Source organism: Pseudomonas sp. KU26590 (genome assembly GCF_026153515.1).
Classification (GTDB): domain Bacteria; phylum Pseudomonadota; class Gammaproteobacteria; order Pseudomonadales; family Pseudomonadaceae; genus Aquipseudomonas.
Genome location: NZ_CP110644.1, coordinates 2,185,329 through 2,300,671, shown reverse-complemented (window position 1 = coordinate 2,300,671; position 115,343 = coordinate 2,185,329). Strand labels below are relative to the sequence as shown.

The window sequence follows — 115,343 nt, the reverse complement described above, 5'->3', positions numbered from 1 at the left end:
TTTCGGCACGCTGATCACGTAGTCGTCCAGCTCGTAAATGCGCCGGGCGTTGGAGTACGCCTTGAGGCTGGCGACCTGATCAATGGAATTCTGACTGTAGCGGCACTGCACGATAATCACGTCCGGCGACTGACGCTCCAGATCAATGATCGATGGCAGGTCGTAGCTCATCCTCCCTCCGATCCGGCCGTCGGCCTCCAGCTCCAGAAACGGCTGGGACACGCGGTAGTGACCCACCGCCGTGCTGTTGACCGGGATTGCCAGCACATTCGGCAGACGCCGCGATGAATAGGGATTCCAGCCTTTTTTAAGGCCCGGTTCCAGGCTGTAGAACGAACCGGTCAGGCGCAGATTGGGGTTGTAGGCCGGGTCACGGGCGAGGATCGGCAGCCAGCGTTTGTAGAAGGCGTGCTGATCGTCAACCTGGGATTGTTTATCGCGCACCTGTTCCGCCGGTGTCGAGGCGCCGATTGCCAGCACGGCACGCGGTGCCCAGACCACCAAATGGCCGGACTCCCTCACCCGCAGGCAAAAATCCACTTCGCTCAGGCTGCCGCTGAACTCGGTGCTGTTCAGGCCGCCGAGCTGCTCGAACAAGGCGCGGCGCACCAACAGGCAGTGACCGCCTACCGCGCTCAGGTCCTGGGCCGCCTGCAACCGCAACAGATGACCGGAGGCGTGCAGTGGCTCGCCAAAAAACGCAGGGCCGGCCGGGCCGTGGTAACCGAGAATCAGCCCGGCCTGGAGGATGTAGCCTTCGGGGGTGAACAGCTTCGCGCCGACCACGCCCACTTCGTCCCGCCGCGCGTGATTGACCAGTTCGCCCAGCCACGTGGAGTCGGCAACAACTGCATAAATACTGAGCATCAGCAGGTGCTCGCCCCGCGCGTGGGCAGCGGCGAAATTGCGCACGTCGGCGCCGTTGCCCTGCCCTTCGTAATGCAGCACGCGCAGCTTGTCGCCGCCGATCTGCTGCATGTCCGCCAGCCAGGACCGAGCTTCCGGATGTTGACTGGCGCAGTCGACGATCAGCACTTCGAAGTGATCGTAAGTGGTTTTAGACAGCAGCGACTCGACGCAGCGCTGCAACGCCGCCAACTGGTCCTGATGGACGACGATGATCGACACCAGCGGACGCTCGTCACTCAGGTAATCCACGTGATTGAGCCACTGCCCTTGCACCTCGTGCAGCTGATGAGCGATGCCCATGCGCTGCAGATGCGCGCCGAGCACCGGGGCGTTTTGCGCCATGACCTCTGGCAGCGCCAGCCACGCCTGAAACGGGAACTGCGACTCGACGAGGATTTCCGAAACGTGCTGAACCACCACGCCGTGGGTTTCGGTCAGGCGCCAGATCGCGTCGTGGGGCGCGAGTTCGCCGTAAGCGGAATCGAAACCACCGACCCTGACCAGCGCGTCGATCTGAAACGCCAGCACCCGGCCGACGTAGGGATAACTGCGCAGCAGGTCGAGGTTGAAGTCGGGGCGAAACACCGGCTCGGCGGATTCGCCTTCATGCAGCGCGCCTTCGTCGCCGTAAAGGCACAGCACGTCCGGCGAGTGGGCCGCGCGTTCGGCGAGGATCAGCAACGCACAATCGGTGAGCCGGTCCCCCGCCCGCAGCAGGTAGCACCAATCGCCGCGATCAAGCTGGGGCAACAGGTCATTGAGTTGCGCCAGCCAGTCGGGCTGCAGCGGCAAGGTGAACACGCGGCCATCCAGCACGGGCGCTTCGCAGGCACTGGACAGCACCAGGGTCAATTCAGCGGCATACAACTGCGCGTCGAGACTGGCCAGGGTCAGCGCCACCCCGGCGGTGCTGGCGTGTTCGTCGAGCACCACCGCGACCATCTTCGGCTGCGACGGCCAAGTGGCGACGTTATCCGCTACGCGCAGCCGATCGGCGCCAAACAGGGTGCGGAAGCTCAACCACTGCTGGTACAGCTCGGCAAAGCTTTCGCTGTCGGTGCCGACCCGCCACGGCAATGAGGCTTGACGATCACCGAGCATCCGGCTGAGCGGCAGCTCTTGCCAGACGCGAGGCTGCTCCAGCGCCTCGGTCAGCGGCACGAAGCGAACCCAGCCGTATTCGGGAGCGTTTTCGCCGGTCCGCGCCTTGAGCATCTTGCCCAGCCATTGACGCTCGTCGGTGATCAGGTCCTTGACCCACTGCTGGCGGCTCAAGCGGTCCGGGTGCAGGCGCTCGGCGCTGAGCACGTCGTTGAGCATGACCATGTTGCCGCGCTTGAGCAGGCAAACGTAGAGCACGAAATCCATCAGCGCGGTGAAGCCGTCGCCGACTTCGCGGAGCGCCGGCAGAATCACCTGCACGTCGCTGCGACGCATCAATGAGCTGCTGAGCCCGCCGAGAAAGTTGGTCGGTGAAATATCGAATACCGAGAGCAGGTCCGCGCCGTAGAACACCGAGCTGGATTCAGCCAGCGGCGCATTCTCGATGCGCACCGGCAACTGAATGTCCTGGGGATCGCAGAAATAACGCTGCGCCAGCACCAGGCTGACGTCTTCATGTTCGATGAGCACGCTGGCCTGACGCGCGACGGCCGCCGGAAACAGGCGATCGTCATCGCAGAAAAACTTGATGTATTCGCCCTGCGCCTCGTCCAGGCACACCAGCAGGTTGCCGACGAATCCCTGACGCTTGGGGTTGCGCACGTAACGCAGGGTAACCGCGCTTGAGTCGAGGTATGTTTCGACGATGCGCTGGATTTCGTCGGTCTGGCTGTCGTCGCAGACCACCACTTCAAGGGGCCGATAGGTCTGGGCCAGTGCGTCCAGCAGGGCTCGCTGGAAAAAGCGCGGGTTGTAGGCGGGAATGACGAGGCTGACGAGGGGAGCTGAATTCACGGGCGGGACTCACGAGCGGCGCCGGTCCCCTGGGAAAGGATCGGCATAACCGCTGACAATACGGTTGACGCTCAACGGTGGCGACACCTGCTGGTCAGGCGCCGCCCTCCGCTGGGCCGATTACAACTTGCTGAAGAGGTTCAGCGCGGACAGCTGGGTGAACACCAGCTGCGAGGCTTGCAGCATGGTTTTCTGCAGGGTCAGACGGGCGATGGCATCGACCGGGTCGGACGCGGTAATCGTGCCCGATTCGGTGGTGCCGTTGTCGATCATGGTCTGGTTGGTCACGCCCTGTTCGGTCGCCGTCTTGGCCCGTGCACCGCCTTCGCTGGTTGCACCGATGATCTGCTCCGCCGCACTTTTCAGGTTACCGATGGTGGACGTCATGGTGGCCTGCAGTTTCTGCTGGGCAACCGGGTCGCCATCGACCTTGCCATTGAGCGCGGTGATGACCTTGGACAAGGTGTTCAGCACGTTCTGGCTTTGCTGGGTCGAAGACTGCGCGGTGAACTGATCACCTGCCGCCATTGCCGGTGGCGAGCCGCTGAACGTGAACGTCACGCCGGAGGCCGTCGCCGTGTTGCCGCTCAGCGTGCCGGTGGACACCGGCTTGCTGGTCGCTGCGTCATAAGGCGCCGCGTACAGATTGAAGGTGGTGGCATCGGTAAAGCGCACGACAGCGCCGCCCGACGGGAAGGTTTTGTCGAACGCGGCCTGGTCGGTGACCACCGAGCTGGTGATCACGTCGGTCGAGGTGTTGGCCGGCAGCCGCGAGGTGCTCACGGTACTCGGGGAGACGCCCAGTTCGAAGGTGTGGCCCTTCACTGCCGCGTCTGCAGCCGTGGCGTCTGCGTACTGATCCTTGGTCAGGTTGATGTTCAGGTTCAGTTCCAGACCACGGAAGGTGATGGGCTGGTTCGCCGAGCTGGTGGACGCAAACTTGCCGGTAGACGTCGCCTCGCCCGTCACATCCTGGTTGTTCTTGTCGAGGATCGTGTACGCCGTGCTGCTGGTGAAGGAGATCTTGTACGGCTGGCCGGCGGTGAAACTGGTGTCGTAGGTGGCGGCATTGCTGACGCTGCCGCCGGACAACGAAATCACGCCGTCATCAGCGCCCGCGACCAGGGTCGTCGAGGTGCGCGTGGTGTTGGTCGCTGTTTCGAACGCATCCCAGCCGGTGGTGTTGCTGGCCATGGAAATGCCGCTGCTGACGGCCAGCAGGTTGCGCGTCTGGTCGCCCTGGTAGCTGTAGGTGCCGTCGGAACTGACAGCGTATGGCGCGGTGGTGCCCTTGGACCCGGAGAACAGATAGGTGCCGTCGGCGTCCTGGCTGTTCATCAGTCCGAGAATTTGCCCCTGCAACTCCTTGAGCTCGGAGGCGTTGGCCTGGCGGTCCTTGTCGGTGAACGAGGTGTTCGCCGCCCCCAGTACCAATTCCTGGGCGCGCTGAATTGCCGAGGTGATGGAGGTCAAGGCGGTCTCGGTCTGCACGACGCCGGTATTGATCGTATCGATGTTGGATTTGAACTGATTGAGCATCGTGCCTTGCTGCTGCAACTGCAGCACGCGGCCAGCGCCGACCGGGTCGTCGCCGGCGGTGTTGAGCTTGACCTGGCTGGCCACTTCATCACCGGTCTTGGTGACGTTGGCGTAGCTGCGCGAGTAGTTCGAGGCGCTGGTTTCGTAAAACTGGGTCGTTGAGATGCGCATGGATTACGATTCCTTACAGGCTGTTGATCAGCGTGCTGAAGATGGCTTGAGCCGCTTTGATGATCTGCGAAGAAGCGGTGTAGTACTGCTGATACTTGACCAGGTTAGCGGCTTCTTCGTCCAGCGACACACCGGAAACGCTGTCGCGCGCGCTCTTCGCCTGGGTCAGCACGGCGCTGGTCGCCGTGGTGTCATTCTTGGCCTGGGCCGCCTTGCTGCCGACCGTGGTGATCATGTTGGCGTTGGCACCGCTCAGGCTCATGCCCGTGCCATTGCCGGCTGCGCTGTCGAGGGTCTGTTTGGTCTGCAGGGTACCGACCGAGGTCGCGTTGCGGTTGTCCAGGGACCCGGCGCCGGTCATGGCAATGCTGTAGGTATCGCCGCTGTTGGCCTTTCCGGCGAGGGTCATGCCGAACTTGAACGACTGCGCAGCACCCGAAGAATCGGTGTAACCCACTTCCAGACTGATGTCGTTGGACTGGCCTTGAACAATTGAACCCTTGATCGCATTACCGGATTTGTCTTTGACCTCCGCGCCCTGTGCATCGACCAGCGAATAGGCCTGAGCACCATTGGTGACATCGCCCATGAGCAAACGCATCGGCGTCGAAGCCGTGAGCGCGTTACGCAGATCGGCCGTCGCGGTCGGGTTGTAGATGTCGGCCTGGGTCGACAACACGGGCTGGGTGAACGTCCCCGAGCCTTTACTTACGAGAGCGCTGCCGGTCAGCGGACTGGCCGAGGCGATGTCTTTCGGGTCGGTCATCACGACCTTGATGCCGTCGGCACCGGTCTTGGTCGGGCTGATCTTGAAGCTGTCACCCTCGGTGGAGGTGCCGTTGAATTTCAGCGAGAACCCGTCGATGACCGGCGCGGTGGTGGCGCTGGTGTTGTACGAACCCATGTCCTTGCCGTCCGGCAGACGCTTGACGCTGTACTGGCCGCTGGCATCGGTGAAGGTCACCTGATAGTCGTTGGTCTGCAGCGCGCCGCTGTTGGCAATGGACACCGCGAAGTTGCCCGAAGACTGATCGTTGGTCGTGTTGGCAAGGCTGCGCTGGCTGGTCAGGCTCGGGTCATTGACGCTGGTGAACAGGTTGGTGCCGAAGTCGCCGTTGGCGTCCACGCCCTGGTTGAGCTGAGTGTTGATCTGATCGGAAGCGACCACCGCCAGACGGCCCAGTTCGCTGGCGGCTGGCTGCAGCACGTCGCTGCGATAACGCAGCAGCCCGCCCAGCGAGCCGCCGGTCACCACGCTTGAAACATCGACGACGCTGTTCTGATATTTCAGTTTCAGCGCATACACGCTGGGGTCGCTGTCACTGGGCGCTGCGCTCAGTGTGTTGGCGGTGGTGCCGGTGACCAGCGGCTGGCCGGTACCGATATAGACGTCATAGCTGCCGTTGGTTTCAACGACCTTGGCGCCGACCAGTTCGTTGAGCTGGCGTACCGCCTCGGTGCGCGAATCGAGCAGCGTATTGGGCTGACCGCCGGAAGACTGCGCCTCGGTGATCTGCTTGTTGAGGGTGGCAATGGACGACGCCAGTGCATTCACCTGCCCTGCTGCCGTGGTCAGCTGGGTATTGATGCTGGCGTTCTGGTCCTTCATCTGCGCCGAGATGGTATTGAACTGACCGGCCAGCGCCGATGCACTGGTCAGAAACGTCGTACGGGCAGCCGTGTCGGTCGGCCCGGCGGCCAGGGCGCTCAGGTCAGTGAAAAACTTCGCCAGCACAGTGCTCACGCCGGTCGAGCTGTCAGACAGCATCGAGTCGAGCTTGCTGGCCTGGCTCAGGTACGCGGTGGCGTCGGCGTTGAGCGATGTGCTGGTCTGCAATTGGTTATCGAGGTAGCCGTTGTAGATGCGGCGCACGTCGGACAACGTCGTACCGGTGCCGATGAAACCGACACCGATGTTCTGCTGAGCCCCGGCGGTGGTCATCACTTGCTGACGCGAGTAGCCCTGCGTGTCGACGTTGGCAGTGTTGTTGCCGATCGTCGTCAATGCTGCGCTGCTGGCGGTGAGTCCCGAAAGCCCGATTGAGATCAGTGACATGGTTCAAACCTTATAAAGTCGTGGAAGAGCCCGAGGCGGATGCGTAGGTCTGGTAACTCTTCATCTGTTTCGCTATCTGAGAAATCTTGCTGGCATAGGACGGGTCAGTTGCGTATCCGGCCTTCTGCAGCTCTTTCACAAACTGTTCCGGGTTATCGGCGGATTTCAGGGTTTCTTGATAGCGATTGTTGTTCTGCAGGAAGCTCACCAAGTCGTGGAAGCTGCTGGCGTACGAGTCGTAGGCACGGAAATCCGCGGTTTCCTTGACCATCTTGCCGTCGCGGAACTCGCTGGTGATGGCGCGGGCTTCCGGCCCTTTCCAGCCACCCTGGGCCTTGATGCCGAACAGGTTGTGGCTGCTGCCGCCATCGGACTGACGCATGATCGATTTGCCCCAGCCAGTTTCCAGCGCGGCCTGTGCGACGAGCACGCTGGGGTCGACGCCAATGCGCGCGGCAGCATCCTTGGCCAGTGGCATCATCGTGGCGACAAAATCGTCACGGTTGGCGAATGCGCTCTTGCCCGGCGCCAGCGGCGTCTGCACGCGGCTGCGCACATAAGCGTCGGCGTCGGCGGCGTACTGCGGCCCGACGGTCCAGTCGCCATTGTCCTGCTGACCGGCGCTTTTCGCGGCGGCCACGGCACTGGAGACGGCAATGCGGTTCTTCAGTGTGGTTGCGCTGGCGCTCGCGTCCTGGCCTGCAGCGGGGGTTGTGGCAGTGTTCGGCACGATGCCGGCCAGGATGCGGTCGCTGAGCTTGCTCGGCAGCGACAGGCGACGGGAATTCAGCGCGGCGACGTCGTTGTGTGGCGTGCCGTCGGTTGCGGCGGGCGCAGTCACCGAACGGGTGGCCCACAGCGGACGCTGAGCGATGCGCGTGGCCAGGCCGGTCTGCGCGGGGGCATCCGCCTTGGCGTCGGTCTTGAGATCCGCTTTGCCGCCGGACACAAGCCCGGTGCTGGCCGGCGCGACTTCAGTGCCCTTGTTTTTCGACAGCTGACGCATGAGCACGTCCTGCAGACCAATACCGCCGCCTTCGCGGGACATGCTCACCGACAATTGCTGGTCATACATGTCCTGATACTGCCGCGTCGCCGCGGTGTTCATCGGGTTGTCCTTGGCCAGCACTTCGTTGGCCGAACGCATGGCCTTGAGCATCTGGCTGACGAACAGCGACTCGAATTCCTGCGCGACTTTCTTGAGGTTGCCCTCGCTGTCGCGATCACCGGTCTTCATGGCCGTCAGACGATTGAGGTCGGTGTACGCCCCTGAATCGCCCGATGATACGCCGCCGCTTGGAATGCTCATGAGTCTGCCTCTTAAATCACGATCAGGTCGGCTTGCAACGCGCCAGCCTGTTTCAGTGCTTCGAGAATCGCCATCAAGTCGCCTGGCGCTGCGCCCACCTGGTTAACCGCGCGGACAATTTCATCCAGCGTGGTGCCCGGACCGAACTTGAACATCGGGTGCATTTCCTGCTGCGCGTTGATCTTCGAACGCGGGACCACAGCGGTCTGGCCGTTGGAGAACGCGCCAGGCTGGCTGACGATCGGGTCTTCGGTGATGGTCACGGTCAGGCTGCCGTGGGTGACCGCTGCCGGCGAAACCTTGACGTTCTGGCCGATGACAATGGTGCCGGTCCGCGAGTTGATGATGACTTTGGCGGACGTCTGGCCCGGATCGATCTCCAGGTTTTCCAGCACCGACAGGTAATCAACACGCTGGTTGGGGTCCAGCGGCGCAGTGACCCGCACAGAGCCGCCGTCCAGCGCCTGAGCGACGCCAGGGCCGAGCATGTCGTTGATCTTGTCGACGATGCGCTTGGCGGTGGTGAAATCGTTGCGATTGAGGTTAAGGGTCAGCGAGTTGCCCTGGTTGAAGCCACTCGGCACGGCCCGTTCAACCGATGCGCCACCCGGGATACGCCCGGAAGACGGAACGTTGACGGTGATCTTCGAGCCGTCGCGGCCCTCGGCGTCGAAGCCGCCAACCACGAGGTTACCCTGGCCCACGGCGTAGACATTGCCGTCGATACCCTTCATCGGGGTCATCAACAGGGCACCGCCGCGCAGGCTTTTCGAGTTGCCGATGGACGACACGGTGATGTCGATCTGCTGACCCGGTTTGGCGAACGGCGGCAGGTCGGCGTACACGGCCACGGCCGCGACGTTTTTCAACTGCACGGTGCCGGAACCCGACGGGACCTTGATGCCGAACTGCGAGAGCATGTTGTTAAAGGTCTGCAGGGTGAACGGCGTCTGGGTGGTCTGGTCACCCGTGCCGTTGAGCCCCACCACCAGACCGTAACCGATCAACTGGTTGGTCCGTACGCCGGAAATGCTGGCGATGTCCTTCAGGCGCTCGGCGTGGGCGCCGAGTGCGGTGGTGAACAGCAGCGCTGCCGCTATCAGTTGCTTGAACGTGATCATGGCTATCCCGCTATCAGAAAGGGAACAACGGGCTGAGGAAGAATCGGTCGAACCAGCCTGGCTGACTGGAATCGGCAAACGCGCCTGTACCGGAATAAGTAATGCGTGCATCGGCGATGCGAGTCGACGACACGGTGTTGTCAGTGGCGATGTCATCGGCGCGGATCAGGCCGGCGATGCGCACCAGTTCGTCACCGGTGTTCAGGGTCATCCACTTCTCGCCGCGCACCAGCAGAATGCCGTTGGGCATCACGTCAGCGACGGTCACGGTGATCGAGCCGGTCAGGCTGTTGCTCTGTGCCGCCTTGCCGTCGCCCTTGGTGGCGCGGTCGCCGGTGTAACCCGCATCCAGGCTGAGGTTGCCGCCACCGACCGGGTTGTTGGTGCTGACGCCAGCGCCAAACAGCGAGGTCAGGCCGAGGCTGGTTTTGCTGGTCTTGCTGATCCCGGAGCTGGCGGCTTTGCTGGCGGCCATCTTCTCGGAGAGCGTAATGGTGATGATGTCGCCAACCCGGTAGGCCTTGCGGTCGCCGTACAGGTTTTGCTCGAAACCGGCCTGATAGATCGAACCGTTGCTGGCCGCTGAAGGCAGCGGCGTGCGCGGCAACACCGGCGCGTAATAAGGGTCATTGGGTTTGGCCGCAGGCGCAACGCAGCCGGTCAGCAGCGCGATACCGCACAACGGTGCTGCCAACAGGGAAAGCCGCAATACAGAGAGCCGTTTCATGACACTTAAAACCTCGCGGTGTAGCAGGCGTTTTTCAGGCGCCCCTTGTAATTGATCAGGTGTTTCACAGCAGGACATCAGGTATTTCAAGACCGGTTTACAGGTTCTGGGTGACGTACTGGAGCATCGAGTCAGCGGTCGAGATCACTTTGGAGTTCATCTCGTAGGCGCGCTGGGTGGTGATCATGTTCACCAACTCTTCAACGGTGCTGACGTTGGAGTTTTCCAGGGTGTTCTGCTTGACCACGCCCAGCCCCGTCAGGCCCGGAGTACCCACTTGCGGCGCGCCGCTGGAAGCGGTTTCCAGGTACAGGTTGCCGCCCTGGGATTGCAGGCCGGCCGGGTTGATGAAATCGGCGGTCTGGATATTCCCGATGACCTGTGGCGTCGCGGCGTTTGCCGACGTGGTGATCGACACGGTGCCGTCTTCGCCGACGGTGAAGGTCTGCGAATCCTGCGGAACGACGATCGCAGGCTCCAGCGCGTAGCCGTTGGCGGTCACGATCTGGCCGTTGCTGTCCAGGTGAAACGTGCCGTCGCGGGTGTAGGCCACGGTGCCGTCAGGCTGACGGATCTGGAAGAAACCGCGGCCGTTGACCGCCATGTCCAGCGGCTGGTTGGTGGTCTGCAGGCTGCCGGCGGTGAAGTTTTTCTGGGTGCCGACGATGCGCACACCGGTACCCAGTTGCAGGCCGGATGGCAGCTGGCTGTCCTGAGTGGACTGGGCGCCTGGCTGACGCTTGATCTGGTAGAGCAAATCCTGGAATTCCGCACGGTCGCTTTTGAAACCGGTGGTCGAAACGTTGGCCAGGTTGTTGGAAATGGTCGTCAGGTTGGTGTCCTGGGCGGCCAGACCGGTTTTAGCAACATAGAGTGCCGGAAGCATGTTTGAATCTCCTCGAGCGCCTGTTTATCGGCGCAAGCTGTCAGTCATTAGCCCATTTGCAAGACGCGAGCCATCGACTCGTCATCCTGCTCGGCGGTCTTCATCATCTTGATGTGCAGTTCGAATTGGCGGGACAGCGCCAGCACCGACGTCATCTCGTCGACGGCGTTGACGTTGCTGGCCTGAAGAAAGCCGGATTCGACCTGCACGTCGGCATCGGCCTGGGCCGGCTTGCCGCTTTTGGTGTGCATCAGACCGTCGGGGCCTTTTTCCATGGTCGTCTGGTCGCCCTTGACCAGCTTGATGCGGTCGATCTGGGCCATGACCTGCGGGCTCTCGCCCAGCGAGCGGACGCTGATGGTGCCGTCGGCGCCGATCTCGATCTGCTGCTGCGGAGGCACGGCAATCGGCCCGCTGTTGCCCATGACCGGCAAACCATTGCCATCACGCAACACGCCGAGGGCGTCGATGTTCATGCTGGAGGTGCGGGTGTAGGCTTCACCGCCGTCGGCGGTCTGCACCGCCATCCAGCCGTTGCCTTTGACGGCGACGTCCAGATCGCGACCGGTGTCGACCATCGCGCCCTGGCTAAAGTCAGTGCCGGGACGTTCGCTCATGGCGTACGCCCGGGACGGGTTAACCTCGCCGAACACCGGCATCGAGCGCGCTTGTTCGAGGTCGCGTTGAAACCCGTTGGTCGAAACGTTCGCCAGGTTGTTGGCATGGGCCTTTTGGGCGATGGCGTTTTCCGACGCTCCGCTCATGGCCACGTATAGCAACTTGTCCACAGTCTTCCTCCTCCGACAGACGCTTGCCGCCTGTAGCTGTACTGAACAGGTCATAGCAATAATCGAACCAGTTTTTCAGCGGTGATACAAAGCGTTGATTCTTCAATGATTCCGGCCGCTTTCCGTGGACGTGAGTCCGGTTTGCGTCGCCCCGCGACAGCAGACTGCCGGTTTCCTGCAAGTCGACGGCAGCGAGCGCCAGAAAACTCACCATGGGGTGCGAAACTTGCAGCGTTTTGTGAATTCGCTTCAGTCGCCACGGAAAACTGTCATGGGTCTGCGCACCGCCCTGCTCCTTACACTGATTGCCTGCTCGTTTGCCGCATGGGCGGCGCCGGCGCCCTATTTCCTCTGGCAAGGCGCCCACCGCACGGTCTGCGCCCAGCTCAGTCCGGGCAAAGGCTGGACACGGATCAGCGCGGCGTATGTGAAGTCGGATTGTTCGATTTAAGTTGTTTCGATCTGCTGTAGCTTGATCGCATGACACCCCGCATTCGTCAGCAAGCTGACTCCCACAGGTTCTGTGTATCACCCTGAAATCCCGGCCCACGCCGATCCACTGTAGGAGCGTGGCTTGCCCCGCGATCTGGCGCGCAGCGGCAGTAGACCCGATGAATGCGGTGTGTCAGCAAGCACGGCGCCGCGAGGTTTAACGACTGCTTCGCAGCCGATCGCGGGACAAGCCACGCTCCTACAGATTTTGCGTGTGCCTATGCCTTTGCGTTCGCCACATACCGATTGGTGTACCACCGCGATTTCCCGATCCAACGCCGACCCACTGTAGGAGCGCGCTTGCCCGCGAAGGCGGTGTGCCTGTGACGAGACAGTCGCCTGACACGCCGCCTTCGCCAGCAAGCTGACGCCTACAGGTTCTGTGCATGATGGTGAGATCCCGGCCCACGCCGATCCACTGTAGGAGCGTGGCTTGTCCCGCGATCTGGCGCGCAGCGGCAGTAGACCCGATGAATGCGGTGTGTCAGCAAGCACGGCGCCGCGAGGTTTAACGACTGCTTCGCAGCCGATCGCGGGACAAGCCACGCTCCTACAGGTTTTGCGTGTGCCTATGCCTTTGCGTTCGCCACAAACCGATTGGTGTGCCACCGCGATTTCCCGATCCAACGCCCACCCACTGTAGGAGCGCGCTTGCCCGCGAAGGCGGTGTGCCTGTGACGAGACAGTCGCCTGACACGCCGCCTTCCCGGCTGAAGCCGGTTCCACACTGGCGCTCACGCCAGTTGCGCATCAAGTCGCGCGTATCAACGTCTGCATCAGTTCCGCCTCCGTCGACAAGGTTTTAGAGTTGGCCTGATAGGCCGTCTGCGCCTGGATCAGCTCCACCAGTTCATTGGTCAGCTTGACATTGGAGCCCTCCAGCGAGTGCCCGATGACGCTGCCCAAGGTGCCGACACCCGGCGTGTCGTAATTGGCGACGCCCGAGGCCAGGGTTTCGACCCAGCGCGTGTCGCTGACCGGCCGCAGCCCTTGATTGTTGGCGAAGCTGGCGAGCATGACCTGGCCGACGTTACGATGCTCGCCATTGCTGAACCCGATCATCAGCATGCCGCTTTTGTCGATGGTCAACTGAGTGGCCTGCCCTGCCGCGTGCCCGTCGATGACAACGTTGCTGCTGCCGGTGGCGGCGTTGTGCTGACTGATCTTGTTAAAGTCCATGACAATGCCGTTAGCATTTCCCACGGCGCCATTCGCACCCCAGCGCCCGCCCGGTTTGTTGCCGTCCAGCGGTTTGGCGGGCACCCAGCCGCTCAGGGTCAGGGTTTTGTTGGCGGCGGTCAGCCATTGGCTACCAATCAGTGATTGCAACGAGCCGCTGGAGTCAAACAGCATGCTGGCCGTCGACGGCGCCGTGCTGGTCGGGTCCTGCGGGTTGCGCCCGTCAATCAGCGTGTGCATCTTCCAGCTGTTGCTGCCGTCCTTGAGGAAGTACTGGGTCATCTCGTGGCGCATGCCGAGGCTGTCGAACACCCCAAAGGTGGACGCCTTGGTGAAGGTGGTGAGGTCCGACGGATTGAAAGTCGGCACCGGCCGCGGCAAGAGCGGATCGGTCGGATCGAGCGCTGGCAGGCCACCGTCCAGCAGCGGCAGTGAGATCGGTCCCGGGGCGGGCACGGGGCTTGCTGTCCAGTTGCCGTTAACCTTGACCGCCGGGCGCCAGTTCTGCAACGCCAACTCGGTGTCGGAAATCATCTTCACCGCTGCTGCCGAGCCGGTGAGCGAAAGCCTGCCGGCAGCAGACACCTGCAAGCCGATCTCCAGTGGCGCGGTGCTGGTCGGGTCCAACGGATTCACACCGTCGATGAGTATGTAAGACGTCCAGTTATTGTCGTCGGTCTTGACGAAATACTGCTTGAGCTCATGATCCTGCGGCGGAGTGCCAGCGTCCTGAATCACCCTCCCCGTCACCCGGGTGTAGGTGGTCGGGTCGCCAGGGTCGAAGCGCGGAAGAGCGCCGAGTGACGTCGACCCCGCATTCAGGTTGAGGGTCTGCTCCATCTTGCCGGTGGCTTTGGGCGACATGCCGGCGGAGTCAATCTTCAAATCCGTGCGAACGCCGCTGATCACTTTCCCGTCGTCGGTAATCCCATAACCCTGCAAGCGACTGCCGTGGGCGTCGACGACGAAATTCTGTGCATCTTTGATGAAGGCCCCTGACCGGCCGTAACTGATGGAACCGGCGTCACTCATGACAAAAAATCCATTGCCCTGAATGCGCATGTCGAGCGCCCTGCCCTCGCTGGTGATGACCCCGCCGGGCGCGAAATTCTGCGAGACGTTGGCCACTTGCACCCCATCACCTGCGGCCGTGCGGCTGCCGCCGAGCATGGAGGACGAATAGAGCGCCGAGAACTCGGCGCGAGAGGATTTGAAACCGGACGTGTGGACGTTGGCGATGTTGTTGCCGGCCACTTCCATGCGCTTGTGCGCCGCGTGCAAACCTGAAACCGCTGTGTTGAATGACATGAACACTCCCTGAGTCGTTGTTCAACGACAAGCTCGTCAATGCATCGAGATCGCGGGCAAAGGAATGCGATCGAACGGACGTCATGAACGACGCCGCTCAATGGCATTTATTTGTCAGCGAACTTGATTCTCGCAAAGACGAAAGTAGGAAGTTTCCAGTTGTAGAGTGGGACGGCTCTCGATATTTCATCCCGAAAAAAAGGCAAAAAAAAGCCCCTCCGAGAGGGGCTTGATCAAGCGTACCCATCGACCGTGATCAGGTCATCTGAATGATGGTCTGCATGATGGTGCTCTGCGTCGAAATGGTCTTGGCGTTCGCCTGGTAGTTACTCTGCGCCTTGATCAGGTTGACCAGCTCGCCGGTCAGGTCGACGTTGGATTCTTCCAGCGCCTGCCCGGTCAAGTAACCCAGCGTACCCGACTGCGGAGCGCCCGTAACCGGGATGCCCGACGAAGCCGATTCACGCCAGTTGGTGCCGCCCGCCGGGGACAGGCCCTGAACGTTGGCGAAGTTGGTCAGCGACACCTGACCGATGACCTTGGACTGACCGTTGGTGTAGGTCGCGAACATGTTGCCAGTGGCGTCGATGTTCATCGCTGTGATCTGGCCGGTGGCGTAACCGTCCTGGGTCTTGGTGATTGCACCCGACACCGCGTTAGTCTGGGTGGTCGCCAGCATGTTGAGCTTGATCCCGCCCGCATTCGCGGCCGCGCCGTTGCTCGCCCAGGTAGTGGTGCTGCCAACGGTAGTCTTGGCGGCGGGCACCCAGTTGTTGATGGAGAAGATACCGTCCGTACCCACGCTCACGTTTGGCGAATTGGTGGTATCAGGGGAGCCGGTGCCGCTGGTGATCAAGCCACCCGACGAATCGAAGGTCACTGCGGTCGCGTCAGCGGTAGTGGACGTTGGATCGCTGATGCTGCGGCCATCGACCAGGCTGTACATCGTCCAGGTATTGGTGCCCGTCTTCGAAAAATACTGGTCGAGGGTGTGTTCGTTACCCTGACTGTCGTACAGCGGCGTGCTGTAGGTCGTGGTGTAGCTGCTGGTGTCCGACGGCGAGAAGGTCGACACCGTCGGCACGGTGGACGAAGAGTTCAGGTTGGAGGCGACGGTGATCAAACTGGTGCTTTTCGGCGCCAGGTTCGACGAATCGACACGCAGGTTGCTCAGCACGCCCGTGGCGACATTGCCCTGACCGTCAACGCTGTAGCCCTGCAGATTGTTGCCCGCTTCGTTGACGATGTAACCCGCGGAGTCGGTGTGAAATGCACCGGCGCGGGTGTAGAGCTTCTCGCCGTTGTTGCTCATCATGAAGAAGCCGTTGCCGTTGATCGCCAGGTCCAGGCTGCGACCGGTGCCGGTGTTCAGCGTGCCCTGTGTGAACTGCTGAGAAACGGCGGCGGTGGTGACGCCACTGCCGGTGTTGGTGCTACCGGACGTGCCGCGAATCGATTGGGCGTACTGGTCAGCAAACTCCGCACGGGAAGATTTGAAACCGGTGGTCGCGACGTTGGCAATGTTGTTGCCGGTGACGTCGAGACTTTTGTTTGCAGCGTAGAGCCCACTAAGACCAACATTGAAAGACATGATTAACTCCTGCGCCGTCTAGTCGGCTCTAAATTCCGATTTGCTTGATTTTTGCCAGTGCAACCTGGGTACCGCCGGCCAGGTTCAACGTCATGTCAGAGCCCGTTGTGCCCATGGTCACGCTGTTCACTGTCGCCGGCAGGTAGGTGCTCAACGTAGTGGAGGTGCCGCTAAGGCTGCCGTTGGCGACGAAGCTGTAATTGCCCGCTGCCACCGCTGCGCCGCTGTCATCCGTGCCATCCCAGCTAAAGGATGTGGTGCCCGCCGCCTGAGTACCCAGGTCGATGGTGCGCACGACGTTGGTGCCGGTGCTGTCGTAGATCTTCACCGTGGTGTCGGTACTGGACGATGGCAGCACCACCGAACCGGTCATGGCCTTGCTGGTGTCGACGTAGGTGGAACCGGCGTCCACGGTCACCGAGCGGCCGACCAGGGACGAGGCCTGCAACGCCTGCGACGACTGATACATGGTGCTGATCGAGTCCACCGAGGTGCTCAGGTTCTGCATGGTTTCCAGGCTGCTGAACTGAGCCAGCTGCGCCACGAACTCGCTGTTGTCCTGAGGATCGAGCGGGTTCTGGTTCTGCATTTGCGTCACGAGCAATTGCAGGAATGAATCCTTGCCCAGCGAACTGGAGCCGGTGAGGCTGCTGGTGTCGGTGGCGGATTTGGTGCTAGTGCCTGTGGTCCCGGTGGTCGTGCTTTGCAGCCCTTTGAGGAACGTCGAGGTAGCGTCTGTGCTTGATACCGTCATGGATTTCGCCCTTTATCACTGACCGAGGGTCAGGACCTTCTGCATCATTGTTTTCGCGGTGTTCATGATTTCCGCGTTGGTCTGGAACGAACGGCTGGCCGAGATCATGTCGGCCATCTCGTTGACGACGTTGACGTTCGGGTAATACACGTAGCCGTTTTTGTCGGCTGACGGGTGATTTGGCTCGTAACGTGCTTCCAGGTTGGAGGCGTCTTCGACGATGCCGGAAACCTGTACGCCGGTGCCGGCCTGACCCTGGTCTTCGAACAGCGATGCACTGCCGCCGGATTCCTGACCCTGGAAGACTGTGGCGAACACCGGATGGCGGGCGCGGTAGGTCTTGTCCATGCTGGAGGACACGGTTTCGGCGTTGGCGATGTTGCTGGCCACGGTGTTGAGGCGGGTGTTCTGCGCACTCATACCGCTACCGGCAATACTGAAAACACTGGCTAGGGACATGGATTACTCTCCGCGCAGGGCTGCAACCAGCCCTTTGAATTTGCTGTTGAGCAAGGTGAAGCTGGCCTGAAAACCGATGGCGTTTTCGGCGTAGTTGGCATTTTCGACCTGGGAGTCGACAGTGTTCTGGTCCAGCGACGGCTGCGACGGCGTGCGGTAGAGCAGGCTGGCTTCGCCATCGCTCATGCCTTCGGCTTCAATGTGACGGTTGTTGGTCATGTCGAGGGCGAATTGGCCGTTTTTGCTTTTGTCGCTTTCGGCGGCCAGGACTTTCGAGAAGTCGAGGTCACGCGCCTTGTAGTTGGGGGTGTCGGCGTTGGTGATGTTGTTGGCCAGCACTTCGGCACGCTGGGCGCGGAAGTTGAGCGCTTTTTCGTGGATGCCGAGGGCGTTTTCAAAACTGATGCTCATGTCGGGACCTTTGAGGGCTGACCAGATGTACGTACAGGAGATATAGCAAGGTGCGTGCCACTTGCTGAAAGTGCAGTTTTACGGGGGCTGTAGGGGTGTTGGTGGGGAGGGATGACAGAAAAGCGGCAAGGGATTTCCGCTTGATGGGACGAAAGCGGCAAGACGGGTGCCGTTTTTTTGCCGTTACCAACGCTGCCGCTTTCAGAAGCCGGAGTCGGCGCCTGCATTGTGTACGTCCCTCAGTACTCGGCGGCGCTGATGTTTTAGGCTCGGCCTAACGGCCTCGGTTTCGCCTTCGGCGAGTTACTTGGAAAAGCACCCCAAGTAACCAAGGGTGCCTGCTCCTGGTTAGGCCCGACTTCGTCGGGTTCCCTCACTCCGACGACGCTCCGTGGGCCCGCGCCGAACGGACATCCATGTCCTAGCGGCGCTCTCGCGGCATCCATGCCGCTCGGCCCACTCCGCGTCGTCTGCGTTCGGCCTGCACCCAAGTCGCGATAGGTGTCGTCTGAACTAGCTTTGTATGAAGATCAAGATCAACAGCTTCCCGGCTCAAGCCGGTCCTACTGGACACCGCGTGCTTTTAGTGGGATCGGCTTTAGCCGGGAAGATGTCAGTGCGCAAGCCACGGAATTTATGGTGACCAAACGGGCCCCTTTCCGGCTAAAGCCGGTCCCACTGACCGTGCGCGAATACCTGTAGGACTGGCTTTAGCCGGGAAGCCCTTGATCTGTTCTTGATCTGCTTTAGATGTGCTTTAGATGTGCTTTTGATCTTCATGCGCAAAAAGCACAAACACCGCCAATCGCGACCTGGGTGCAGGCTGAACGGAGGTCTCGCGCAGTGGGCCGAGCCGCATGGATGCGGCGAGAGCGCCGTCAGGACATGGATGTCCGTTCGGCGCGGGCCCACGGAGCGGGACCGGAGTGAAGGTATTCCGACGGAGGAGGAACCCAACCAGGAGCAAGCACCCTTGGTTACTTGAGATGCTTTTCCAAGTAACTCGCCGAAGGCGAAACGTCTGCCCCTAGGCAGACGCTCTTGATCCTGGGGATTTTCACAAACTCGCCGAAGGCGAAACAATCTGCCCTTAGGCAGATGCCCTACCAGCGCCAGCACAAAACAAAAAACCCGCCTAAGCGGGTTCTAATAAATCAAAAGCGCAGCCAATCACTTGGCCTGATAAATAATCCCGGGACTGCACTGCACCATCTGATAATGATCGGGCAACCCGTTCAGCGCCTCCGACGCCCCAAGGAACAAATACCCCCCCGGCTTCAACGTCGAATGAATACGCAACAAAATATCCTTCTTCACCTCCGCCGAGAAATAAATCAGCACGTTGCGACAGAACACGATATCGAACTTGCCCAACGCCGCATAACTGTCCAACAGATTGAACGAACGAAACTCCACACGGCTCTTGATCGGCATCTTCACCGTCCAGCGCCCCGGCGTCTTCTGATCGAAGAAACGCTGCAGACGGTCTGGCGACAAACCCCGGCCAATGGCCAGACTGTCGTACTCACCCGTCTTGCAATTGTTCAACATCAAACCCGACAAATCCGTCGCCACAATCTGCACGCCCGACTTCAACTGCCCCGCGTTACTGCGCTCGAACTCATCAATCGACATCGACAGCGAATACGGTTCCTGCCCCGACGAACACGCTGCCGACCAGATGCGCAGACGCTGGTTAGGGCTGGCCTTGATCGCCTCCGGCAACACCTTGTTCTTCAGCACCTCGAAGGGGTACGTATCGCGAAACCACAACGTCTCGTTGGTGGTCATCGCATCGACCACCTGCTCGCGCAAACCACTGCGCGGCTGGGTCTGGATACGCTGGATCAGCTCACTCAACGACTTGATGGACTGCTGCTCCATCAACTTGTTGAGACGGCTGGAGACCAGGTACTGTTTATTTTCACCCAGCAAAATGCCACAGGCTTTTTCCAGGAACACCCGGAACTGATCAAAATCCAAATTACCTGTAGACATGCCGCCCCTCAAATCATGTGAACAGCAAGGAGGAAAACCCCTCCTCAGCTGATATCTGCCGCCTTGATGCGATCGACTACCCTCGCCGCCAGATCGTCCGGCCGGAACTTGGCCAGGAAATCATCAGCGCCGACCTTCTTGACCATCGCCTGGTTGAACACGCCGGACAACGACGTGTGCAACACGATGTGCAACTTCTGCATGCGCGGGTCGCTGCGAATCTCCGCAGTGAGGGTATAGCCATCCATCTCCGGCATTTCAATGTCGGAAATCATCATCAGGAATTCTTCTTCCGGCTTCTTGCCTTCTTCCACCAGTTTGCGCAGGAATTCGAGTGCCTGACGACCGTCATTCAACGCCGTGACTTCCACGCCGACGGTTTGCAGGCAGCGCGTCACCTGTTTGCGCGCCACTGAGGAATCATCGACCGTCAACACGCGCAACGAGAGCGCCTTGTGCTGGACCTCCGCCGTCACCACACCGACCGAGATGTTCTCGGAGACCGGCGCCACTTCGGCGAGGATCTTCTCGACGTCGATGATTTCCACCAGCTGGTTGTCCAGACGCGTCACTGCCGTGAGGTAGTGGTCGCGACCGGTGCCCTTGGGTGGCGGATGAATGTCTTCCCAGTTCATGTTGACGATGCGTTCCACCGCATGCACCAGGAAGCCCTGAATCTTGGTGTTGTACTCCGTGATAATCACGAAGGAATTGGCAATGTCAGCCAACGGCTTGCCGCCGGTCGCCAATGCCAGATCGAGGATCGGGATGGTCCCGCCACGAATACTTGCCACGCCGCGCACAATCGGACTGGATTTGGGCATGTGGGTAAGTTTCGGGCACTGAAGCACCTCTTTTACCTTGAACACGTTGATCCCATATAACTGCTTGCCGTCCAACCGGAACAACAACAGTTCAAGGCGGTTCTGCCCTACCAGTTGAGTGCGCTGGTTTACTGAATCCATCACACCAGCCATGCACCACTCCTCCCAAAACGACCAATTGCGCTACCGGAACGGTAAGCGGCACGGGCCTTGCTATTTACTCATCATGAACACACAAACGACAGTATCCCGACGCCTGGCCCCCGCAACCCGCAGCTTTCTCTGCGTGCTGGTCGCGCTGTGTCTATTGTGTGCCGCCAGCCTGAGCCGCGCAGACAACATGACCCTGCCTGAAACACTTATCGGCGTGACCCAGGGCTTTCTTGAATTCACAGTTGAAGACTACATGGCGACCAACCAAACCGCCGGCCGCTACGAAATCGAAGTCAAGCAGCTGGACCCGCGTCTGCGCATGCCGCTGTGCGACAAGGATTTGACAGCCTCACTGGAAAGCCCGGCCCAGCCCATCGGCCGTGTCACGGTGAAGGTGCGCTGCGAAGGCACCTCCCCGTGGACGGTGTTCGTGCCGGCCCAAGTACACCTTTACCGCAATGTGGTCACGGCCGTGCGGCCAATGAAGCGCGACGCAATCGTGACTGAAAACGATGTCGCACTGCGCGAACGTGACGTGAGCCTGCTGGGGCAAGGCTTCCTGGATTCGTTGGATCAGGCAGTCGGGCAGAAAGTTGTCCGACCAACGGTCATCGACCAGATCCTGACTCCGGTCCACCTCGATCAGCCGCAAATGGTCCACAAGGGCGATCAGGTGGTAATCAGCGCGCGCAGCGGTTCGATGAGCGTACGGATGCCGGGCGAAGCCCTGTCCGACGGCGGTTTCAATGAGCAAATACGGGTCAAGAACCTCAATTCCCAACGAGTGATCAAGGCCAACATTGTGGCGCCCGGTCAAGTTGAGGTCGCTATGTAACTGAAATGTGAAGGTAAGACCTCTGGCGCTGCGCTTGCGCTTTTCCTACACTCGGAACCTCAGAGCTCCGTGCGACGTCCATTCGAGACTGTTTTCGCACGAGCCCTAAAGTTATTCCGGGTATGGCCGAAACCAAGGCAAGCGTCCTAGAACCCAGAGGTTTTTCAATCATGGTCATCGACTTCAATCGTTTGAACAGCTCCACTCCCGTTGGCGGTACAACACGTACCGCCAGCACCAAGGAAGCCAGCAAAACCGAAGCTACGGCAGCGGTCAGCGGCGCCTCGAGCGTGCCCGGTAGTGGTGAGGCAGTACATTTGAGCAGCGAAGCTCAACAGTTGCAGAAGATCAGTGATTCGTTGCGTGATCAGCCTGTCGTCAACAGCGCCCGTGTGGCTGAGTTGAAGCAGGCGGTCGCCGACGGCAGCTATAAGGTCGACAGCAATCGTGTTGCTAGCAAACTGCTTAACTTCGAAGCCCAGCGCTAGCCCCCGGTCTGCGCAGGGGCTTCTGGACGCTTAAACACCAGGGCATGCGATGCAAGACACTACATTGCTTCAACTGATCACGGACGACATTGCGCCGACCCGGCATTTGCTGGACATCCTGAAGGCCGAGTCAGTGGCGCTTCACGGGCGCAATATGGTCGAGATGGAACACATCCTGGCGCAGAAACAGGCGCTGGTGATCGTGCTCGAGCAGCATGGACGCCGACGTACCCAGCTGATGACCAGCCTGGGTCTGCCCGCCAATCGTGCGGGACTCGAAGAAGTGGCGAAACATTCGTCAGTGGGTGAAGCCTTGTTGACCGCAGGCGATGAACTCAGCGCACTGATGAGTGAATGCCAGGCGGCCAATGAACAGAACGGCAGCCTTATCCAGCTCCAGCAACTCACCACGGCACAGCAGTTGAGGATTCTCAACGGCGGCGACACCCCCACGCTGTATGACAGCCGCGGTTCGACGTCGGGCAAGGCCAGGCCGCGTCCGCTCAGCCAGGCGTAAGTTCTTGTATCAAGGCGCGCACCGTGGTGGCAATATGCCGCACGCTGAACGCTGCCGTTATTTGCCTGGAGATGGATAGACCGTGAATGCCTCAAGCGCGGATGATGTTCCGCAGCCCCCGATGGTACTGACTACCCCGTTGGAAATCGCCGCCAATCTGCGGCTGCTGATGGAAAGTCATGACCCGCTGATCATCACGTTTCACGAACGCACCCAGCGTTTTCAGAGCTACGTGATCGACGTCAACCGCGACACCAACGAGGTCATCTTCGACGAGATGATTCCCCGCGACGGCGAGCGTTTTCTTGCCAGCGGTGAACCCTTCCGGGTCGAAGGCTTTCACGACGGCGTGCGCATCGCCTGGGAAAGCAAAGCCCAGCTGACGGTGATCGAAGAGCCGCGCAGCTATCGCGGCCCGCTGCCTGAAGAAGTCGTCTATCACCAGCGCCGCAACGCGTTTCGCGCGGCCCTGAAGCTGGCTTCGCTGATTGATGTCGAAATCGGTGGCGACAGGCTCAAATTTCCGTTGCGCGGCAAACTGCTGGACGTCTCCGCGACCGGTTGCAAGCTACGCTTCGAAGGTGATATCTCCGAGCGCATGCAGCTGGGTCAGGTCTATGAGCGCTTCATCGCCTCCCTGCCCTTCGGCAACATGACTACGCCGGTGGAACTGCGCTATCTGCACTTCGAAGAAAGGATCAACACCACGTTCGCCGGTGTGCGCTTCCACAACATGAGTGGACTGGTGCAGCGCCAGGTCGAGCGTTTCGTGTATCAGCTGCAGCGCGAAGCGCGACGCTTCGACAAAGACGACGATTTCTGATTGTTGGTGGTGACTGGCTGGCGCGTTTTATGGCGCGCTGGCTGGTTGTCGAAATCAGCTGCTATCGCTCCCCAGAGTACGCACGTCAAATAGCGCGCCCTGATCCAGTCCCACAACGCCTCCCGCCCCGCTCCAACCCCCTCCAAATTACGCTTATTCGATCAAAATGTGCGCCTCATCACGTTCGCGTGTAGGACTCTTCACCGCGCTAGCGTGGGACGCGTCTTGAAATAACCTGTGCCACTTTCAAGCCCCTGACCCTGTGTTAATTTCGCCGCTCAAACGCACCGGAGCATGGACGCTCACCGCGGCCACACCTCAGGGAAGTTTCGTCATGCGCCCCATCATCGTTCTCAACGACCCCACCCTCAAAGGCGGTCGAGTCATCCAAGGCTCGCCCTCCACGTTCCTGCACGGTCTCGAAGTCGCCCGCCACGGCGACGGCGTGCTCTGCTTTCACGGCCCCTGTGCCATCGCCGAAGGGGATGAAACCTGCCTCGTCGATGACCGGCCCATTGCCCGCGAGGGGGACCGCCTTCTGTGCGGCGACACCCTGGTGGCGACCCACGATGACTGCTGCATTCTGTAGGGGTCGTCATGAACAATTCATTTTTGAACCGGCTGCTCGGCAAACCTGCGCAGCTGCCACCCCCTGCCGTCCCGCAGCAGTACGTGGCGCCACCGCGTTGCATGTACGACCGGATTTCAGAAAAGCGCCTGGCACAAGAAGCCGCCCAGCGCCTGCTGGACCGGGCCAAACCCCGAGGTAATTTCTGCCCGCAAAGCGTCAGCGTCGAGGACGTCTGGCTCCGATTGCCCGGGCATTCCCTGGATCAGCGGTTACCTGTCCAGGACATCCTCAGGCACGCAAACGCGCTGAGCCACGATTCAAGGCTGATGGCAGCCGATGGCTCGCGCCGACTGTTGCGGCGGATCGAGATCGACGCGATCCCCCTGCCATCGATCGAGCCACTCACCCGCGCCATCGAACTGCTGCGGGCGACGCTGACCCAGTGCCCGCTGCTCGACCGAGTCGCGGACTGGACGCAGGTTGAAGTGCATCTGTTCCCGCCGTCCCATGTCGATCCGCTGGTCTGGTTCGAGACCGTGGTGAGTGTGTGGCCCCAGGCGTGGCTGCCCGGCGGCGGTTTCCGTATCGCCGGCCAGGCACCGGGGCCGTGGCTTGCCGAATTGCTGTCCAGCAACCTGAGCATGCCCGACCATCTGTGCCTGAGCATCGACAGCTGGGCCACTCTGCCGGCCAACGCACACGCTGCGGATCCGGCGCCCTTGGGTGAGGTGGCATCCCTCGTTTCACTCAAGCGGGACGCGCGAACCGATACCCCGAATACCGCCCCCGAGCAGCCCCTCAATCAGCAGGTTCAGGCCCCGTCGCTGTGCGGCCAGGTCGGGACCGTTGCTGCCGAATGGACGCGGATAGCCCTCGGCTGCCTGGCGGCCCGCGCCGCCTCCGGCCACGCCCGATGGGTGCTGGAACTCACCGACAGCGGCTCAAGCAGCGGATCGATCATCGCTGCCCCCCACACCGTGCCCACTGCCCCGACAGGAAGTCCGACATGACCTTTGCCTCCCCCTCCCCCTTCAACTTCGCCGGTATCCGCCAGGAAGGACGCGTGCTCGAACTCAAGACGCCACTGACCGAGCCGCTGCTGGCCGTGCGCGTCCATGGCGTCGAACGGCTCGGCCGAATCCCGCGTTACTGCGTGGATGTCGTCAGCGAGTCGACACGCATCGATCCCCAACAATTGATCGGCGAGCCGGTTCGCCTCGCCATCAAGCGGGCCGACGGCAGCCGCAGCTACAAGCACGGTCTGGTGAGCAGCGCGCGCTACCTCGGCAGCGACGGCAGTCTGCAGGACTGGCAGCTTGAATTCGCGCCGTGGTTCAGCCTGCTGGAATACCGTCAGGACTGCCGCATCTGGCAAGACATGACGTTGATCGACATCTTCAGCGAGGTATTCCGGGGGCATCCCCAGGCGCAGGGCCGTTACGAATTCAATTTGCGCCGCGCGGATGCGCCGCTGTCCTACGTCACCCAGTTCAACGAGAGCGACGCCCACTTCGTGCAGCGCTGGTGCGAGCACGCGGGCATTTATTGGTACGTCGTTCATGAGGCTGACCAGCACAGGATCGTCTTCGTCGACAGCGTCCTTGACCTACCGGCGCTGGAGCCGCAAGCGCTGCCTTTTCACACCCAGACGGCCGCGCTGGATCACGACAGCATCGTGGAGTGGAGTCAGGCCGACACGCTGCTCAATGGCCACGTTCTGTGGAGCAGCAACAATTACCGGGCTCACCGCCAGCCGCTGTCTGTCCGCTCCATGGGCCTTAATCCACCTGGGGCGGCGAAGACGCTGGAACGCTACGAATACCGAGGCCAATACGCGTGGCACAGCGAGGACGACGGCAACTGGCAGACACGGGTGCAGATCGAGCAGGTGGAGTCCGCAGCGCGGCGCATCACCGGCCATGGCGGCGTCCGGCATATGCTGCCGGGCCACACATTCGAGCTGCGCGGGCATCCGTTGTACGACGATGGCCCGCGCGACCGCCGGGCGTTCATGCTGATCGCTGTCGAGTTCTTTGCGCAAAGCAACCTGCCCGTTGCACTCACCCGTCGCGAGCGGCCCGGCAGCCTGCAATCGCAGCTCAAAGGTCTCGGCGCCGACAAACCGTCCGAGGAAGGCGAAGGCTTCTATTGCAACTCGTTCGAGGCTCAACGGCAGGAAGTCCCTTACCGCAGCGCCTTCGAACACCAAAAGCCTGCCAATCCCGGGCCGCAGACCGCCGTGGTCGTGGCGCCCAACGGCGGGCCTGTGCAGACCGACGCGCTGAATCGGGTGTGCGTGCGCTTTCACTGGGACCGCCTCAGATCGCCGGAAAAAGCGCCCAGTTGCTGGCTGCGCATGCTGCAAAACAGCAGCGGCGCCGGTTGGGGCAGTGTCTACGTGCCACGCGCGGGCGAAGAAGTGGTGGTCACCTTTCTCGACAACGACATCGACCGCCCGCTGATCCTCGGCCAGGTCTACGGCGGCGACAAACCGGCGTGGCACTCCACAGGCCGGATGAGCGGCTACAAAAGCCAGGAAATCGACGGGCTCGGTTACAACCAGTGGGTCATGGACGACACCACGGCGCAATTGCGCACGCAAATCCACAGCAGCCACGGCCACAGCCAACTGAACCTCGGCTGTTTGGTGGATCAACAGGGCAATGACCGCGGCGCGTGGCGCGGTGACGGTTTTGAACTGCGCACCGAAGCCTCCGGCGCCATTCGCGCACCACAGGGCCTTTACCTCAGCACGTGGCGCCGGACCAAGGCACAAAGCGGGCATCTGGACAGCAGCGAAGCCGGCCAGCAGTTGAGCGACGCCTTGCAGCGCATGACGGCGCTGTCCGATCAGGCCGGTCAGCACAATGCCCTGTCGCTGGAGGAAGGGGTCGACAACCTGAACCGCCTGCATCAGGTCGCCACGCATTCCCACCGCCAGGGCAATGCGACGTCGCAGGGCTATGACGCACCGCTGATCGTCGCCTCGGCCCCCGCCGACATCGTCGCTGTCACGCCGGAGAACATCCAGTTGCACAGCGGCCGCCACACCAGCCTCTCCAGCGGTGAAGACATCAACCTCGCCAGTGCACGCTCGCTGCTGGTCAGTGTGGGTCGCAGCATCAGCCTGTTTGCCCGCGACGCCGGGGCGAAGCTGTTCGCCGCGAAGGGCAAGGTGGAGATTCAGGCCCAGGACGACGCCATCGAGCTGACCGCCAAAGACAGCGTACGCATCACTTCCACCGCGCGAACCATCGAGATCGCTGCACAGGAAGAAATTCTGCTGACCTGCGGCGGCGCCTACATCCGCCTAAAGAGCGGCGATATCCAGATTCACGCGCCCGGCACCATCGACATCAAGGCGGCGAAGAAAAACATCGGCGGCGCCAGCCGGATGGACCGCAAACAGACGCCGTGGCCGCAAAGCACGGCCGGCCAGACGCTGACCCTGCTGGCCGGACAAAGCAGCGCCGCCAGTCATCAGCCCTGGACCGGCATGCCTTACACGGTGTTCGCCGACGGGGTTGAGATTGAAAAGGGTGTGATGTCGAGCGACGGGAAAATCAGCGTCGAGCACCGCGTATCGCGCTCGCGCTACCGCGTCGAACTGGCCAACGGCGCCAGCTACGACATCCCGGTCAGCGGCGACTACCTCGGCGATCAGGACAACGGCGCACGCGCCAACCGTGGCCTGCACCGCCATCAACACAGCCTGACGCCCGGTTCGGGCGAAGCACCCAGTCAGTACCGCGAAGACTACGACCGCCTCAACGATCCAGACACGGAAGCCTGAAGATGAACACACCCAGCATCACCTGTCCCATCGCCACCCGCCAGACCTCATCGGCCGTGATGAACCAGCGCTGGATGGTCCAGTGCAGCGAGTATTCGCCCAAGCCTGCGACCTTCGAGCCGCTGGTCAATGGCGAGCGCGCGTTTGGCGCGGTTCACGACGCGATCATGGCCGCAAAACATTCGGTCGAGATCATCTGCTGGGGGTTTCAGCCTTCGATGCATTTCAAGCGCGGCGGTGGTCAGGCGCAGTGCATCGGCGAATTGCTGGTCAATAAAGCCTCCCTTGGCGTGAAGGTGCGCGTGCTGTGCTGGTCCGACAGCGCGCACCTCACTGCGATGTTCGCGGAGAACATGACACCGGGCCGCAATGTGGCCTCTTACGTATCGCACGCCAAAGACTGGCGCTCCACTTGGCAGCAAGCGTATGACTGGGAATGGTACCGCCGCGCCTCAACCCCTGACACCGGCGCCAGTTCGCTGGTGGAGAGGGTGTTCCCCGGACTGAAGGGCTTCCGATGGATCACGTTGCAGGCACAAGAACTGTTCAAGGCGGGCGCGCGGCCATTCGAAAACATCGAGTTTGCGGTCCGCGACCCGGGGCTGGCCGACCGAGCCGAGATTGCCTATCAAATATGGACGCGCTCCCGGGAGCAAGGCGCGGCAGAACTTGAGGCCGCCGGCAAGGCGGCGGCGATGTCGGTGATCCCCACTCATCACCAGAAAATGGTGCTGGTGGACTACGAACACGCTGACCGGGCAGTCGGCTTCGTCATGGGCCACAACATGCTTGACCCCTATTGGGACCGCGACGACCACGCCCATGCTCGTGCCGATGACGTGTACGGGCGCAACGGTTTTACGCCGAGGCAGGACATATCCAGCCGCGTCACCGGCCCGGTGCTCCAGGACCTGAATGCCAACTTCACCCAGGCCTGGCTGAAGGCGACCGGCATTGACCTGCAGACCGCCCGCGAGCCCCTCGCCGCCCACCTGAAACCGCGCAAAGGCTTCGGGCCGCCGATGATGGCGCAAGTGCTGCGCACCCAGACCGAGGCTGGGAAACGCGACATCCGGACGATGTACCTGCAAGCGGTCAAGAACGCGACCCAGTTCATCTACATCGAGAACCAGTATTTCCGTTGGAAGCCGTTCGCCGACGCCGTTGTCGACATCGCGCGGCGCCATGCCGAAGGCGGCCGCGACCCCGGCGAACACGGCTACCTGCATTTGTTCGTCGTCACCAACTCCTCCGACGAAGGCATGGCTGATGGCGCACTTGGCACCTTCCGCATGCTTCGGCAACTGGGTCGCAGTGAAGTCATGCCCTCTGTGGCGCGTCTCGAACACGATGATTACTGGCAGGCGAAGCTCGATGCGCTGCGCGAGGAGTACATTGCCGCGCAAGTCAAACTGGCCGCCTACTACAACCGTGTAGACGCGATGGGCAGGCTTGATGGACCCATCGAACGGTTGGAAATCGAACGCGATGAACTGGCCAGACAGTACGCAGAACTAAAAAGGCAGCTCAAGAGCGAGAAAAGCGCCCCCATCACCCCGATTGATGTGCCTGGTTTAAAAGTCCACATCTGCACACTTGTTGCACCGGACTCTCCGCCCGATAACTGGTTGGAAGTTTATATTCATAGCAAGTTAATGATCATTGACGACGTGTTTACCACGTTGGGCTCGGCGAATATTAATGAGCGGAGTATGAGTTCTGATAGTGAGTTGAATATATGTGTGGAGGATCCGGCGGTGGCAAAGCCGTTGAGGAGGCAGTTGTGGGGGTTGCATACAGGGGAGGAATGTACGGAAAGTATTTCGAAGGCTTTCAACGGATGGCGTAGGCTATTGAATGCTAATAATGCACGGCGAGTTGCACTGCATAATAAGCCCGTAGAGAGACCCATATGCTCTCTTGTCGAATTCCTACGAATGAGTCCAAGCCGCAAAGATTTCGACTAACATTATGAAAAGCACAAACACTATCTTAATACTAACCATATTGATTGCAGGATGTGATTCCGGAGAGAAGCCTTTGACCAACTTTATTCCTGAAAAAGCGGATTACGATGCAGCATTTAAAAGATTGGAATTTGAGTGCATACACGAAATCGATAAACTTCCGCAACTGAATAGCGATGCGCAAACCTTATACGATTATGGGGTGTATCTAAACCAGAAAAAAGGACCAAAACAATTCGATCAGGTCGCAAGACACTATCGAATAGCGGCCGCATTCGGTCATTACCGAGCAGCGACAAGCGGCGTTTTTCAAGGTAGTTGTCGCGTCACCGTCTAACTATGCTGCTCTTTTCTCGACCTGTTGCTCTCGATCCGGATTCAGCAGCACGGTGCCGATCGGTTCCCAGTTACGCGTCCGGCCTGACCACCGTTCCGGTCTTTTTTCCTTGGCTCGTTCGTACAGCTCATGTCGCTGGGCCAAGACTTTATGATCCAGTCCTCGATGCCGCTCAGCCGGTGTGACGAACCGGATACGGCTATGTCGGTGCTCGTTGTTGTACCACCGTATGAAGTCCCTCACCCAGCTGCGTGCGGCGTCCAAACTGGCAAAACCATCCTGCGGCCATTGCGGGCAGTATTTCAGTGTTCTAAACAACGACTCCGAGTACGGATTGTCGTTGCTGACACGCGGTCGGCCACGTGACGGGGTGATACCCAGGTCGTACATTTTGCTCAGCAGTGTCACCGATTTCATCGGCGCGCCGTTATCCGAGTGCAGCACCAGCGGGTCTTGTAAACACTGCTCACCGATCACGCTGCGTTGCAGCAGCGCAGCGGCTTTCTCGCCACTTTCCGCCTCATAGACTTCCCAGCCCACGGCCTTGCGGCTGTAAATATCCTCGATCAGATAGAGGTAATAAAACTGGCCGCGTATCGGCGACGGCAGGTACGTGATGTCCCACGACCACACTTGGTTCGGCGCTTTGGCCGCATGCGTCGTTGGTGCGGCGTACCGTCTGGGGCGCTGACTACGGCCTCGATGTTGCTGTTGCCCCGTCGCTCGCAAGACACGATAGATCGTCGCCTCCGACGCCAGATAGCGCCCTTGATCGGCCAGGCGCGGCACGATCTGGCTTGGCGGCAAGTGGGCATACTGCGGGCTGTTACACAGCGTCACAATGGCCTGTCGCTCTGCCTCGGTCAGCGCATTTCGTGGCGTTGGCCGTGTGACCGTCGTACGGGCGTCGGTCTGGATAGCGTCTGTTTGAGTCCACCGTTGCAAGGTGCGCAGCGACAGACCAACTTCCCGACAGGCCCTGATTTTTCTGGCTCCCGCCGCGACCGCTTCGCCCAGCCAGGCCACGAGTAACTGCCGCTCTGGCAGAGACGTTAGTTGGCCTCGTCGTCGGTCGTTCCCCAGTAGTCGTTGAGCTTTTTTCGCAGCACCAATAACGCGGCTGTTTCAGCGAGCGCCTTGTCTTTGCGGCGCAGTTCGCGCTCAAGTTCCTGGATGCGTTTCTTGTCTTTGCGCGCCTGGTCTCGTTCTTCTTTTTGCAGGGCCTTTTCCGATTTCTGGCCGGTGATGAAGGCTTGTCGCCAGGCCGTGATTTGCTCGGGGTAAAGGCCTTTGCGGCGGCAGTATTCACCCAGGTCGATCTCGGACAAACCGGCGGCTTCAAGCACGACAGCAAACTTGGTTTCGGCTGACCAGTTCTCGGTCAGCGGCTTGTTTTCGGACACTGCACTTCCTTCAGAACTGAGCTGTTTGCGCCAGTTGGACAAAGACATTTCGCTGACCCCTTCGCGCCGGGAAACCTCGGCCATCGACAGGTTCAGCGGGGGAAGCAGCATTTTGAGTAATGCGGCTCTGCGTTCAGGTGAATAGTACGGCACGACCAGTCTCTTTCCGCCCCCGATATACTTTTTTAGGAAAAACCGGAGAGGCGACAACTATCCTGACACCGGGGGCAAGACTGCAAGGCCTTCTATCTCAAGGACTGACAAGTTCGCCACGACCGGCAAGGGAAACAATCAATCTTGTAGAGGATCTTATGGCCAGAAATATCCCGGGCGCATTTTACGACATGGGCCACTATCTGGAATTGGGATATGGGGTGCGGCAAGACGTTGAGGCTGCTAGGTATTATTTCCGACGTGCCGCAGACCTCGGCAATCCGGAAGGATTGTATTACGTCGGCGAATTATTAGCACCGATCAAGGGCGCTGGTGGAATCGCATTTTTAATGATTCGTTGCGCTATGGAACAAGGGCATAAAGCAGCCGCAATTCGCTACGCTAATGACAGACAAGTTCAACGTGATTTTGGCGAAGCAGTTCGAGGCTTTCAAGCAGCAGTAAGAGCCGGAGACTCGTCGGCCGCTATGGGCCTGAGACTTTCTTTCTTGAGTTCGAGCAAGAAAGGTTTGCTCGACAATTTGGGGCTAGACGAGGATAAGGAAAGATCTCGGCGCTATGGACTCATTGAAGATTTCCTGCAGAGATACGAACACCTCGGCGCCAAAGTCCCCGACATCGACCAAATCGTCCCCCTCCCCCCCGCCAAACTCCCCGAGTGGGACGAAACATTCGAATGGAAGCGCAAGCGCGACGCCGCCGTGCCTCCTTCTCCCCCCAGCGAAGAGTTGATCGCGCGGATGTGTGAGGAGAAGCAACTCGATCCAGCCACAGGCTGGCCGTTGAGCGGGTTGAGGTAATACACCTCGCTGCATGAGCAATCAAAGCAAATAGTAAACACAAGGACTGATATGAACTACCTCGGATCAGCAGGGTTGCTAATAGCGCTATTTCTGAGCGGCTGCGACACCAAAGTTGAAGAACCAAAAAGCTTCGTCCCTGAATTCACCGATTACAATGCCGTGTCCAGAAACCCGAAGTTTGAGTGCGTGCAGGAGCCGGACAGGCTACAAAATATCAGTCCACACGAGGATGCCTTTTATAAATATGGACGGCACCTCTCCCAAGTGAGAGGTCCGAAGGATTTCGATCAAATTGCACGTTACTACCGAATTGCCGCTGCCTATGGTGATTATCGTGCAGCGAGGAGCTTGCAAGCTTTGCTAATACAGGACAAAACCACTACCGAGAGGCCAGCCGAAGAAGCTATAGGTCTGGTGAAACACCTATTAGCCCATGGCAATCCCAGGGGGTATTACGATATGGGGCTTTATCTTGAGTCCGGTTATGGAGTGCAAAAGGACACCTCTGCTGCGCGCTACTACATCAGACGCGCGGCTGACTTGGGCAATCCGGAAGCGCAATTCCTGATAGCAAAATCACTACTTCAATCGTCTAAAAACAGCTTTATTGCATTGTCTATGCTGCGCTGCGCTATGGGACAGGGCAGCGTTGACGCCGCAAATCTTTACTTTGAAATCAGCGCACACAAAGATAACCATGAACAAGCGCTGCTTGCCCTTCGTACCGCTACTAAATTTGGAGACGTCGAAAGCGCATCTGCTTTGGCGAGCACTGATTATGGCAGCGCACTTGAGAGGGATTCCAGGATGTTTAATCCGGACGAACGTATTGAGGGAGATCGCCGATACAAACTGATTGCACGTTTTCTAACCAGGTACAAAAATCTTGATCCTCAGGTGCTGGACATCGACGAAATCGTTCCCCTTCCACCGACAAAACTTCCCGTCTGGGACGAGACGTTTCAATGGAAACGTGCTCGCGATGCAGCCACTACGCCGTTAGCACCAAGTAAGTTGACGGTTAATGAAATGAGCAGACGAAAAGATCTCAATCCAACAACCGGATTGCGGTTGAGCCCGTTGAGACTAAAGCTCAAGGCGATCAGAAAGAAATTGCAATGGCGTAGCTGGGATTAAAATTTATGAATAGACGATCGAACAAACTCGTGGGCTGCGTGCTTGCGTCAATCTTAGTGATTAGCTTTCTTGCGATAAGCCAATTCGGTAACCACCCATTTATTAGTAAATCACCCAGCGCTCCTTCTTACGTCTTTAACTGGGATCCGCGTCTCGATCTAGACTATGCAAGCGCGGAGTGGGTTTTCGAATCTATCAGCGAGCAAGCGGTGTCGGACGTGATTAGGGACGCCATCCGGGATCAAGAAATCTGGATGAGTACACCTGACGCCACGGTTGACGATAAATACTTCTCCTGTACCCCTATCAGCCTGAAGAAACCAAGCAAATTCGCACTGGCCGCGTTCAACGAAGCGGATAAACCCGATTCCGGGCCTACGGCCAAATTCTACTATGTTGAGGCGGCTCGAGAAGGTTATTGGCGAGCCGCTGCGCGCTTGGTGACTTTGAATCTTGACGAAGGCTACCCTCTCTACGCAGTCCCGCTGGTGGCCTGGCTCCTACAAAACAAGGTTCCAGCGGGACACAACCTACTGGCGGATATTTTAGTCACGCATTCTGAGGGACCGGAGTTTGATCCGGCGGGTCTTGGAACTTCACTCAGATGGCGGGCCGCTCTCAGTGGCGATCCAGATGCTTTATCGAAAATGGCAGACCTGCTGACGCGTGAAGGCGAGCCGCAGTTTGCCAAAACGCTGCGTGACTGTGCTGAACGTAACAGGCAAACATTCGGGGAATACGAGGATAGCCCTTGGGACTCTTTCCTGCAGTGGCTGCTGGAGGCTGGATCTACCCCGTAGAGTTTTGCCGGATGAAACACCCCATTCGCCAGCAAGCTCACCGCAGTTTCAGCGGCGCGCGGCAGATCGGCGGTTGAATGGAGATCAACTGTAGGAGCGCGCTTGCCCGCGAATACGGTGAGTCAGCCGAAATCCATTTCACAGACGCACCGCCTTCGCGGGCAAGCGCGCTCCTACAGGTTTTGCCTCAGCAAAAATTTCGGAGTCAGGCACTGAATCTGTGGGAGGCAGCTTGCCCGCGATCGCGGTGGGCCAGCCGACATCCATTTCACAGACACACCGCCTTCGCGGGCAAGCGCGCTCCTACAGGATTTCGCGGTGCTCGGGCTGTCTGCGTGAGACAACCCACCTGTGGGAGCCCGGACAGCCAAGCCGCGATCACAAAGGCCGATCCACCCCAACATCCCGACGCACCTCAACCGCTTCCTCCGACCCAGCCGCATCAGGTTCAGCAGCCACTTCCTCATCCATTATCGCCACCGGCCGCACAACGCCTTCGCCTGACGCCACAACCCGCTCCACCGTCTCCGGCTGCACGTCAGTCTCAGCCGCCACATCCGGCGCGACATCAAACGAAACCTCAGGCTCAACGTCCTGCATCTGATCCTGCACCACCTGCTCATCAACCCGAGGGTCAAGGGCGACCACCAGCGGCGAGCTGGACATGCTGTCGGGCATGGCGATGTGGTGCAGCGGGGCGTCTTCTACCTGGTGCAGGTTGGTGACGGCTTTCGGACGAATACGCAGCACCAGGACCAGCGCCACGAAGCAGACGAAGGCATAAAGCATGTTGCTGCCGAACATCTTCATCAGCACGCCGGACACCAACGGTCCGATACTCGCGCCGACGCCGTAGGTCATCAGCAGCATGGCCGTCAGGGAGACGCGGCGTTCGCCTTCGACGTGGTCGTTGGAGAATGCCACGGCCAGCGGATACAGCGAGAACTGCAGCAGAGAGGCCAGGAAGCCCACCGCCAGCAGCAGCTCCATGGGCACGTTGGGGAGAATCGCCAGCGGCAGCGAAGCCAGCACCAGCAACACCGCTACACCGCGGATCAGCCAGGCGCGGTCGTAGCGGTCCGACAGTTTGCCCAGCGGGCCTTGGACGATAAGGCCCGCGCCGATGCAGCTGGCCATGAACAGACCGACGTGCTCGGTGGACAGCCCCTGTTGCGCGGCATAGAGCGGCGCCAGACCGTAGAAAGAGCCGATGATCATGCCGGCGCTCAACACCGTGGTCAGGGATTGCGGCACCCGGCGCATGAAGAACAGCGGCTCCAGCGGGGCCGGGTGCATCGGCGCCGGGTGAATGCTGCGGGTCATGGCGACAGGCACAAGGCAGAGCGCGAAGCACATCGCCACGAGCATCAGCAGTTCAGGGCCGAGCTGCGGGTGGATGACCAGAATCAGCTGGCCGAGCACCAGCCCCAGGTACGACGCGATCATATAGAGGCTGAACACCGTGCCGCGCTGCTTGGGCGAGGCCTGCTCGTTGAGCCAGCTCTCGATGACCATGTACTGGCACATCATGCCCAGGCCGACAATCATCCGCAGGAAGATCCACGCCGGCAGGTAGTCGAACAGCCCGTGGCCCAGCACCGCGGCGCCGACGATACCGGCGCAGGTTGCATACGCACGGATGTGCCCGATCCGGCCGATCAACCGGTGGCCGATCTTGCCGCCCAGGGCCAGACCGACGTAGTTCGCCGCCATCAACGCACCGACCCACAGGCCATCGACCTGATCGGCGGCCAGACGCAAGGCAAGGTAGGTGCTGAGCAGGCCCGAGCCGATCAACATCATCAGCGAGGCAAAATACAGCGCTCGAAAGGACTTCCAGATTTGGCGCATAACGTTCCAAAAGACGGAAACCCTCGGTTTCAGAGGATTTCCGAACAGCGATTCTTAAGCCTGAGCGGCCAGAACGCGGCGCTCCCAGGGGGTGATTTCGTTGAAGAAGCTGGTCAGTTCCAGGGTCTTCGACGCGACGTAGCCTTCGATGAATTCGGCACCAAACAGTTCCTTGGCCAACGTGCTGCGAGTCAGACGTTCCAGAGCAGCGTGCAGGGTACATGGCAACGACAGATTATCGGGCACAACGAACTCGCCCTGGATCGGCGGCGACGGTTCCAGCCTGTGCTCGATGCCATAGAGCCCCGCAGCCAGACTGGCCGCAATGGCCAGATACGGGTTGGCGTCGGCGCCAGGCAGACGGTTCTCGACCCGACGGGCGACCGGTGCGCTGGCCGGAATGCGCAGGCCCGCCGCGCGGTTGTCGTGGGACCAGCAGGCGTTGTTCGGCGAAGCAAACGGATGGCACAGGCGCTGGTAGGAATTGACGTTAGGCGCGAACAACGCGGTGAAGTCGGCCATCGCCGCCTGCTGCCCGCCGATGAAGTGCTGGAACAGGTCCGTGGCCTCGCCTTCGTCATCGCTGAAGATATTTGCGCCGGTGACGGTGTCGACCACGCTCTGATGAATGTGCATCGAGCTGCCGGGCGTGTGGGCCAGCGGTTTGGCCATGCACACCACGATCAGGCCGTGCTTGAGCGCGACTTCCTTGAGCATGTGTTTGAACAGAAAGGTCTGGTCGGCCAGCAGCAGCGGATCGCCGTGCAGCAGGTTGATCTCGAACTGGCTGACGCCCATCTCGTGCATGACGGTGTCGCGGGGCAGGCCCAGCGCTGCCATACAGGCGTAGACTTCTTTGAAGAACGGTCGCAGGCCGTTGTTGGAACTGATGCTGAACGCCGACTGGCCGTCTTCGCGCCGACCGTCCAGACCGACCGGCGGCTGGAAGGGCTGGCTCGGATCGGGGTTGGCCGCGAAGACAAAGAACTCAAGCTCGGTGGCCACCACCGGTGACCAGCCATGCCGGGCATAGCGGGCAATTACGGACTTGAGCTGGCCGCGGGTGGACAGCGGCGACGGCTGGCCGTCGAGCTCGTCGGCGTCGCAGATCGCCAGAGCGCGGGGCTCCTCGCTCCACGGCAGAATGTGGGTTTGCTGCGGATCGGCGATCAGGGCCAGGTCGCCATCGTCGCTGCCGTAGAATTTCGACGGCGGGTAGCCGCCCATGATGCATTGCAGCAGCACGCCCCGCGCCAGTTGCAACCGACGGCCCTCCAAAAAGCCCTCGCCGGTCATCACCTTCCCTCGTGGCACGCCATTCAGATCCGGCGTGACGCATTCAATTTCATCAATGCCCATCAGTCGCTGCGCGAGTGATTGGTGGTCATCGCTACTCATGACTCAAATCCTTTTTCGTTGGGCAGGCCGCCGTGCGGCAAGGCGTACAAAATAAGCATCAGGCGTTCGGAATATCAAGCGCATCTTTGCCGCAACGCGGGTTGGCCGGCTTCTTGCTTTTTTCGGTGCCATAGCGCCGCAAACGCCATTTCGATGACGTCGAGCGTTCGACTACGCCAGCCATTACAGCGCGGGCGTTCCGCCGTGCGTCAACGCGCACAGCCCGCAGCGCGTAAGAGAGCACAGGAAGCTTATGAGTAAAACGATCCCGGTCACCCAGCCTCTGCTGCCTCCGCTGGAAGAGTTCATGCCTTATCTGCAGCAGATATGGGACAGCAAGCGCCTGACCAACGCCGGGCCTTTCCATGAAAAGCTGGAGAAAGACCTGGCCGAGTACCTGGGCGTCGAGCACTTGTGCCTGTTTTCCAACGGCACGCTGGCGCTGCTCACGGCGTTGCAGGCGTTGCGTGTGACCGGCGAAGTCATCACCACCCCCTACTCGTTCGTCGCCACCGCCCATTCGTTGCTGTGGAATGGGCTGAAACCGGTGTTCGTCGACATCGCGCCGGGCACCTTCAACCTCGACCCCGACCGCATCGAAGAGGCCATCACCCCGGCGACCACCGCGATCATGCCGGTGCATTGCTATGGCATGCCGTGTGACGTCGACCGCATCCAGCAAATCGCCGACCGTTATGGCCTGAAAGTGATTTACGACGCCGCCCACGCCTTCGGTGTGCAGCATCAGGGGCAAAGCCTGCTGCGCAATGGCGATCTGTCGGTGCTCAGCTTCCACGCCACCAAAGTCTTCAACACCTTTGAAGGCGGCGCGATCGTCTGCCCGGACGCGAAGACCAAAAAACGCATCGATTACCTGAAGAACTTCGGTTTCGCCGATGAAGTGACCGTCGTCGCCCCCGGCATCAACGGCAAGATGAGTGAGATCAACGCCGCGTTCGGTCTGCTGCAACTCAACTACATCGACGGTGCACTGGACCGACGCAAGCAGATCGACACGATGTACCGTGAAGCCCTGACGCAAATACCCGGGATCGATTTGCTCTGGAGCCCCGGCGAGCACCACAACTATTCCTATTTCCCGGTGCTGGTGGGCGATGCGTTCCCGATCAGCCGCGACGCCTTGTTCGAGCGTTTTCGCGAGCAGGACATTCTGGTCCGGCGCTATTTCTACCCGTTGATTTCGTCGTTCCCGATGTACCGCAGCCTGGAATCCGCCAGACCGGGCCGCCTGCAAGTAGCGAGCGACGTGTCGAATCGGGTTCTGTGCCTGCCGATCTTCGATAGCCTCACCCCGGAGGAATTCGCCAGGGTCATCGCCATCATGCAGACGGCGCTGGCCGAACACCGCTGAGCAGCGCCCACCTTCAAATCGCCGGTCCGCGCCCATGAGCGCAGACCGGCGCCCGTAATCAGCCGCAAGGTAACCCGATGAGCGCTTCACGCCTGGTCAGCATCGTCATTCCCGCCTACAAACCCACCTACTTCGAGTTGGCGCTGCGCAGCGCATTTGCACAGGACTACGATCAGCTGGAGATCGTGATCTGCGACGACTGCCGTGACGGCGGCATTCGTGCGCTGGTGGATCAACTGACCCCGGAAAGCCCGTTCCCCATTCGTTATTTCTACAACGAACAGTCGCTGGGCGAGGCGCTGAATGTCGCGCGAGGCATCAAAGAAGCGCGCGGCGAGTACATCAAGTTTCTCTACGATGACGACCTGCTGGAACCCGAGTGCGTCAGTGCACTGGTCGAATTGCTGCATGACCAGCCGGACATCACCCTCGCGGCGGCAACCCGTCGCCTGATCAATGAAGACGGCGATTTCCTGCGGGAGAACATGCTGACGGTGTTCCCGTTCAAGGAAGACGTGGTCATCCACGGGCCGGAGCTGGTGGCCCTGCTGTCGGAACTGCCGTTGACGTTCATGGGCGAACCGAGTTCGGTCATGTGCCGGCGTGACAGCGTGCTGGCCTATGGTGAGGACATCATGTCGCTCAAGGGCCTGCCGATCTACTGGCTGGGCGATATCAGCGTGTACGTCAAACTGCTGCGTGAAGGCAATCTGGCATTCATCGGCCGCCCGCTGTCGCGCTTTCGCATGACCGACACCCAGACCAGCAGCATTGTCAGGTCAACGCCGCAGATCGCCAAAGAAGGCCACGCCAACTTTTACCGCATCACCAAAGAGCTTGAATGGCTCCGCCCGCTGGCCGACAACGGCGACGTCAAGGTCGCGCCGCTGCATGACCGGGAAAACTTCGTCCCCTTCAACCTGCGTGCCTGGTTCTTGCAGAAGTCGGCAACCGAGGTCCGCCACGACCAGATCCAGGAGTGGGCCTGGCAGCGTCGCCCCGCCGGGCCGCAGAAGCCGCACATCGTGCAGTACTTCCAGCAGCACCACGGCGCGCCGACTTTCGCGATCATCGTGTCCGATCCGCATAACCGCCCGCAGGCACTGGTCAAGACGTTGGTCAGTGTCGAGGCGGCCACCCGCGGGTGGATGCCGCCACGGGTGTTTGTGCTCTACGACGGCAGTCGTGAGGCCCCGCAGCAAGTGGCTGACAACCCGGCCGTTTATGTGCCTGTCATCGGCCAGAACCGCGCAGCGCCGCTCAACCGGCTGATGGACGAGCAGGGTTTCGACTGGTTCCTGATGCTGGATGCCGGCGCGACGGTGAATGTCGCCGGGCTGTTCAAAGCGGCGGTCAAGATCAGCGAAGGACCTAGCACGCGGGCACTGTTCGGCGACGAAGTCGCTCAGCCCCAGGACGACACGTCGGAAGTCATGCTGCGGCCGGACTTCAGTCTCGACTACCTGCTTAGCTGCCCATCCGTCACCAGCAAACACTGGATCTTCAACCGCTACTCGGTAATCGAAGCCGGGCGCTTCGACCCACACCACCCTGACGCCCTCGAGCTGGACCTGATCCTTCGTTTGATCGAGCACGAAGGCATGGGTGGTCTTGAACACATCGCCGAGCCCCTCGTCACCTATCGACCGGAAGCGCGGGAGTCGAACCTCGATGAAGCGAGAACGCTGCAGCGCCACTTGCTCGCCCGAGGCTATGAACACGGCCATGTGATCGAGAAAAGCCCCCGGCAGTACCAGATCAAGTACGGCCATGCGGGTCAGCCCAAGGTCTCGATCATCATCGCCACCCGGGATCAGATCCTGCTCCTGCAGCGCTGCGTCGAGAGCATTCTGGAAAAGACCACGTACCCGAATTACGAGATCCTCATCGTCGACAACGACAGCCAGACCCCGGAGGCCGTTGACTGGCTGAACGGCGTCGAGGCCATGGGCCTGGCTCAGGTGCGGGTGCTGCGCCATCCCGGCGAATTCGACCGTTCGGCCCTCTACAACGGCGCCGCACGGCAGGCGACCGGCGAGTACCTGTTGCTGCTCGATAACAGCACCGCCGTGTTGCACGGGGACTGGCTCGACAACCTGCTCAATCATGCGCAACGGCCCGAAGTCGGCATCGTCGGCGCAAAACTGCTGACGCCGGACAACACGATCCGCCACGCGGGCCTGATCCTCGGCTTGCACGAGCCTGTCACCCCGATCTTCAGGGGCCAGAGCGGCGCCAGCGAAGGCTACATGCAGCGGCTGGCAGTGGACCAGAATTACAGCGCGGTCAGCGACGCCTGCCTGATGATCAGCCGGGCGCTGTTCGAAGCGGCGGACGGGCTGGACGAGGGTGAGCTGAACAACACTTATCGCGGCGTCGACCTGTGCCTGCGCGTTAAGGAGTCCGGGCGGCTGATTGTCTGGACGCCCCACGTGGTGCTGCTTCACGAAGCCCGAGCTGACGACAGTGCCCGGATCAAAGCACCAGACGAACAGGCAAACCCGGCGCTGTACCGCAAATGGCTGAAGTACATCGCCCATGACCCGGCGTACAACGACAACTTTTCGGCCCGCGCCCAGGGCTTGCAGCTCGAAATCAATACCGCGTTGACCTGGCGGCCGCTGTCATGGCGGCCCGTGCCGATCGTGCTCTCGCACCTGAACGACCGCTGCCCGGCGAGCCAACGCCTGAACGATGCCCTTGATACCCTCGCGGATGCGCTGCTGATCGAACATGTGTCCATACCGGAAGTCCTGACCCTCGGCGAGTTCGCTCGCCTGCGCCCGGAAACCCTGATCCTTGGAAGCCCCTTGAGCGAGACCTCCCTCCCCGACATCCGCACGATCAAGGCTCACAGCCAGGCGCTGCGAATCTGCGACATGGATCAATACCCAGCGTCAGCCGACCGCTTGCCCGGCGCGCCCTCAGTGCAACAGGTGCGTGCCGGTCTCGAGGCCAGTCTGGCGCTGATGGACAAGGTGGTGGTGTCCAGCGAAGGATTGGCCAATGAACTGAGCGCGCTGCATCCGTATATTCAGGTCATCGAGACGCGCCTGAGCGAACGCTGGCAGCGGCTGCAGTGCCATTCTCTGCCCCATGACAAGCCACGGATCGGCTGGGTCGGCACTGCTTCGGAGGTGAACGATCTGGCGCTGATTGCCGACGTGATCAAAGCCTTCGCCGACCGCGTCGAGTGGATCATCATGGGCCCGTGCCCGCAGGCCCTGCGCCCTTATGTTCATGAATGGCGCAGCCCGGTGGAAGGCGTCCTGTACCCCGGCGTGCTGGCGTGTCTGGACCTGGACGTTGCGCTGATTCCCGCCGGTCACGATGTATTTGGCGAACACCGAAGCTGCCGCCTGGCGCTGGAATTCGGCGCTTGTGGTTATCCGGTCATCGCCAGCGACGTGCAGGGCCTGCGCAATAATCTGCCGCTGACACGGGTGCAGAACACATCGGCCGCCTGGACCGATGCCATCGCTCGGCACCTCAACGATCTGGACGAATCAAAACGACTTGGGCAGGCGTTGAAACAGCGCGTAATGAGTGACTGGATTATGGATGAGGCGTATCGGCAGCGCTGGCGTCAGGTGTTGCTGGACCGCTGAATAAAAAGGGCTCCTTCATGGAGCCCTTTTCGGTGTGGGTTGATCTGCCTTGACGATGTCCCCTTCACTCACCAGCGAATAACGCACCCACCCCACGAATACCCGACGCCGAAACCTACCGCTGTGATCACGCTGCCGGGCTGAACCTGCCCCTTCTTCAGGGACTCTTTCAGCGCGATCGGAATGCTGCACGACACCGTGTTGCCGCAGTGTTTGAATTCGGTGATGAATTTCTCCGGCGCCAGTTTCAGTCGGCGCCGCAGGGCTTCGAGCATGAACTGGTTGGCCTGATGGAACACGAACAGGTCGGATTGCTCGACCGTGAAGTGCTCGTCGAACAGTGAGGCGAACAAGGCCGGCACGCGGGTCATGGAGAATTCGAAGATCGCCGGGCCGTTCATGTACAGGTCCGCGTCCGAACGGACATTGCCGCTGTCGTCTTCGTACTCGACGGGCATGTGTTCCGCGTCGAACGGCCGGCGGGCAGCGCCCATGGGCACGATCAGGTTGTTCGCGCCGGCGCCGTCGCTGCCGTAACGGAAGCGATCGAGGCAAGGCCCCTCCTCGTCCGACGCTTTGATCAACGTAGCAGCCGCCGCATCGCCGAACAGCGTACGCACGCTCTTGTCCCGGGGGTTGATGTAGCGGCTGTAGGTTTCGGCGGTGATCAGCAGCACGTTCTTGCACTGGCCCGATTCGATGAAGCCTTTGGCAATGCCCAGCCCGTAGATAAACCCCGAACAGCCCTGATTGAAATCGAACGCGGCGCAGTGCTGCGACAATTGCAGGCGATGCTGCAGGATGCAGGCGGTGGCCGGCAACATGTGATCGGGGCTTTGCGTGCAGTAGATCAGGCAGTCGATCTGTTCTCGCGGCGTGGCGCTGTTGGCGAAGAGTTTTTCGCAGGCGCGAAACGCAAGGTCCGACGCGGTCTCGTCGTCGGCAACGATGTGCCGCTGGCTGATCCCGGTCTTCTGGAAAATCTTGTCGACGTCCCACTCCGGAAACGCCTCGGCCAGCATCTGGTTGTCGAGCACTTGCTCGGGCAATTCGTATTCTATTTCGGCGATTCGAGCGTAGGTAGGCATGTCATTCTTATCCTGAGATGCGCTTGGCCGGCACACCGAAAACCACACTGCCGGGTTTGACCGCTCGCAGCACAACGCTGCCGGCGCCGACCACAGCCCCTTTGCCGACGCGCACTTTAGGCAGTACTGACGCGCGCGAGCCCATGAACACTTCATCTTCCAGCACAGCGCCACCGGTGACATCGCACTGACAGCTCAATGTGGAGAAGTCGCCGATCTGCGCGTCGTGCCCGACCGTGCAGGCGGAGTTGATGGTGACGAAATCACCAATCACCAAATCAACCGACAGCACCACGCGAGGACAGATCAACACGCCGCGGCCCAGTTTGACATTGTCGCCAACCACGGCTGTGGGGTGGACCAGGCTGAAAAACGCTGTGCCCTTGGCCAGCAGTTTATCCACCACGTATTTTTTATCGGACGGTTTGCCGATTGCACAAATGACCAGTTCATCTGCAGCCGGCTGGTAGCCGTCGATGGTGCCCAGAATATCGGCGTAATGGTGAAAGCCATTGAGCGACAAACCGCCGTCATCAATGAAGCCGGCGATGATGTAGCCGGGGTTGTGCTCGACCCAATCTTTCATCCAGGCATGGACCTCGCGGCCCAAGCCACCCGCGCCTGCGATGATGAGTTTTGTTATGTGCATCAGGCCAGATACCCCCCATCAACAACCATTGACGTGCCTGTCACCCAACGCGCAGCGGGTGACAATAGATAGTTGACGGCATATGCGACATCACGGGGCTCGCCAAGGCCCAGCGGATGCTGGCCCTCAATGGTTGCCATCGAATCTTCGCCTACAAGCCCTTCGAGCTTCTGTGCCATCTCGGTCCTGACCACGCCGGGCGCAACGGCGTTGACACGAATCCCCTCGCGGGCCAGCTCAAGTGCGGCGGCGCGGACCATCGACTCAACCGCACCCTTGCTCGCGCAGTAACCCATCAACGCGGGCTGGGCCACCTGAGCCATGACCGACGACAGCAGGACAATGCTCGACGGATTGCGGCACACGCCCTTTTGCCTGAACGCCTTGATCAGCGAAAAGCCCGAGGTAACGTTGGTGGCGAAAATGGTTTCCCAATGATCCAGGCCCATGGCCCGAATCGGCAGCGGCAATTGCACACCGGCGGCATGTACAAGACCGTCGAAAGGCGAGCTGTTGCGCGCCAGTGCTTTCATCCAGGCCGAGATATCGCCCCCCCTCAGGAGGTCGAACGCCTCGATCGAATGCCCTTCGCCGTGCAACTGGCTCAGGGTTTCTTCCAGCCGCTGGATGTCACGTCCAACGCCGACGATCCTGGCGCCCTGCTGGCTTAGCCAGACCGCGACTTCTCGACCGATACCGGAGGACGCCCCGGTCACGAGGATGGACATGTCCTCCAGCGAAAAAGGATTGTGGTGCACGGAAATCCTCAATCGGCGACCAGGGTAATGACGTCCCTGACGGTGACGCACTTGTTCAGGCGCGAGGCCGAAATGGTTTTCTCCAGGCGTTCATCAACCAGGGCCATGAAGGTCACTAAAGCAATCGAATCCCAGTCAAGCGGCTGGTCGATCTTGACGGTGCCCTCATCGGCTTCCATCGCTTCTTCGATCAGCGCGACGACTTGCTCTTCCAACGCCACTGCTTGGTCTTCCATCACTCGCCACTCCACAGAACATGACCGGACGCCTTCGCCGATACGTGTTCATGCAGAAGCAAGTTCCGAACCAAAGACTGAAAAGCAGGCGCCAGGCCACGGATCTTATGGGCCACAGCGATTTCGGAGAGCGTTGGCAGAATCGGCAGGAGACAAAAAAACGGCGCGGGCGTGATGCGGTTGTGGCCACGTTACCGGCATCCGACGCCGAAAGTGAGGCATTTGCACGATCCGTGTAGGAGCGCGCTTGCCCGCGAAGAGGCCGGTACATCCGACACATTTCTATCGACTGTACTCACGCGTTCGCCGGCAAGCGCGCCTACCGGGGACACGCGTCGAGGGCGCATTTTGGGCTGGCATAGAATGCCTCATCCTGCCTTTCCGGAACGCAAGCCGGACGACCCTTGGCCGGGATATTGCTTCAACAGCCCGGCATGCCGTGGGCGTCATTTTCATGGCAGATTTTTTCAATTACCGGATACCCCCATGGATTCTCAACGACTGGTCAGTGTCGTCATCGCTGTCTGCCGCACCGAGTTTTTTGAAACCGCGTTGCGCAGCGTGATCGGGCAGACCCACGATGCGATCGAAATCGTGATCTGCGACGACGCCACCGACGGTCTGGCAGAAACCGTGACCGACCTGTACCGGGCGTCGTGCCGGTGGCCGATTCGCTACCTGCGCAACGAGTCTCCACTGGGCGCCGACGCCTGTTTTAACCGCGCCGTTGCCGAAGCGTCCGGGCGGTACATCAAGTTTATGGCGGGTGACGCTGTTCTCGCGCCGGACTGCATTCAGCAGATGGTCGCAGCGCTAGAGGTGAATCCGCAGGCCGCACTGGTGGCTGCGCACCGCCAGTGGTTGAACGCCGAGGGCGCGGCGCTGCAAGAGAATCTGGCAACCCGTTTTCGTGTCAGTGAGCCGACGGTATTCAACGGGCCTGACATCGTCGGGCTGCTGGGGGAATTCACCTGCAATTTCATTGGCGAATTGAGCAGCGTGCTGTGTCGCCGTGACGACCTGCTGGCGTTGGGCGCCGATCCGTTTTCCCTCAACGGTGAATCCGTCGGCCCGTTGGGCAATCTGGCGCTGTACGCCAGATTGCTGCACGACGCCGAGCTGATCATGCTGCCGGCAACGTTGACGGGCACGCGCATCGCGCCGCAACAGATGACCGAACAGGGCATCGAAATCGTCGGCACGGACAGTGATCATCTGCCTGCGTTTCACCGGCTGATCCGTGAAACCGGCTGGGCCAGCACCTCGCTGGACAACGGCTGGGTCGGCGCACGGCCGTTGTCGGCGTCCCGGGGGTTTACCGATTTCAACCTGCTCGCGCAGTTGTCCGCGCCGTTGCCGCAGCGGTTGAACCCGCAGCAGGTCGAGGCCTGGCTCGGTCATCGGGTACTGACGGCCAATCAGCAGACGCAGATCGACCGGCACCTGGCCGAGGTCGACGCGCCTTCGCTGCTGGTGGTGATCAAGGATTTTGCCAGCGCCCCGGAAAAGATTCAGCGCAGCCTCGACAGCCTCGCTTCCCACGGCGCCCTGCACGCCGCGATGAACGTGGTGGTGTTGACGGACGCGACCAAGCTGCCGGCCACCTTAGTCGGCCCTCGGCTGACCACCCTCGCCATCGGCGCTATGAACACCGCCGCTCTGTTGAATCAGGTGGTTGAAAGCAATCGTTTCGAATGGCTGATCGTGATCGACGCCGGTACCCAATTCACACCGTTCGGCCTGACTGCCAGCGCGCTGACGCTCCTCGACTCACCTGACGCCCACGCCGCGTTCGCCGATGAAATGCACCGGCGGCCAAGGGGCGGCCTGAGTTCGGCCATGCGCCCGGACTTTAACCTCGACTACCTGCTGAGCTACCCGCTGCTGACGGCGGGCCACTGGCTGTTCCGACGGCATACGGTTCTGGACATCGGCGGCTTCGATGAGCGCTTCGCCGATGCCGCCGAGTTCGACCTGATCTTGCGTTTATATGAGCGTGAAGGCGCCGGGCGGATCATCCATATCAGCGAGCCCCTGCTGGTCTGTGACCTGCCGGAAGCAGTGGATAATCCCCGCGAAATCGAAACACTGCAGCGCCATCTGAAGGTGCGCGGCTACCCACGGGCGACCATCGAACACACCCTGCCCCGCCGCTACCACGTGCAGTACGGCCACACCGATCAGCCGTTGGTGTCGATCATCGTCCCGACCAAGGATCAGCTGCCGTTTCTGCAGCGCTGCGTCGAAACCCTGCTGCACAGCACCCGCTACCTGAATTACGAACTGCTGATCGTCGACAACAACAGCGAAACCCCCGAAGCCCTCGAATGGCTGGCGCGCATCGACGCTCTGGGCTCGGCGCAGGTGCGCGTGCTGCGCTACCCGCACCCGTTCAACTATTCGCGCATCAATAACGTCGCCGCGGCCCAGGCCAGGGGCGAGTACCTGGTGCTGCTGAACAACGACACGGCCATTGTCCACAGCCGTTGGCTGGACGAATTGCTCAATCATGCGCTGCGCCCTGAAGTCGGCGTGGTCGGCGCCAAGCTGCTGTTCCCCAACGGGCGGATGCAGCATGCCGGCGTGCGCCTGGGCATGGACGGCCCGGCCGGTCATCAACACATCGGTGAGCCCGCGCACATTCAGGGTTACATGCAGCGCGTGCAGGTGGATCAGGATTTGAGCGCGGTGACGGCGGCGTGCCTGATGGTCCGCCGCTCGATCTACGAGGCCGTCGGCGGGCTGGATGAAGAGGCCTTCGTCGTGTCCTACAACGACGTCGATCTGTGCATGAAAGTTGGCGCACTCGGCTACCTGAATGTCTGGACGCCCCATTCGGTATTGATCCACGAAGGCAGCGTCAGCCAGACCCACGTCGACACCGCCACCCAGCAGGCCAAGCGCAAGCGCTTCGTCGGCGAGCAACTGGCGATGTACCGCAAATGGCTACCGACGCTGGCGAACGATCCCGCCTTCAACAGCAATCTTTCGTTCGACCTGCAATCGGTCGAGCTCGAACTCAACATGCCGCTGGTCTGGCGGCCGATGGCCTGGCGCCGCAACCCGGTGGTGCTGGCCTACCCCGCCGGCCTGTGGGCCTCGCCCCATGAACGGGTGATTGCGCCGTTCGAGACGCTGCAAGCCGCCGGTTGGATGGACGGCATGCTCAGCAGCCAGCCGCTGTCGATTCCCCAGGAGGGACGCTTCAAGCCCAACGTCGTGGTGTTTCAGGCACGGCTCGACGCCGATCACCTGCAAACCATCGCACGCGCCCGGCTGTTGCCGGGTGCCTTCGTCGTGCTCGACATCAATGACCTGCAACTGGGCTCCCGGACGCCGGGCGAAGACGCGTTCGCCTTCGATGCCGAGTGCGTTGACCTGCTGCAGAAGAGCCTGCATCAGGCCCAACGTGTGATCGCTTCGACTCAAGTGCTCGCCGACATCGCCGGGGAATTCCACGCGGACGTGCGGCTGCTGCCTTCGCGCCTGTCGCCGCAGGTCTGGGGCAACCTCGTCTCGCGCCGTGGGGTGGGTGGCAAGCCAAGGGTCGGGCTGATCAGTGACCGCTGGCAGCCCCAGGACTTGCATTTGATTCTGGCCGTGGTCGAGGCCTTGGCAGAAGAGGTGGAGTGGATCGTCATGGGCGATGACCAAGGCGTGCTGCGCAGTCATGCCCATGAATTCCACGATCGCCCGCCCGCCGAGCACTACGCCACAGCCGTCGCCGACCTGAACCTCGACCTGGCGCTGCTGCCTGCGGTGGATAACCTGTTCGGCGCTTGCAAGAACAACATCACCCTGCTGCAACTCGGCGCCTGCGGTGTGCCGGTGATCTGCAGCGACGTCCGCGCATACGCCGGGGATTTGCCGGTGACCCGGGTACCGAACACGCTGGACGCCTGGGTCAACCTGATTCGCGCCCACACGACGGATCTGTCCAGCGCGGCGCTGCTGGGCGACGGCTTGCGCGAGCAGGTGCTGCGCGACTGGATGTTCGACGACGCGGCGGTTCAGGCCTGGCGCGGGGCGTGGCTGCCCTGAGGCCGGTGGCGGATCATCAGTCCGTCGTCATGGGTCGCTGGCGGTTTGCTTCTTGCGATAGCCGCCCGGACTTTCCCCCGTCCATTTCTTGAAGGCCCGGTGAAACGCGCTGGGCTCCTGAAATCCCACCAAGGACGCGATCTCCACCACGCTCAGTTCGGTGTCGCGCAGCTTCTGCTGGGCGATGCCGCGCCGTACGTCGTCCTTGATCCCTTGAAACGCGCAGCCCTCGCGCTCCAGCCGGCGGCGAAAGGTGGTGGCGCTGAGTTTCAGTTCATCGGCCATCTCCAGCAGCGTCGGCCAGTGGCCGTAATGGCTGTTGCGCAAGCGCTGATAGACCTGCGCCGCGAGGCCGCGCTGGTTGCGGTAGCGAATGACCAGCCAGTGCGGCGCGGTGCGTAAAAATGATTTGAGCGACGGCAACGACTGCACCACCGGCAGACGCAGGTAGTGGCTGGAAAACTCGATCTCGGTGCGCGGCTCGCCAAAACTCAGGTTGTAACCCCACAACAGCGAATCGTCGCTGAGCCGCTGACGGCGCTGGCGAAACTGCGCGCGGTCGATGCTGATGCGGCGCCCGCCAAGCCAGCACAGCAGGCTGATCATCAGCAGCAGAAACGTCTCTTCACCGAAGCGCTGGCGGACCGGGTCGTCTGTCGTGGTGTCCACCGCGAGCACAGCCCGGGCGCCGCGAACGATGAGGCTGCCGCGAAAGTCGCGCAGGAACAGGCCGAAATTGCTCAGGCACTGGCGCAGGGCCTTCTCCAGATTGGGTTCCTGAATCAGCCCCCGGCAGATCAGGGCGAAGCTGCCCAGGGGCATGCCGTGGGAATCGAGGCCGAAAAATTCATCGCCCAGTTCCTTGATCTGAATCAGCCACAAGGCCGCAAACGCGCTGGCCGAGACCCGTGCCGTGGGATCGTCGAGCAGCGCCATGTCGATTTCCGCCGCCTGCAAAACCGACTGCAAACGCAGTGGCTGGTCGCGCAGCCCGTGGACGATCAACTGGACGAAGCAGATCGACACTGAATCCTTTTCCCGCATGACCGCCTTTCCCTTTTTGAATGGTGCACCACGGATCAGGCGCTGATGGTAAAGAACGCCAGCCCATCTGGACAGTTTCGGCATAGGCCCGTCCCGAACGCCGATCTAGACTTGCCCGCAGTCAGCACCGGCCGAAACGCCGTTCCGCGGTGCCGCCCCCATAATTCCAATACGTGTCAGGAGCCCCCATGAGCACACCCGAAGTTTTCGTCGTCAGCGCACTGCGTACCGCCATCGGTGGATTCGGCGGTTCCCTCAAGGACGTCTCACCCATCGAACTGGGCACCCAGGTCAGCCGCGCCGCACTGGCCAAATCGGGGATCGCACCGGAACACATCGGCCATGTGGTCATGGGCCACGTGATCCCCACCGAAGTCCGCGACGCTTATCTTTCCCGCGTCATCGCCCTGGAAGCCGGCCTGACCCAAGAAACCCCCGCCATGAACGTCAACCGCCTGTGCGGCTCTGGCTTGCAGGCCATCGTGTCGGCGGCACAATCGCTGATGCTCGGTGACGCCCAGGCCGTGCTGGCCGGTGGCGCTGAATCCATGAGCCGTGGCGCGTACATCATGCCCCAGGCCCGCTGGGGTGCGCGCATGGGTAATGTGCAGGCGTACGACTACATGCTCGGCGCGCTGCACGATCCGTTCGCCAACATTCATATGGGCATCACTGCGGAAAACATCGCCGAGCAGTACGGCATCACCCGCGCCGATCAGGACGCCCTGGCGCTGACCAGCCAGCAGCGCGCCACCCACGCCATCGCCGAGGGCCGTTTCGAGGGCCAGATCGTGCCGATCGAAATCGCCACGCGCAAAGGCACCGTAACCTTCGCCCAGGATGAACATGTGCGCGGCGACGTGACCGCTGAACAGCTGGAGAAGATGAAAACCGCGTTCAAGAAGGACGGCACCGTCACGGCCGGCAACGCGTCTGGCCTCAACGACGGTGCAGCGGCGCTGGTCATGGCCAATGGCGACATGGTTCGCGCGCACGGCCTCAAGCCGATGGCCCGTCTGGTGGCCTATGCCCACGCCGGGGTTGATCCGGCGATGATGGGGTTGGGGCCGATCCCGGCCAGCCGTAAAGTGCTAGAACGTGCCGGTTTGACCGTGGCGGATCTGGACGTCATCGAATCCAACGAAGCCTTCGCCGCACAGGCCTGCGCCGTTGCCCGTGAGCTAGGCTTTGATCCTGCGAAGGTCAACCCGAATGGCTCGGGCATTTCCCTCGGCCACCCGGTGGGCGCGACGGGCGCGATCATCGCCACCAAGGCGATTCACGAGCTGCACCGGATTCAGGGCCGCTACGCGCTGGTGACCATGTGCATCGGTGGCGGTCAGGGCATCGCTGTCATCTTCGAACGCGTGTAAGGGGGATTGTCGATGAGCATGCAACACATCGCCGTGATCGGCGCCGGCACCATGGGCAACGGCATCGCGCAGGTCTGCGCGGTGGCGGGGTTCGACGTGACCCTGCTGGACATTTCCGACACGGCACTGGAGCGCGGCATGGCGACCGTGCGCAAGAACCTTGAACGGCAGGTGACCAAACAGACAGTGACTGCCGAGGTCGCCGAAGCGGCCCTGCGGCGCATCAGCGTCACCACTGACTACGACCAGTTGAATGGCGCGCAACTGGTGATCGAAGCGGCCACCGAGAACCTGGAACTGAAGCTGCGCCTGCTCAAACAGATCGCCAGCCATGTCGACCGCGAGTGCGTGATTGCGTCGAACACCTCGTCGCTGTCTATCACCCAACTGGCGGCCAGCGTCGAGCATCCGGATCGATTCATCGGTCTGCACTTCTTCAACCCGGTGCCGATGATGAGCCTGATCGAGGTCATTCGCGGTTTGCAGACGGCGGACACCACCCACATCGCGGCGATCAAGCTGGCCGAGCGGTTGAACAAAACGGCGATCACCGCCGGCAACCGCCCGGGCTTTGTGGTCAACCGGATTCTGGTGCCGATGATCAACGAAGCGATTCTGGTGTTGCAGGAAGGTCTGGCCACCGCTCAGGACATCGACGACGGCATGCGCCTGGGCTGCAACCAGCCCATCGGCCCGCTGGCGCTGGCTGACCTGATCGGGCTGGATACTTTGCTGGCGATCGTCGAAGCGTTCAACGAAGGCTTCAACGACAGCAAATACCGCCCTGCACCGCTGCTCAAGGAAATGGTCGCGGCGGGGTATCTGGGGCGCAAGACAGGGCGTGGGTTTTTTGTTTATAACTGAATGAATCCGGATGTGGGACGGCGTGTTTCTTGTAGGACTGGCTTTAGCCGGGAAGGCGTCGGTCATCACACCGCCAAATTGATGGCGGTCAAACCGGCCTCTTCCCGGCTGAAGCCGGTCCCACCGGGGTATTGCATGCATCCAGTGAACTTCCGGCGTACTCGAATGTGGGACCGGCTTTAGCCGGGAAAGCGTCGGTGCTCACACTGCAAAATTTTGGGTTGACCATGCCGGCCTCTTCCCGGCTGAAGCCGGTCCTACGAGGGCTCCGCGTGTGGTCAATTAGATTGGGGCCACTAGCGGACCACGTGCGGTCAATGGGATTGGGTGTGAACCCGGATGTAGGACCGGCTTTAGCCGGGAAAGCGTCGGTCCCCACACCGCAAATTTTGCGGTGACAACACCGGCCTCTTCCCGGCTGAAGCCGGTCCCACTGGGCACCGCGTGCGGTCAATTAGATTGGGGCCACTAGCGGACCGCGTGCGGTAAGGGATTGGGTGTGAACCCGGATGTAGGACTGGCTTTAGCCGGGAACGCGTCGGTGGTCACACTGCAAAATTTTGGGTTGACCATACCGGCCTCTTCCCGGCTGAAGCCGGTCCTACGACGACACCGCGTGTGGTTAATGGGAAAACAGCGAATTCCCGACCTTGCCCGCCATCTTCTCCGGTTTGATCAGGAACCGCGCCAGCGCCGGCAACAGCCACAGGGCGCCGAACATGTTCCACAGCAGCATGAAGGTCAGCATCAGGCCCATGTCGGCCTGGAATTTAATGGCCGAGAAGATCCAGGTGCACACCCCGATCGCCAGGCACAGGCCGGTGAACAGCACCGCTTTGCCCGTGGATTTCAGCGTCTGGTAATACGCTTCCTGCAACGGCAGCCCCGCCCGCAGGAAACTCTCCAGCCGGCTGTAAATGTAAATCCCGTAATCGACCCCGATCCCCACCCCGAGCGCCACCACCGGCAGCGTTGCGACTTTCACACCGATGCCCATGAACGCCATCAGCGCGTTACCCAGCACCGACGTCAGCACCAGCGGCAGCACGATGCACAGCGTCGCCGCCCATGAACGGAAGGTAATCATGCACATCACCGCCACGCACACGTACACCAGAATCAGAATGGTCAGCTCGGCCTGTTTGATGACCTCGTTGGTGGCCGCCTCGATCCCGGCGTTACCCGCTGCGAGCAGAAACTCCAGGCCATCCTTGTTGTTCTGCTGAGCGAACTCCTGCACCGCATGCACGGCCCGATCCAGGGTTTCGGCCTTGTGGTCGTTGAGGAAAATCAGCAACGGCGCCAGCGAGCAGGTGTTGTTGTACAAACCGTCAGCGCGGGAAATGGAGCTGTTGAGCACGTCCTTGTTGCGCGACAGCGACTCCCATTTCAGGTTGCCCTCGTTCATTCCCTTGATGACCTGCTTGGACACGGTCACCAGCGAAATCGCCGATTGAACCCCCGGCGTGTTTTCCATCTTCCACGACAGCTCGTTCATTGCCGACAGCGTCTGGTACGCCGAACACCCTTCTGGCGGCGTCTTGACCATCACCACCAGCACGTCGGAACTGGTCGAGTAATTGTTAATGATAAAACTGTTGTCCTGGTTGTAGCGTGAGTCTGGCCGCAGTTCCGGCGCGCCCTGGTCGAGGTCGCCGATCTTCAGGTTATGGCCGTACCAGAGGCCGCCGACCAGCGCGACAAGGGCCAACGTCACTGACACGCGAGCGACTTTCGGCGCGGCGAAGTTCGACAGCAGACGCCAGAACGGGTGCTCGCGCACGGCATCCTCTTTACTGCGCACCACCGCTTTTTTGCTGATGCCAGCGTAAGAAATCGCCACCGGCAGGAGGATCAGGTTGGTGAAGACGATCACCGCCACGCCGATGGAGGCGCCGATGGCCAGCTCGCGGATCACGCCAATGTCGATGATCAGCAGCGTGATGAAGCCGACGGCGTCCGCCAGAATCGCGATCATCCCCGGCAGGAACAACTGGCGGAAGGTACGGCGTGCTGCCGTAAGCGCGCTGTCGGCGTCACTGGATTGCAGGGCGATGCCGTTGATCTTCTGCACGCCGTGGGAAATGCCAATGGCGAAGATCAGAAACGGCACCAGCATCGAGTAGGGATCAAGCCCGAAACCCACCACATGCATCAGGCCCAGCTGCCAGATCACGGCGATCAACGTGGTGCTCAACACCGCGATGGTGCTGCGGGCGCAGCGGGTGAACCACATCAGCAGGACCAGGGTGATCAGGAAGGCGATGCCAAAGAACATCACCACCATGATCAGGCCGTCGATCAGGTCGCCGACCTTCTTGGCGAAACCGACGATGTGAATCTCGACGTTGGGGTTCTGCGCCTCGTACTTGTCGCGAATCTTCTCTTCAAGCTGGTGGGAGAACTGACGGTAATCCAGCGGCCGCAGTTTGCTCTGGTCGCTGGGGTCCGGGTAGAACTCCTGCAGCGGCACATCGACGATGCTCGACTTGAAGTTGTTGGACACCAGACGCCCGACCTGCCCGGACTTGAGGACGTTGTTGCGCAGTTTGTCGAGGCTTTCCTGCGAGCCATCGTAGCTCTGCGGAATCACCTCGCCGCCGGCGAAGCCCTCCTCCGTGACCTCGGTCCAGCGCACGCTGGGGCTCCACAACGACTTGAGCCCGGAGCGATCGACACCGGAAATGTAGAACACCTCATCGTTGATCTGCCGCAGGGTCTCCATGTACTCCTTGGAGAAGATATCGCCCTGCTTGGCCTCCACCGAGATACGCACGGTGTTGCCCAGGTTCGCGAGGTCGTTGCGGTGCTCCATCATGTTCTGAACGAACGGATGACCCAGCGGGATCATTTTTTCGAAGCTGGTGGACGGGCGCACCAGCGTCGCTTGCCAGAACAGAAAGATACTGACCAGCAGGCAGATGCCGATCACCGTCTTGCGGTTATTGAAAATCAACTGCTCCAGACGCGTCGGCTTGTCGTGATGGTGTTGAAGGTTGCTCATGGAAACGTGTCCTCGCCTGCTTGTTCTTATTGTTGAGCGCTGTCAGCGCCCGTCGGCGAGGTGACGCGAACGCCGCCCTGTCCCACCAGAACCAGATTGCCTTTATCGTCTTCAGCAACGCCGGACAACGAAAGCCGGTCGGGGCGATTTGCGACCGTGAAGCTTTGGCCATCGTCTGTACTGCGCATGACGCTGCCGCCGTTGCCCACCAGCACGATGGCGTTGTCCGGCATCAGCGAGGCGTTGGCGATGCTGAATTCCAGGGGGCCGCGCTCACCCTGCAGCGGGACGGGCTCCCAGGTGGTGCCGAAATCGGTTGAACGAAACAAGTTGCCGCGCAGGCCGTAAACCAGCAGCGTGTTGGACTCCGCAGTGCCGAGCGCACCGAAGAGCGAGCCCTGGTAAGGGCCTTCGAGTTTCTCCCAGGTCTGGCCATCGTCCGGGGAGCGGAACATGCTGCCCTGCTCGCCGACCACAAGAAGGCCCGCGTCCTTCACGTACGCAATGCCGTTGAGGTGGAACTGGTCTTCGTTGTCCAGACGGTCGCCGATGTCTTCCCAGTGCTGGCCGCCGTCGGTGGTTTCCAGCACAGCGCCATAGGCACCCACGGCAATCCCGGTGGTCAGGTCCTTGAACCAGACATCCAGCAGCGGTGCTTCACGTTTGAGGTCTTCGAACTGCTTGGTCCAGGTGGCGCCGGCATCGCTGCTGGCAAGGATCTGCGCATCGTGCCCTACGGCCCAGCCGTGTTGCTCATCGACGAAATACACCGCCGTGAGCATCTGGCGCGTCGGCACTTTGGCCTGGGTCCAGGTTTTGCCCTGGTCGTCGGAATAGAGAATGTGGCCGCGATCCCCCACCGCCACCATGCGCTTGCCGGCATGGGTCACGTCCAGCAGCAGGCTGCGGGAGGCTTTGGCGGATTCGAGGGCGTAGACGGCGGAATCGCCAGCGTTGGCAGGTTTGTCGACGGGTGCCACGGCGGACGTGGTGTCAGCGGCCAGGGCGGCGCCGCAGAAGATCGGGGAGATAAACAGAGACAGAGCAGCGTGGAGAGGCAGGCTCTTGAAAAGCGTCCGGGCACTGAAATGGCCCCGAATGACCGCAAACCGAGTGCGCCGAATGACGGGCTCACGCATGGAGCTACCCCTTCCTTTATTTTTATTAGGTTCTTCAGGAGGCCATTTTGACAGCGCAGGCGCTCTAGCCTGCACACGCGGTGGCCTCACCGAAGCGACCCCATCCTAGTCAGCTTTGGAAACGTATGACAATCGACATGACGTTATCTTTTGTTAAGCAACGGGGCGCTGATTGGCGCGTTATCACTGGGAGTTATCGAGCGCATCCACGGCGTGTAGCGTAGCTGGGCCGTGGACTGTCAATTCAGTCGCAAACCGTGCCGGGCAGTTCGGCGCCAGCACGGTTCGCAGCACGGCTCAGAAGGCGTACGTAAGCGCCAAAGTGGACATCGTCGTCCTGGCGGACTGGCTGCTGGCGTTGCCCTCCACACGGAAACGATCACCGCTTTGGGTATCGTTTATCAAGGTGCTGCCCTTGGTCTCCGCGTACACCTGATGATCCACCCCGGCCTTCAGTGAAAATTGCGGGTTGACCTGATACGTCAGCGCTACACCCAGGCTCTGCATACGCCCGTTGTTACCGTTTTCGCCTTCATAGTTCACGCCGGTCAAATGATGGCGATCATGATCTCGCGCCCGGACCCACTGGCTGTATTTGAACTTGCCCTCCAGCGTCCAGTTGCGGAAATGGTAGAGGCCCACCAGACCCAGGTAAGGCGTGTCGTAGGTCTGCTGATAGGAAATGCCCTTCTCGCCCGCCGGGAATTCTCCAGACTCATCGCGGAAGCCTTCGTCCGATGAATAGATGTATCGACCTCCTCTCGCGTGCCAGCCAAACTGGTTTCGCTGATAACCGAGCATCACGCCCAAGGCCAGATGATCACGCTTTAGCGCCCAGGCCGTCGCCGCGATATCCGCCTGCCAGGCTTTGGTGACTTGCGTGTCCGGGTGATCGGAGTAGTCACTCCAGTCCGCATGCTCACCGTCCAGCCAATCGTAATCCTTCATATGAGCGTCGCCCTTCGCCACCCGCGTCCAGCCGGTCAGATCAAGGGACAGCCAGTTCACCGGCTGGTAGCTCAAACCCAGGTGCAGCGTCGGCACCTGCTTCATGCGCCAGTTCAGTTGGCTGATCTTCTGTCCACTGTACGGGTCATACACCCTCTCCTGCGCCTGCCCGTTGAGTAAGCCGACACCCACGCTTGCCCTGACCGCCCCCAGTTGAAACTGCTCCTCGCGGGTCGTCTGCGCCTCGGCCAATGCTTCGGTGCCAAGCGCAGCCAAGCCCAGCCACAACAGCGTTTTCCTACCCTTCATCACCCACTCCGCACTCTTCTTATTGAGATTTTTGCCCAGCGCCGCACGCAGCTGAACAAGGAGCGAAAGGATGAAGCGCCGCGAAGGAAATCTCTGCCGGGCGGTTCTGAAGGAATTGCGTGAAAGCTAAACGTTGGTGCTGGGAAATTGCCTACAAAGGAGCTGGGGTGGCGGCAGTTTGGGTTCCTTTCGGACGTCACTCATCAGAACTTGCCGCTTACCCACACTATTAAAGATTCAGGTCCTTCACTATGGCTTCATCAACGATTTTCGAGATGCCATCCAGAGCAGTGCGCAAGAGCTCAGGCTCCGTGCGGTAACGTTTAGGCTCATAGCCAAACGTGTTGCCGCCATTGAATGCTGAGATGTATTCAGTTCGCTGCCAGATCAACTGGTCGCCACGCCTCATGCTGCCGGTGACAGTGATTGTCGGATAAACGACGCTGCTAAACCCCTGGGTCAACGCAAAGCCCCAGTTGTTGACGGTCAGAAGAACCTCCGCGTCCGCCGGGTCATGCTCGCCAACCATCTTGAACCGCCCGGTCTGGGACAACTGCTCTTCGAATCGCTGCTTAACCATGCTGCCAAGGTCGATGTTGGCGGTGTTGAGGTTGTAGATGATCGCGTCAACCGTCGACATCGACGCCAAGTCGCCAGCTTTATACCCCGCCGCAAAACCTGCGCCGCTCATTGCGGCAGTTGCCAGGTGAGAGGCGTTCGTCGCCGCCCCCACCGCCACGCCCGCCCCTGCGCCCAGCGCCGCACCCCATGCCTGCTCTCGGCCCATGTAGGTGATGTCCTTGGTGGACCAGACGACTGGGAGGATTTTGACGGTGTGGATTTGGGAGCGGTATTCAGGTTTGAATTTCTGATTGGTGCAGCCGGTGATGATGAGTGTGAAGAGAGCCAGGGTTACTAGTTTGTGGAGCAGACGCATTGGTTGACATCCTGTTGGTTTAGTTGACATCTCATCTGAGATCGCGGCGAGGGGTTTGGTTTTTGAGCTCGCTGCCCTAAGGAAGGTCTGAAGTAGGCACGCGTTTTTAACAGCCCCGTTGCTTGAGGCTCAAAAAATGTCGACTCAATCGAAAATTAGACCTTTTGCTCTCTCAATCCCCGCTTTTTTCTGCGTACAAGCGCTTTTCAGCACTCATTTTCCGCATTAAAGGCGTACCTCTCCTGCATTGAGTAATCGTTTTCGCATCATCCACAGGTTCGACAGAGCAAACAGCGTGGTCTGCTGCGCAGTGTTTTTCAGCAGGCCTCGGAAGCGTACTTTCGTATAACCAAACTGGCGCTTGATTACTCGAAACGGATGCTCAACCTTGGCGCGCAGTTGAGCTTTCGCGTATTCGATTTTGCGACGCATGCGCCCGATCAGACTCTTCTTTGCATGCTTTTTATAGCTGCTGGGCCGCGCAGCAATCGACCAGATCATTTGGCGATCTTGATGCTCGGGGCGCTTTTCGACGCCGGTGTAACCGGCATCGCCAGAGACGTAAGTTTCTTCTCCGTGCAGTAACTGATCGACCTGGGTTACGTCCGCCACATTCGCCGCAGTGCCCACTACGCTATGCACCAAACCGGATTCGGCATCGACACCGATGTGCGATTTCATCCCGAAATAGTATTGATTTCCCTTCTTGGTTTGATGCATTTCAGGGTCGCGTTTGCCGTCCTTGTTCTTGGTCGAACTCGGCGCATGAATGATCGTCGCATCGACCACGGTGCCTTGGCGCAACAACAAACCACGGTCGCCCAAATAGCCATTGATGACCTGCAAAATCCCACCGGCCAGCTCATGTTTTTCGAGCAATCTGCGGAAGTTGAGGATCGTGGTTTCGTCTGGAATCCGATCCAGATGCAGCCCGGCAAACTGGCGCAGAATCGTAGTTTCGTACAGCGATTCTTCCATAGCTGGGTCGCTATAACCGAACCAGTTCTGCATCAGATGAACCCGCAACATCGCCATCAACGGGTATGCCGGACGACCACCTTCTCCCGTTGGATAGTGCGGCTCGATCAGTTTGACCAAGCCATTCCAGGGCACGACCTGATCCATCTCGATCAGGAAGCGTTCACGGCGGGTTTGTTTGCGTTTGCCAGCGTATTCGGCGTCAGCGAAGGACATCTGCTTCATCGGGACTCAACCGTTCAGTGCTTGGGACTGGCGTATTTCACCAGATTTGGAAGTCTTTTTCAGAGTTTCCCTAAGGGTTTGATTGCCCACGTAACAAATCGGCCGGCCTTCCTAATCCTAAAGGCTGAGGGCTTGGTAATTTATCTACCTTGTCGCTGCCCCGCTTAGAGAGTTCACGCGAGCTGATATCGACTCTGTTACTTCGCGTGCAGCAGCGACATGCCTGTCTGTTAGACCGGCACGTGCATTCTTTGTACAGTTATAGAAAATGAATTTTTATCACAGACTCGTGACAAGCCTATCGCAGGGCGCAACTATTTTTCGAAGTGTCGTAGATATAAGGGGTCCATCCCCATTTATCGCAATCGGAGGGGATCGCCGCAGCTCCATCGCCTGAATAACCGCTAGCACCGGGACGGGGAGATTAAGGGGTCCGTCCCCTTTTTTCTTTTTTAGGGCTGCACTTATTACTTATATAGCAAAGTTCATCAATCTCGTCTTTTTTCGCCCACTCGGACTTCCAAGAGCCATAACGAACCAAGCCGATCATGGGATGAATTGTGTTAACTTTCATTATGAAATCTCGTCAGATTTAGCCGGCCTTGGTGCTAATTTTGTCGAGGGCGATTGAACTCTAATCGTCCCGTCCGGCAATTTATTTCTACCGTACTCAATTACATGCGGTGTTTGCACATTCGCATGCGCGGCTCCAGTAACCTCAACTCTCTTAACAATCATTCCCGCCGAATCATACACAGCATAGCTGGTAATGTTCCCTTGGTTATCCGCTCTATTCACCGTTTCATTGACTGGCCCACCATCAAGTTTGAAACGTCCGCTTATCTGGGCAAAAAGGGTCCGTCCCCTTTTATCCATTAAGCCTCTGGCAGTGGCTTTAATGCGCGAACACATCCTGTGCGATGTTTAAACTACGACTGCCAAAATGTCAGGCAGACGCCATATTCATCTAGAAGATCGTCAGCAATTTCAAACTGAAACACCTTCTCTGGAAAGGCGTCGGATAATGCGCGTTTCCAATATCTGGTAATCTGCTCAGCAAATAAATGACAAAGACGATAATCTTCTTCCGACAGGCCCACTTTAAATATGGGTCGACCCGGTGCATCCTCCCACTTTGAAAAAAACTGATTTATTGAAAAAATATTCCTGTATCGTTCAACGTTTCTACGCGATGTACTTGGCTCCAACACACTAGATTCGTCCTCAACCAGCCCGCTCAAATGAAATCTTTGCGGATCGTATTGCTGAGCGTTAGGCAGCCAGAAAATGTGACCATTGACCTCAATAAAATCAGGAGAGAGCAAACCCAGAACAGAAATTGCTTGTTCTAATGAAACCAAATTCCCTGCATATGAAAAAAACTCTCCAGAGCCAATATCCGAAACAAACAGACTCAACGACTCTTTAGAAATATTACCCTGAAAAACTTTCATCATTTCAACCCCAAACTTTCAAGAACCGACTGCAGAACATTTCCCTCAAAAACTTTCGTATCACTTCCCTTCTTTGGGAAATATGTTCCATTCGGAGCTTGGTTCCATTCGACCACCTTAATCCGAGAGCTAGATACATCGTATAGTGCGCGCCCCTCAGGACCGTAGACAACAACATGCCCATTTCCAAGATTCGCATAAGAATCGGAAGGCTTAAGGGGTCCGTCCCCTTTTATGCATCATTAAATCTCACACTAAAAGCTTCCACAGTATCGCGTAAGGCAACTCATCATAAATAATGTCATGCAAGCGAAAATGATAAACAGCCAAAGAGCTTTCTAAGCTCTTATCAATAAATACACCATGAGACACAACACGATAAAAAACGCACTCCACAAATTTGTCAGAACCAAGAAAGCTAATGTGCTGTTTTCGAAAAAACCAGCTATTGACTGACAGAAAAATAAATCTTATCAATAGCTTAGCTTTCAGGTCATGGGTAACTTATTTCGCGAACAGTACACTAAGAGCATTTTTTATCTGACTGTAGGTCACCCCCGACCTAGCTGAAAGTAATTCAGGCGGCGGCCGGCATAGAGCCCATGTCATCATTTTCAACATCTTATCGTCCCCTTTTATCCGAAAAAAACGCAAAACATTGTCTGAAGCTTTAACGCATACCGCTATATGGATCCGACACCGAGCCACCTAACTCCGAAAGAGCAAGTGAAATCTCATTAAAAACTTCTGACGGCACATCTTTCTCCTCGAAAGACCTTAGAAAAATATTGATTCGCTCGAGCCCCAACCTAACCATGATACCAATGAAATTTTCAACCATCTCTAAATCATTACCATCCCAGACAGATAGCAGATAGTCTTCAATCCGCGCCCTGACACAGAAACTTAAGACACTATAGGTATGCCACTGTCTTTCACTTAGTTCCATTATTGGCTTAACAAAACAAGCACTATTAACTGTTTGGCTTTCCAGCCCACTCAACAGTTCTTTGAATTCAGCCTCAACCTCATCGACCGTCATCGAGTCTGGCAGTGAAGCGTAATAAGTAAAGCTTTTCATATTCAAAATATCTACCGGTATGTGCGTCGCATTAGAGGGTTTTCTATACAACACGCCATCCTGACCTAGCAGTTTACTTCCTATTTTTATTTGAGCAGTCCAGCCCGACCCAGCATTAGAACCAGGAAACTTCGTAGCTGCGTTCGCATCCGGAGCATGCCATTTTATCTCCACGTTTTGACCATTCCATTCGTACTGAAATTTACTGCCATCAGTAATGGTAGCTGACGACTTGAAAGTATTCGGTGTTCCCGGCGGCACTAATCTCTCTAAATCAGCGGCGCTTATCCTACCATTGTTAATAAACCCTTTAGCAGAGGTCTGAGCATCCACAAAAGCAGCTGGTTTGCTTGGGCCTGGCTGGTTTAAATAACCAAAGTCTCCATCTGCTTGCGATGCCGGCTTGGCCGCTTGTTTGTCCCCGAACCCTTTTGCCCCACCTGCATCAGCGCCTGCGTCAAGGGCCCCCTTTCCAGCCGTTTTTCCCGCTGCGGCCCTCTCTGCGGCAGCGACACCCACGCGTCCCCCAAGCACAACATCAGCGATTCCGGACTCACCCCAGAATGCCTGCAACCACGCATGATCAGCCAGTCTCTCGTCGTTATGGTTGATGTCTTGGAAGTGAGCGAGTACTTCCTTTTCGTCGGCATTCAACGCGAAAGAGTCAATCAGCGAATCTAGTTTCGCAGAACCGTCTTTCGCCGCACTGTATTGAGCGTTACATGCGCTTTCTCCTTCCCCTTTGCAGTCATACAACCGAGCACCTGTTTTGCTATCGGTCAGGACTTGGTATTTATCCTGCACTTGGCCACGACACGCTCCGGGGTCGGGGTTGGCACGGCAACCCACCAGCTCCTTGGAAAGGGCATCAACCTCGTCGTGCGCCAGATAGTTGTAAGCAGTTGCCTGCTGTGTCACCCAGCCAGCTTTCTCCTGATCCTTGGCACTTCCACCTGCCGCTGCCGCTACGGTCATCCCGACCAACTGTGACGTCATCGTGAGCAAACGCTCGTGAGCATCTCCTGGGAAGATCTCGCTACCGAACTTTTCAACCAGCGCCTCATTGGCGCCGGCCGCCAACGCCGAGGTGCGGAAATCGCCGCCAGCAGCTTCGCCTATCAGCCCGCCGACGATGGCATGTACCGCGACCTTTGTCGCCAAACCGCTGCCATTCAGGGCATCGCCGACGTTCTGGTAGATATAGCCACTGAGCACGTTAGCGGCCATCATCACAGCCGCTTCAGCCAAGTTGTCCTTGAACTTGCCGCCCTGAAGAACGGTTTTCAGCGCTGAGTTCACAGCCAGCTGCAAACCGATACTGGCATTGCCGATCCCACCGCTTACACCCGCGATGACATAACCTTTGAGGCTATCGCTGGAAGTGACATCTTTAGCAACAGCCCCCAAATCGCCACGATTGTTGACAGTACTGGTGGCTGCCTTGGTAGCTACTGCTGCGACTACCGAGTTGGCCGCTGCTCCGGCAGCTGAATTCGCAGCGGCTCCGACCAAGGTACTGCCCGCTCCCCAAGTCAGGTAGGTGACCAAGATTGCGATAGCCAGTTGCGCCCCAGCACCTAGGCCCGAATTGTTGTACTTGAAGGACTCATGCGCCTCTTTAACCAAGTTCCAGTCAACATCCCCCCGCTTTTCCGCATCCTTCAACCAAGCCAGATCAGGATCAGCCTTGACCATCGCATCAATCGCCTGGCTCACCGTCTGCTGGTTCACCTGTTTAACGTCGATGTGCAGACCATCAACAGCATTTACAACTAGATTGCCTTTGGCGATCAGCTCACTCTGGCGCAACGTCTCGTCGGTCTTGCCCTTACCGGACATGGAGTTCCACGCAAGGCTGGTATTGCTCTTCTCATGACTCTCCTGATGCAGGTCTTTAACGCCCTCAAAGTTGATCGCCCCGCCGCTGTTGATCGTCAGGTCTTTACCGCTGTTGAGCTTCGCGACCTGATACTGCTGATCGCCGCCACTCACCAACACCAGGTTGCCGCCAGCGGTGATTTCGCTGCCGATGTTTTTCACATCGGTCACTTCGTCTTGCTTGGTTTTCTTGGCGCCGAAGGAGCCTTTTTTCTTCATGTCGTACAGCGAGTAATCGTTGTCCTGCGCAGCGAGGACTTCGAGTTTGTTGCCTGCGGCCAGATAGGCTTCGTCGTTGGCGGCGATGCGGCTGGAGGTCACGGCCAGGTTTTGCCCGGCGCTGACGGCAACACTCCCGCCAGCGGTAATCTCGGTCCGGACCTGGCTGACTTGATCTTCCTGCGTCGTAACCTTTTTGCTCTTGCTATACGAGTGCTCTTCGTCCGCCGCCGAGCTGATGGTGACGTCTTCGGTCGCGGCCATCGCGATATCGCGTTTGGCGTCGATCTGGCTGGCGATGGCGTTAGGAAGATTAAGGGGTCCGTCCCTTTTTTATCGCTGATCTTCGCGGCCTGGTAATGCTGGTTGCCCCCGTTCACCAAAACCATGTCACCGCCAGAAGTTAGCTCGCTACTGACGTTCAATGAAAAGGGGCTGCCCCCTTTTATCGCTAGATTTTACATACTAAACATGCATCCACCGTAGCTAGAGCAAAATCGTTTTGCTCGGGAATAAAAAACTCAACTTCATAGGCCGAAGGCTGGTCAGCACTACCATGCACAATAACAACTGTGCCCTCTTCCCCTTCGGGTATAAAGATATCATCTCCAGTAATTATTCTGGCTTCTACTCCTTCCCGGAGAAGAACTACATCGTTCTCGCGAAATATATTCATTTTTTGGCCGGAATTCCTGTTACAAGGCGAACAATACCTGAGCCATCTTTCAAAAATACGAAAGGTACGTCAATAGTTCTCCCATTAGTCCCGACAATAGGGATTTTCTGCTCAAACGTCTGACCATATTGAGTTACTTTTGTCACCACGGCCTTCGCTTCATTAAATTGAATCTGCGACGCCAATCCCTCCCAATTATTTTGGTCAAAACCAAGAGCCTGCTGAAACCAAGTGGCTTTGGTTTGGTTCTGAGGGTGCCCTGCATCAAGGAGATACCCCTGCAATTTACTCTGCAGGTTAGCAGTATCAAAGCCAGCGTCAATTGCACCTCCAGAGCCTTTTGCACCCAAAGCACCGCCAAGGTCACCAACGCCATCTACAACTTGCCCGCTAACGGTAGCAGTTGGTGAAGGATAATTCCCAGTTAGCTGTCCACTATAAGGACCTTCGGAGGTGGTCCACACAGGAGTGCCGGTCGAAACCTTGGAGCTCGCCGCCACGCTGGCCGCACGTTTCTCCGCGAGGAGGGCCAGCATGCCTTTCGCACCGACGCCGCCCAGCATCCCCAGCACAAGATCGCCATCTATCAGAGGGACTATGCCCCCTCCCAACAGGGTACTCAGTTGCTGGTATTGCCCTTGCGCCCCAATGTTCACGCCGCTCAAAGAGCCGATTTCATTCTGATACTGGAGTGCGGTGCCAGGCCCGAATTGTTTCACCCAGTCGGTGGGAATCGCCGCAGCACCATCGCCTGAATAACCGCTAGCGCTCGGACTGAACAGTGCCGAATCTGCATATTGCTTTGAGGTCGACGAGAACGCGTAGACCTTGTCCCCGTCGGCGATAATCGGCGTTCCATCGGCCCATGTAAGCGCTATTTTTTCACTTTGAAGACGGGATATCGACGCGCCGACAGTCTTCAAATCGTCCAGCAGATTGAGCTTCTCTGGATTAGTGTCGCTAGCTGTGCCGAGAATGGCTTTCAAACGCGCGGCGTCGGTCGCATCGACTTCCGCACTCGCGTAGAAGTTAAGCAAGGTTTGCCAGGGCATCCCTGAGTTGCTTTTGCCCTGCTGATCTAGCTTCTGAGCTTCTGCGACCAGTGCCTTTTGCTCAAACGTGTGCAGTTGACGGTTATAGGTCGTCGCGTACTGTGCAATCTCAGCGCCTTTGGCGACGTCGCCACCCACTGCCGCTGCAGCCACGAGCCCTGTCAGCTTCGAGGCCATCACTTCGAGTTGTTTGTCACCTCCCACCATGCTGCTCAGTACATTGATCAGTGCCTCATTAGCACCAGCAGCAGCGGCTCCTGTTTTGAAGTCCCCGCCGGTGGCTTCGGCGAGCAACCCGCCCACCAGCGCGTGCGCCATTACTTTTTGAGGGCTGCCTTCGTCGTACTTGCCCAACGCCCAGTCGCCGACCATCTTGAAGCCGATGGCCATACCAATATTGCTAGCCTGACCTACCAGCGCATTACCGAGATTGTCTGAGTAGCTGCCCCCATTGATCACGGTATTAACGAACGCATCAGACGCTGACTTCATCAAGACGATTTGAGCGCTGCTGAGGTTGAAGCCCAGCGAAGCAGGGTCATAGCCAGGCATAACGCCGGCCATTGCCGCAGAGGTGAGATATCCCTTTATTGACTGGGAGGACGTAATGTCTTTTACCGTCGCCCCGAGGTTGCCTTTGTTGTTAATGACGCTCACGGCTGCGCTGCTAGCCATCGACGTCAAAGCCGCAGTGGCTATCATGTTCCCCAGGCCTGCAGTAGTTGCGCTCGCAGTTGCCGTCGCCGCAGTGGCTGCGGCCATTGTCGTACCGGCCTGAGCGCTCGCCATTGCGCCTACTGCACCACTTGCAACGCCAGCGGTCAGGGCAGTCACGATAATGATGATCGCCAGCATCGCGCCCTGGCCCAGGCTCGAGTTGCTGTATTTGTAGGCGTCGTGGGTTTCCTTGATCAGCTTCCAGTCAACGTCCCCGCGCTTTTCCGCATCCTTCAACCAAGCCAGATCAGGATCAGCCTTAACCATCGCATCAATCGCTTGGCTAACCGTCTGCTGATTAACCTGCTTGACCTCAATATGCAGGCCATCCACCGCGTTGATTGCCACAGCGCCTTTAGCGATCAGCTCACTCTGGCGCAGCGTCTCATCGGTCTTGCCCTTACCGGACATGGAGTTCCACGCAAGGCTGGTGTTGCTCTTCTCGTGGCTCTCCTGATGCAGGTCTTTAACGCCCTCAAAGTTGATCGCCCCGCCGCTGTTAATCGTCAGGTCTTTACCGCTGTTGAGCTTCGCGACCTGATACTGCTGATCGCCGCCACTCACCAACACCAGGTTGCCGCCAGCGGTGATTTCGCTGCCGATGTTTTTCACATCGGTCACTTCGTCGTGCTTGGTTTTCTTGGCGCCGAAGGAGCCTTTTTTCTTCATGTCGTACAGCGAGTAGTCGTTGTCCTGTGCAGCGAGGACTTCGAGTTTGTTGCCTGCTGCCAGGTACGCTTCGTCGTTGGCGGCGATGCGGCTGGAGGTCACGGCCAGGTTTTGCCCGGCGCTGACGGCAACACTCCCACCCGCCGTGATTTCGGTCTGAACCTGGCTGACGTGGTCTTCCTGCTTTTTGACCTTTTTGCTCTTGCTGTACGAATGCTCTTCGTCCGCCGCCGAGCTGATGGTGACGTCTTCGGTCGCGGCCATGGCGATGTCGCGTTTGGCGTCGATCTGGCTGGCGATGGCGTTGATGTCTCGCCCGGCCTGAACCGACAGGTCGCGGCCTGCCGTGACGGTCGAGCCGATCTGGGTGATGTCGCTGCTGGTGTGTTTGCTGTTCAGCACGAGGCTGTCAGTCAGTTGGGTTGCGGCGGTGTTGACGTCTCGCCCGGCGTTCAACGTCATGTCGCGACCGGCTTGCAAGGTGCTGCCGATGTTGTTGATGTCGCGGCCAGCCGAAACGCTCAGGTCGTTGGCAGCTTCGATGCGGGCGGCGTTGTCGGCGTATTCCTTATGCAGTTGGCCCCGCACGTCGCTGTCGAGCGAGGTCACGCTGCGCTCGTTGGTGACATCGCCGCCGATGGCGGTCACGGTGACGTCGCGACCGGCGATGATGCCGCCCGCTTTGTTGATGACGTCGTTGCCCGCGAGCAGGTCCAGGCGGTTGCCGGCTGAGATCAGGCCGCTGTTGACCAGGTCATTGCCAGCGGTGGCGGACAGGTTGTTGGTGGCTTTAAGCGTGCCGACATTGTCGAGGTTCTGGCCGGCAATGAGGGTCACGTCCTTACCGGCGATCAGTGCGCCGTTCGGGGCAAGACGTCCATCGGCTTGGGCCAGATACAGCACAGGCACCAGCACGTTTTCGCCATTCACTTCGCGCTCTTCGAGCCAGACGATGTCGTGGGTCAGTGCGGCCACTTGCTGGGACGTCAGCGACACACCGACGGACAGGTTGAGTTGGTCCTTACTGGCGATGGCGTTGTTCATCAGGTACTTGAACTGATCCTCGTTGGAGGTCTGTCCATCAATGAATGCCTGGCCGGTGCGCGAGGTGACGGCTTGTTGCACCAGACGCTGTTCGTAGAGGCCGTCGCCCAGACGTTTGGCGCTTTCGTCGGGGTTGTAGCCGAGGCCGGCGAGCAGGTAATCCGAGCTCATGAACTGCTTGAGGTCGGTGAGCACCGGGTTGGTTTCGATCAGGTATTTGCCGGTGCGGGCCGTGGCTGCGGTGGAGGGCAGGCCCTGAACTCGGGCGACGGTTTGCGCGCTTGCGGGCTGGCCCGGGCTGATGCCGGTGGGGTTTGCGCCACTGATGAGGCTGATGCCGGGAATGGGGTTAACGCCTGGGGAGCCTGGATTTCCGGAGACTCCTGTGACGCTTGCTGCGCCTGTGACACCGTTAACGCCGCGGACACCTGCTACGCCCCCAACACCCTTGACGCTTGCGACACCCGCGACCTGGTCGACGGCGGCAATGCTGCCAGCGCCGGCCTGGTGGCTCGAAACCGAGAACCCGCCGCTGCCGGAATCGCCCGGTGTGGAGAGGTTGAAGAGTTAAAGGAGTACCTCCCCTTTAACTTTGCCCTTTAACTTTGCGCAGACTTTCCTTGGTTCCCACATTTGAAAATGGATCCGCTCCCTTATATCCATGCATATGGAAAACACTCACCTCGCAACAGGTGCGTGTTGAATATTGAGATTTTTCTCCTGTTAAGAAACGAAAAATCGTTCTCAATAAGGGCGTATTGACCAAATAGGCCTAAGGTCGTGAGGGCGGGTGCAAAAGGGATGCAACTTGACTGCAGAAAGAATGCAAAAACACCGGCGCAAGGCCGGTGTCGAAAGAGTCAGATCAAGTTGAAAATTCTACAATTCACCAAACCTCATGGGTCTCCGCTCTGTAATTCTTTTCAATACGCTCAACAAGCAATGGCGCACTGATAATTCCTCTTGTGGAATGCTTCAGCTCTTCCGAGCTAATCTCTCTCTCCAGCCGAAGTGCTTCGCTTCCATTCCACAGCCAAATAGAGCCTCCCGGCCCGCCATTCCTGGAACGGAACGTAGGAAACACTTGCAACCTTTCGGGAACCGGAACATTTGCCACAACGGTTAGAAGGCCTTGATTCACCGCACTTTGAACAACAAAAAATGCGGAAAATTGTGGTTCACCATCAACAACAACCGAAAGATCTTTTGGCTGTTCATTATGAAATCCGGGGAAAACACGTATTAAAAAACCAAACTCCGGATGCTTATGAGTAACTTGCGCATATGCGACACCCTGCGAGGTTAACACCTGCAAAATGTCGCCCAGCTTTACCTTCTTAACCATTTAAAATCCTTCATATCCAGCTTTTTTCAGCAGCTCGGCGCCGCGAATTAAACCCTGCTCATACTTAGTCGGGTTTTTGACAGACGATATAGAGTTGATTTTATTGATTAATGTTCCGCCATCTTTACCAAGGCCGTGGTAATCGATCAGTGTTTGCTCGACTGCCCGTGCGTCAGCACGTGAAAGGTTCTGTAAACCCTCTATTCTGTCAATCGTGATGCCTTTTTCTCTAAGGTGAGCTTGACCGCGCTTAACTATGTCGTCGGTTATCCCGACATAACGAGTCACGCCATCAACAACACAGCTATAAACACAAGTCTTTCCGCCTATAGAGGCAACCTCACCTGCGCCTTTTGCACCATCAACTATCCTGCGTCAATATCTTTATAAACCTATCAAACTCCTGAGAAACAGATTCTCCCTCTTCTGGAGAGAGCAACACATTCATAACCTGATCATCAAGGGCACAGTCATATATATCTATACCCACCCAACCTTTAGACCAGAATTCAACAGTACCTAGCTTGTTAAAACCTTCCAACTCTATCCTTTCAAGGTCACCAAAATCCCCATCAGCAAATGATGAGTACTCTAGAGAAAACCCCTTCAAAAGTGGCTTTACACTTTCATCAAACCAAGATCCATCCATAAGACTTCTCACTTCTTATCTAGAATTTCAATGTTCTTGATCGCCGGAAGATGCTCGCCGCCCTGCTTATTAAGCAAGAACTGCTGAGACTTACCTGCATCAGGGCCAATCATTTTAAACCAGCCATCTTTTCCGCCTTGCAGCAAGCTGTTAGCTGGAACATCAAACTCAACATAGACAGAGCCTTTGGGTGCAGCCCCTTTAAAGTCAGCGATGCCATTAGTCGAAATAAAGGTTTGTCCTCCACCGCCTTGCACCACTTTATTTGTATTTTGCATCTGCGCCAGCTCATCAGGAGACATCCACCTTCCTACACGAGTCATGCTGACATCGTCGATTGCCTTGGTTTCGCCAAGTTTTAGCGGAGAGCTGACTGTTGCTTTTGCACCACTCGCAGCAGCTTCTCCTGCATCAGCGCCTGCGTCAAGTGCCCCCTTTCCAGCGGTTTTTCCCGCTGCTGCCCTCTCTGCGGCAGCGACACCCACGCGTCCTCCAAGCACGACATCAGCGATTCCGGACTCACCCCAAAATGCCTGCAACCACGCATGATCAGCCAGTCTCTCGTCGTTGTGGTTGACGTCTTGGAAGTGAGCGAGTACTTCCTTTTCGTCGGCATTCAACGCGAAAGAATCAATCAGCGAATCTAGTTTCGCAGAACCTTCTTTCGCCGCACTGTATTGAGCGTTACAGGCGCTTTCTCCTTCCCCCTTGCAATCATACAACCGAGCACCTGTTTTGCTATCGGTCAGGACTTGGTATTTATCCTGCACTTGGCCACGACACGCTCCTGGATCGGGGTTGGCACGGCAACCTACCAGCTCCTTGGAAAGGGCATCAACCTCGTCGTGCGCCAGATAGTTGTAAGCAGTTGCCTGCTGTGTCACCCAGCCAGCTTTCTCCTGATCCTTGGCACTTCCACCTGCCGCTGCCGCCACGGTCATCCCGACCAACTGTGACGTCATCGTGAGCAAACGCTCGTGAGCATCTCCTGGAAAGATATCGCTACCGAACTTTTCAACCAGCGCCTCATTGGCGCCCGCCGCCAACGCCGAGGTGCGGAAATCGCCGCCAGCAGCTTCGCCTATCAGCCCGCCGACGATGGCATGTACCGCGACCTTTGTCGCCAAACCGCTGCCATTCAGGGCATCGCCGACGTTCTGGTAGATGTAGCCACTGAGCACGTTAGCGGCCATCATCACAGCCGCTTCAGCCAAGTTATCCTTGAACTTGCCGCCCTGAAGAACGGTTTTCAGCGCTGAGTTCACAGCCAGTTGCAAACCGATACTGGCGTTGCCGATCCCACCGCTTACACCCGCGATCACATAACCTTTGAGGCTATCGCTGGAAGTGACATCTTTGGCAACAGCCCCCAGATCGCCACGATTGTTGACAGTACTGGTGGCTGCCTTGGTAGCTACGGCTGCGACCACCGAGTTGGCAGCTGCTCCGGCAGCCGAATTCGCAGCGGCTCCGACCAAGGTACTGCCCGCTCCCCAAGTCAGGTAGGTGACCAAGATTGCGATAGCCAGTTGCGCCCCAGCACCTAGGCCTGAATTGTTGTACTTGAAGGACTCATGCGCCTCTTTAACCAATGTCCAGTCAACATCCCCCCGCTTTTCCGCATCCTTCAGCCAAGCCAGATCGGGATCAGCCTTGACCATCGCATCAATCGCCTGGCTAACCGTCTGCTGATTAACCTGCTTGACCTCGATATGCAGGCCATCCACCGCATTGATTGCCACAGCGCCTTTGGCAATCAGCTCACTCTGGCGCAAGGTTTCATCGGTCTTGCCCTTACCGGACATGGAGTTCCACGCAAGGCTGGTATTGCTCTTCTCATGACTCTCCTGATGCAGGTCTTTAACGCCCTCAAAGTTGATCGCCCCGCCGCTGTTGATCGTCAGGTCTTTACCGCTGTTGAGCTTCGCGACCTGATACTGCTGATCGCCGCCACTCACCAACACCAGGTTGCCGCCAGCGGTGATTTCGCTGCCGATGTTTTTCACATCGGTCACTTCGTCGTGCTTGGTTTTCTTGGCACCGAAGGCGCCTTTTTTCTTCATGTCGTACAGCGAGTAATCGTTGTCCTGCGCAGCGAGGACTTCGAGTTTGTTGCCTGCTGCCAGATAGGCTTCGTCGTTGGCGGCGATGCGGCTGGAGGTGACGGCCAGGTTTTGCCCGGCACTCACAGCAACACTGCCACCCGCCGTGATTTCGGTCTGAACCTGGCTGACGTGGTCTTCCTGGCGCTTGACCTTCTTGCTCTTGCTGTACGAGTGCTCTTCATCCGCCGCCGAGCTGATCGTCACGTCTTCGGTCGCGGCCATGGCGATGTCGCGTTTGGCGTCGATCTGGCTGGCGATGGCGTTGATGTCGCGCCCGGCTTGTACTGAGAGGTCGCGGCCTGCGCTCACGGTCGAGCCGATCTGGGTGATGTCGCTGCTGGTGTGTTTGCTGTTCAGCACGAGGCTGTCAGTCAGTTGGGTTGCGGCGGTGTTGACGTCTCGGCCGGCGTTCAGCGTGATGTCGCGACCGGCTTGCAAGGTGCTGCCGATGTTGTTGATGTCGCGGCCTGCCGAAACGCTCAGGTCATTGGCGGCTTCGATGCGGGCGGCGTTGTCGGCGTATTCCTTATGCAGTTGGCCCCGCACGTCGCTGTCCAGCGAAGTGACGCTGCGCTCGTTGGTGACATCGCCGCCGATGGCGGTCACGGTGACGTCGCGACCGGCGATGATGCCGCCCGCTTTGTTGGTGACGTCGTTGCCCGCGAGCAGGTCCAGGCGGTTGCCGGCGGAGATCAGGCCGCTGTTGACGAGGTCATTGCCGGCGGTGGCGGACAGGTTGTTGGTGGCCTTGAGGGTGCCGACGTTGTCCAGGTTCTGGCCGGCAATGAGGGTCACGTCCTTACCGGCGATCAGTGCGCCGTTCGGGGCGAGACGGCCGTCGGCCTGCGCCAGATACAGCACGGGCACCAGCACGTTTTCGCCATTCACTTCGCGCTCTTCGAGCCAGACGATGTCGTGGGTCAGTGCAGCCACTTGCTCGGAGGTCAGCGAGACGCCCACGGTCAGGTTGAGCTGGGTTTTGCTGGCGATGGCGTTGTTCATCAGGTACTTGAACTGATCCTCGTTGGAGGTCTGTCCATCGATGAATGCCTGCCCGGTGCGGGAGGTGACGGCTTGTTGCACCAGACGCTGTTCGTAGAGGCCGTCGCCGAGGCGCTTGGCGCTTTCGTCGGGGTTGTAGCCGAGGCCGGCGAGCAGGTAATCCGAGCTCATGAATTGCTTGAGGTCGGTGAGCACCGGGTTGGTTTCGATCAGGTATTTGCCGGTGCGGGCCGTGGCTGCGGTGGAGGGCAGGCCCTGAACTCGGGCGACGGTTTGCGCGGTCGCCGACTGGCCTGGGCTGTTACCGGTGGGGCTTGCGCCACTGATGCCGCTGGTCCCGGGAATGCGGGCAACGCCTGTCGAGCCCGAAATTCCGGAAAGGCCGGTAACGCTTGCTGCGCCTGTGACACCGTTGATACCGCGGACACCTGCTACGCCCCCAACACCCGTGACGCTTGCGACACCTGCGACCTGGTCGACGGCGGCAATGCCGCCAGCGCCTGCCTGGTGGCTGGGAACCGAGAACCCGCCGCTGCCGGAATCGCCCGGTGTGGAGAGGTTGAACGCCGATGCATCGGCGTTGATGCCTGACGGGTTTCGAGTTGAATCGCCGAGCTGCCGACCAGTGCTGAGTGCCTGACTTGCGGAGGCGATTTGCAGGTTGCTGCCCTGTCCAACAGGGAGAGCCTGATCGCGTTGAGCGGTAGAAACACTGGCGCCTGTCATGGTCCAGCTTTGTGGTGCGGTGGTGGCTACAGTGACAGCGGCGTTACTGCCGCCCTGCCCGCTCAGGCGGAACAGGCCGTTCTGCCCGGTGGGCAGGCTGAATCCGGGGAGTGCGGTGGGGTCGACTTGCTTTTGCGCGAGGTCGGGGGGCAGTTGTGCGTTCAGGCGAACAACGACGGTCTGACCGGTGCCGTTGGCGTGGGTGTCGGCGACTTTGTTGGTGCCGCCGGCCGAGGCGTAGTCTTCGTGAATGACGCTGTTTTGCAAGTCTTTGGTGGCGGTGATCGCCACGTTTCCGCCTGCCTGGATGACGGCGCTGCGGCCGGCATTACCGGTGCCGTCTTTGGCGACTTCGACGTCGCTGACCAGCGTCATGGCGGTGACTGCGGTTGGCACTTGCATGAGGTTTGCCGGATTGTACTGCGAAGCCGGCGTGGTTCCCCATGCGTAACCTACAAGGGTAGCGGGATAGCGATAGCTGCCAATGACCTCACCCGTCGCGGCATCCTTGACTCCGATATATTTGTAATCCGTCCGCTCGCCTTTCCCCCCTCTCTCGGTATAGATCGCGGCGTACGGGACGCCAAGTTTTAAATCCCCGTTCGCGTTGACGTAATAAACGTTTGGAAAGTCTGGATTGTTTCGCTGGTTGTACTCATCGATCGTCGGCAAAAACCGCTTCACCGTCCCGTCCGTAGACCCTCCATGGAAGAACGTCCGCGTGCGCTCAACCGTCCCGCTCACCGCGCCGATGTTCTTAACGTTATCCGCCTGAATCGAAATATTACCGACCGCGCTAACCGTGCTCTTGCTGTTGATAAAGCTGCCGCCGGTGAAGTTGAAATCACCACCGGAAGTCATCAATGCCGAGGCGCTGGTATCGTTGTCCTGGCCTGCGTCGAAGGTTTCGCGGGCGATGTAATTAACCGAGTAATGGTCACCGCTGCAGTCAACGCATTGCACCGCAATAAACCCGCTCACCAACGTGCGGCCAACCGCAAAATTCTGCGCGCCGCCCGAACCCTCAGTACGGTTCTCGAACGCCGTGGCATTGATGGTGAAGGTGCCACCGCTCTCCATCGAGCCGGAGACGTTGGAGACTTGATCAGCACGGGCAGTCCCGTAACCGCCAATGGTGAGATCACGCAGGCTGTAGAAATCGCCTTTGGTGTTGGTCAGGGTCCCGGTGTTCAGCTGCAAGTTCGCGCCGCTGAAGATAAGCCCCTGATTGTTGGTCAGCGAAGGCGTCGTAATGGTGAGGGATTGGCCCGCGCCCAACGTGCCGTAGTTGGTGACGCTGCCCGCATTGACGAACAGGTCCGCACTTGAAGTCAGGCGACCGGAGTTGGTCACAGCCCCCGCCACATTGATATCCGTCCGCCCACCCCCTGCAATGGAGGTCGGCGAATTCAGATCCAGTCGATTCGCGCTCAGCCCCAGCGTCCCCAGGCTGGTCAGTCGACCATTGCCCGAATACCCGCCCGACAACGAGACATTCATCGCGCCGTCACTGGCAATCAACCCATCGTTGATCCAGTTCCCGCCGGTCCCGACAAAGGCCGTCGACGCCAGCAACTGACCCGCCGCGGTCTGGGTGAAGTTGTTGACGTTGACGTTCAACGTGCCGGCCTGAAGGACGCTGCTGTTGGTCCAGGTGTCGGCGTTAAGGGTCAGCACGCCGCGGGTGACCAAACTGCCGCCGGCGTTCATGACGTTGTCGGTGGACACGCCGAAGTTGCCGCTGCCGACGTGCAGAATGCTGCCGCCACCGTTGAGCAGGCTGCCGACACCCACCGCGAGGTCGGTGTTGGCGGTTTCCAGGGCGCCGTTGCGGTTGTCGAACAGGCCGCTGATGTGCAGGTTGGTCAGGCCGCTGGTGCCGAGTGCGCGCAGTTTGCCGGTCTGGTTGTCGAGACTGGCGGCGCTGATGCTGAGGGTGCTGTCACTCTCGATGATGCCCAGTCGGTTGTTCAGCGCGCCGGCGAGGCTGAGGTCGATTTGCTGGCCGGCGATCTGGCCGTCGTTGTCGCCGCTGTTGTCGAAATTGTTGCCGGTGACGTTGATCCGCTGTCTGGCGTACAGGCCGCCGTTGCGGTTGTCGATGTTGCCGCTGCCGGTGTTGATCAGCGCGTCGCCGCCCTGGGCCGACACCCGGCCGCCGTAGTTGTCGATGCCGGCCAGCGCGCGGATGTCGAGGCTTTGCGCCTGGGTGATACCGCCCTGACGATTGACGTCGTAGCCGTTTTTCAGCACGCCGGTGATGCGCGCGACGAAGGCACTCTGCAGGCTCGACAGCACGCCGCCACGGTTGTCGACGTTGTTGGCGGTCAGGTTGAGGTTGCCGGCCTGGGCGATGATCCGGCCGTTCTGGCCGTCGATGTCGCCGTTGACGGTCAGGTCCAGCGCGCCCTGGCTTTGCAGGGTGCCGCTACCGTTGGCAAGGCTCGCGGCTTGCAGCCTGAGGTTGGCGTTTTTGCTGTAGATCAGGCCGTCGTTGCCGTTCTGCACTGCGCCGCCGGCGTTGACCTGAAGCTGGTCGTTGGCGGCCACGGTGCCGCGATTGCTGTTGTCCAGGCCACCGGTGGTGAGGGTCAGCGCCCGCTGGCTGGCCAGTTGACCGCCCTGGTTGTTGATCTGGGCGGCGCGCTGGATCAGCAGATCCCCCGCGCTGGCGAGCTTGCCATGGGTGTTGGTCAGGGTGCCGAGCAGATCAAGGGTGACGGCGGCGTTGCCCGCGACGGTGCCCGCGCTGTTGTCCAGGTCGGTGCCGGTGAAGCTGATGTTCTGTTGCGCGTTGACCGTGCCTGCCGCGTTGCCGAGGCCGGCGGCATTGATGGTCAGGGCGGCGCCACTGTCGATCAGGCCGCTCTGGCTGTTGTCCAGCACGCCGCTGACGTTGAAGGTCTGGCCGCCGCCGCTGGACAGAATCCCGCCACGGTTATCGACGCTGGCGGCACGAACACTGAGGGCTTTCTGGCTGACCAGCGCCCCGGCGGCCCCATTGAGCAGCGCGCCCGTCAGGTTGACGCCGACGTCGCCGCTACGGCTGGAGAGTGTGCCGCTGTTGCGGTTGTCCAGGGTCCCGCCGCTGACGCTCAACCCTGCCCAACCGGAGATGAGCCCGGCCTGGTTGACCAGCGTAGTGGCGTTGAGCACCAGGTTCTGGTTGCTGATCAGTCGGCCGTTGCTATTGTCCAGGGTGCGCCCGGTCAACGTGAAACTCTGGGCGCTGGACATCTCGCCAGCCTGGTTGTTGAAGTCGCGCATCCGGTTGACGGTCAAGGCGCCTTTCGCGGTGATAAGCCCGCGCTGGTTGTTCAGGTCGGCACCGTTGAGGTCCAGCGTCACGGCGCTGTCACCCAGCAGCCGTCCGCCGTTCTGGGTCAGGCTGTTGAGCGTAAGGGTCATGTCGCCCTTGGCCGAGACTTCACCGCCGTCGCTGGAATCCAGCGCCTGAGCGTTCAGGTGCAGCGTGCCCTTGCTGTTGATCAGCCCGGTGGTGCGGTTGTCCAGCGAACCGGTGCGCAGGGTCAGGTCAGTCCCGGCCAGCACAAGGCCGCCACGGTTGTCGAGATCGACGGCGGTGGCGTCGAGCGCACCGGTCGCGTTGATGAGGCCGTTGCTCTGATTGGTCAGCAGGCCGCGAACGTTCAGGCCGAAGTCGCTGCGGCTGGTCAGCGTGCCGGCGCTGTTGTTCAGCGATCCCGCATCAATGTTCAGGTTGGCGGCGGCGATCATGCCCTTGACGTTGGTCAACGCCTGGGCGACGCGGACGATCAGCGGCTGGTTGCTGAGCAGTTTGCCGTTGCTGTTGTCGAGGCTGTCGGCGCTGAAGGTGAAGCCCTGAGCGCTGGAGATTTCACCGCTCTGGTTGTTCACGCTGGCCAGGTTTTTGAGCAGCAGAATGCCGGGGGCGTTGATCAGGCCGTTCTGGTTATTCAGCTGGCCGTGATTCACATCGAGGGTCAGGTCGGTGTTGCTGAAGAGCATGCCGCCTTGTTGATCCAGCCCGGCGACGCTGGCGGAGAGCGCGCCGTTACTGCCGATGCTGCCGCCGTCGAGGTTGCTGACCTGAGCCGCCACCATCTCCAGCGTCGAGGCGCTGCTGACGCGGCCGTTCTGGCTGTTGTTGAAGTCGCCGGTGTGCAACGACAGCGCGCCTTTGCCGCTGATGCTGCCGCTCTGGCTGTTGTCGAGGGTGCTGCTGTTGAGGGTCAACCCGCCGTCGGTAACCAGCTTGCCGCCCTGATTGCTGATCGCGCCGCTGCTGTTGACGGTCAACGCGCCGGCACTGGACAGACTGCCGCCGTTGTTGGCCAACGAAGCGCTGCGCACGTTCAGGGTGCCTTCGCTGTCGATCAGGCCCTGGCTGTTGAGCAACGCGCCGCTGAGGCCCAGGTCGATTTTCTGCTGGCTGACCAGATTGCCGCCGCTGTTGTCCAGCTGCGTGCCCGTGACCGTCAGCAATGACTTGCCCGACAACACGCCGTTGGTGCGGTTGAGCAGTTGATCGACGGTGAGGGTCAGGGACTTCTGGCCGATGACGCGACCTGCATCGCTGTTGTCCAGACGCTGGCCGGTGACGCTGATGTCGTCCTGGCTGGACAGCTCGCCGCCGCGGTTGTCGATGTTGCCGACGTTCAAGCTCATGACGCCGTTGGCGCTGACCAGACCGTCCTGGCGGTTGTCGAGGCTTGCGCCGGTGAGGTTCAGCGCGCCCAGGGCGATCAACTGGCCGCCCTGCTGTTGCAGCCCGCCGATGTTGGCGATCAGGTCCTGTTTGCTGGCGATCTGGCCCAGGCCGTTGTCGACGCTGGCGGCATTCAGGGTCAGCTTGCCGTCGGCCACCAACGTGGCGTTGTGGTTGTTCAGGGCGTTGCTGACGTTGAGGTCGAACGAACCTCGGCTGCTGAGCAGGCCTTCGGTGTTGTCGAGGCTGTCGCTGCGGGCTTCAAGGGATGCGGCGGAAATCACGCCTTTGACGTTATTGAGCGCCTGGGCCACGCGCACGATCAGGGCTTGATCGCTGAGCAATTTACCGCTGCCGTTATCGAGGCTGTTCGCGACGAAGGTGAAGCCTTGGGTGCTGGAGATTTCGCCGTTCTGGTTGTTCACGCCGACCAGATTTTTCAACAGCAGCGCGCCGGAGGCATTGATCAGGCCATTCTGGTTGTTGAGCTGGCCGTGGTTGAGGTCGAGGGTCAAGGCGCCGTTGCTGAACAGTTCACCGCCCTGTTGATCGAGGCCGGTCACGCTCGCGTTGACCGCTTTGGTCGCGGCGATGCGTGCGCCGTCCTGATTGGTGACCTGGCCTGCGGTGAGGGTCAAGGTGTCGGCGCTGGTGAGCTGGCCGCCATGGCTGTTATCGAAGGCGCCGGTGTTGATTGCCGCGCTGGTTTTGCCGGAGATCACGCCCTGATTGCGGTTGTCGAGGCTGGCACTGGCGAGGGTGAGGCCGCCATCGGTGGTGATCGAGCCGTGCTGGTTATTGACCGCGCCGAGGGTGGCGATCGTCAGCGCGCCCGCGCTGGACACACTGCCTGCGGCGTTCGACAGCGATGCTGCCTTGAGGCTCAGCGCCGCTTCGCTGCTGAGCAAACCGGCGTCGTTGAGCAAGGCGCCGCCAAGGTCGACGGCCAGACCGTTCTGGCTCGCCAGGGTACCGGCGCTGTTGTCCAGCGTTGAGCCGGTCAGTTGCAGGGTGTCGCCAAACAGCATGCCTTTGGTGCGGTTGATCAGACGATCGACGTTGAGCTGCAACGCCGTACCAGCGATGACTTTGCCGGCATCGCTGTTGTCCAGTTGCTGCGCGGTGATCGTCACGTCCTGCTGGCTGGACAGCTCGCCGCCACGGTTATTCACGTTGCCTACGGTGAGTTTCAGCGCTTTTGTCGCGCCGACCAATCCTGCGCCGCTGTTATCGAGGGTGTTGCCGGTCAGCGTCAGATTGCCCTGAGCAACAAACTCGCCGCCCTGCTGCGCGAGGTCGCCGACGTTGGCGACGAGATCGGACTGACTGGCGATGCGGCCAGCGGCGTTACGCACGCTGTCAGCCTGGATCTGCAGCAAACCAGCGGCACTGAGCAGCCCGCTCTGGTTGTTCAATTGCTGGCCGAAAAACGCAATCCCGCCCTTACCGCTGATCAAACCCTTTTGACTGTTATCCAGCGCATCGATAAACAGCTGCATGTCCCGGCTGGCACGCACCGAGCCGCCGCGGTTGTCGACGGTGGCGCTGCGCAGGGTCAACGCGTTCTGCGTCGACACAACGCCGCCGCGGTTGTCCAGGAACAGGCTTTGCAGCGCCAGCGCACCTTTGGACTGAATGCTGCCGCCCGCCTGATTGTTCAGCGCGCCGGTCAGGGTGAGGGTGACATCGCCATCGGACACCACCGTGCCCGACTGACTGTTGTCCAGACTGCTTGCGGTGACGGTCAGGCCATCGGCGGCACCCAGTGTGCCGCCCTGACTATTGATCGCGCCGCTGACGCCCAGGGTCAGGCGTTCATCGGCCGTGATCTGCCCGCCCGCGTTGTTCAGACTGGCCGCCGTCACGGTGCCGATCTGCGCCGCCGACAGCTCGCCGTTCTGGTTCGACAGCGCAGCGCCGACCACGACATTCAACGCTGCATCGCTGCTGACGCTGCCATCGTCGTTGAGCAGTGTGCCGGTTTGCAGGTCGATGCCCTTGCCGGAGATCAGCCCGCGGACGTTGCTTAGCTGCTCATTAACCCGAACGCTCAACGCCTGTTTGCTGATCAGCGAGCCGTCGTCGTTTTGCAGGTCGTCGGCTGCGAGGGCGAACGCGTTGAGGCTGGAAATTTCGCCCGAGCGGTTGTCGACGCGGGCGAGGTTCTTCAACAGCAACTGCCCCGGCGCCGTGATCACGCCGCCCTGGTTGTTGAGCAGTCCACCGTGGAGGTCCAGGCTGACATCGCCGTTGCTGTAGAGATGGCCGCCGTTGTGCTGGTCCAGCCCGGTGACAGACGCCGTCAGCGCGTTCGCACTGGCAATGCGCCCCGCGTCGCTGTTATCGACGTGCTCTGCCGTGAGTATCAGTGCGCCGGTGCTGGTGAGTGTCCCGTTGCGGTTGTTGAACGCGGCGGTGGTGAGGGTGACGCCCGCCCCTGCGATACGACCGCCGGTGCTGTTGTCCGCCTCGCCGGTTTGCAGGTTCAGGTCACTGACGCTGGTCAGCTCGCCCCCGCGGTTATCCAGGCTGGCTGCGTTGATGCGGGTGCTGCCGTTGGCGCTGACCGTTCCGGAGCCGTTGAGCAGTTGCCCGGCAATGTCCGCCGACAGGGCGCCAACACTGGTTACCTTGCCCTTCTGGCTGTTGTCGAAGGTTTGCGCAGTGATTGCCAGGTTGCCGTTGCTGGTGATCAGGCCGCCGCTGGCATTCAACAGCTGGCTCGCGGCTATGGACAGATCGCCCTGGCTCAACACTTGACCGCCCTGGCGGTTATCAAGGCTGGCTGCCTTGAGCTGCACACCGTTGGCGGTGATCACCCCGGCTTGATTGAGCAACTGCCCGGAAATGTCCGCAGACAAGCCGGCCACACTCGATACTTTGCCCTGTTGACTGTTGTCGAGATCCTGCGCGGTGATCGAGAGATTGCCGTTGCTCGTAATGAGACCGCCGCTGGCGTTCCATACCTGAGGGGCTGTAATGGTCAGACTGCCCAGACTCGCCACCTGACCGGACTGGCGGTTATCCAGAGTGGTCGTGTTGATCTGCACACCGCTGGCGGTGATCAAGCCGCCGCCGTTATTCAGCAGTGGACCGGAGATGTCCGCGAACAAGGCCGCAAGACTCGACACCTTGCCCTGTTGGCTGTTGTCGAGGTTTTGAGCGGTGATCAACAGGTTACCGTTGCTGGTGATCACACCCGCGCTGGCGTTGCGCAGCTGACTGGCGACTATCGAGAGAATGCCCTGGCTCAACACCTGACCGCCCTCGTGGTTATCCAGGGTCGTCGTGTTGATCCGCACACCGTTGGCGGTGATCGACCCGCTGCCGTTATTGAGCAGCTGTCCGGAGATATCCGCAGACAATGCCGCCACACTCGAGATCTTGCCCTGTGTGTTGTTGTCGAGATCCTGCGCAGTGATCGCCAGATTGCCGTTGCTGGCGATCACGCCATTGTTGGCGTTCAAAAGCTGACCTGAGGCGATGGTCAGAGCGCCCTGACTTAGCACCTGACCGCCCTGGCGGTTATCCAGCGTCGACGCTTTGATCTGTGCGCCATTGGCGGTGATCAAACCAGCGCTGTTGAGCAGCTGTCCGGCAATGTCCGCAGACAGGGCTCCAACACTCGAGATCTTGCCCTGAGTGCTGTTATCGAGATTTTGCGCAGTGATTGCCAGATTGCCGTTACTGGTGATCAACCCGCCGCTGGCGTTCCACAGTTGGCCAGCGTTGAGGGTCAGACCGCCCAGGCTCACCACCTGACCGGCCTGGCGGTTGTCCAGGGTCGCCGCGTTGATCCGTGCACCGTTGGCGGTGATCACCCCGGCGCTGTTAAGCAGTTGTCCGGAAATGTCCGCGGTCAACGCGGCCGCACTTGAGATCTTGCCCTGCTGGCTGTTGTCGAGGTTCTGCGCGGTGATCGCCAGACTGGCGTCGCTGGCAATCTGGCCGCCGTTGGCGTTCAGCAACTGGCCAGCGGTGACAGTCAGATCGCCCTGACTCACCACCTGCCCGGCCTGGCGGTTGTCCAGCGTCGCCGCGTTGATCCGCGCACCGCTGGCGGTGATCACCCCGGCGCTGTTAAGCAGTTGTCCGGAAATGTCCGCTGACAACGCCGCCACACTCGAGATTTTGCCCTGCTGGCTGTTGTCAAGGTTTTGCGCGGTGATCGACAGGTTGCCATTGCTCGCGATAAGCCCGCCGCTGGCGTTCCATACCTGAGTGGCCACAAGGGTCAGGCCGCCCTGACTCAGCACACGACCGGCCTGGCGGTTATCCAGGCTGGCGGCGGTCAGTTGCGTAACGGCCTGGCCGCTCAACGTGCCGCCCTGGTTATTGATGGATTGCCCGGCGCTGACCTGCAGTGTTCGACTGGCAACGACGTTGCCGGCGTTGCGCAGGTCCTGGGCGCTGATCGTGACATCGCCGGCGCCGTTGCGGCTGTTGTCGGCATTTACGCCAGCTTCAACGATGGCCGTGTTGGTCAACTGCCCACTGGTGGACAGCCTGATCTGATCGCGGGCGGCGACGTTCTGCTGGATGCTCAATCCATCGCGACCCTGCACGTCGACACTGCTGCCGTACACCGGGCCCTGAACCTGGGCGTTGAGGGCCTTGACGTTGACGGCGCCGGTCGCGGCGGCCTGGGCCATGTTGAGCTGGCCATTGGCGTCGATCTGGATGTCGCCGGCGCTGGCGGCCAGATTGCCGGCCACTTTCACGCCGACCCCGGCTTCGGTGCCCACCAGACGAATGGCGCCGGCATACATGCCGCCCAGCGCAGAACTGTCGATGGCCAGTTGCGGTTTGGCGCTGCCGTCGTCAGGCAGTGCCGTGGCGTTCAGGGTCTGCGCGTCGACGTTGTTACGACCGGCGATGATGTTGAGTGTGTTGGCGTGCAGCTCGGCGTTGATCTTCGCGCTGCGGGTGATGATGTCGAACTGGTCGAGGTTGCTGGCGTCCAGCCCCCCACCTTCGATGGACACGCTGCCGCCTTCGACGCGGAAATGGTCGAGACGGCCGTTGTCCAGCACTGGCGTGCCGGTGGTGAGGGTCGCCCGCGGTGTGTTTATGAAGCCGCAGCCGTTGCAACTGATGCCATAGGGGTTGGCGACGATAACGTGGGCGGCCTGCCCGGCCACTTCGGTGTAGCCGTTGAGCTGGCTGGCGTTGGCGCCGGTGACTTCGTTGAGAATGATGGACGCGGCGCGGCCGTTGAGGTTCGGGTTGCCGACCACGATGCCACCCAGTTGCGTGCTCTGGGTGCGGGCGGTGGCGTTGTTGAGGATCACACCCTGGGTGCCGACGTTGTACTGCTGGTACTGGTTGTGGGAAAGACCGCTCGCATTGGGCGCCGCGATGTTGACGATGGGCACGCCGTTCCCTGCCTGACTCAGGGTGGTGTTGGTGGTGCCGCTCACCGCGATGCCGTCGGCCTGGGCCAACAGCGGTTGCCAGAACATCGCGTTGGCCAGAATCAAGGCGATCCCGCGCTTGGGCATGCCCCAGAAACGCGGGCGCTCAGTCAGCGCAGCGGAAGGCTGGCGCACGAGGAAATCGAAGTGGCGAACGTCCATGTCAGGTATCCCGGTCAAACGTTAGAGAAAAAAGTCCATGCGGAAATAGATCGGCGACTCGCGCTCGATCAGGCCGCCTGGGCGCTCCAGAGAGTGGGCAAAGGTGACCGTCGCGGCGACGTGCTGACCGCGGGCAAAGCATTCGAAAGCGTTGCTGGACAGGCGCCCGTGCGCGTCGCCGTTGTAGCGATCGTTGGCGATCACGCCCTGGTCGTAAGACGCTGCAATGCCGTAATCGCTGAAGGCCGGGCGCAGCCAGTCGAGGGTGACGGGGCGGGTCAGGCGCAGCTCGTTGCGCCAGTAGCCGCCGCTGTCGCCGGACAGCAGTTGGTCCTTGTAGCCGCGCACCGACGATGACCCGCCCAGGCTCATGCGCTGAGGACTGAACAGCACATCTTCGCTGCGCTGCCCGGTGGCGAGGCTGGTGAAGGTGAAGCTCTCGTCCCACAGCTTGAACGGCTGCAGGTAGCTCACAGTGCCGGTGTATTTGCGATAGCGCGCATTGGCTTCGCCTGGGCCCGGGTGGTTGTTGTCCTGGGCCCCGAACGCGCTGATGCCTTGCTGCATGCCGAGGTCGAGGTTGAGAAACGCCGAGCCCACGCGCCGGCCGTGGTTAATGCCATATTGCACTTCGCTGATGCGGTTGCTGCTGTCGGCCAGCCGGCTGCCTTCGATGTAGTTGTTGCTGCGCAGGTTGGAGACGCCAACGTTCAGCGAGGTCTTGCTCAGGGCGTCACGGTAGATGACCCGCTCGGCGCGCAACTGATGGGTCTGGCTGTCGCCGTTCTGCTTGAAATCGAAACCGTTGGCCTGGGCCTGTGAGCGGTATTCACTTCCGCTGTAGCTGTAACTGAAATTCCACCAGCCCCATGGCAGGTTGTAGGCCAGCCCGGTGTTGTGCGAGGTGTGCAGGTGATCGGTCACCGCGTCGTGGCCGCCACGCAGGCTCAGTTGATCCGCGAGACCCAGCGGGCTGTCCCACTCAAGCCCGGTGTTCCACTGTTGCTCGCCGGTGCTGCGCTGGCCATCGTTGTTGCGCGACAGGTTCACGCGCCATGGCTTTTGCGGGGTGTTCTTGACCAGCACATCGCTGCCGCCGACTTCCTGGCCCGGCGTCAGCTCCATCTGCGCCTGATTGGACGGCAGGCGATTGAGCTGATCGACCATCTGCTCGATCTCGCGCAGGTTGACCAACTGCCCTTCCCGCCCCGGAAACGCCATCTTCAGCTCACGCTCGCTCAGGCCGCCGTCGGCAGCGCTGCGCAGTTTTTCCAGCTGGCCTTCGACCACCAGCACCTGCAGCTGCCCCTTGGACAAATCTTGCTGCGGCAGGTAGGCGCGGCTGGTCACCAGCCCTTTCGCGATGTACAGGTTGGTGATGGTCTTGAGCAATTCGTTGAGCTGGGACACGCCCATGCACGTGCCCAGATAAGGCTGGATCAGGCGCTGACGCTCAGCATCGGACAACGACGCGGCACCTTTGAGCTCGATCGCCGTGATGGTGAAGCAACGCGTGTCGGCAGGGGCCGCCGGCGCGACAGGTGCGGCTTGCTTGCCGGGCAGACTCTTGAGGTCTTCGAGGCGGCGCTGCTGATCCTGGAGCAGTTGCTCCTGGCGGTCGCGCAACAGGTCCTGATCGCCCGGTGTGGGCGCGGCACGAGTCATGAGAGGCGTTGCGGCGAGCAAACAGAGCAGCGCAACTTTCAGGGCGGAGAGGTCCACGAAGCGTCCTTGCAGTAGCACAGTGATATCAATAAACGGCGCGATATTAATGAGCCATTAGACTGACGTCAATAAGCCGGCATGAAATTTCATGTCCCACTCGATGGTCGCGGACCTCTCCCGTTGGCTAAAAGGCACCCAAAAAAAAGGCCGTCCGCGTGAACAGACAGCCTTTTCAGGGTCCCGCATTCCCTCCTCTCGGGGGGCGCAGGTCGCTGTTGAAAACGGGTTTAATTCAATGCCGCAGCAACTTGCGCAACGGCACCCCATCCTTGAGCACCGGCGACTTGATGACGATGTAGCTGAAGTACTTGGAGATCCCGATGTTTTTGTCGAGCAGGCTTTCCACCACTTCCTGGTAGTGCTGAATGCTGCGGGTCATGAAGCGCACCAGGTAGTCGTAGCCGCCGCTGATCAGGTGGCATTCGAGGACTTCGTCCACCAGGCGGATGTTGGATTCGAACTTGGCGAAGTCTTCGCGCTTGTGGTCGCTGAGGGTGATTTCGGTGAAGACGGTGACCGAATCGGTGATCTTGGCCAGGTTCAGATGCGCTTTGTAGCTGGAGATATAACCGGCCGATTCCAGCCGCTTGACCCGTTGCAGGCACGGGCTGGCGGACAGGCCGACGGCATCGGCGAGGCTGACATTGGTCATCCGGCCGTCCTTTTGCAGTTCGACCAGGATGCTGATGTCGATCCGATCCAGTTTTACGAGCCCTTCCATCACGTACCTCTTGACTGCCGTTGTAAGACAATCTTCTAGCAAAATCAGCGCCGTAAAGACAGCTGATGCTGCGCCACAAGGTCGGCCATGCTGTTGATGCAGTACTCCGCCGCGCAGGGCAAGGGCTGACGCGCCCGGTGGCGGCCGATCAGGCAGCGGTCCAACGCGGCGTAAGGGTCGACCGACGGTCGTGTCACGTGCAGAACAGGTTGCACCTGATCGCCCTGATCGGTGAGCCATTGCGGACCTTCGGCCAGGGAAATGAAATCTTCCGGTGCAATTCCCAGGCGCTCGCACAGCAACCCGCGATCCTCGGCATCGCGGTCGCCGCGCACCAGCAGTCGATAGAATTTGCGCAGGTACAGCATCGCCCCCGGTGCGTCTTCGAACAACGACCAGTTGCCCGCCGAACGGGCGAAGCTCATGCCCTCCTCCCAACTGGCGTGCAGGCCCCACTTTTCCGCCAGTTGCCGATGGGCGAAACACAACAGGCCACTGAAGCCCAGCTCGGCGAAGCGCGGATAAAGGCTGGCGACGACCGCGTTGAATTCGGCCAGCACCTCGTCCCTGGCCGGTTGCCCGCCACGGCTGTCGAGCAGCGGTTGCAGCGCGGCCCAGACGCCCGAATCGCGGTCCACCAGCACTTCATCGCAATCAATCAGTAACGCTCGGTACTCTGTTAGCCCTGATTCTGTCAGCCCCATGTGGATCAAACCTCCTGGATGCATCTGGCCCGTCGCGGGCAAAGCGTCACTTCACATTCGAGTTCAAGACTCGTGCCAAAGCGGCGTCGAGGATCTGCACGGCTTCGTCGACCTGGGCTTCGGTGGTCACCAGCGGCGCAAGGAAGCGCAGCACGTTGCGGTAAACGCCACATTTGATCACCAGCAAACCGCCGGCACGGGCTTCGTCGATCACCCGTGAATTGAGGTCGGCGTCCGGGGAACTCGCCGCATCATCCTTGACCAGCTCGATCGCCAGCATGAACCCGGTGCCACGGACGTCGCCGATGCGCGGGTAACGTGCCTGCAAACCAATCAGGCCCCGGCGCAGGCGTTCACCCAGAAGTTGGCTGCGCGCCAGCAGTTGTTCTTCCTCAAACGCGTCAATCACCGCCAGTGCCGCCGCGCAGGCCAGGGCGTTGCCGCCGTAGGTGCCGCCGAGGCCGCCGGGCAGCGGCGCGTCCATGATGTGCGCCTTGCCGACCACGCCCGACAACGGCAAGCCACCGGCGAGGCTCTTGGCGACAGTCACCAGATCAGGCTGGATGCCAGCGTGCTGGTAGCCAAACCAGGTGCCGGTGCGACCGAAACCGCTCTGGATCTCGTCGAGGATCAAAACGATGCCGTGTTTGTCGGCCAAGGCGCGCAGGGCCTGGAGAAACTCCGGCGGCGCGGTGAGGAAGCCGCCATCGCCCTGCATGGGCTCGATGAGGATCGCGGCGACGCGGTCTGGCGCGACTTGGGTGGCGAGCAATTCGTCCAGCGCCTTGAGCGCGACCTCGCTGCTGACACCGCGATACGCATTCGGGTACGGCGTGTGGAACACCTCCGGCGCGAAAGGCCCGAAGTTCTGTTTGTAGGGTTGGCTCATGCCGGTGAGCGTGGTGCCAAGCAAGGTGCGTCCATGGAAGCCGCCACGAAAGGCGATGACCGCCGAACGGTTGGTGTGGGCGCGGGCGATCTTCACAGCGTTTTCCACGGCCTCGGCGCCAGAGGTGAAGAACGCGGCCTTGTAGGCTTCCTGACCGCCGATCATTTCGCAGAGGCGCTGGGCCAGGTCTAGGTAAGGTGTATAGGCCGCCACCTGAAAGCAGGCGTGGGAGACTTTTTGCAATTGGGCCTGCACGGCAGCGACCACTTTCGGGTGGTTATGGCCGACGTTGAGCACGCCGATGCCGCCGACGAAGTCCAGGTAGCGCTTGCCATCCACGTCCCACAATTCGGTGCCCTGGGCGCGGTCGATCACCAGCGGGTGCGCAGTGACCAGACCACGGGGCACAAATTGCTCGCGCTGACGGAGCAAAAGAGGGGTTTCGTCGACTTTGCTGTTCATGGCATTTCCCATCGTGAGTCCGGCAACCTGGAGGCGGTTGCGATGCTGCTCAGGTTACGGCGTGCGGGCAACGCACTTAGCCGAACTTGGCCCGTGAGAAATTCGGATCAACTGTTTTGGCCCCGCCTTTCAACAGATCCTGCGCCGGGCTTGGGGGATGATGTGGGCTAGCTCCCTACCCCTTCCCTTCAGTTTCCCTTTAGCAGGAGAAGCCCATGGCCTTGCTCTACAAAGCCGACCCCGCGCGCGCGCAACACTGGCAGACGCTGTTCGCCGAACACGCCCCGGACATCGAATGGCGCGCCTGGCCGGACATCGGCAATCCCGAAGAGGTCGAGTACCTGGCGGCCTGGCAGGCGCCGGATGATCTGACGCAGTTGCTGCCCAATCTGAAGGCGCTGTTCGCGCTGTCTGCCGGGGTCGATCAGCTGGATCTGTCGCGTTTGCCGGCGGATCTGCCGGTGGTGCGGCTGCTGGATCCGGGCATCACCCGGGGCATGTGTGAGTACGCGACGTGGGCGGTGTTGAGTCTGCATCGGGATATGCTGCGGTACCGCGAGCAGCAGGCGGCGCGCTGTTGGCAGGCGCATCTGTTGCGGCCAGCGGAGCATCGGCGCGTGGGGGTGATGGGGTTGGGCACCCAGGCGCAGCAGATTCTGGCGACGCTGGCGCCGTTCGGGTTTGCGTTGTCGGGCTGGGCGCGCAGTGTTCATGAGATTGAGGGTGTGGACTGTTTTGCGGGTCAGGCGCAGTTGTCGGGGTTTCTGGGTCAGTGCGATATTTTGTTGTGTGTGTTGCCGTTGACGGAGCAGACGGAGGGGATTCTGGACCGGAACCTGTTTGCGTTGCTGCCGCGGGGCGCGGGGCTGATCAATATGGGGCGCGGCGGGCATCTGGTGGAGGGGGATTTGCTGGAGGCGTTGGAGAGTGGGCAGTTGAGTGGCGCTGTTTTGGATGTGTTGCAGGTGGAGCCGGCGGCGGCTGATCATGGGTTTTGGGGTCATCCGCAGGTGGTGTTGACGCCGCATGTGGCGGCGATGACGCAGCCGGCGAGTGCCTTTGGGGTGTTGCTGGAGAATATTAGGCGGTTTGAGCGGGGGGAGCGGATGGTGGGTGAGATAGATCGAAATCGGGGGTATTGAGCTTCGCAGATCGTTCCCACGCTCCGCGTGGTAACGCCAGATCAAGGGCGTCTGCCTGGGGGCAGACCGTTTCGCCTTCGGCGACTTACTTTTGAAAAGCACCAAAAGTAAGCAAAAGTGCCTGCTCCTGGTTGGGCCCGACTTCGTCGGGTTCCCTCACTTCGACGACGCTCCGTGGGCCCGCGCCGAACGGGCATCCATGTCCTGACGGCGCTCTCGCCGCATCCATGCGGCTCGACCCACTGCGCGTCATCTACGTTCGGCCTGCACCAAAGTCGCGATTGGTGTCGTCTGGGCTAGCTGTGTATGAAGATCAAAAGCAGATCAAAAGCGGATCAAGGGCTTCCCGGCTAAAGCTGGTCCTACGGGGATCGCCGAAGGTCCCACTGACACCGCGCATGCTTTTAGTGGGACCGGCTTTAGCCGGGAAGCTTTTGATTTGATCGTTCCCACGCTCTGCGTGGTAATGCCGCCCCGGACGCTCTGCGTCCCGCTGTTGATTTCTTACCGGCTTAACCCAGTCCCACCGAAATCTGAAGCCTGTCCGCCCGGCAACATCCCGTAACCCCCACGCCGTTGACCGCTCGTCGACCCGCCCGCATCCTGCGCCGCCTTAAATTGGCGGACATCAGGAAGGTCATGTTCAAGGACGACAAAAAAGATCCCTTTGAAGAACACTCGATTTTTAAAGGGCTTCCCAACGGAGGCGCGTCGTGGGTAGCGTGGAATCTGCCGCCCGAGCCCGTGCGAGTCCCAACCCCGATGCCAGAGCGCTGGCCCGCCCCGAAGGAGCGTACCGATAAGGTCTTCGCCAAATCCTGTACCGGGGAATGGTGCAGCACTGACGCCGGGACCACTGTCGAACCCGCCTCCAACTTCGGCGCGATCATGATGGCGGGCGCCATGCTGCTGCCTTCCGCCTCAGACGCCATTGCAGCGGCTCTGGGCGCAGACATGGGACTGGGCCGCATGGCCGGCGGCGGCATCATGCAACGCAGCCACACCTGGCTGCTTCGCGGAGCAGGCGGCCCGGCGAGTTTGTTCATCGTGGGCATGCTCCCAGCAAAGATGGGCGACGGCACCCTCTACACCGACGACGAATTGCGCAACCTGACTCAGGCGACAACCCGGGTGCGTTTCCAGCTGCGCCGTGACGCCGAAGGCGAGTTGCAGATTTACGGCATCCATTCCAAGGCATCCGGCGACGACTCGGTCCGCACCGTGCAAGCCCGCTGGAATGCCGACAAAAGCGCGATGGAAGCCCATCTCAACGGCGTCACCATTCTCATGACGCCCCGCCGAGGTCGATATGGGACGCTGGAACCGCTGGTCTACCCTGAAAACAGCGACGCCCGTTTAGGCACCATCCTCGTCCACCCTATCCCGGACGACACCGACAGCCAGCTCGAAGGCCTCCCCGGCGAAGACATCACCGCCGAAGACTGCATCCTGGTCTTCCCGGCCGAGTCGGGGCTGAGGTCGATGTATGTGGTGTATGCGCGGCCGTTTAATGGGGATCATGGGTATCATCCGCCTCCACTGGACCTCCCAGGCTTTCCAGACGCCAAGAAAGCAGACAGTAAAACAATGGTCCAGGGTGGTGGAGCGAAGCGACGACGCTGGAAAGATCCCAAAGGCCGAATATTTGAGTGGGATAGTCAGCACGGGACTGTCGAAATGTACGACAAACAAGGCAAGCACTTGGGGGAGTTTGATCCTCAGAGCGGCGAGCGAACCAAGCCGGCCAAGCCCGGCCGTAAAATTGAAAAGTGAGATTTCTATGTTCCTCTATATATTTGGATTTTTGCTCGACAGCACCGAAGACGACTCGCTGAAATTTGAAATGAAGATAGATCCGTCGTTGGATGACGAAATCGTAGCGCGGCTCGGCCATGCAAGCCTAAACGCGATGGCGGAAGGTGACTGGCCGCTGACAAACGAGCAGGTCACAATGCTGTCTTCACTCACGGGACGCCAACTTCCGACCGATCTGAAGCTCCTGATAGGCGTCGTAGCGTAAGCACAGCACAGGGCCAACCACCCTCTGGATAACTTAATGATTGGTGAAGTCACCTCATATGGCATTCATTCTGATACAGGGCTTTTACCCTGAGCCCAACCCGGACAACTCGCTGCAATACGAAGCAGACGTATCAGCGCATTTAGAAACCTCGGTGCTCGCCGTGATGGGATGGTCGTCTCAAACGGATGTTCCGCCCGGGGACCACGACCTTACAACCGCTCAGGCTTCCGAAATATTTTCAATTCTCGGCGAGTCGTTCAGACCAGACCTGATTTACGGAATCGGACTATGCAGATCGTGACAGGGCGCGTTTACCCATGCATTAGCGGATTTTTGGCAGACAGTAGTGAAGATGACTCACTTAAGTTCGAGCTTGATCTCGACGAATCTCATATACAGGAAATCCTCCCGATACTTGGCCTTCAGAGCATCAATGAAATGGCAGCAGGCCAATGGCTGCTCTCTACTGATCAGATCATGCAAATGTCGACACTGGTGGGACGGCCACTGCCTATTGATTTACAGCTGTTCATAGGACTTGAAGCTCGAACGGAAAGGTCTTGAACGCTTGCAACGGAATGATTTATTTGCAGTGCGAATACTGCACAGGAGCCCAACCAATGCCATACCTATCCATCAGCGGCTTCTTTCCCGAGCCGAATCCTGATGACTCCGTAAAGTACAAAAGACCGTCACCCAGGATGCTCAGATTCCTGTACTCGCAGCGATGGGTTGGGCGTCACTTACTGATGTGCCTGAAGGTGAATATGCGCTGACAGAGATTCAGGCTGCAGCAGTGTTGGAATTGCTAGGCGACCCTTTGAACAACGAGCTTGTGTACTGTATCGGACTGCGCAGATAGACAACGCTAATGATTCGAGGCGTCATCCCATATGACATTCATGCTGATACAGGGCTTTCGTTTAAAGGGGACGGATTTATTTACAGCGCTTGTCCATAAATTAATCTGTCCCCGGTCCGTCGGTGTGGCATCCGACGTCTTCCCGGCTAAAGCCGGTCCCACTGAGATCAAAACCTGTAATCGTTGAGCCAGACACACGCAGATCGTTCCCACGCTCTGCGTGGTAATGCAGCCCCGGACGCTACGCGTCCCTGTAGGACCGGCTTCAGCCGGGAAGAGGCCCGCGCAATCGCTATCAATTTTCAGTTGGGCAACTGACGCCTTCCCGGCTAAAGCCGGTCCTACTGACACAACGCTTGCATTTAGTGGGACCGGCTTTAGCCGGGAAGAGGCTCGCGCAATCGCTATCAATTTCTCGGTGTAGCAACCGACGCCTTCCCGGCTAAAGCCGGTCCCACTGAGATCAAAACCTGTAATCGGTGAGCCAGACACATGCAGATCGTTCCCACGCTCCGCGTGGTAACGCAGCCCCGGACGCTCAGCGTCCCTGTGGGACCGGCTTTAGCCGGGAAGGCTTCAGCGGCCATACCGAAAAATTGATATTGCACACACCGGCCTCTTCCCGGCTGAAGCCGGTCCAACTATTGGAACGCGTAGCCTGACGGCCCTCCGTTAAACCAACCTTCCGGCAATCGCCGCCCCCACGTCTTGCGTCGAGCCCTGCCCGCCCAGGTCCGGGGTGATCGGGCCTTGGGCAATCACTTCCTCAATCGCCTGCAATATCCCGTCATGGGCCGCGCGGTAGCGTTCGTCGCCGTTGCCGAGGAAGTCGAGCATCAGTGCGCCGGACCAGATCATCGCGATGGGGTTGGCGATGTTCTGCCCATAGATATCCGGCGCCGAGCCGTGCACCGGTTCGAACAACGACGGAAACCGCCGTTCCGGGTCGAGGTTGGCCGACGGGGCGATGCCGATGGTGCCGGCGCACGCCGGGCCGAGGTCCGAGAGGATGTCGCCGAACAGGTTCGACGCCACGACCACGTCAAACCGGTCCGGCTGCAGCACGAAGCGTGCACACAGAATGTCGATGTGCTGCTTGTCCCACGTCACCTCGGGGTAGTTCGCCGCCATCAATGCCGTGCGCTCGTCCCAGTACGGCATGCTGATGGAGATGCCGTTGGATTTGGTCGCGGCTGTCAGGCGTTTGCGCGGGCGGGTCTGGGCCAGTTCGAAGGCGAATTTGAGGATGCGGTCAACGCCACGGCGGGTGAACACCGATTCCTGCAGCACGAATTCGTGTTCGGTGCCTTCGAACATCTTGCCGCCCACCGAGGAATATTCGCCCTCGGTGTTTTCCCGGATCACCACGAAGTCGATGTCCCCCGGCTTGCGTCCCGCCAGCGGACAGGGCACGCCGGGGAACAGGCGTACCGGACGGATGTTCACGTACTGGTCGAAGTCCCGGCGAAACTTGAGCAACGAGCCCCACAGGGAAATGTGGTCCGGCACCTTGTCGGGCCAGCCCACGGCGCCGAAGTAGATCGCGTCATAGCCCTTGAGCTGCTCGAACCAGTCGTCGGGCATCATCTTGCCGTGGGCGAGGTAGTAGTCGCAGTGGGCCCAGTCGAGCAGGTCGATGCTCAGGTTGAGTTCCCACTTTTTCGCCGCTTGTTCCAGTACCCGCAGCCCTTCGGGCAGGACTTCCTTGCCGATGCCGTCGCCCGCAATCGCGGCGATTCTGAATGCCTTGCTCATGGTGCGCCCCTCGGGATGAATCAGTTCAAGCCGCCGATGTGGAAGGCTTTGACTTCAAGGTACTCGTCCAGGCCGTACTTGCTGCCCTCGCGGCCGAGGCCCGATTGTTTGATGCCGCCGAACGGCGCGACTTCCATCGAGATGATCCCGGTGTTGAGGCCGACCATGCCGAACTCCAGCGCCTCGCCGAAACGCCACGAGCGCTTCAGGTCCTGGGTGAAAAAGTAGGCGCCCAAACCGAACGGAGTGGCGTTGGCCAGGGCCAGCGCTTCGGCTTCATCAGTAAAGCGCATCAACGGCGCCACCGGGCCGAAGGTTTCTTCGTTGGCCAGTAGCATGCCGGCGTGGGCGTCAGCCAGCACGGTGGGTTGCACGAACTGGCTGTCGCCTGTGGGAATCCCGCCGCAGAGCAGTCTGGCGCCCTGACTCAAGGCATCGTCGATGTGCCGGGCCACCTTGGCGACCGCCGCCGGGTTGATCAGCGGGCCGATGGTCACGCCCTCTTCCAGGCCGTTGCCGACCTTGAGCTTAGCCACCTCCTCCACCAATCGCGCGGCGAAACGGTCGTAGATGCCCGCCTGCACCAGAATGCGGTTGGCGCACACGCAGGTTTGCCCGGCGTTGCGAAACTTGCTGATCATCACTCCGGCCACGGCCTGTTCCAGGTCGGCGTCGTCGAACACCACGAACGGCGCGTTGCCGCCCAGTTCCAGGCTCAGGCGCTTGATGTGTTCGGCGCTCTGGCGCATCAGCAGGCGGCCGACGGCAGTGGAGCCGGTGAAGGAAATCTTGCGCACCGCCGGGTTGCCGGTGAGTTCTTCGCCAATGCCGGCGGGCAGCCCGGTGAGGACGTTGAACACCCCGGCCGGAATGCCGACACGCTCGGCCAGCACCGCCAGGGCGAGGGCCGACAGCGGCGTGAGGTCCGACGGTTTGACGATGATCGGGCAGCCGGCGGCCAGGGCCGGCGCGCACTTGCGGGTGATCATCGCGTTGGGGAAGTTCCACGGGGTGATCGCGGCGCAGACGCCGACGGGTTGCTTGAGGGTCAGCAGGCGGCGGTCGCCGCTGGGGGCCGGCATGGTTTCGCCGTAGACCCGGCGCGCCTCTTCGGCGAACCATTTGACGAAGCCGGCGCCGTAGCGGATTTCGCCCTTGGCCTCGTTGAGTGGCTTGCCCTGCTCGCAGGTCATGATCAGCGCCAGGTCGTCGAGGTGGTCGATCATCGCCTGGAACCAGCGCTCCAGCAGCGCCGCACGTTCTGCCGCCGGGCGCGCGCGCCACTCAGGCCAGGCGCGTTCGGCGGCTTCGATGGCGCGGCGGGTGTCGACCGCGTCCATGGCCGGAACCTGGGCAAGCAGATCGCCGGTGGCGGGGTCGCGGACGTCCAGGGTGGCGCCGCTGTCAGCAGCGATCCACTGGCCGTTCACGTAGGCGCGTTCAGCCAGCAGGCCGGGGTCTTGCAAGCGATTCTTGAGCATGGTCGAGTCCTGATCCGAGACAGATTCCAGTCTAGGGATCCGGCTCGGACGAGGATGCCGAAAGCGCCTTCAAACCAGTGCGCCGTGCTGAAATTCACGTCAGGACGGCAGGCTCTGCTACGCCTTCAACGAGCCCAGCAGCCCTTGCAAAAAGCGCTCGCCGGCGTCCATCTGGCTGACCTCGATAAACTCGTCCGGCTTGTGCGCCTGTTCGATGGAACCCGGGCCGCACACCACCACCGGCACGTCGAGGCGCTGCTTGAACAGACCGCCTTCGGTGCCGAAGGAGACCTTGGTCATGCCGGTGTCCGGCGCAGCGAATTGCTTGAGGAAGCTCACCGCTTCGACCGTCGGGTGGGTGTCGAGGCCGGGGTAGACGTTGATGGTTTCGATCTCGATGGCAGCGACGCTGGAGAGCTTCTGCGCCTCGCGCACGATCACTTCGGCGCGCTCGCGCATCTGCTCGATGAACTGTTCCAGGTTGTCGGCGGGCAGGTTGCGCACCTCGAAATCCAGGGTGCACAGGTTCGGCACGATGTTCAGCGCCTTGCCGCCGCTGATCTGCCCGACATGCACGGTGCTGTAGGGCACGTCGTAGTCGGTGTCCTGGGCACCGTGGTGTTGCAGGTGCTGCTGGCTTTCACGCAGGGAGGCGATGAAGTCGCAGGCCACGTGAATGGCGTTGACCGAGCGCGGCGCCAGGGACGAATGCGCCTCCTGGCCCCGGCAGTAGGTGCGATAGGAGCCTTTGCCCTTGTGGCCCAGCACGAATTGCATGTTGGTCGGCTCGCCGATCACGCAGAGAAACGGCCGCACTGGTGCCAGGTGCAGCACGTCAAGCAAGCGCCGCACGCCGACGCAACCGATTTCCTCGTCATGGGACAAAGCCAGTTGCAGCGGGCGGTTGAGTGGGCGTGTAAGTGAGTGCTCTGCCGCGTCGAGCATGGCGTCGATGGCCAGGGCGATGAAGCCCTTCATGTCGCAGCTGCCACGGCCATAAACGCGGCCATCCTGCACCGTGGCGGCGAACGCCGGAAAGGTCCACGCCTGCCCCGCCGCTGGGACCACGTCGGTGTGCCCGGAGAGCAACACGCCGGGCTGGTCTTTCGGGCCGGTGCTGGCGAACAGGTTGGCCTTCTTGCCACTCTCGTCTTTGACGATCAGCGACTCGATGCCTTTGGTCACCAGCAGGTCGCGGACGTAGTCGATCAGGGCCATGTTGGACTCCGACGACACGGTTTCGAAGGCCATCAGCCGTTTCAGAATATCGAGAACCCGGGGTTTCATGAGGCGTGGCTCCGTTGCTCGGCAGGAAGGGCAAAACGTGTGATGGAGAATGCCTCGATCGGGGTCGTGGTGCGACCGGTATCGAGCAGTTCGGCCATCACATCACCGACGCCAGGGCCGAGCTGGAAGCCGTGGCCGCAGAAGCCAAAGGCGTAGAACAAGCCGTCGACAGTGCCGCTGGGCCCCATCACCGGCAGCGAATCCGGCAGGTACCCTTCGATGCCGCTCCACACGCGGATGATGTTCAGATTGCCCACGCCCGGCAGCAGGCGGCGCATCTGTTCGGCCTGATTGAGGATGCTGCGCGGCTCGACAGCGGCACGGCGGTTAAGCATGTCGGGTTTGCTGCGAAAGCCGCCGCCGATGATGATATTGCCCCGGGGGATCTGACGGAAATAAATCACCTCTTCGGCGATCTTGGTGTACACGCCGATTACCGTCGGCAAGGCGTAGGGCACCGGCTCGGTGACCGCCATCTGCGGGCCGTGGGTGTCCAGCGGCACCGGTTCGCCAAACTGCGCCGAAAGTTTCTGGCCCCAAGCGCCGGCGGTGATCAACAGCTGCGCGGCGTGGAACTGACGGCCGTCGGTGGTGGTGACGTGAAAGTCACCGCCCACTTTTTCGACCTCGGCCACTTCCGTGCGCTCTTCGATCTGCGCGCCCAGGCGGCGTGCGGCGCGGGCAAAGGCCGGCGCGGCGAGGCGTGGGTTGGCGTGGCCGTCATGGGGGGCGTAAGAGCCGCCTTTGACGTCAGCGCCGAGGAAGCCAAAACGCTGATGCAGCTCGGCGCCTCGATACACTTTCAGGTCCAGTTGCTCGGCTTCCGGCGCGGCGGCGTAGGCCTCCAGCTCGGCGATTTCGTCCTCGCGATAACACACACGCATGTGCCCGCTGGGGATGAATTCGAGGTCGTCGTCGATCAGCTCCGGCAGGCGTTTCCACAGCGCCCACGAGCGATTGGCCAGGGCCAGTTGCCCGAGAAAACGCCCTTGTCGGCGCACGTTGCCGAAGTTGACGCCGCTGGCGTACTGGCCGATCTGGTCGCGTTCCAGGAGGATCACCGACTGCCCGCGCCGACGCAGAAAAAACGCCGTCGCTGAGCCCATCAAACCGCCACCGACAATCACCACATCTGCTTTTTGCACGCTCATGGCGACACCTCCTCGATGAGCATCGACAACGGTTTGACCGGCGCTTGCCCGCGCTGGCGACCGACTTCCTGCACCTGCACGCCGGCCTCGGCCGCGATCACTTCGGCACCCGCCTGGGAGCAATAACGCCCCTGACAGCGCCCCATGCCGACACGGCTGAAGGCCTTGGCGCGGTTGACCTCACAGGCGCCCTTCTCGTTGACCGTGCGGCGCAATTCGCCGGCCGTGATCATCTCGCAGCGGCACACGATGGCGCTGTCGGGCAAGGCCTTGGCCTGTTCGGCAGGCCAGGGAAACGCTTCGGCCAGGCCCAGACGAAACTGGTCCATCACCGCCAGCGTCTGTTGTTGTTCATCGCGCAGCCCGGCATTGAACGGCTGTTTGAGGTCTTCCAGCAGTGCCAGGGCCACTCGGCGCCCGGCGTACTCGGCGGCATCGGCGCCGCGAATCTTCGCCCCGTCACCGGCGGCATACACGCCGTTCACCGAGGTACGACCGGCCTCGTCCGTCGCCAGCCACCATTGGCTGGAGGCGTCATCGAAGGCCATGGCGCAACCGGCCAGATCACCCAGCTGGGTTTCCGGGCGCAAGTGATAACCCAGCGCCACAGCATCCGCCTGCACAGTCACGGCCTTGCCGCTGCCGGTGGTGAAGCGCACGCCTGCCACGCCATTGGCGCCATCACCCAACACCTCTAACGGCTTGACGCCGAAATGCACGGGCACTTTGGCCTGGTACAACTGCGCCAGAAATTTCATCCCGGTCCACAGCAGACCCGGCCGCGCCAACAGTTTGGGCAGGGCTTTGAGGCGCAGGCTGAAGGGCGAGGTATCGAGGACCGCAGCCACCGTGGCGCCGGCTTTGACGTACTGGCTGGCGACCAGGTACAGCAACGGCCCGCTGCCCATGAACACCACACGATGGCCAATGGACACGGCCTGATTCTTCAACGCGATCTGGGCCCCGCCCAGGCTGTAGGTGCCTGCCAGTTGCCAGCCTTCGATGGCCATCAAGCGGTCGGTGGCCCCGGTGCAGAGGATCAGCGCGTCGTAGTCCAGCGTGCTGTGGCGACCCTGATTGGCGCAGCACAACTGCCCCGGCGTGAGGTTCCACACCAGGGTGTCGGGGCGGTAGTCGATGGCGCCATGGATGCGGTCGAAGGTCTGGTGCAGGTGCCTGGCCTTGTCGGCTTCGCTGCCATACAAGGTGCTGTAATCGCGGGTGAAGCCGTCAGGCTGGCGGCGGTAGATCTGCCCGCCGTCGCGGCGGTTTTCGTCGACCACGATCGGTTTGATGCCGGCCGCCAGCAAGGTTTCGGCGCAGCGCACACCGGCCGGGCCTGCACCCACGATGACGACGCGATGAGTGCTCAGCTGTGCAGTGGCCATGTCGCCTCCGGTTGTGTGGTGACGATGTCGAGCCCGTCGCGGACTTCGTTGGAGCAGGCGCGCAGGCGTTCACCACCGCGGGTCCAGACCCAGCAATCCTGGCACGCGCCCATCAGGCAGAAACCGGCGCGGCGGCCGCTGTCGAATTCCGACTGGCGCAGCGAGCTGCCCTGGGTCAGCAACGCCACCATTAGCGTGTCGCCCTGCAACGCTTCGACCGGCGCGCCATCCACGGTCAGGTTGACCGTCGGCCGGCCTTGTTCGGCCAACCTCACAAAACGCCCTTTCATGCATACGCTCCAAAGCTTGTGGTGGTAACGCCGCGCTGGGTCGCCAGCAAGTCGGCGCCGTCGCGGTGGCAAAGAATTTCGCTGCCGTTGTCCAGCGTGCGGCGGTTCGGCGCGGTGCGATTGCACAGTCCGTCGATGCGCATCGGGCAACGGTTAAGGAAGGTGCACAGTTCCGGCAGGTTGGACCGCTCGCCGATCGGCGGCAGCTCGCCACTGGTGGCGCCGCAGGTTTCCAGCCAGCCCTGGCGCAATTCGGGCACCGAATGAATCAACAGGTCGGTGTACGGGTGATACGGCGCTTCGGCAAAGGACTCGCGGCGGCCGGCGTGGACTTTGTGGCCGCTGTACATCACCACGATGTCATCGCACAGCGCGCGCACGGTGGAGATGTCGTGGCTGATGAACAGGTAGGACACACCCAGTTGCTGGCGCAGGTCGCGCAGCAGTTCGAGGATCGCCGCGCCGACCACGGTGTCGAGGGCCGAGGTCACTTCATCGCAGAGGATCAAATCGGGCTTGGCTGCCAATGCCCGGGCCAGATTGACCCGCTGTTTCTGCCCACCTGACAGCTCACCGGGACGGCGATCAGCCATTTCCCGCGGCAGACGCACCAGGTCGAGCAGCTCACCGATGCGCGCCTGCAACGCCGCGCCTTTGAGCCCGAAATACATTTTCAGCGGACGGCTGAGGATGTTCGCCACGCTGTGCATCGGGTTGAGCGCGGTGTCGGCGTTCTGGAAGACCATCTGAATGCGCCGAAACTGCTCCGGCGTGCGCTCCGACAGGCTGCCGCCCAACGGCTGGCCGTCAAAGGTCAGGCCGCCGAGGGCCGGGGTCAACAGCCCCGCCACCACCCGCGCCAAAGTGGACTTGCCCGAGCCCGATTCACCGATTACGCCGATGGCCTGGCCGCGCCGCACGGTCAGGTCGATGTCTTCCAGCACCCGAATCGCCGGCATGCCTTGCATGTTCTTGTTGCCGTAGCCGGCGGTCAGGCCGGTGATGGTCAGCAGCGGCCCCTCTTCCGCGATGCCACAGGGTGGGCGAATGCGCGTATCAGGACGCGCGGCGGCGAGCAGGCTGCGGGTGTATTCGTGGGCCGGCGCCTTGAGCAGCGGCGCGGTGGCGCTTTGTTCAAGGATCTGCCCGCCGTTGAGCACGACAATCTGATCGGCCATTTGCGCGACCACGGCCAGGTCGTGGGACACGTAGACCGCCGTCGCCCCGCGTTCACGCACCACACGCTTGAACGCCCGCAGCACGTCGATCTGGGTGGTGACGTCCAGCGCGGTGGTCGGCTCATCGAGCACCACCAGCAGCGGGTCGCTGATCAGCGCCATGGCCGCCATCACCCGTTGCAGTTGCCCACCGGAGACCTGGTGCGGGTAGCGTCGGCCAATGCGTTCAGGGTTCGGCAGGGCCAGATCGCGGAACAGGCCGATGGCCTTGGCTTCCAGCTCTGCGCGGGTGCCCAGGCCGTGGATCAACGGCCCTTCGACCACTTGATCGAGGAGTTTTTTCGCCGGGTTGAATGCGGCAGCGGCGCTCTGGGCAATGTACGAAACACGATTGCCGCGCAGGCCCTGCAACTGTTTTTCGTTCAGGGCGAGCATGTCGTGTTCGCCGACCTGCACCACGCCGCCGGACAACCGGCAGCCCCGCCGCGCGTAACCGAGCAAGGCCAGAGCAATGGTGGTTTTGCCGGAGCCGGACTCGCCAATCAGCGCGAGCACTTCGCCTTTCTCCAGCGAAAAGCTCACGCCCTTGACGATCTCCACTTCGCTGCCCGGATCACCGGCCACCACGCGCAAGTCTTCGACGCGAATCAACTGGGTCATATCAATGGCCTCCCGAGCGTCGACCGCGTCGCGATGACAGGTAGTCGATCAGCAGATTGACGCCGATGGTCAGCGTGCCGATGGCCAGCGCCGGAATGATGATCGCCATCGCGCCCTGATTGAGCCCGCCGATGTTTTCCCGCACCAGCGAGCCCAGGTCGGCGTCCGGCGGCTGCACGCCAAGGCCGAGAAAACTCATGCCGCTGAGCAACAGCACGATGTAGCCGAAACGCAGGCCGAGGTCGGTCAGCACCGGGTTGAGCATGTTCGGCAGGATTTCCCGGCACGCCACGTACAACTTGCCTTCGCCCCGGGTCCGCGCCACTTGCACGTATTCCAGCGCTTCGATATTGACCGCCATGCTGCGGGCCACGCGGAACGAACCGGGGATGTAACTGATGACCGCCGTGCAGATCAGCAGCGTGACCGACGAGCCGAACGCCGAAACCATGATCAGTGCGAGCATTTTGCTGGGGATCGAGATGAACGCATCCATGATCCGGCTGATGATTTCGTCCAGCCACTTGGGCGAAACCACCGACAGCAGCGCGCAGCCGGTGCCAAAGGTGCTGGCCAACAGCGCCGCCACCAGCGAAAGGCCGACCGTGAAGCGCGCGCCTACCAGCACCCGGCTGAGCATGTCGCGGCCCAGGTAATCGGTGCCGAACGGATGCGCCAGGCTGAAACCTTCGAAGATGTTGTCGGAGATCACTTCGCCGACCGGGTGCGGCGCCAGCCACGGGCCGAACAGCGCCACCAGCAGCCAGATGACGCAGACGGCAGCACCGACCAATCCCAGCCAAGACGGGTTGCCGGAGACCTTGGCCAGCGCCAGGGCAGAAGACGCAGGCCTGGATTTCGCAATGAGCGGGTTCATTGGTTTCTCAGCCTCGGGTTGGAGAGGATGGCGCAGAGGTCGGCGAGCAACACCAACGCCAGGTAGGCCGCGCAGAACAGCATGGTGCAGGCTTGCACCAGGGCCATGTCGCGGTTGGTCACGGCATCGACCATCAGGCTGGCAATGCCGGGGTAGTTGAAGATGGTCTCGACGATCACCACCCCGCCGAGCAGGTAAGACAGGCTCAGCGCAATGGCGTTGGCAATCGGCCCGATGGCGTTGGGCAAGGCGTGGCGCAGCACGATGCGGATCGGGCTGACGCCTTTGAGGAGGGCCATTTCCACGTACGGGCTGTCGAGCTGGTCGATGACGGCGGCACGGGTCATCCGCGCCATCTGCGCCACGATCACGCAGCACAAGGTCATCACCGGTAACGCGTAGGTGCGCAGAAATTGCAGCGGTGAAGTGATGTCAGTGGCGTAGGACAGCGCCGACAGCCAACCGAGGTTGACCGCGAAAATCAGCACCGCCAGGGTCGCCACCAGAAACTCCGGCACCGCGACCATGGCCAGGGTGATGAAGCTCAGGCAGCTGTCGATGCGTCCGCCCCGGCCCATGGCCGAACCGATGCCGAGGATCAGCGCCAGCGGCACCGACACCAGCGCCGTGGCGGCCGCCAGCATCAGCGTGTTGGGCACCCGCCCCGCCATCAATTCACCCACCGGCATGGCGTTGGACACCGACTGGCCCATGTCGCCGGTGAGCAAATTCATCAACCAGTGCAGATAGCGCAACACGCCGGGTTGATCCAGCCCCAGTTTCAGGCGCAGCGCCGCCACCTGTTCAGGGGTGGCGAACTGGCCGAGGGATTGCTGCGCCGCGTCGCCCGGCAGCACGGCCGTGATCGCGAACACGACCATGGACACGATCAACAGGGTCACGACCCCGGCACCGAGGCGCCGGCAGATCAACCACAGCGTATGGCTATTCATCGCACTACCTCCTTAAGCGTCCAGCCACACCTGCTCGGCGAACATGTAGCCCATGAAGCCGCCCAACGGGTTGGAGTCGTAGCCCTTGATGCGCTGGTCGACGCCGTCGATGTTGCTGATGAACACCGGCACGCCGATGCCACAGTGGTCGTGGACCAGGGTCTGCATGTCGCCGTACATCTTGGCGCGCTTGGCGTCGTCGGTTTCGCCCCGGGCCAGCATCAGCAACTGATCGAATTGGTCGTTCTGCCAGCCGGACTCGTTCCATGGCGCCTTGGACTGGAAGAACTGCGAGAACATCACGTCAGCATTCGGCCGAGGGTTGATGTTGCCGAAGCTCAACGGGTGCTTCATCCAGTGGTTGGACCAGTAGCCGTCGGCGGGCAGGCGGTTCACGTCCAGCTTGAGCCCGGCCTGTTTCGCCGATTGCTGCAGCAGCACGGCGATGTCCACGGAACCTGTCGCGGCAGGCGACGCCATGACGGGCATGGTGATGCTTTCCATGCCGGCTTTCTTCAGCAGGAACCTGGCTTTTTCCGGGTCGTAGACCGTCTGCGGCAGGTCGGCGTTGAAGTAGCGCGAACCCGGCGCAATCGGGTGATCGTTGCCGACCACGGCAAAGCCACGAAACACGGCGGATTTGACCTGTTCACGGTCCAGCAGCAGCTTCATGGCCTGGGTGAATTCCGGGCTTTTGCCGGGCAGCTGGTCCTGGCGAATGATCAAGTCAGTGTAGTTGCCCGACGGTGCATCGACGACGCGGTGTTTGGGGCTGGCGGCGATGCGCGTGGTGGAGCGCGGGTTGACCTCGTTGATCATGTGCACGTCGCCGGACAGTAGCGCGTTGACCCGCGATGGCTCGTCGGCAATGGCGATGAATTCGATCTCGTCGAGGTACGGCAGGCCCGGTTTCCAGTAGCTCTTGTTACGCACCGCGACCGAACGCACACCCGGCTTGAACTCGCCGACGGTGAACGGCCCGGTGCCGATGCCTTTGTTGAAATCGGTGGTGCCCTCGGGAACGATCAGCAGGTGCGACACGGCGAGAATCGACGGCAGTTCGGCGTTCGGCGCGCTGAGGCGGATCTGCACTTCGTTCGGGCCGGTGGCCTTGATCTCGGCAAACTGTTCCATCAGCGGCATGACTTTGGACCCGGTCAGCGGGTCCTTGTGGCGGCTGAGGGAGAACACCACGTCGGCGGCGCTGAGGCTCTTGCCGTTGTGAAAGGTCACGTCCTTGCGCAGGGTGATGGTCCACAGGGTGGCGTCAACGTTGTCGATGCGCTCGGCCAATTCCAGCTGCGGCACCAGGTGCTTATCGAAACGGGTCAGGCCGTTGTAGAACATGTAGTGACGGGCATAGTCGGTGGACAGCGCGCCCTTGGCCGGGTCGAGGGTGTCGGCGGTGGAGCTGGACATGCCGGCCACACGGATCTTGCCGCCAGGTTTGCCCTTGCCGCCCGCGGTGGCTTCTTCGGCGAAGAGTTTGCCGGCGCTGCCGAACAGGCTGCCCGCCCCCGCTGCGGCGACGCCGGCCAGGCCGAGCATCTGCAAGGCGTTGCGCCGCGACATGCCGCGATTGAGGCCTTCGAATACCCGCAGGCTGTCTTGGCCGGAGATAAGCTCAGGGGTGTCTTTGTGGTCAGTCATATCAAGGCTACCTGTCGATGATCGGGATATTCGAGTGCTCACGGATGTCCGGAGCGTCCTGGAAACGCAGACGACGGTGACGCTACAGCGGCGACTCAGTGCATGACTCAGTGCAAATAGTCCTGCAAGCGGTAATACGCGCCCACGAACGGCAGAAACCACGGCTTGCCGAAGTGCCCGGGGATCGCCGGCCATTCCAGTTCACGCCAGGGGTTGGCCGCCGCGTTGCCGGCCATGACCTCGGCCATGACCTGGCCCATGTGCACGGACATCTGCACGCCATGGCCGCTGTAGCCCATGGAATGGAACACGCCGCCGTGCTGGCCGGCACGGGGCAGACGGTCGGACGTCATGTCCACCAGACCGCCCCAGCAGTAATCGATTTTCACGTGGGACAACTGCGGGAACATGTTCAGCATCGCCGCCTGGAGCACCTTGCCGCTCTTGGCGTCGGAGACGCCGTCGGACATGGCAAACCGCGCACGGCCACCAAACAGCAGGCGGTTGTCCGGGGTAAGGCGGAAGTAGTTGCCGATCATGCGGCTGGTCACGTATGCCCGATGCTGCGGCAATAACTCGTCGATCAGCGCCTGGGGCAAGACTTCGGTGGCGATGACAAAACTGCCCACCGGCACGATCCGTCGGCGGTACCAGCCGAGGTCGCCGTGCTGGCAAGCGCCGGTCGCCAGCAGCACTTGGCCTGCGTGCAGCGAACCCTTGGCGGTGTTGACCTGATAACCGCCGGCCTCGGGCTTCCAGTCCTTGACCGGGGTGTGTTCGTAAATCATGGCGCCGCGTCGGGCAGCCGCTTCCGCCAGACCGACACCGAAGCGGCCAACGTGCATCTGCACGCCGTTGCGCTGCAACAACGCACCATGGAACTGGGCCGAGTTGACTTCGGCTCGGGTCTGCTCGGCATTCAGCAGCTCGACGTCGGCGTCCACCTCCTGGCGGATCAGCTCGCAGGTTCGGGCCAGGCCTTCGTAATGCAGGGGTTTGGCGGCCAGCTTGAGCTTGCCGTTGCGCACCAGGTCGCAGGCGATCCTTTCCTGCTCGACCAGCGACACCACGGTCTGCACCGCGCTTTCATAGGCCTGGTAATAGGCACGCGCCCTGGCTGCACCGAGGCTGGCATGCAGCCCGGCGTAATCCTGCGCCACGCCGGTGTTGCACTGCCCGCCGTTGCGCCCCGAGGCTTCGCCGATGACCCGACCGGCGTCCAGCACCACCACGCTGGCGCCCTTGAGCGCCAAGGCCCGCGCAGCCGACAGGCCGGTGAATCCACCGCCGATCACGGCCACGTCGACCTGCCCGGGCAAGCCGCCGAGTTGGGCACCGGTGAAGGCCGGTGCGGTGTCGAGCCAATAGGATTCACTGCCCATCTTTAACCCCCTGTGTCCAAACCTGCGTGGCGGAACCGCTAGACGGCGCTTGAGTTACAGGCCCACCAGCGCCGGCAGTCCGCCGATGTCGGTGATTTGCTGGTACTCGAAATACGCATTCGCCGGCACTTCATGACCGCGGGCCACGAAGGCCTTGTTCTTGATCTTCATGTCGTGGGCCGGCATCAGGTCGTAACGAAAGCTCGAAGACACATGCAAGATGTCTTCCGGGCCGCAGCCGAGGTTGTCGAGCATGAATTCAAAAGCGGCCAGACGCGGCTTGTAGGCCTGGGCCTGTTCGGCGGTGAAGACTTTGTGGAAAGGCGCGCCGAGCTTGTCGACGTTGGACATGATCTGGCTGTCGCTGGCGTTGGAGAAGATCACCAGGGGAATCTTGTCGGCGATCTTCGACAGACCCGCCGGCACGTCGGCATGGGGGCCCCAGGTTGGCACGGCGTCGTAATACAGCCGGCCTTCATCGCGGTACTCGACGCCCCACCGTTTGCAGGTGCGGGCCAGGGCAGTCTTGAGGATGACGTCGTACGGCTGCCAGTCGCCCATGACCTGATCGAGGCGATAGGCCGAGAAGTCTTTGACGAACTGGTCCATCTGTTCAGGTTTGACGCGGTCGGCGAAGAGCTCGCGGGTCATGGTGCCCATGTGGAAGTTGGTGAGCGTGCCGTAGCAGTCGAACGTAATGAATTTGGGACGAAGAAAGCTCATTGAGTGCGGTCCTGAAGTCAGTTAAGTGTGGCAAGCGTTCGCTGCCCTGGCGGCGCGTCGGCCTCGTTGCAGCACAGGTTCATTACAGCACTGTGAAATCAGCATATGCCGTCTAAAACGCCCCGTGCTCAATACAAACCACCGTTTTGGTGGCTGGCCTCAGCAGAGTTTGCGGTGCGCGCCAGCCTTGGGCAGGGCCTGTGTTTGTGCGCTTTTAGGGGGCTTTTGCGAGGTTTGACGGGTGGGAAGGCTTAAGAATGGGGCTTGCGGCGGCAGATAATGTGGCGCGGGGATCTTTATCGCGGTGATCGTTCCCACGCTCTGCGTGGGAATGCATCCCGTGACGCTCTGCGTCACCTACTCAGGCATGGGACGCGGAGCGCCCGGGCGGCATTCCCACGCGGAGCGTGGGAACGATCATGGTGCGGCGTGGGGAGAATCATCAGCGCTAAAGCGCTCAAACCCGTCCCTGGCATTTGCTGCCGCCCTCGCCCCGGATTTAAGTACGAAGTAGGGTCGCGTCCCCCGCCGTGCGACGAATCTGCCGAATATCCCGCGCCCTCTTGTCAGCCCTTTAATCAGGTGGGATACAGGCGCTCAGTGCTACTTGAATAACGCATAACGGAGCCTCGCCATGTCCGCCCTGCCGCACCCTTCTTATACCTACCGCCGAATGACCGTCGCCGACCTGACCGCCGCCCATGACCTGTCGGTGCAACTGAAATGGCCCCATCGCCTGGACGACTGGGCGATGCTGCACCGGGTCAGCGACGGCTTTGTGGTGATGGACGGCGGCCGCCTGATCGGCAGCGCCTTTGTTTGCCCCCAGGGTGATTTCGCGACCATCGGTCTGGTGATCGTCAGCAACGACTATCAGGGCCAGGGCATCGGCCGCCGCTTGATGGAGACGGCACTCGCCGCCTGCGAGCCGCGCACGCCGATTCTCAACGCCACCGTCGCTGGCAAGCCGTTGTATGAAAGCCAGGGTTTTGTTGAGTTTGGTCGGGTGCAGCAGCATCAGGGCCAGGCCATCGTGCCGGCGCTGGTGGAGTTGGCTGAAGGCGAAACCTGCCGTGCGCTCACTGCTGACGATCACGCCGCACTGCTCGCCCTCGCCAAAGCCGCCAGCGGCCTGGACCGCAGCGACGTGCTGCGCGACCTGCAAGTGGAGCACGCCGTGGGCATTGAGCGTGACGGTCAACTGCGCGGTTTTGCCCTGCTGCGGCCTTTTGGCCGCGGGCGATGCATCGGGCCGGTGGTGGCAGAAGACATCCATCAGGCCAAACACCTGATCGCCGTCTTGCTGGCACAGGTGCCGGACACTTTTGTGCGCATCGACATCCCTGTGACCTGCGGCTTGAGCGACTGGCTGGAACAAGCAGGCTTGAAGAACGTCGACACCGTGGTGCAGATGGCACGGGGCACGCCACCCGAGGCCAGCCAGGGCGTCCAACCTTTTGCGCTGATCACCCAGGCGATCGGCTGACTTTTTAACGGAGCGTTAACCATGTCATCTCCCGGTATTTTGCTGTTGGCGCGCGCTGATGGCAGCGGCGTTTCTACGTCTTTCAACTCGGCGCCATTGGGCGCGCTCGATCCCTTTGCCGAGGCGCGGAATGTGGCGTGGCGCGGCGATGACGGGGTGTCGGCCGGGCTTGTGCGGTTCACCGGCGACGTGTTGATTGAGGACTTCCCCTACAGCGAGACGCTGGTGGTGCATGCCGGCCATGTGGTGTTGAGCAGTGCGGAGCAGACGCTGGAGTTGGGCGTCGGCGGCAGTGCGGTGATTGGCCGTGGCAGTCGGGTGGCGGTGCATGCCAGCAGTGGCAGTGAATGGGCGTTTTGTGCGGTGGATGTGGAGAACGCGCCGGCGCGGCCCGGGTTGACGCTGTTGCCGGCGCATCTGTGGCTGAATCCGTCGGCGACGCTGGAGCCGCCGATTTTGATCGGGCCTGCGCCGCAGTGTCGGGCGTTGAGTCTGTTCGAGGATGAGGTGACGGAGCTGAAGGTGGGGATTTGGGATTCGACGCCTTATCAGCGCCATGGTCGTGCGCATCGGTTGCATGAGTTGATGCATCTGTTGGAGGGGAGCGTGACGCTGGCCGATGATCAGGGGGGTGAGGTGACGCTTAATCCGGGGGATACGGTGTTTGTGGTGAAGGGGGCGTTTTGTGCGTGGGCCAGTACGGTGTATGTGCGCAAGGTCTATGCGGTGAAGTGATTTTTTAAGATCAAGATCAAGATCAAGGGCGTCTGCCTGGGGGCAGACTGTTTCGCCTTCGGCGAGTTACTTGGAAAAGTCGAAAGTCGCACCATCCGGGGGTGTCAGAAATTTTGTGTTCGGGCATAACATGAGTAAGAGGTGCATGTATGCCAACCAAAAAGAAACCTGCGCTACGCGAGCTACCGAAAATCCCAAAAGAGCTGCTTGAGCAGTTCGGCGGCGGATTGATGACCGCTGAAGCCATCGAAGACGCCTCCGCGGCGTTCAAGAAGGCGCTAATCGAGCGAGCCCTCAATGCTGAGCTCGGTCATCACCTGGGCTATCCGCCGGGCGCGCAGCGCCCAGAGGATGAAACAAACCAGCGTAATGGCAAAAGCGGCAAGACGGTTTTAACGGGGGATGGCCCGATCCGGCTGGACATCCCCCGTGACCGGGACGGCAGTTTTTCGCCCATTCTGATCCCCAAGCACGAGCGCCGTTACACCGGTTTCGACGACAAGATCATCGCGATGTACGCCCGAGGAATGACGGTCAGGGAAATCCGTGCATTCCTCTCCGAGCAGTACGGTACGGACGTTTCGCCTGACTTCATCAGCTCTGTCACCGACGAGGTCATGGCAGAGATCGGTGCGTGGCAACAGCGGCCTCTGGAGCCGATGTATCCGGTTATTTTCTTCGACGCCCTGCGGGTCAAAATCCGCGAAGAAGGACTGGTTCGCAACAAAGCGATCTACTTGGCGCTGGGTGTTCTACCTGACGGCACACGGGATATTCTCGGCATCTGGATCGAAAATACCGAAGGCGCGAAGTTCTGGATGAAGGTTTTCAACGACCTCAAAACACGTGGCGTTGAAGATGTACTGATCGCCGTTACTGATGGACTCAAGGGCATGCCGGAAGCTCTTGGCGCGGTCTTTCCAGCCACGACACTGCAAACCTGTATTGTTCATCTGATCCGTAACAGCCTTGATTACGTGGCGTGGGATAAGCGTCGCGAACTGGCCAAGGCGCTCAAGCCGATCTACCAGGCGGTCACCGCCGAAGCGGCCGAACAGGCGCTGGATGCGTTCGAAGCCGGGCCATGGGGCAAGCAATATCCAACGGTAGTAGCTTCATGGCGGCGTGCGTGGGATCGCGTCATTCCATTTTTCGTTTTCCCGCCAGCGATCCGAAAGGTGATCTATACCACCAACGCCATCGAGAGCATCAACGCTCAGCTACGAAAGATCATTAAGACTCGCGGCCACTTCCCGACCGACGATGCGGCAACCAAACTGATCTGGCTTGGGCTGCGCAATATCACTGCAAACTGGGGCTCTGCAGCCCATGACTGGAAAAGTGCGATGAATCAATTTGCGATTCTGTACGGAGATCGATTTATCAGGCCGACCTGGTAAAAAACAGCGGCCTGCCTAACGGCAGGCCGTAACGGCCTGCACACAAAAAATCTGACAGTCCCCACCATCCCCAAGTAACCAAGGGTGCTTGCTCCTGGTTGGGTTCCTCCTTCGTCGGAATACCCTCACTCCGACGACGCTCCGTGGGCCCGCGCCGAACGGACATCCATGTCCTGACGGCGCTCTCGCCGCATCCATGCGGCTCGGCCCACTGCGCGTCGTCTACGTTCGGCCTGCATCCAAGTCGCGTTCTGCGGTGTCTGGACTACCGCGTAGAAGATCAAAAGCAGAAGCTCTTCCCGGCTAAAGCCGGTCCCACTGAAACACCACGCGTACCTGTAGGACTGGCTTTAGCCGGGAATCCTTTGATCTTGATCGTTCCCACGCTCTGCGTGGGAATGCATCCCCTGACGCTCCGCGTCGACAGTCTCACTGGTCTACGCGCGCTTTTAGTGGGACTGGCTTTAGCCGGGAATAGGTCATTTTGGACGCCGGCGATTCTGCGGTGTAACGCCGGACGCCTTCCCGGCTAAAGCCGGTCCTACCGGGCGCGCGCGGTGTGTTTTCTGTGGGACTGGCTTTAGCCGGGAAGAGGCCAGTCGCAGCGCCGACGATTCTGCGGTGTGACGCCGGACGCCTTCCCGGCTAAAGCCGGTCCTACCGGGCGGGCGCGGTGTGTTTTCTGTAGGACTGGCTTTAGCCGGGAATAGGTCATTTTGGACGCCGACGATTCTGCGGTGTAACGCCTGACGCCTTCCCGGCTAAAGCCGGTCCTACCGGGCGCGCGGTGTGTTTTCTGTGGGACCGGCTTTAGCCGGGAAGAGGCCAGTCGCAGCGCCGACGAATCTGCGGTGTGACGCCGGACGCCTTCCCGGCTAAAGCCGGTCCTACCGGGCGGGCGCGGTGTGTTTTCTGTGGGACTGGCTTTAGCCGGGAAGTGCAGTCAAGGACGCGGAGCGTCCGAGGCTGCATTACCACGCGGAGCGTGGGAACGATCATCAGCGTGCTGCAGGTTCGCCTGCTCACACCCTCAACGCATCCTCCAGAAACGCCACCAGCGCCTGCACCCGCGGACTACGGAGTTTTCGTGAAGGCACGAGGAGGTTGACGGGGGCGCTGTCGAAGTTCCAGTCGGCGAGGACGCGCACGAGGTTGCCGCTGGCGATGGCTTCGCTGACGTCCCATTGCGAGCGCAGGACCAAACCCAGGCCTTGTTCGGCCCAGCGGCGGGCGACGCTGCCGTCGTTGGTCAGCAGGGCCGGTTCGACGCGCAGGGTTTTGCGGGCGGGGCCTTTGCGCAGGTGCCAGAGCGTGACGTCTTCGTCGTTTTCACGGATGCAGATGCAGCGATGGGCGCTGAGTTGGTCCGGCGACGTCGGCTCGCCGTGTTCCTGAAGGTAGGCCGGGCTTGCGCACAGCCAGCGTTCGTTGGGTGAGAGCTGCCGCGCGGTCCAGAGGCTGTCGTTGAGGTGGCCGATGTGGATAACGGCGTCGCTGTCGTGCCGATCCGGCCAAGGCGTCTCACGCAAATCCAGGTGCAGGCACAGCTGCGGATGCAGGCGGATGAAACGCGCCAACAGCGGCGCCAGTCGCTGTCGTCCAAAGCCGAACGGCGCCGCCAGCCGCAACGTGCCGACCAGTCTTTCGTCCTTTTGCCGGAAGGATTCCGGGAGCGCTTCCAGCTGTTCGAGCAACAGCGCGCTTTCCCGGGAGAAGCGTTCGCCATCGGCCGTCAGGCTCAGGCGGCGGGCGTCGCGGTTCGCCAGGGTCAGACCCAGCAGCGTCTCCAGTTTTCGCAGACGCATGGACAATGCCGGCGGCGAGACATTCAGGGCTCTGGCCGCCGCGCTCAGGGATTCGGCACGGCTCAGGGCGACCGCCAGGCGCAGGTCTTCGATGGAGATCATTCACTTTTACTTAATGATTGATGAGGCTGGATTGAACCACACCTTAACGACAGCTGAGTAGAGTGCAGCCTGTCCCTCGCCACCCGAGTTCCGTCATGTCTATGCCGATTGCCTCACTCGACACGCCCGCCGCGCTGGTGGACGTCCCGCGCATGCAGCGCAATATCCAGCGCATGCAGCAACGTATGAACAGCCTCGGCGTGCGTTTGCGTCCCCACGTCAAGACCAGCAAATGCCTGCCGGTGATTCAGGCGCAGATCGCGGCCGGTGCCAGTGGTGTGACGGTGTCCACCCTGAAAGAAGCCGAACACTGTTTTAACCAGGGCATCGGCGATGTGTTGTATGCGGTCGCGATCGCGCCCGGCAAATTGTTCCAGGCGCTGGCGTTGCGGCGCGCCGGCTGCAACCTGAGCGTGCTCACCGACAGCGTTCAGGGCGCACAGGCCATCGTCGCGTTTGCGCGTGCGCACGACGAATCCAACCCCGTCTGGCCCGTCTGGATTGAGGTGGACTGCGACGGCCATCGCTCGGGCCTCGCCGCTGATGACCCTGCGCTGATCGACGTGGCGCGCATCCTGAGTGAAGGCGGCGTGCAATTGCGTGGCGTGATGACCCACGCCGGTTCCAGCTACGAACTCGACAACCCCGAAGCACTGCAAGCCCTCGCCGAACAGGAGCGCGCCCTCTGCGTTCAGGCCGCTCAACGCATCCGTGATGCCGGGGTTGCCTGCCCGGAGGTCAGCATCGGTTCCACGCCCACCGCCCTCTCAGCCCTGAATCTGGACGGCGTGACCGAGGTGCGTGCCGGCGTGTATGTGTTCTTCGATCTGGTCATGCACAACATCGGCGTCTGCCAGGCCGACGAGTTGGCGCTGAGCGTGCTGACCACCGTGATCGGCCATCAGCAGGACAAGGGCTGGATTATCACCGACGCCGGCTGGATGGCCATGAGTCGTGATCGCGGCACCCAGCGTCAGCGCCACGATTTCGGTTACGGGCAGGTGTGCAGCGAGTCGGGCGAATGGATCGAAGGCGCGTGTGTCACCGGCGCCAATCAGGAGCACGGGATCATCACCCTGGGCGAGACCGGCAGTGCCGACCTCCCCGTACGTTTCCCCATCGGCAGCCGCCTGCGCATTCTGCCCAACCACGCCTGCGCCACCGGCGCGCAGTTTCCGGACTATCACGCCCTCGACGCCGACGGCGCGGTGCACACCTGGAGTCGTCTGCATGGCTGGTGATCTCGAAATCATTCACACGGCCGACGCGGCGGCGCCGGGCGGGCACTATTCCCAAGCAGTGGCCTACGGCGGCGTGGTGTACGTGTCCGGGCAATTGCCAGTGCGCGCCAACGGCGAGCACAGCGCCGATCAACCGTTCGAGGTACAGGCCTCGATTGCCCTCGACAACCTGGTCGCGATCCTCAGTGAAGCGGGCCTGAGCCCAAGCGACTTGCTGAAAGTCACGGTCTACGTCGTGGGCATTGAACACTGGCCGGCGTTTGACCGACTCTATGGGCGTTATCTGG

At 60.6% G+C, this 115,343-nt stretch carries 82 protein-coding genes and 1 pseudogene (2 of these 83 cut by a window edge); 29 read left to right on the top strand and 54 right to left on the bottom strand.

The window, feature by feature from the left end:
- From OKW98_RS10270 to OKW98_RS10235, 8 genes are all read right to left on the bottom strand, one after another.
- Nucleotides 1-2,865: the 5' portion of a glycosyltransferase gene (locus tag OKW98_RS10270; RefSeq protein ID WP_265389047.1), read on the bottom strand. Its footprint begins 711 nt before the window's first position; only the first 2,865 of its 3,576 coding nucleotides appear in the window; its start codon is at nt 2,863-2,865; its stop codon lies off the left edge, out of view.
- Nucleotides 2,866-2,985: 120 nt separating this feature from the next.
- Nucleotides 2,986-4,575 carry a flagellar hook-associated protein 3 gene (locus OKW98_RS10265; RefSeq protein WP_265389046.1) on the bottom strand — a complete coding sequence of 530 codons (1,590 nt, stop codon included), beginning with the start codon at nt 4,573-4,575 and terminating at the stop codon, nt 2,986-2,988.
- 13 nt (nt 4,576-4,588) lie between these two features.
- Complete coding sequence (flgK, locus tag OKW98_RS10260; RefSeq protein WP_265389045.1) at nt 4,589-6,631, bottom strand: flagellar hook-associated protein FlgK; 2,043 nt, start codon at nt 6,629-6,631, stop codon at nt 4,589-4,591.
- A gap of 10 nt (nt 6,632-6,641) precedes the next feature.
- Nucleotides 6,642-7,940 (bottom strand): flagellar assembly peptidoglycan hydrolase FlgJ, encoded by a 1,299-nt coding sequence (gene flgJ / locus OKW98_RS10255; RefSeq protein ID WP_265389044.1) that lies wholly within the window; start codon nt 7,938-7,940, stop codon nt 6,642-6,644.
- A gap of 11 nt (nt 7,941-7,951) precedes the next feature.
- Nucleotides 7,952-9,061, bottom strand: coding sequence for a flagellar basal body P-ring protein FlgI (locus tag OKW98_RS10250; protein WP_265389043.1), 1,110 nt, complete (start codon nt 9,059-9,061; stop codon nt 7,952-7,954).
- Between the two features lie 13 nt (nt 9,062-9,074).
- Nucleotides 9,075-9,788 (bottom strand): flagellar basal body L-ring protein FlgH, encoded by a 714-nt coding sequence (gene flgH, locus OKW98_RS10245; RefSeq protein WP_074893066.1) that lies wholly within the window; start codon nt 9,786-9,788, stop codon nt 9,075-9,077.
- Nucleotides 9,789-9,885: 97 nt separating this feature from the next.
- The gene (gene flgG / locus OKW98_RS10240; RefSeq protein ID WP_133775920.1) at nt 9,886-10,674 is read right to left on the bottom strand and encodes a flagellar basal-body rod protein FlgG; all 789 of its coding nucleotides are present in this window, start codon (nt 10,672-10,674) and stop codon (nt 9,886-9,888) included.
- 47 nt (nt 10,675-10,721) lie between these two features.
- Nucleotides 10,722-11,462, bottom strand: coding sequence for a flagellar basal body rod protein FlgF (locus OKW98_RS10235; protein WP_133775921.1), 741 nt, complete (start codon nt 11,460-11,462; stop codon nt 10,722-10,724).
- A gap of 271 nt (nt 11,463-11,733) precedes the next feature.
- Here OKW98_RS10235 and OKW98_RS10230 point away from each other — a divergent pair, with 271 nt between their 5' ends.
- On the top strand, nt 11,734-11,913 hold the full coding sequence (locus OKW98_RS10230) for a hypothetical protein (RefSeq protein ID WP_265389042.1): 180 nt from the start codon (nt 11,734-11,736) through the stop codon (nt 11,911-11,913).
- A gap of 791 nt (nt 11,914-12,704) precedes the next feature.
- Here the strand turns inward: OKW98_RS10230 and OKW98_RS10225 are convergent.
- The 7 genes from OKW98_RS10225 to OKW98_RS10195 form a co-directional block, all read right to left on the bottom strand.
- The gene (locus OKW98_RS10225) at nt 12,705-14,441 is read right to left on the bottom strand and encodes a flagellar hook protein FlgE (RefSeq protein WP_265389041.1); all 1,737 of its coding nucleotides are present in this window, start codon (nt 14,439-14,441) and stop codon (nt 12,705-12,707) included.
- A gap of 256 nt (nt 14,442-14,697) precedes the next feature.
- Nucleotides 14,698-16,032 carry a flagellar hook protein FlgE gene (flgE, locus tag OKW98_RS10220; protein ID WP_265389040.1) on the bottom strand — a complete coding sequence of 445 codons (1,335 nt, stop codon included), beginning with the start codon at nt 16,030-16,032 and terminating at the stop codon, nt 14,698-14,700.
- A gap of 28 nt (nt 16,033-16,060) precedes the next feature.
- Nucleotides 16,061-16,786 carry a flagellar hook assembly protein FlgD gene (locus OKW98_RS10215; RefSeq protein WP_265389039.1) on the bottom strand — a complete coding sequence of 242 codons (726 nt, stop codon included), beginning with the start codon at nt 16,784-16,786 and terminating at the stop codon, nt 16,061-16,063.
- Nucleotides 16,787-16,801: 15 nt separating this feature from the next.
- A complete protein-coding gene (gene flgC / locus OKW98_RS10210) occupies nt 16,802-17,245 on the bottom strand; it encodes a flagellar basal body rod protein FlgC (RefSeq protein WP_265389038.1) in 444 nt (147 codons plus the stop codon).
- Between the two features lie 3 nt (nt 17,246-17,248).
- Nucleotides 17,249-17,656 carry a flagellar basal body rod protein FlgB gene (gene flgB, locus OKW98_RS10205; RefSeq protein WP_265389037.1) on the bottom strand — a complete coding sequence of 136 codons (408 nt, stop codon included), beginning with the start codon at nt 17,654-17,656 and terminating at the stop codon, nt 17,249-17,251.
- 1,170 nt (nt 17,657-18,826) lie between these two features.
- On the bottom strand, nt 18,827-19,654 hold the full coding sequence (gene cheR, locus OKW98_RS10200) for a protein-glutamate O-methyltransferase CheR (RefSeq protein ID WP_265389036.1): 828 nt from the start codon (nt 19,652-19,654) through the stop codon (nt 18,827-18,829).
- 44 nt (nt 19,655-19,698) lie between these two features.
- Complete coding sequence (locus tag OKW98_RS10195) at nt 19,699-20,631, bottom strand: chemotaxis protein CheV (RefSeq protein ID WP_265389035.1); 933 nt, start codon at nt 20,629-20,631, stop codon at nt 19,699-19,701.
- A 73-nt stretch (nt 20,632-20,704) separates the two neighbouring features.
- On the opposite strand from OKW98_RS10195, the gene flgA reads away from it, so the two are divergent.
- The 9 genes from flgA to OKW98_RS10150 all read left to right on the top strand — a co-directional run bounded on the left by flgA (nt 20,705) and on the right by OKW98_RS10150 (nt 29,962).
- Nucleotides 20,705-21,466 (top strand): flagellar basal body P-ring formation chaperone FlgA, encoded by a 762-nt coding sequence (gene flgA / locus OKW98_RS10190; protein ID WP_265389034.1) that lies wholly within the window; start codon nt 20,705-20,707, stop codon nt 21,464-21,466.
- 170 nt (nt 21,467-21,636) lie between these two features.
- Complete coding sequence (flgM, locus tag OKW98_RS10185) at nt 21,637-21,954, top strand: flagellar biosynthesis anti-sigma factor FlgM (RefSeq protein ID WP_265389701.1); 318 nt, start codon at nt 21,637-21,639, stop codon at nt 21,952-21,954.
- Nucleotides 21,955-22,003: 49 nt separating this feature from the next.
- Complete coding sequence (locus tag OKW98_RS10180) at nt 22,004-22,471, top strand: flagella synthesis protein FlgN (protein WP_074893095.1); 468 nt, start codon at nt 22,004-22,006, stop codon at nt 22,469-22,471.
- 82 nt (nt 22,472-22,553) lie between these two features.
- Nucleotides 22,554-23,294 (top strand): flagellar brake protein, encoded by a 741-nt coding sequence (locus OKW98_RS10175; RefSeq protein WP_265389033.1) that lies wholly within the window; start codon nt 22,554-22,556, stop codon nt 23,292-23,294.
- A gap of 334 nt (nt 23,295-23,628) precedes the next feature.
- Complete coding sequence (locus OKW98_RS10170) at nt 23,629-23,883, top strand: PAAR domain-containing protein (protein ID WP_265389032.1); 255 nt, start codon at nt 23,629-23,631, stop codon at nt 23,881-23,883.
- 8 nt (nt 23,884-23,891) lie between these two features.
- Nucleotides 23,892-24,875: a hypothetical protein gene (locus tag OKW98_RS10165; protein ID WP_265389031.1), complete on the top strand. Its 984-nt coding sequence runs from the start codon at nt 23,892-23,894 to the stop codon at nt 24,873-24,875.
- Entirely contained in the window at nt 24,872-27,658 is a 2,787-nt protein-coding gene (locus tag OKW98_RS10160; protein WP_265389030.1) for a type VI secretion system Vgr family protein, read from the top strand. Before OKW98_RS10165 ends, OKW98_RS10160 begins: the two co-directional genes overlap by 4 nt.
- A 2-nt stretch (nt 27,659-27,660) precedes the next feature.
- A complete protein-coding gene (locus OKW98_RS10155) occupies nt 27,661-29,625 on the top strand; it encodes a phospholipase D-like domain-containing protein (protein WP_265389029.1) in 1,965 nt (654 codons plus the stop codon).
- A gap of 73 nt (nt 29,626-29,698) precedes the next feature.
- Nucleotides 29,699-29,962 carry a hypothetical protein gene (locus OKW98_RS10150; RefSeq protein ID WP_265389028.1) on the top strand — a complete coding sequence of 88 codons (264 nt, stop codon included), beginning with the start codon at nt 29,699-29,701 and terminating at the stop codon, nt 29,960-29,962.
- On the opposite strand, the gene OKW98_RS10145 is transcribed toward OKW98_RS10150, so the two are convergent.
- Nucleotides 29,963-31,518, bottom strand: a protein-coding gene (locus OKW98_RS10145; protein WP_265387146.1) for an IS3 family transposase whose coding sequence is annotated in 2 segments (ribosomal slippage) — nt 29,963-31,056 and nt 31,056-31,518 — 1,557 coding nt in all. Because the reading frame shifts where the segments join, the coding sequence is not laid out codon by codon here.
- A 158-nt stretch (nt 31,519-31,676) separates the two neighbouring features.
- On the opposite strand from OKW98_RS10145, the gene OKW98_RS10140 reads away from it, so the two are divergent.
- From OKW98_RS10140 to OKW98_RS10130, 3 genes are read left to right on the top strand one after another with little or no spacing between them, the layout of a single operon-like run.
- On the top strand, nt 31,677-32,339 hold the full coding sequence (locus OKW98_RS10140) for a DUF6396 domain-containing protein (protein WP_265389027.1): 663 nt from the start codon (nt 31,677-31,679) through the stop codon (nt 32,337-32,339).
- A gap of 51 nt (nt 32,340-32,390) precedes the next feature.
- Complete coding sequence (locus tag OKW98_RS10135) at nt 32,391-33,479, top strand: DUF6396 domain-containing protein (RefSeq protein ID WP_265389026.1); 1,089 nt, start codon at nt 32,391-32,393, stop codon at nt 33,477-33,479.
- A gap of 5 nt (nt 33,480-33,484) precedes the next feature.
- Entirely contained in the window at nt 33,485-34,279 is a 795-nt protein-coding gene (locus OKW98_RS10130) for a hypothetical protein (protein WP_265389025.1), read from the top strand.
- Nucleotides 34,280-34,657: 378 nt separating this feature from the next.
- Here the strand turns inward: OKW98_RS10130 and OKW98_RS10125 are convergent, their stop codons facing one another.
- Together OKW98_RS10125 and OKW98_RS10120 are read right to left on the bottom strand one after the other, a co-directional pair.
- Entirely contained in the window at nt 34,658-36,130 is a 1,473-nt protein-coding gene (locus OKW98_RS10125) for an MFS transporter (RefSeq protein WP_265389024.1), read from the bottom strand.
- Between the two features lie 54 nt (nt 36,131-36,184).
- Complete coding sequence (locus tag OKW98_RS10120) at nt 36,185-37,426, bottom strand: glutamine synthetase family protein (RefSeq protein ID WP_265389700.1); 1,242 nt, start codon at nt 37,424-37,426, stop codon at nt 36,185-36,187.
- 355 nt (nt 37,427-37,781) lie between these two features.
- Between OKW98_RS10120 and vioA the strand changes: the two genes are divergently transcribed.
- Together vioA and OKW98_RS10110 are read left to right on the top strand one after the other, a co-directional pair.
- On the top strand, nt 37,782-38,900 hold the full coding sequence (gene vioA / locus OKW98_RS10115) for a dTDP-4-amino-4,6-dideoxy-D-glucose aminotransferase VioA (protein WP_265389023.1): 1,119 nt from the start codon (nt 37,782-37,784) through the stop codon (nt 38,898-38,900).
- A 77-nt stretch (nt 38,901-38,977) separates the two neighbouring features.
- Nucleotides 38,978-42,508: a glycosyltransferase gene (locus OKW98_RS10110; protein WP_265389022.1), complete on the top strand. Its 3,531-nt coding sequence runs from the start codon at nt 38,978-38,980 to the stop codon at nt 42,506-42,508.
- Between the two features lie 68 nt (nt 42,509-42,576).
- Here the strand turns inward: OKW98_RS10110 and OKW98_RS10105 are convergent, their stop codons facing one another.
- From OKW98_RS10105 to OKW98_RS10090, 4 genes are read right to left on the bottom strand one after another with little or no spacing between them, the layout of a single operon-like run.
- The gene (locus OKW98_RS10105; protein WP_265389021.1) at nt 42,577-43,596 is read right to left on the bottom strand and encodes a ketoacyl-ACP synthase III; all 1,020 of its coding nucleotides are present in this window, start codon (nt 43,594-43,596) and stop codon (nt 42,577-42,579) included.
- A gap of 7 nt (nt 43,597-43,603) precedes the next feature.
- The gene (locus OKW98_RS10100; RefSeq protein ID WP_265389020.1) at nt 43,604-44,245 is read right to left on the bottom strand and encodes an acetyltransferase; all 642 of its coding nucleotides are present in this window, start codon (nt 44,243-44,245) and stop codon (nt 43,604-43,606) included.
- Complete coding sequence (locus OKW98_RS10095; RefSeq protein ID WP_265389019.1) at nt 44,245-45,003, bottom strand: SDR family NAD(P)-dependent oxidoreductase; 759 nt, start codon at nt 45,001-45,003, stop codon at nt 44,245-44,247. The genes OKW98_RS10100 and OKW98_RS10095 overlap by 1 nt, the downstream gene beginning before the upstream one ends.
- 8 nt (nt 45,004-45,011) lie before the next feature.
- Nucleotides 45,012-45,239, bottom strand: a complete 228-nt coding sequence (locus OKW98_RS10090; protein WP_265389018.1) for an acyl carrier protein — start codon at nt 45,237-45,239, stop codon at nt 45,012-45,014.
- A 486-nt stretch (nt 45,240-45,725) separates the two neighbouring features.
- On the opposite strand from OKW98_RS10090, the gene OKW98_RS10085 reads away from it, so the two are divergent.
- Nucleotides 45,726-49,280: a glycosyltransferase family 2 protein gene (locus tag OKW98_RS10085; RefSeq protein ID WP_265389017.1), complete on the top strand. Its 3,555-nt coding sequence runs from the start codon at nt 45,726-45,728 to the stop codon at nt 49,278-49,280.
- Between the two features lie 27 nt (nt 49,281-49,307).
- Here the strand turns inward: OKW98_RS10085 and OKW98_RS10080 are convergent, their stop codons facing one another.
- Entirely contained in the window at nt 49,308-50,324 is a 1,017-nt protein-coding gene (locus OKW98_RS10080; protein ID WP_265389016.1) for an AraC family transcriptional regulator, read from the bottom strand.
- Nucleotides 50,325-50,512: 188 nt separating this feature from the next.
- On the opposite strand from OKW98_RS10080, the gene OKW98_RS10075 reads away from it, so the two are divergent.
- Nucleotides 50,513-51,697: an acetyl-CoA C-acyltransferase family protein gene (locus OKW98_RS10075; protein WP_265389015.1), complete on the top strand. Its 1,185-nt coding sequence runs from the start codon at nt 50,513-50,515 to the stop codon at nt 51,695-51,697.
- A gap of 12 nt (nt 51,698-51,709) precedes the next feature.
- Complete coding sequence (locus tag OKW98_RS10070) at nt 51,710-52,561, top strand: 3-hydroxybutyryl-CoA dehydrogenase (protein WP_265389014.1); 852 nt, start codon at nt 51,710-51,712, stop codon at nt 52,559-52,561.
- A gap of 622 nt (nt 52,562-53,183) precedes the next feature.
- Here OKW98_RS10070 and OKW98_RS10065 read toward each other — a convergent pair.
- From OKW98_RS10065 to gabT, 18 genes and pseudogenes are all read right to left on the bottom strand, one after another.
- Entirely contained in the window at nt 53,184-55,565 is a 2,382-nt protein-coding gene (locus OKW98_RS10065) for an efflux RND transporter permease subunit (protein ID WP_265389013.1), read from the bottom strand.
- Nucleotides 55,566-55,591: 26 nt separating this feature from the next.
- The gene (locus OKW98_RS10060) at nt 55,592-56,704 is read right to left on the bottom strand and encodes a WD40/YVTN/BNR-like repeat-containing protein (protein ID WP_265389012.1); all 1,113 of its coding nucleotides are present in this window, start codon (nt 56,702-56,704) and stop codon (nt 55,592-55,594) included.
- A gap of 297 nt (nt 56,705-57,001) precedes the next feature.
- Nucleotides 57,002-57,961: an omptin family outer membrane protease gene (locus OKW98_RS10055; RefSeq protein ID WP_265389011.1), complete on the bottom strand. Its 960-nt coding sequence runs from the start codon at nt 57,959-57,961 to the stop codon at nt 57,002-57,004.
- A gap of 229 nt (nt 57,962-58,190) precedes the next feature.
- Nucleotides 58,191-58,898: a hypothetical protein gene (locus OKW98_RS10050; protein WP_265389010.1), complete on the bottom strand. Its 708-nt coding sequence runs from the start codon at nt 58,896-58,898 to the stop codon at nt 58,191-58,193.
- 225 nt (nt 58,899-59,123) lie between these two features.
- Entirely contained in the window at nt 59,124-60,101 is a 978-nt protein-coding gene (locus OKW98_RS10045; protein WP_265385849.1) for an IS5 family transposase, read from the bottom strand.
- 573 nt (nt 60,102-60,674) lie between these two features.
- Nucleotides 60,675-60,977 carry a polymorphic toxin type 24 domain-containing protein gene (locus OKW98_RS27470; protein WP_416148265.1) on the bottom strand — a complete coding sequence of 101 codons (303 nt, stop codon included), beginning with the start codon at nt 60,975-60,977 and terminating at the stop codon, nt 60,675-60,677.
- A 53-nt stretch (nt 60,978-61,030) separates the two neighbouring features.
- Complete coding sequence (locus tag OKW98_RS10040) at nt 61,031-61,555, bottom strand: hypothetical protein (RefSeq protein ID WP_265389009.1); 525 nt, start codon at nt 61,553-61,555, stop codon at nt 61,031-61,033.
- A 670-nt stretch (nt 61,556-62,225) separates the two neighbouring features.
- Nucleotides 62,226-65,039, bottom strand: a pseudogene (locus tag OKW98_RS10035) (DUF637 domain-containing protein); the annotation flags it as partial.
- Between the two features lie 145 nt (nt 65,040-65,184).
- Complete coding sequence (locus tag OKW98_RS10030; RefSeq protein ID WP_265389008.1) at nt 65,185-65,409, bottom strand: hypothetical protein; 225 nt, start codon at nt 65,407-65,409, stop codon at nt 65,185-65,187.
- On the bottom strand, nt 65,406-68,891 hold the full coding sequence (locus OKW98_RS10025; protein WP_416148450.1) for a DUF637 domain-containing protein: 3,486 nt from the start codon (nt 68,889-68,891) through the stop codon (nt 65,406-65,408). Before OKW98_RS10025 ends, OKW98_RS10030 begins: the two co-directional genes overlap by 4 nt.
- A gap of 886 nt (nt 68,892-69,777) precedes the next feature.
- A complete protein-coding gene (locus OKW98_RS10020; protein ID WP_265389005.1) occupies nt 69,778-70,236 on the bottom strand; it encodes a hypothetical protein in 459 nt (152 codons plus the stop codon).
- Nucleotides 70,237-70,524 carry a hypothetical protein gene (locus OKW98_RS10015; protein ID WP_204125681.1) on the bottom strand — a complete coding sequence of 96 codons (288 nt, stop codon included), beginning with the start codon at nt 70,522-70,524 and terminating at the stop codon, nt 70,237-70,239.
- A 73-nt stretch (nt 70,525-70,597) separates the two neighbouring features.
- Nucleotides 70,598-70,885 (bottom strand): hypothetical protein, encoded by a 288-nt coding sequence (locus OKW98_RS10010; RefSeq protein ID WP_096131192.1) that lies wholly within the window; start codon nt 70,883-70,885, stop codon nt 70,598-70,600.
- Between the two features lie 8 nt (nt 70,886-70,893).
- The gene (locus OKW98_RS10005; RefSeq protein ID WP_265389004.1) at nt 70,894-84,984 is read right to left on the bottom strand and encodes a filamentous hemagglutinin N-terminal domain-containing protein; all 14,091 of its coding nucleotides are present in this window, start codon (nt 84,982-84,984) and stop codon (nt 70,894-70,896) included.
- A gap of 21 nt (nt 84,985-85,005) precedes the next feature.
- Nucleotides 85,006-86,649 (bottom strand): ShlB/FhaC/HecB family hemolysin secretion/activation protein, encoded by a 1,644-nt coding sequence (locus OKW98_RS10000; protein WP_265389699.1) that lies wholly within the window; start codon nt 86,647-86,649, stop codon nt 85,006-85,008.
- Nucleotides 86,650-86,941: 292 nt separating this feature from the next.
- Nucleotides 86,942-87,430, bottom strand: coding sequence for an Lrp/AsnC family transcriptional regulator (locus tag OKW98_RS09995; protein ID WP_003174918.1), 489 nt, complete (start codon nt 87,428-87,430; stop codon nt 86,942-86,944).
- 44 nt (nt 87,431-87,474) lie between these two features.
- A complete protein-coding gene (locus OKW98_RS09990; RefSeq protein WP_265389003.1) occupies nt 87,475-88,134 on the bottom strand; it encodes a 2-haloalkanoic acid dehalogenase in 660 nt (219 codons plus the stop codon).
- Between the two features lie 46 nt (nt 88,135-88,180).
- Nucleotides 88,181-89,485: a 4-aminobutyrate--2-oxoglutarate transaminase gene (gabT, locus tag OKW98_RS09985; protein WP_265389002.1), complete on the bottom strand. Its 1,305-nt coding sequence runs from the start codon at nt 89,483-89,485 to the stop codon at nt 88,181-88,183.
- A gap of 215 nt (nt 89,486-89,700) precedes the next feature.
- Here gabT and OKW98_RS09980 point away from each other — a divergent pair, with 215 nt between their 5' ends.
- The 6 genes from OKW98_RS09980 to OKW98_RS09955 all read left to right on the top strand — a co-directional run bounded on the left by OKW98_RS09980 (nt 89,701) and on the right by OKW98_RS09955 (nt 93,512).
- Nucleotides 89,701-90,627: a 2-hydroxyacid dehydrogenase gene (locus OKW98_RS09980; protein WP_265389001.1), complete on the top strand. Its 927-nt coding sequence runs from the start codon at nt 89,701-89,703 to the stop codon at nt 90,625-90,627.
- 639 nt (nt 90,628-91,266) lie between these two features.
- The gene (locus OKW98_RS09975; protein ID WP_265389000.1) at nt 91,267-92,400 is read left to right on the top strand and encodes a colicin E3/pyocin S6 family cytotoxin; all 1,134 of its coding nucleotides are present in this window, start codon (nt 91,267-91,269) and stop codon (nt 92,398-92,400) included.
- A gap of 7 nt (nt 92,401-92,407) precedes the next feature.
- Nucleotides 92,408-92,647 (top strand): pyocin S6 family toxin immunity protein, encoded by a 240-nt coding sequence (locus OKW98_RS09970; protein WP_265388999.1) that lies wholly within the window; start codon nt 92,408-92,410, stop codon nt 92,645-92,647.
- Between the two features lie 58 nt (nt 92,648-92,705).
- Nucleotides 92,706-92,951: a pyocin S6 family toxin immunity protein gene (locus OKW98_RS09965; RefSeq protein WP_265388998.1), complete on the top strand. Its 246-nt coding sequence runs from the start codon at nt 92,706-92,708 to the stop codon at nt 92,949-92,951.
- The gene (locus OKW98_RS09960) at nt 92,939-93,214 is read left to right on the top strand and encodes a pyocin S6 family toxin immunity protein (RefSeq protein ID WP_265388997.1); all 276 of its coding nucleotides are present in this window, start codon (nt 92,939-92,941) and stop codon (nt 93,212-93,214) included. Before OKW98_RS09965 ends, OKW98_RS09960 begins: the two co-directional genes overlap by 13 nt.
- Nucleotides 93,215-93,377: 163 nt before the next feature.
- Nucleotides 93,378-93,512, top strand: coding sequence for a pyocin S6 family toxin immunity protein (locus OKW98_RS09955; RefSeq protein WP_265388996.1), 135 nt, complete (start codon nt 93,378-93,380; stop codon nt 93,510-93,512).
- A 672-nt stretch (nt 93,513-94,184) separates the two neighbouring features.
- On the opposite strand, the gene OKW98_RS09950 is transcribed toward OKW98_RS09955, so the two are convergent.
- The 12 genes from OKW98_RS09950 to OKW98_RS09895 all read right to left on the bottom strand — a co-directional run bounded on the left by OKW98_RS09950 (nt 94,185) and on the right by OKW98_RS09895 (nt 108,287).
- Nucleotides 94,185-95,267, bottom strand: a complete 1,083-nt coding sequence (locus tag OKW98_RS09950; protein ID WP_265388995.1) for a tartrate dehydrogenase — start codon at nt 95,265-95,267, stop codon at nt 94,185-94,187.
- Between the two features lie 20 nt (nt 95,268-95,287).
- Entirely contained in the window at nt 95,288-96,748 is a 1,461-nt protein-coding gene (locus OKW98_RS09945) for an NAD-dependent succinate-semialdehyde dehydrogenase (RefSeq protein ID WP_265388994.1), read from the bottom strand.
- 117 nt (nt 96,749-96,865) lie between these two features.
- Entirely contained in the window at nt 96,866-98,035 is a 1,170-nt protein-coding gene (argE, locus tag OKW98_RS09940; RefSeq protein ID WP_265388993.1) for an acetylornithine deacetylase, read from the bottom strand.
- The gene (locus OKW98_RS09935) at nt 98,032-99,186 is read right to left on the bottom strand and encodes an NAD(P)/FAD-dependent oxidoreductase (protein ID WP_265388992.1); all 1,155 of its coding nucleotides are present in this window, start codon (nt 99,184-99,186) and stop codon (nt 98,032-98,034) included. The genes argE and OKW98_RS09935 overlap by 4 nt, the downstream gene beginning before the upstream one ends.
- A complete protein-coding gene (locus OKW98_RS09930) occupies nt 99,183-100,574 on the bottom strand; it encodes an NAD(P)/FAD-dependent oxidoreductase (RefSeq protein WP_265388991.1) in 1,392 nt (463 codons plus the stop codon). The genes OKW98_RS09935 and OKW98_RS09930 overlap by 4 nt, the downstream gene beginning before the upstream one ends.
- The gene (locus OKW98_RS09925; protein WP_265388990.1) at nt 100,556-100,864 is read right to left on the bottom strand and encodes a (2Fe-2S)-binding protein; all 309 of its coding nucleotides are present in this window, start codon (nt 100,862-100,864) and stop codon (nt 100,556-100,558) included. The genes OKW98_RS09930 and OKW98_RS09925 overlap by 19 nt, the downstream gene beginning before the upstream one ends.
- Nucleotides 100,861-102,702, bottom strand: a complete 1,842-nt coding sequence (locus OKW98_RS09920; protein ID WP_265388989.1) for an ABC transporter ATP-binding protein — start codon at nt 102,700-102,702, stop codon at nt 100,861-100,863. The genes OKW98_RS09925 and OKW98_RS09920 overlap by 4 nt, the downstream gene beginning before the upstream one ends.
- Before the next feature lies 1 nt (nt 102,703).
- Nucleotides 102,704-103,579, bottom strand: a complete 876-nt coding sequence (locus OKW98_RS09915) for an ABC transporter permease (RefSeq protein ID WP_122624288.1) — start codon at nt 103,577-103,579, stop codon at nt 102,704-102,706.
- Nucleotides 103,576-104,532 (bottom strand): ABC transporter permease, encoded by a 957-nt coding sequence (locus OKW98_RS09910; protein ID WP_265388988.1) that lies wholly within the window; start codon nt 104,530-104,532, stop codon nt 103,576-103,578. Before OKW98_RS09910 ends, OKW98_RS09915 begins: the two co-directional genes overlap by 4 nt.
- A gap of 12 nt (nt 104,533-104,544) precedes the next feature.
- A complete protein-coding gene (locus OKW98_RS09905) occupies nt 104,545-106,182 on the bottom strand; it encodes an ABC transporter substrate-binding protein (protein ID WP_265388987.1) in 1,638 nt (545 codons plus the stop codon).
- A 107-nt stretch (nt 106,183-106,289) separates the two neighbouring features.
- Nucleotides 106,290-107,564 (bottom strand): NAD(P)/FAD-dependent oxidoreductase, encoded by a 1,275-nt coding sequence (locus tag OKW98_RS09900; RefSeq protein ID WP_265388986.1) that lies wholly within the window; start codon nt 107,562-107,564, stop codon nt 106,290-106,292.
- A gap of 54 nt (nt 107,565-107,618) precedes the next feature.
- Nucleotides 107,619-108,287, bottom strand: a complete 669-nt coding sequence (locus tag OKW98_RS09895) for a haloacid dehalogenase type II (protein WP_265388985.1) — start codon at nt 108,285-108,287, stop codon at nt 107,619-107,621.
- Between the two features lie 634 nt (nt 108,288-108,921).
- On the opposite strand from OKW98_RS09895, the gene OKW98_RS09890 reads away from it, so the two are divergent.
- The 3 genes from OKW98_RS09890 to OKW98_RS09880 all read left to right on the top strand — a co-directional run bounded on the left by OKW98_RS09890 (nt 108,922) and on the right by OKW98_RS09880 (nt 111,908).
- Nucleotides 108,922-109,773 carry a GNAT family N-acetyltransferase gene (locus OKW98_RS09890; protein ID WP_265388984.1) on the top strand — a complete coding sequence of 284 codons (852 nt, stop codon included), beginning with the start codon at nt 108,922-108,924 and terminating at the stop codon, nt 109,771-109,773.
- A 21-nt stretch (nt 109,774-109,794) separates the two neighbouring features.
- Nucleotides 109,795-110,508 (top strand): cupin domain-containing protein, encoded by a 714-nt coding sequence (locus OKW98_RS09885; RefSeq protein ID WP_265388983.1) that lies wholly within the window; start codon nt 109,795-109,797, stop codon nt 110,506-110,508.
- Between the two features lie 149 nt (nt 110,509-110,657).
- Nucleotides 110,658-111,908, top strand: a complete 1,251-nt coding sequence (locus OKW98_RS09880) for an IS256 family transposase (RefSeq protein WP_265385925.1) — start codon at nt 110,658-110,660, stop codon at nt 111,906-111,908.
- A 1,022-nt stretch (nt 111,909-112,930) separates the two neighbouring features.
- Here the strand turns inward: OKW98_RS09880 and OKW98_RS09875 are convergent.
- Nucleotides 112,931-113,815 (bottom strand): LysR family transcriptional regulator, encoded by an 885-nt coding sequence (locus OKW98_RS09875; RefSeq protein ID WP_265388982.1) that lies wholly within the window; start codon nt 113,813-113,815, stop codon nt 112,931-112,933.
- A gap of 95 nt (nt 113,816-113,910) precedes the next feature.
- On the opposite strand from OKW98_RS09875, the gene OKW98_RS09870 reads away from it, so the two are divergent.
- Entirely contained in the window at nt 113,911-115,056 is a 1,146-nt protein-coding gene (locus OKW98_RS09870) for a DSD1 family PLP-dependent enzyme (protein WP_265388981.1), read from the top strand.
- Nucleotides 115,046-115,343 carry the 5' portion of a RidA family protein gene (locus OKW98_RS09865; protein WP_265388980.1) on the top strand. It continues 122 nt past the right edge of the window, so only the first 298 of its 420 coding nucleotides appear in the window; it begins with the start codon at nt 115,046-115,048; its stop codon lies off the right edge, out of view. Before OKW98_RS09870 ends, OKW98_RS09865 begins: the two co-directional genes overlap by 11 nt.

Bases quoted from the DNA above. Each gene is read 5' to 3' on its own strand.
- cheR (WP_265389036.1), bottom strand. From the start codon at position 19,654: ATGTCTACAGGTAATTTGGATTTTGATCAGTTCCGGGTGTTCCTGGAA.
- OKW98_RS09930 (WP_265388991.1), bottom strand. From the start codon at position 100,574: ATGGCCACTGCACAGCTGAGCACTCATCGCGTCGTCATCGTGGGTGCA.
- OKW98_RS09910 (WP_265388988.1), bottom strand. From the start codon at position 104,532: ATGAATAGCCATACGCTGTGGTTGATCTGCCGGCGCCTCGGTGCCGGG.
- OKW98_RS10040 (WP_265389009.1), bottom strand. From the start codon at position 61,555: ATGAAAGTTTTTCAGGGTAATATTTCTAAAGAGTCGTTGAGTCTGTTT.
- OKW98_RS09960 (WP_265388997.1), top strand. From the start codon at position 92,939: ATGCAGATCGTGACAGGGCGCGTTTACCCATGCATTAGCGGATTTTTG.
- OKW98_RS09920 (WP_265388989.1), bottom strand. From the start codon at position 102,702: ATGACCCAGTTGATTCGCGTCGAAGACTTGCGCGTGGTGGCCGGTGAT.
- OKW98_RS10000 (WP_265389699.1), bottom strand. From the start codon at position 86,649: ATGACTCGTGCCGCGCCCACACCGGGCGATCAGGACCTGTTGCGCGAC.
- OKW98_RS09870 (WP_265388981.1), top strand. From the start codon at position 113,911: ATGTCTATGCCGATTGCCTCACTCGACACGCCCGCCGCGCTGGTGGAC.
- OKW98_RS10250 (WP_265389043.1), bottom strand. From the start codon at position 9,061: ATGATCACGTTCAAGCAACTGATAGCGGCAGCGCTGCTGTTCACCACC.
- OKW98_RS10215 (WP_265389039.1), bottom strand. From the start codon at position 16,786: ATGACGGTATCAAGCACAGACGCTACCTCGACGTTCCTCAAAGGGCTG.
- flgB (WP_265389037.1), bottom strand. From the start codon at position 17,656: ATGAGCATCAGTTTTGAAAACGCCCTCGGCATCCACGAAAAAGCGCTC.
- flgJ (WP_265389044.1), bottom strand. From the start codon at position 7,940: ATGAGCATTCCAAGCGGCGGCGTATCATCGGGCGATTCAGGGGCGTAC.
- OKW98_RS09945 (WP_265388994.1), bottom strand. From the start codon at position 96,748: ATGCTCAAGAATCGCTTGCAAGACCCCGGCCTGCTGGCTGAACGCGCC.
- gabT (WP_265389002.1), bottom strand. From the start codon at position 89,485: ATGAACAGCAAAGTCGACGAAACCCCTCTTTTGCTCCGTCAGCGCGAG.
- OKW98_RS10125 (WP_265389024.1), bottom strand. From the start codon at position 36,130: ATGCGCCAAATCTGGAAGTCCTTTCGAGCGCTGTATTTTGCCTCGCTG.
- OKW98_RS10155 (WP_265389029.1), top strand. From the start codon at position 27,661: ATGAACACACCCAGCATCACCTGTCCCATCGCCACCCGCCAGACCTCA.
- OKW98_RS10050 (WP_265389010.1), bottom strand. From the start codon at position 58,898: ATGCGTCTGCTCCACAAACTAGTAACCCTGGCTCTCTTCACACTCATC.
- OKW98_RS10020 (WP_265389005.1), bottom strand. From the start codon at position 70,236: ATGGTTAAGAAGGTAAAGCTGGGCGACATTTTGCAGGTGTTAACCTCG.
- OKW98_RS27470 (WP_416148265.1), bottom strand. From the start codon at position 60,977: ATGGATAAAAGGGGACGGACCCTTTTTGCCCAGATAAGCGGACGTTTC.
- OKW98_RS10165 (WP_265389031.1), top strand. From the start codon at position 23,892: ATGAACAATTCATTTTTGAACCGGCTGCTCGGCAAACCTGCGCAGCTG.
- OKW98_RS10055 (WP_265389011.1), bottom strand. From the start codon at position 57,961: ATGAAGGGTAGGAAAACGCTGTTGTGGCTGGGCTTGGCTGCGCTTGGC.
- argE (WP_265388993.1), bottom strand. From the start codon at position 98,035: ATGAAACCCCGGGTTCTCGATATTCTGAAACGGCTGATGGCCTTCGAA.
- OKW98_RS10195 (WP_265389035.1), bottom strand. From the start codon at position 20,631: ATGGCTGGTGTGATGGATTCAGTAAACCAGCGCACTCAACTGGTAGGG.
- OKW98_RS09935 (WP_265388992.1), bottom strand. From the start codon at position 99,186: ATGAGCGTGCAAAAAGCAGATGTGGTGATTGTCGGTGGCGGTTTGATG.
- OKW98_RS10060 (WP_265389012.1), bottom strand. From the start codon at position 56,704: ATGCGTGAGCCCGTCATTCGGCGCACTCGGTTTGCGGTCATTCGGGGC.
- OKW98_RS10160 (WP_265389030.1), top strand. From the start codon at position 24,872: ATGACCTTTGCCTCCCCCTCCCCCTTCAACTTCGCCGGTATCCGCCAG.
- OKW98_RS10130 (WP_265389025.1), top strand. From the start codon at position 33,485: ATGAATAGACGATCGAACAAACTCGTGGGCTGCGTGCTTGCGTCAATC.
- flgH (WP_074893066.1), bottom strand. From the start codon at position 9,788: ATGAAACGGCTCTCTGTATTGCGGCTTTCCCTGTTGGCAGCACCGTTG.
- OKW98_RS09895 (WP_265388985.1), bottom strand. From the start codon at position 108,287: ATGAGCTTTCTTCGTCCCAAATTCATTACGTTCGACTGCTACGGCACG.
- OKW98_RS10005 (WP_265389004.1), bottom strand. From the start codon at position 84,984: ATGGACGTTCGCCACTTCGATTTCCTCGTGCGCCAGCCTTCCGCTGCG.
- flgK (WP_265389045.1), bottom strand. From the start codon at position 6,631: ATGTCACTGATCTCAATCGGGCTTTCGGGACTCACCGCCAGCAGCGCA.
- OKW98_RS10100 (WP_265389020.1), bottom strand. From the start codon at position 44,245: ATGCACATAACAAAACTCATCATCGCAGGCGCGGGTGGCTTGGGCCGC.
- OKW98_RS09890 (WP_265388984.1), top strand. From the start codon at position 108,922: ATGTCCGCCCTGCCGCACCCTTCTTATACCTACCGCCGAATGACCGTC.
- OKW98_RS09995 (WP_003174918.1), bottom strand. From the start codon at position 87,430: ATGGAAGGGCTCGTAAAACTGGATCGGATCGACATCAGCATCCTGGTC.
- OKW98_RS10025 (WP_416148450.1), bottom strand. From the start codon at position 68,891: ATGAACAACGCCATCGCCAGTAAGGACCAACTCAACCTGTCCGTCGGT.
- OKW98_RS10225 (WP_265389041.1), bottom strand. From the start codon at position 14,441: ATGTCATTCAACACAGCGGTTTCAGGTTTGCACGCGGCGCACAAGCGC.
- OKW98_RS09915 (WP_122624288.1), bottom strand. From the start codon at position 103,579: ATGAACCCGCTCATTGCGAAATCCAGGCCTGCGTCTTCTGCCCTGGCG.
- OKW98_RS10120 (WP_265389700.1), bottom strand. From the start codon at position 37,426: ATGACCGGCGAGGGCTTTTTGGAGGGCCGTCGGTTGCAACTGGCGCGG.
- OKW98_RS09905 (WP_265388987.1), bottom strand. From the start codon at position 106,182: ATGACTGACCACAAAGACACCCCTGAGCTTATCTCCGGCCAAGACAGC.
- OKW98_RS10065 (WP_265389013.1), bottom strand. From the start codon at position 55,565: ATGAGCAACCTTCAACACCATCACGACAAGCCGACGCGTCTGGAGCAG.
- OKW98_RS09955 (WP_265388996.1), top strand. From the start codon at position 93,378: ATGGGTTGGGCGTCACTTACTGATGTGCCTGAAGGTGAATATGCGCTG.
- OKW98_RS10080 (WP_265389016.1), bottom strand. From the start codon at position 50,324: ATGCGGGAAAAGGATTCAGTGTCGATCTGCTTCGTCCAGTTGATCGTC.
- OKW98_RS09980 (WP_265389001.1), top strand. From the start codon at position 89,701: ATGGCCTTGCTCTACAAAGCCGACCCCGCGCGCGCGCAACACTGGCAG.
- OKW98_RS10090 (WP_265389018.1), bottom strand. From the start codon at position 45,239: ATGGAAGACCAAGCAGTGGCGTTGGAAGAGCAAGTCGTCGCGCTGATC.
- OKW98_RS09875 (WP_265388982.1), bottom strand. From the start codon at position 113,815: ATGATCTCCATCGAAGACCTGCGCCTGGCGGTCGCCCTGAGCCGTGCC.
- flgG (WP_133775920.1), bottom strand. From the start codon at position 10,674: ATGCTTCCGGCACTCTATGTTGCTAAAACCGGTCTGGCCGCCCAGGAC.
- OKW98_RS10070 (WP_265389014.1), top strand. From the start codon at position 51,710: ATGAGCATGCAACACATCGCCGTGATCGGCGCCGGCACCATGGGCAAC.
- OKW98_RS10180 (WP_074893095.1), top strand. From the start codon at position 22,004: ATGCAAGACACTACATTGCTTCAACTGATCACGGACGACATTGCGCCG.
- OKW98_RS09990 (WP_265389003.1), bottom strand. From the start codon at position 88,134: ATGGGGCTGACAGAATCAGGGCTAACAGAGTACCGAGCGTTACTGATT.
- OKW98_RS10010 (WP_096131192.1), bottom strand. From the start codon at position 70,885: ATGGATGGATCTTGGTTTGATGAAAGTGTAAAGCCACTTTTGAAGGGG.
- OKW98_RS10075 (WP_265389015.1), top strand. From the start codon at position 50,513: ATGAGCACACCCGAAGTTTTCGTCGTCAGCGCACTGCGTACCGCCATC.
- OKW98_RS09900 (WP_265388986.1), bottom strand. From the start codon at position 107,564: ATGGGCAGTGAATCCTATTGGCTCGACACCGCACCGGCCTTCACCGGT.
- OKW98_RS09965 (WP_265388998.1), top strand. From the start codon at position 92,706: ATGGCATTCATTCTGATACAGGGCTTTTACCCTGAGCCCAACCCGGAC.
- OKW98_RS10230 (WP_265389042.1), top strand. From the start codon at position 11,734: ATGGGTCTGCGCACCGCCCTGCTCCTTACACTGATTGCCTGCTCGTTT.
- flgM (WP_265389701.1), top strand. From the start codon at position 21,637: ATGGTCATCGACTTCAATCGTTTGAACAGCTCCACTCCCGTTGGCGGT.
- flgC (WP_265389038.1), bottom strand. From the start codon at position 17,245: ATGTCCCTAGCCAGTGTTTTCAGTATTGCCGGTAGCGGTATGAGTGCG.
- OKW98_RS09970 (WP_265388999.1), top strand. From the start codon at position 92,408: ATGTTCCTCTATATATTTGGATTTTTGCTCGACAGCACCGAAGACGAC.
- OKW98_RS10170 (WP_265389032.1), top strand. From the start codon at position 23,629: ATGCGCCCCATCATCGTTCTCAACGACCCCACCCTCAAAGGCGGTCGA.
- OKW98_RS09950 (WP_265388995.1), bottom strand. From the start codon at position 95,267: ATGAGCAAGGCATTCAGAATCGCCGCGATTGCGGGCGACGGCATCGGC.
- OKW98_RS10265 (WP_265389046.1), bottom strand. From the start codon at position 4,575: ATGCGCATCTCAACGACCCAGTTTTACGAAACCAGCGCCTCGAACTAC.
- vioA (WP_265389023.1), top strand. From the start codon at position 37,782: ATGAGTAAAACGATCCCGGTCACCCAGCCTCTGCTGCCTCCGCTGGAA.
- OKW98_RS09975 (WP_265389000.1), top strand. From the start codon at position 91,267: ATGTTCAAGGACGACAAAAAAGATCCCTTTGAAGAACACTCGATTTTT.
- OKW98_RS10030 (WP_265389008.1), bottom strand. From the start codon at position 65,409: ATGAATATATTTCGCGAGAACGATGTAGTTCTTCTCCGGGAAGGAGTA.
- flgA (WP_265389034.1), top strand. From the start codon at position 20,705: ATGAACACACAAACGACAGTATCCCGACGCCTGGCCCCCGCAACCCGC.
- OKW98_RS09885 (WP_265388983.1), top strand. From the start codon at position 109,795: ATGTCATCTCCCGGTATTTTGCTGTTGGCGCGCGCTGATGGCAGCGGC.
- OKW98_RS09880 (WP_265385925.1), top strand. From the start codon at position 110,658: ATGCCAACCAAAAAGAAACCTGCGCTACGCGAGCTACCGAAAATCCCA.
- OKW98_RS10045 (WP_265385849.1), bottom strand. From the start codon at position 60,101: ATGAAGCAGATGTCCTTCGCTGACGCCGAATACGCTGGCAAACGCAAA.
- OKW98_RS10085 (WP_265389017.1), top strand. From the start codon at position 45,726: ATGGATTCTCAACGACTGGTCAGTGTCGTCATCGCTGTCTGCCGCACC.
- flgE (WP_265389040.1), bottom strand. From the start codon at position 16,032: ATGTCTTTCAATGTTGGTCTTAGTGGGCTCTACGCTGCAAACAAAAGT.
- OKW98_RS09925 (WP_265388990.1), bottom strand. From the start codon at position 100,864: ATGAAAGGGCGTTTTGTGAGGTTGGCCGAACAAGGCCGGCCGACGGTC.
- OKW98_RS10135 (WP_265389026.1), top strand. From the start codon at position 32,391: ATGAACTACCTCGGATCAGCAGGGTTGCTAATAGCGCTATTTCTGAGC.
- OKW98_RS10140 (WP_265389027.1), top strand. From the start codon at position 31,677: ATGGCCAGAAATATCCCGGGCGCATTTTACGACATGGGCCACTATCTG.
- OKW98_RS10110 (WP_265389022.1), top strand. From the start codon at position 38,978: ATGAGCGCTTCACGCCTGGTCAGCATCGTCATTCCCGCCTACAAACCC.
- OKW98_RS10105 (WP_265389021.1), bottom strand. From the start codon at position 43,596: ATGCCTACCTACGCTCGAATCGCCGAAATAGAATACGAATTGCCCGAG.